The 111,337-nt window shown below is 72.3% G+C and carries 108 protein-coding genes, 2 pseudogenes and 1 riboswitch (2 of these 111 cut by a window edge); of the genes and pseudogenes, 65 read left to right on the top strand and 45 right to left on the bottom strand.

What is annotated here, in order from left to right; translation table 11 throughout:
- Both IF29_RS0111915 and IF29_RS0111910 read left to right on the top strand, forming a co-directional pair.
- Window positions 1-580, top strand: the 3' portion of a protein-coding gene (locus IF29_RS0111915; RefSeq protein ID WP_030253200.1) for an LLM class flavin-dependent oxidoreductase. It extends 494 nt beyond the left edge of the window; only the last 580 of its 1,074 coding nucleotides appear in the window; its start codon lies beyond the left edge, outside the window; the stop codon is at window positions 578-580.
- Window positions 577-1,689 carry a Glu/Leu/Phe/Val family dehydrogenase gene (locus IF29_RS0111910; protein ID WP_051725202.1) on the top strand — a complete coding sequence of 371 codons (1,113 nt, stop codon included), beginning with the start codon at window positions 577-579 and terminating at the stop codon, window positions 1,687-1,689. The genes IF29_RS0111915 and IF29_RS0111910 overlap by 4 nt, the downstream gene beginning before the upstream one ends.
- A gap of 82 nt (window positions 1,690-1,771) precedes the next feature.
- Here IF29_RS0111910 and IF29_RS0111905 read toward each other — a convergent pair whose 3' ends face one another.
- Window positions 1,772-2,572, bottom strand: a complete 801-nt coding sequence (locus IF29_RS0111905) for an SDR family NAD(P)-dependent oxidoreductase (protein WP_030253197.1) — start codon at window positions 2,570-2,572, stop codon at window positions 1,772-1,774.
- A 217-nt stretch (window positions 2,573-2,789) separates the two neighbouring features.
- On the opposite strand from IF29_RS0111905, the gene IF29_RS0111900 reads away from it, so the two are divergent.
- Window positions 2,790-4,466, top strand: coding sequence for a dipeptide ABC transporter ATP-binding protein (locus tag IF29_RS0111900; RefSeq protein WP_037594951.1), 1,677 nt, complete (start codon window positions 2,790-2,792; stop codon window positions 4,464-4,466).
- Between the two features lie 25 nt (window positions 4,467-4,491).
- On the opposite strand, the gene IF29_RS0111895 is transcribed toward IF29_RS0111900, so the two are convergent.
- A complete protein-coding gene (locus tag IF29_RS0111895; protein ID WP_051725201.1) occupies window positions 4,492-4,941 on the bottom strand; it encodes a nuclear transport factor 2 family protein in 450 nt (149 codons plus the stop codon).
- Window positions 4,942-5,152: 211 nt separating this feature from the next.
- Between IF29_RS0111895 and IF29_RS0111890 the strand changes: the two genes are divergently transcribed.
- From IF29_RS0111890 to argG, 5 genes are all read left to right on the top strand, one after another.
- Window positions 5,153-6,109 (top strand): MBL fold metallo-hydrolase, encoded by a 957-nt coding sequence (locus tag IF29_RS0111890; protein WP_232242113.1) that lies wholly within the window; start codon window positions 5,153-5,155, stop codon window positions 6,107-6,109.
- A 69-nt stretch (window positions 6,110-6,178) separates the two neighbouring features.
- Window positions 6,179-7,144: a TauD/TfdA dioxygenase family protein gene (locus IF29_RS0111885; protein WP_030253189.1), complete on the top strand. Its 966-nt coding sequence runs from the start codon at window positions 6,179-6,181 to the stop codon at window positions 7,142-7,144.
- A 53-nt stretch (window positions 7,145-7,197) separates the two neighbouring features.
- Window positions 7,198-8,097, top strand: a complete 900-nt coding sequence (locus IF29_RS0111880) for a PhzF family phenazine biosynthesis protein (protein ID WP_030253187.1) — start codon at window positions 7,198-7,200, stop codon at window positions 8,095-8,097.
- A 44-nt stretch (window positions 8,098-8,141) separates the two neighbouring features.
- On the top strand, window positions 8,142-9,050 hold the full coding sequence (locus IF29_RS0111875) for an acetamidase/formamidase family protein (protein WP_030253184.1): 909 nt from the start codon (window positions 8,142-8,144) through the stop codon (window positions 9,048-9,050).
- 55 nt (window positions 9,051-9,105) lie between these two features.
- Complete coding sequence (gene argG, locus IF29_RS0111870; protein WP_030253182.1) at window positions 9,106-10,551, top strand: argininosuccinate synthase; 1,446 nt, start codon at window positions 9,106-9,108, stop codon at window positions 10,549-10,551.
- Between the two features lie 91 nt (window positions 10,552-10,642).
- Here the strand turns inward: argG and IF29_RS0111865 are convergent, their stop codons facing one another.
- Complete coding sequence (locus IF29_RS0111865) at window positions 10,643-12,256, bottom strand: APC family permease (RefSeq protein ID WP_030253180.1); 1,614 nt, start codon at window positions 12,254-12,256, stop codon at window positions 10,643-10,645.
- A gap of 215 nt (window positions 12,257-12,471) precedes the next feature.
- On the opposite strand from IF29_RS0111865, the gene IF29_RS0111860 reads away from it, so the two are divergent.
- From IF29_RS0111860 to IF29_RS0111845, 4 genes are all read left to right on the top strand, one after another.
- On the top strand, window positions 12,472-13,281 hold the full coding sequence (locus IF29_RS0111860) for an NRDE family protein (protein ID WP_051725200.1): 810 nt from the start codon (window positions 12,472-12,474) through the stop codon (window positions 13,279-13,281).
- Window positions 13,282-13,329: 48 nt separating this feature from the next.
- Window positions 13,330-15,636: a protein kinase domain-containing protein gene (locus IF29_RS43430; RefSeq protein WP_051725199.1), complete on the top strand. Its 2,307-nt coding sequence runs from the start codon at window positions 13,330-13,332 to the stop codon at window positions 15,634-15,636.
- A 46-nt stretch (window positions 15,637-15,682) separates the two neighbouring features.
- A complete protein-coding gene (locus tag IF29_RS0111850; RefSeq protein ID WP_198037411.1) occupies window positions 15,683-16,117 on the top strand; it encodes a hypothetical protein in 435 nt (144 codons plus the stop codon).
- A gap of 85 nt (window positions 16,118-16,202) precedes the next feature.
- Window positions 16,203-16,799 carry a TetR/AcrR family transcriptional regulator gene (locus IF29_RS0111845; protein ID WP_051725198.1) on the top strand — a complete coding sequence of 199 codons (597 nt, stop codon included), beginning with the start codon at window positions 16,203-16,205 and terminating at the stop codon, window positions 16,797-16,799.
- 35 nt (window positions 16,800-16,834) lie between these two features.
- Here IF29_RS0111845 and IF29_RS0111840 read toward each other — a convergent pair whose 3' ends face one another.
- Entirely contained in the window at window positions 16,835-17,470 is a 636-nt protein-coding gene (locus tag IF29_RS0111840; RefSeq protein ID WP_030253174.1) for an FMN-dependent NADH-azoreductase, read from the bottom strand.
- Window positions 17,471-17,595: 125 nt separating this feature from the next.
- Window positions 17,596-18,081 carry an NUDIX hydrolase gene (locus IF29_RS46815; RefSeq protein WP_030253173.1) on the bottom strand — a complete coding sequence of 162 codons (486 nt, stop codon included), beginning with the start codon at window positions 18,079-18,081 and terminating at the stop codon, window positions 17,596-17,598.
- A 349-nt stretch (window positions 18,082-18,430) separates the two neighbouring features.
- Here IF29_RS46815 and IF29_RS0111830 point away from each other — a divergent pair, with 349 nt between their 5' ends.
- Together IF29_RS0111830 and IF29_RS0111825 are read left to right on the top strand one after the other, a co-directional pair.
- Window positions 18,431-19,258, top strand: a complete 828-nt coding sequence (locus IF29_RS0111830) for an SAM-dependent methyltransferase (protein WP_030253172.1) — start codon at window positions 18,431-18,433, stop codon at window positions 19,256-19,258.
- Window positions 19,259-19,313: 55 nt separating this feature from the next.
- Entirely contained in the window at window positions 19,314-20,213 is a 900-nt protein-coding gene (locus tag IF29_RS0111825; RefSeq protein ID WP_030253171.1) for an aminoglycoside phosphotransferase family protein, read from the top strand.
- Here the strand turns inward: IF29_RS0111825 and IF29_RS48790 are convergent.
- From IF29_RS48790 to IF29_RS0111805, 4 genes and pseudogenes are all read right to left on the bottom strand, one after another.
- Window positions 20,142-20,366 carry a hypothetical protein gene (locus tag IF29_RS48790; RefSeq protein ID WP_380522722.1) on the bottom strand — a complete coding sequence of 75 codons (225 nt, stop codon included), beginning with the start codon at window positions 20,364-20,366 and terminating at the stop codon, window positions 20,142-20,144. The two genes, IF29_RS0111825 and IF29_RS48790, sit on opposite strands and share 72 nt — an antisense overlap.
- 97 nt (window positions 20,367-20,463) lie before the next feature.
- A pseudogene (locus IF29_RS41795) lies at window positions 20,464-20,892 on the bottom strand (DUF3885 domain-containing protein); the annotation flags it as partial.
- A 161-nt stretch (window positions 20,893-21,053) separates the two neighbouring features.
- Entirely contained in the window at window positions 21,054-21,404 is a 351-nt protein-coding gene (locus tag IF29_RS45920; RefSeq protein ID WP_198037409.1) for a hypothetical protein, read from the bottom strand.
- 58 nt (window positions 21,405-21,462) lie between these two features.
- Complete coding sequence (locus tag IF29_RS0111805) at window positions 21,463-22,101, bottom strand: TetR/AcrR family transcriptional regulator C-terminal domain-containing protein (protein ID WP_030253169.1); 639 nt, start codon at window positions 22,099-22,101, stop codon at window positions 21,463-21,465.
- Between the two features lie 102 nt (window positions 22,102-22,203).
- Between IF29_RS0111805 and IF29_RS0111800 the strand changes: the two genes are divergently transcribed.
- The 6 genes from IF29_RS0111800 to IF29_RS43425 all read left to right on the top strand — a co-directional run bounded on the left by IF29_RS0111800 (window position 22,204) and on the right by IF29_RS43425 (window position 29,519).
- On the top strand, window positions 22,204-22,467 hold the full coding sequence (locus IF29_RS0111800; protein WP_030253168.1) for a hypothetical protein: 264 nt from the start codon (window positions 22,204-22,206) through the stop codon (window positions 22,465-22,467).
- A gap of 155 nt (window positions 22,468-22,622) precedes the next feature.
- Window positions 22,623-24,011 (top strand): MFS transporter, encoded by a 1,389-nt coding sequence (locus IF29_RS0111795; RefSeq protein WP_063757483.1) that lies wholly within the window; start codon window positions 22,623-22,625, stop codon window positions 24,009-24,011.
- Between the two features lie 86 nt (window positions 24,012-24,097).
- Window positions 24,098-25,345, top strand: a complete 1,248-nt coding sequence (locus IF29_RS41790; RefSeq protein WP_051725197.1) for an ROK family protein — start codon at window positions 24,098-24,100, stop codon at window positions 25,343-25,345.
- Complete coding sequence (locus IF29_RS0111785) at window positions 25,342-26,526, top strand: enolase C-terminal domain-like protein (RefSeq protein ID WP_030253165.1); 1,185 nt, start codon at window positions 25,342-25,344, stop codon at window positions 26,524-26,526. Before IF29_RS41790 ends, IF29_RS0111785 begins: the two co-directional genes overlap by 4 nt.
- The gene (locus tag IF29_RS41785) at window positions 26,523-27,308 is read left to right on the top strand and encodes an SDR family NAD(P)-dependent oxidoreductase (protein ID WP_051725196.1); all 786 of its coding nucleotides are present in this window, start codon (window positions 26,523-26,525) and stop codon (window positions 27,306-27,308) included. The genes IF29_RS0111785 and IF29_RS41785 overlap by 4 nt, the downstream gene beginning before the upstream one ends.
- Before the next feature lie 39 nt (window positions 27,309-27,347).
- The gene (locus IF29_RS43425) at window positions 27,348-29,519 is read left to right on the top strand and encodes a right-handed parallel beta-helix repeat-containing protein (RefSeq protein WP_051725195.1); all 2,172 of its coding nucleotides are present in this window, start codon (window positions 27,348-27,350) and stop codon (window positions 29,517-29,519) included.
- A 94-nt stretch (window positions 29,520-29,613) separates the two neighbouring features.
- Here the strand turns inward: IF29_RS43425 and IF29_RS0111770 are convergent, their stop codons facing one another.
- Genes IF29_RS0111770 through IF29_RS0111760 form a run of 3 tightly spaced genes read right to left on the bottom strand, consistent with a single transcriptional unit; the run spans window position 29,614 to window position 32,569 of the window.
- Complete coding sequence (locus IF29_RS0111770; RefSeq protein WP_030253162.1) at window positions 29,614-30,291, bottom strand: hypothetical protein; 678 nt, start codon at window positions 30,289-30,291, stop codon at window positions 29,614-29,616.
- Complete coding sequence (locus IF29_RS0111765; protein ID WP_030253161.1) at window positions 30,288-31,829, bottom strand: hypothetical protein; 1,542 nt, start codon at window positions 31,827-31,829, stop codon at window positions 30,288-30,290. The genes IF29_RS0111770 and IF29_RS0111765 overlap by 4 nt, the downstream gene beginning before the upstream one ends.
- Complete coding sequence (locus IF29_RS0111760; protein WP_030253160.1) at window positions 31,826-32,569, bottom strand: ABC transporter ATP-binding protein; 744 nt, start codon at window positions 32,567-32,569, stop codon at window positions 31,826-31,828. Before IF29_RS0111760 ends, IF29_RS0111765 begins: the two co-directional genes overlap by 4 nt.
- Window positions 32,570-32,762: 193 nt before the next feature.
- Here IF29_RS0111760 and IF29_RS0111755 point away from each other — a divergent pair, with 193 nt between their 5' ends.
- The 6 genes from IF29_RS0111755 to IF29_RS0111730 all read left to right on the top strand — a co-directional run bounded on the left by IF29_RS0111755 (window position 32,763) and on the right by IF29_RS0111730 (window position 40,914).
- Window positions 32,763-34,067, top strand: a complete 1,305-nt coding sequence (locus tag IF29_RS0111755; protein ID WP_051725194.1) for a sensor histidine kinase — start codon at window positions 32,763-32,765, stop codon at window positions 34,065-34,067.
- A complete protein-coding gene (locus tag IF29_RS0111750; protein WP_030253157.1) occupies window positions 34,064-34,768 on the top strand; it encodes a response regulator in 705 nt (234 codons plus the stop codon). Before IF29_RS0111755 ends, IF29_RS0111750 begins: the two co-directional genes overlap by 4 nt.
- 296 nt (window positions 34,769-35,064) lie before the next feature.
- Window positions 35,065-36,909, top strand: coding sequence for an ABC transporter substrate-binding protein (locus IF29_RS0111745; protein WP_030253156.1), 1,845 nt, complete (start codon window positions 35,065-35,067; stop codon window positions 36,907-36,909).
- Between the two features lie 10 nt (window positions 36,910-36,919).
- Window positions 36,920-37,873 (top strand): ABC transporter permease, encoded by a 954-nt coding sequence (locus tag IF29_RS0111740; protein ID WP_030253154.1) that lies wholly within the window; start codon window positions 36,920-36,922, stop codon window positions 37,871-37,873.
- Window positions 37,860-38,789: an ABC transporter permease gene (locus tag IF29_RS0111735; RefSeq protein WP_030253152.1), complete on the top strand. Its 930-nt coding sequence runs from the start codon at window positions 37,860-37,862 to the stop codon at window positions 38,787-38,789. Before IF29_RS0111740 ends, IF29_RS0111735 begins: the two co-directional genes overlap by 14 nt.
- 37 nt (window positions 38,790-38,826) lie before the next feature.
- A complete protein-coding gene (locus IF29_RS0111730; RefSeq protein ID WP_051725193.1) occupies window positions 38,827-40,914 on the top strand; it encodes an ABC transporter ATP-binding protein in 2,088 nt (695 codons plus the stop codon).
- Here the strand turns inward: IF29_RS0111730 and IF29_RS0111725 are convergent.
- Window positions 40,874-41,461 carry a TetR/AcrR family transcriptional regulator gene (locus IF29_RS0111725; protein WP_030253148.1) on the bottom strand — a complete coding sequence of 196 codons (588 nt, stop codon included), beginning with the start codon at window positions 41,459-41,461 and terminating at the stop codon, window positions 40,874-40,876. The two genes, IF29_RS0111730 and IF29_RS0111725, sit on opposite strands and share 41 nt — an antisense overlap.
- 59 nt (window positions 41,462-41,520) lie before the next feature.
- On the opposite strand from IF29_RS0111725, the gene IF29_RS0111720 reads away from it, so the two are divergent.
- Window positions 41,521-42,042, top strand: a complete 522-nt coding sequence (locus IF29_RS0111720) for a GNAT family N-acetyltransferase (protein WP_030253146.1) — start codon at window positions 41,521-41,523, stop codon at window positions 42,040-42,042.
- Between the two features lie 10 nt (window positions 42,043-42,052).
- Here IF29_RS0111720 and IF29_RS0111715 read toward each other — a convergent pair whose 3' ends face one another.
- A complete protein-coding gene (locus tag IF29_RS0111715) occupies window positions 42,053-42,352 on the bottom strand; it encodes a hypothetical protein (protein WP_030253144.1) in 300 nt (99 codons plus the stop codon).
- A 3-nt stretch (window positions 42,353-42,355) separates the two neighbouring features.
- Window positions 42,356-42,529, bottom strand: coding sequence for a hypothetical protein (locus tag IF29_RS45915; protein ID WP_157623693.1), 174 nt, complete (start codon window positions 42,527-42,529; stop codon window positions 42,356-42,358).
- Window positions 42,530-42,634: 105 nt separating this feature from the next.
- Between IF29_RS45915 and IF29_RS0111705 the strand changes: the two genes are divergently transcribed.
- The 3 genes from IF29_RS0111705 (at window position 42,635) to IF29_RS0111695 (ending at window position 44,861) form a co-directional block, all read left to right on the top strand.
- The gene (locus IF29_RS0111705) at window positions 42,635-43,261 is read left to right on the top strand and encodes a TetR family transcriptional regulator (RefSeq protein WP_030253142.1); all 627 of its coding nucleotides are present in this window, start codon (window positions 42,635-42,637) and stop codon (window positions 43,259-43,261) included.
- 121 nt (window positions 43,262-43,382) lie between these two features.
- The gene (locus IF29_RS0111700; RefSeq protein WP_084713949.1) at window positions 43,383-43,718 is read left to right on the top strand and encodes an RNA polymerase-binding protein RbpA; all 336 of its coding nucleotides are present in this window, start codon (window positions 43,383-43,385) and stop codon (window positions 43,716-43,718) included.
- 150 nt (window positions 43,719-43,868) lie between these two features.
- Window positions 43,869-44,861 (top strand): sigma-70 family RNA polymerase sigma factor, encoded by a 993-nt coding sequence (locus tag IF29_RS0111695; RefSeq protein WP_051725220.1) that lies wholly within the window; start codon window positions 43,869-43,871, stop codon window positions 44,859-44,861.
- Here IF29_RS0111695 and IF29_RS43420 read toward each other — a convergent pair.
- Window positions 44,848-46,710, bottom strand: coding sequence for a protein kinase (locus IF29_RS43420; protein ID WP_332262534.1), 1,863 nt, complete (start codon window positions 46,708-46,710; stop codon window positions 44,848-44,850). The genes IF29_RS0111695 and IF29_RS43420 overlap by 14 nt on opposite strands.
- Window positions 46,711-47,330: 620 nt before the next feature.
- Window positions 47,331-48,125 carry a sigma 54 modulation/S30EA ribosomal C-terminal domain-containing protein gene (locus tag IF29_RS0111685; RefSeq protein WP_030253134.1) on the bottom strand — a complete coding sequence of 265 codons (795 nt, stop codon included), beginning with the start codon at window positions 48,123-48,125 and terminating at the stop codon, window positions 47,331-47,333.
- 259 nt (window positions 48,126-48,384) lie between these two features.
- Here IF29_RS0111685 and IF29_RS0111680 point away from each other — a divergent pair, with 259 nt between their 5' ends.
- From IF29_RS0111680 to IF29_RS41780, 3 genes and pseudogenes are all read left to right on the top strand, one after another.
- A complete protein-coding gene (locus IF29_RS0111680) occupies window positions 48,385-48,966 on the top strand; it encodes an NADPH-dependent FMN reductase (RefSeq protein ID WP_030253132.1) in 582 nt (193 codons plus the stop codon).
- A gap of 145 nt (window positions 48,967-49,111) precedes the next feature.
- Window positions 49,112-51,529, top strand: coding sequence for an iron uptake transporter permease EfeU (efeU, locus tag IF29_RS44785; RefSeq protein ID WP_030253131.1), 2,418 nt, complete (start codon window positions 49,112-49,114; stop codon window positions 51,527-51,529).
- 149 nt (window positions 51,530-51,678) lie between these two features.
- Window positions 51,679-52,735 (top strand): annotated as a pseudogene (locus tag IF29_RS41780) (Dyp-type peroxidase).
- 20 nt (window positions 52,736-52,755) lie between these two features.
- Here the strand turns inward: IF29_RS41780 and IF29_RS0111665 are convergent.
- Both IF29_RS0111665 and IF29_RS0111660 read right to left on the bottom strand, forming a co-directional pair.
- Complete coding sequence (locus IF29_RS0111665; protein ID WP_037594947.1) at window positions 52,756-54,180, bottom strand: amidohydrolase family protein; 1,425 nt, start codon at window positions 54,178-54,180, stop codon at window positions 52,756-52,758.
- Window positions 54,177-55,406 (bottom strand): CoA transferase, encoded by a 1,230-nt coding sequence (locus tag IF29_RS0111660; protein WP_030253127.1) that lies wholly within the window; start codon window positions 55,404-55,406, stop codon window positions 54,177-54,179. The genes IF29_RS0111665 and IF29_RS0111660 overlap by 4 nt, the downstream gene beginning before the upstream one ends.
- Before the next feature lie 85 nt (window positions 55,407-55,491).
- Here IF29_RS0111660 and IF29_RS0111655 point away from each other — a divergent pair, with 85 nt between their 5' ends.
- On the top strand, window positions 55,492-56,481 hold the full coding sequence (locus IF29_RS0111655) for a phosphotransferase family protein (RefSeq protein WP_198037407.1): 990 nt from the start codon (window positions 55,492-55,494) through the stop codon (window positions 56,479-56,481).
- On the opposite strand, the gene IF29_RS0111650 is transcribed toward IF29_RS0111655, so the two are convergent.
- Window positions 56,463-57,371, bottom strand: a complete 909-nt coding sequence (locus tag IF29_RS0111650) for a TauD/TfdA dioxygenase family protein (protein WP_030253124.1) — start codon at window positions 57,369-57,371, stop codon at window positions 56,463-56,465. The genes IF29_RS0111655 and IF29_RS0111650 overlap by 19 nt on opposite strands.
- 392 nt (window positions 57,372-57,763) lie before the next feature.
- Between IF29_RS0111650 and IF29_RS0111640 the strand changes: the two genes are divergently transcribed.
- The 3 genes from IF29_RS0111640 to IF29_RS0111630 are packed head-to-tail and all read left to right on the top strand — an operon-like array spanning window position 57,764 to window position 59,078.
- Entirely contained in the window at window positions 57,764-58,225 is a 462-nt protein-coding gene (locus tag IF29_RS0111640) for an SRPBCC family protein (protein ID WP_030253120.1), read from the top strand.
- On the top strand, window positions 58,222-58,584 hold the full coding sequence (locus tag IF29_RS0111635; RefSeq protein WP_030253118.1) for an ArsR/SmtB family transcription factor: 363 nt from the start codon (window positions 58,222-58,224) through the stop codon (window positions 58,582-58,584). Before IF29_RS0111640 ends, IF29_RS0111635 begins: the two co-directional genes overlap by 4 nt.
- A 44-nt stretch (window positions 58,585-58,628) precedes the next feature.
- Window positions 58,629-59,078, top strand: a complete 450-nt coding sequence (locus IF29_RS0111630) for an SRPBCC family protein (RefSeq protein ID WP_030253116.1) — start codon at window positions 58,629-58,631, stop codon at window positions 59,076-59,078.
- Here the strand turns inward: IF29_RS0111630 and IF29_RS0111625 are convergent.
- A complete protein-coding gene (locus tag IF29_RS0111625) occupies window positions 59,062-60,366 on the bottom strand; it encodes an MFS transporter (protein WP_232242111.1) in 1,305 nt (434 codons plus the stop codon). The genes IF29_RS0111630 and IF29_RS0111625 overlap by 17 nt on opposite strands.
- A 124-nt stretch (window positions 60,367-60,490) precedes the next feature.
- A complete protein-coding gene (locus IF29_RS0111620; RefSeq protein ID WP_030253112.1) occupies window positions 60,491-62,287 on the bottom strand; it encodes an alkaline phosphatase family protein in 1,797 nt (598 codons plus the stop codon).
- Window positions 62,288-62,449: 162 nt separating this feature from the next.
- On the opposite strand from IF29_RS0111620, the gene IF29_RS0111615 reads away from it, so the two are divergent.
- Window positions 62,450-63,415, top strand: coding sequence for a DUF1152 domain-containing protein (locus IF29_RS0111615; protein ID WP_030253110.1), 966 nt, complete (start codon window positions 62,450-62,452; stop codon window positions 63,413-63,415).
- Window positions 63,416-63,439: 24 nt separating this feature from the next.
- Here IF29_RS0111615 and IF29_RS0111610 read toward each other — a convergent pair whose 3' ends face one another.
- From IF29_RS0111610 to IF29_RS0111595, 4 genes are all read right to left on the bottom strand, one after another.
- Window positions 63,440-63,982, bottom strand: coding sequence for a sugar O-acetyltransferase (locus IF29_RS0111610; protein ID WP_030253108.1), 543 nt, complete (start codon window positions 63,980-63,982; stop codon window positions 63,440-63,442).
- A 31-nt stretch (window positions 63,983-64,013) separates the two neighbouring features.
- Complete coding sequence (locus tag IF29_RS0111605) at window positions 64,014-65,609, bottom strand: MFS transporter (protein WP_232242110.1); 1,596 nt, start codon at window positions 65,607-65,609, stop codon at window positions 64,014-64,016.
- Window positions 65,610-65,797: 188 nt separating this feature from the next.
- Complete coding sequence (locus tag IF29_RS0111600; protein ID WP_232242109.1) at window positions 65,798-66,073, bottom strand: DUF3303 family protein; 276 nt, start codon at window positions 66,071-66,073, stop codon at window positions 65,798-65,800.
- 162 nt (window positions 66,074-66,235) lie between these two features.
- Window positions 66,236-66,736, bottom strand: a complete 501-nt coding sequence (locus IF29_RS0111595) for a MarR family winged helix-turn-helix transcriptional regulator (protein WP_030253098.1) — start codon at window positions 66,734-66,736, stop codon at window positions 66,236-66,238.
- A 100-nt stretch (window positions 66,737-66,836) separates the two neighbouring features.
- Between IF29_RS0111595 and IF29_RS0111590 the strand changes: the two genes are divergently transcribed.
- The gene (locus tag IF29_RS0111590; RefSeq protein WP_198037405.1) at window positions 66,837-67,808 is read left to right on the top strand and encodes a quinone oxidoreductase family protein; all 972 of its coding nucleotides are present in this window, start codon (window positions 66,837-66,839) and stop codon (window positions 67,806-67,808) included.
- A 99-nt stretch (window positions 67,809-67,907) separates the two neighbouring features.
- Window positions 67,908-68,144, top strand: a complete 237-nt coding sequence (locus tag IF29_RS0111585; RefSeq protein ID WP_030253094.1) for a hypothetical protein — start codon at window positions 67,908-67,910, stop codon at window positions 68,142-68,144.
- Window positions 68,145-68,186: 42 nt separating this feature from the next.
- Here the strand turns inward: IF29_RS0111585 and IF29_RS0111580 are convergent, their stop codons facing one another.
- The 5 genes from IF29_RS0111580 to IF29_RS0111560 all read right to left on the bottom strand — a co-directional run bounded on the left by IF29_RS0111580 (window position 68,187) and on the right by IF29_RS0111560 (window position 73,918).
- A complete protein-coding gene (locus IF29_RS0111580) occupies window positions 68,187-69,068 on the bottom strand; it encodes a hypothetical protein (RefSeq protein WP_030253093.1) in 882 nt (293 codons plus the stop codon).
- A gap of 151 nt (window positions 69,069-69,219) precedes the next feature.
- A complete protein-coding gene (locus IF29_RS0111575) occupies window positions 69,220-70,260 on the bottom strand; it encodes an LLM class flavin-dependent oxidoreductase (protein WP_030253091.1) in 1,041 nt (346 codons plus the stop codon).
- Window positions 70,260-71,180: an ATP-grasp domain-containing protein gene (locus tag IF29_RS0111570; protein WP_030253089.1), complete on the bottom strand. Its 921-nt coding sequence runs from the start codon at window positions 71,178-71,180 to the stop codon at window positions 70,260-70,262. The genes IF29_RS0111575 and IF29_RS0111570 overlap by 1 nt, the downstream gene beginning before the upstream one ends.
- A 75-nt stretch (window positions 71,181-71,255) precedes the next feature.
- A complete protein-coding gene (metX, locus tag IF29_RS0111565) occupies window positions 71,256-72,341 on the bottom strand; it encodes a homoserine O-acetyltransferase MetX (protein ID WP_051725217.1) in 1,086 nt (361 codons plus the stop codon).
- A 170-nt stretch (window positions 72,342-72,511) separates the two neighbouring features.
- Complete coding sequence (locus tag IF29_RS0111560; protein ID WP_084714003.1) at window positions 72,512-73,918, bottom strand: bifunctional o-acetylhomoserine/o-acetylserine sulfhydrylase; 1,407 nt, start codon at window positions 73,916-73,918, stop codon at window positions 72,512-72,514.
- Window positions 73,919-74,390: 472 nt separating this feature from the next.
- Window positions 74,391-74,499, top strand: a riboswitch (SAM riboswitch).
- Window positions 74,500-74,524: 25 nt separating this feature from the next.
- Here IF29_RS0111560 and IF29_RS48950 point away from each other — a divergent pair.
- The 9 genes from IF29_RS48950 (at window position 74,525) to IF29_RS0111520 (ending at window position 80,439) form a co-directional block, all read left to right on the top strand.
- Complete coding sequence (locus tag IF29_RS48950) at window positions 74,525-74,668, top strand: putative leader peptide (RefSeq protein ID WP_380522645.1); 144 nt, start codon at window positions 74,525-74,527, stop codon at window positions 74,666-74,668.
- A gap of 180 nt (window positions 74,669-74,848) precedes the next feature.
- Complete coding sequence (locus IF29_RS0111555; RefSeq protein WP_269665002.1) at window positions 74,849-76,018, top strand: FAD-dependent oxidoreductase; 1,170 nt, start codon at window positions 74,849-74,851, stop codon at window positions 76,016-76,018.
- Window positions 76,015-77,133 (top strand): LLM class flavin-dependent oxidoreductase, encoded by a 1,119-nt coding sequence (locus IF29_RS0111550; protein ID WP_030253081.1) that lies wholly within the window; start codon window positions 76,015-76,017, stop codon window positions 77,131-77,133. Before IF29_RS0111555 ends, IF29_RS0111550 begins: the two co-directional genes overlap by 4 nt.
- Window positions 77,134-77,185: 52 nt before the next feature.
- Window positions 77,186-77,443 carry a DUF6059 family protein gene (locus IF29_RS0111545; protein WP_030253080.1) on the top strand — a complete coding sequence of 86 codons (258 nt, stop codon included), beginning with the start codon at window positions 77,186-77,188 and terminating at the stop codon, window positions 77,441-77,443.
- A 48-nt stretch (window positions 77,444-77,491) separates the two neighbouring features.
- Window positions 77,492-78,631, top strand: a complete 1,140-nt coding sequence (locus IF29_RS0111540) for an LLM class flavin-dependent oxidoreductase (RefSeq protein ID WP_030253078.1) — start codon at window positions 77,492-77,494, stop codon at window positions 78,629-78,631.
- Window positions 78,628-79,215, top strand: coding sequence for a GNAT family N-acetyltransferase (locus tag IF29_RS0111535; protein WP_084713937.1), 588 nt, complete (start codon window positions 78,628-78,630; stop codon window positions 79,213-79,215). The genes IF29_RS0111540 and IF29_RS0111535 overlap by 4 nt, the downstream gene beginning before the upstream one ends.
- A gap of 2 nt (window positions 79,216-79,217) precedes the next feature.
- Window positions 79,218-79,589, top strand: a complete 372-nt coding sequence (locus IF29_RS0111530) for a hypothetical protein (protein ID WP_030253074.1) — start codon at window positions 79,218-79,220, stop codon at window positions 79,587-79,589.
- A gap of 20 nt (window positions 79,590-79,609) precedes the next feature.
- Entirely contained in the window at window positions 79,610-80,059 is a 450-nt protein-coding gene (locus IF29_RS0111525) for a TIGR03618 family F420-dependent PPOX class oxidoreductase (RefSeq protein WP_030253073.1), read from the top strand.
- 125 nt (window positions 80,060-80,184) lie between these two features.
- Window positions 80,185-80,439, top strand: a complete 255-nt coding sequence (locus IF29_RS0111520; RefSeq protein ID WP_030253072.1) for a Smr/MutS family protein — start codon at window positions 80,185-80,187, stop codon at window positions 80,437-80,439.
- A gap of 10 nt (window positions 80,440-80,449) precedes the next feature.
- Here the strand turns inward: IF29_RS0111520 and IF29_RS0111515 are convergent, their stop codons facing one another.
- Window positions 80,450-80,962, bottom strand: a complete 513-nt coding sequence (locus IF29_RS0111515; RefSeq protein WP_051725191.1) for an NADPH-dependent FMN reductase — start codon at window positions 80,960-80,962, stop codon at window positions 80,450-80,452.
- Between the two features lie 155 nt (window positions 80,963-81,117).
- The gene (locus tag IF29_RS0111510; protein ID WP_030253069.1) at window positions 81,118-81,630 is read right to left on the bottom strand and encodes a nucleoside deaminase; all 513 of its coding nucleotides are present in this window, start codon (window positions 81,628-81,630) and stop codon (window positions 81,118-81,120) included.
- Between the two features lie 288 nt (window positions 81,631-81,918).
- On the opposite strand from IF29_RS0111510, the gene IF29_RS0111505 reads away from it, so the two are divergent.
- The 3 genes from IF29_RS0111505 (at window position 81,919) to IF29_RS0111495 (ending at window position 84,359) form a co-directional block, all read left to right on the top strand.
- Window positions 81,919-82,494 carry a flavin reductase family protein gene (locus IF29_RS0111505; protein ID WP_063757481.1) on the top strand — a complete coding sequence of 192 codons (576 nt, stop codon included), beginning with the start codon at window positions 81,919-81,921 and terminating at the stop codon, window positions 82,492-82,494.
- The gene (locus tag IF29_RS0111500; protein ID WP_030253065.1) at window positions 82,491-83,837 is read left to right on the top strand and encodes an LLM class flavin-dependent oxidoreductase; all 1,347 of its coding nucleotides are present in this window, start codon (window positions 82,491-82,493) and stop codon (window positions 83,835-83,837) included. Before IF29_RS0111505 ends, IF29_RS0111500 begins: the two co-directional genes overlap by 4 nt.
- 66 nt (window positions 83,838-83,903) lie before the next feature.
- Complete coding sequence (locus IF29_RS0111495) at window positions 83,904-84,359, top strand: cupin domain-containing protein (protein ID WP_030253063.1); 456 nt, start codon at window positions 83,904-83,906, stop codon at window positions 84,357-84,359.
- A gap of 44 nt (window positions 84,360-84,403) precedes the next feature.
- Here the strand turns inward: IF29_RS0111495 and IF29_RS0111490 are convergent, their stop codons facing one another.
- Window positions 84,404-85,066, bottom strand: coding sequence for a hypothetical protein (locus tag IF29_RS0111490; protein WP_030253061.1), 663 nt, complete (start codon window positions 85,064-85,066; stop codon window positions 84,404-84,406).
- 217 nt (window positions 85,067-85,283) lie between these two features.
- On the opposite strand from IF29_RS0111490, the gene IF29_RS0111485 reads away from it, so the two are divergent.
- Entirely contained in the window at window positions 85,284-86,471 is a 1,188-nt protein-coding gene (locus IF29_RS0111485; protein ID WP_037594940.1) for a UDP-N-acetylglucosamine--N-acetylmuramyl-(pentapeptide) pyrophosphoryl-undecaprenol N-acetylglucosamine transferase, read from the top strand.
- 15 nt (window positions 86,472-86,486) lie between these two features.
- On the opposite strand, the gene IF29_RS0111480 is transcribed toward IF29_RS0111485, so the two are convergent.
- The 6 genes from IF29_RS0111480 to IF29_RS0111455 all read right to left on the bottom strand — a co-directional run bounded on the left by IF29_RS0111480 (window position 86,487) and on the right by IF29_RS0111455 (window position 91,678).
- Window positions 86,487-87,128: a formyl transferase gene (locus IF29_RS0111480; protein WP_030253058.1), complete on the bottom strand. Its 642-nt coding sequence runs from the start codon at window positions 87,126-87,128 to the stop codon at window positions 86,487-86,489.
- A complete protein-coding gene (locus IF29_RS0111475) occupies window positions 87,125-88,261 on the bottom strand; it encodes a DegT/DnrJ/EryC1/StrS family aminotransferase (RefSeq protein ID WP_030253056.1) in 1,137 nt (378 codons plus the stop codon). The genes IF29_RS0111480 and IF29_RS0111475 overlap by 4 nt, the downstream gene beginning before the upstream one ends.
- Window positions 88,262-88,287: 26 nt before the next feature.
- Complete coding sequence (gene rfbB / locus IF29_RS0111470) at window positions 88,288-89,328, bottom strand: dTDP-glucose 4,6-dehydratase (protein WP_232242123.1); 1,041 nt, start codon at window positions 89,326-89,328, stop codon at window positions 88,288-88,290.
- Window positions 89,329-89,451: 123 nt separating this feature from the next.
- On the bottom strand, window positions 89,452-90,192 hold the full coding sequence (locus IF29_RS0111465) for a GntR family transcriptional regulator (protein ID WP_030253053.1): 741 nt from the start codon (window positions 90,190-90,192) through the stop codon (window positions 89,452-89,454).
- Window positions 90,193-90,469: 277 nt separating this feature from the next.
- Entirely contained in the window at window positions 90,470-90,934 is a 465-nt protein-coding gene (locus tag IF29_RS0111460) for a type II toxin-antitoxin system PemK/MazF family toxin (protein ID WP_030253051.1), read from the bottom strand.
- Window positions 90,935-91,000: 66 nt separating this feature from the next.
- Complete coding sequence (locus IF29_RS0111455; protein WP_051725190.1) at window positions 91,001-91,678, bottom strand: GntR family transcriptional regulator; 678 nt, start codon at window positions 91,676-91,678, stop codon at window positions 91,001-91,003.
- Window positions 91,679-91,793: 115 nt separating this feature from the next.
- Here IF29_RS0111455 and IF29_RS0111450 point away from each other — a divergent pair, with 115 nt between their 5' ends.
- The gene (locus IF29_RS0111450) at window positions 91,794-92,924 is read left to right on the top strand and encodes a bile acid:sodium symporter family protein (RefSeq protein ID WP_063757480.1); all 1,131 of its coding nucleotides are present in this window, start codon (window positions 91,794-91,796) and stop codon (window positions 92,922-92,924) included.
- A 134-nt stretch (window positions 92,925-93,058) separates the two neighbouring features.
- Here IF29_RS0111450 and IF29_RS0111445 read toward each other — a convergent pair whose 3' ends face one another.
- On the bottom strand, window positions 93,059-93,973 hold the full coding sequence (locus tag IF29_RS0111445; protein WP_030253045.1) for a hypothetical protein: 915 nt from the start codon (window positions 93,971-93,973) through the stop codon (window positions 93,059-93,061).
- 313 nt (window positions 93,974-94,286) lie between these two features.
- The gene (locus tag IF29_RS0111435; RefSeq protein ID WP_030253043.1) at window positions 94,287-96,599 is read right to left on the bottom strand and encodes an FdhF/YdeP family oxidoreductase; all 2,313 of its coding nucleotides are present in this window, start codon (window positions 96,597-96,599) and stop codon (window positions 94,287-94,289) included.
- A 236-nt stretch (window positions 96,600-96,835) separates the two neighbouring features.
- On the opposite strand from IF29_RS0111435, the gene IF29_RS0111430 reads away from it, so the two are divergent.
- Together IF29_RS0111430 and IF29_RS0111425 are read left to right on the top strand one after the other, a co-directional pair.
- Complete coding sequence (locus tag IF29_RS0111430) at window positions 96,836-97,126, top strand: hypothetical protein (RefSeq protein ID WP_030253041.1); 291 nt, start codon at window positions 96,836-96,838, stop codon at window positions 97,124-97,126.
- A gap of 23 nt (window positions 97,127-97,149) precedes the next feature.
- Window positions 97,150-97,644 (top strand): GreA/GreB family elongation factor, encoded by a 495-nt coding sequence (locus IF29_RS0111425; protein ID WP_232242108.1) that lies wholly within the window; start codon window positions 97,150-97,152, stop codon window positions 97,642-97,644.
- Between the two features lie 51 nt (window positions 97,645-97,695).
- Here IF29_RS0111425 and pip read toward each other — a convergent pair whose 3' ends face one another.
- Window positions 97,696-98,655 (bottom strand): prolyl aminopeptidase, encoded by a 960-nt coding sequence (pip, locus tag IF29_RS0111420; RefSeq protein WP_030253037.1) that lies wholly within the window; start codon window positions 98,653-98,655, stop codon window positions 97,696-97,698.
- 45 nt (window positions 98,656-98,700) lie between these two features.
- On the opposite strand from pip, the gene IF29_RS0111415 reads away from it, so the two are divergent.
- From IF29_RS0111415 to IF29_RS0111380, 8 genes are all read left to right on the top strand, one after another.
- A complete protein-coding gene (locus IF29_RS0111415; protein ID WP_030253034.1) occupies window positions 98,701-99,177 on the top strand; it encodes a MarR family winged helix-turn-helix transcriptional regulator in 477 nt (158 codons plus the stop codon).
- 158 nt (window positions 99,178-99,335) lie between these two features.
- Entirely contained in the window at window positions 99,336-100,952 is a 1,617-nt protein-coding gene (gene efeU / locus IF29_RS46810) for an iron uptake transporter permease EfeU (protein ID WP_198037404.1), read from the top strand.
- 78 nt (window positions 100,953-101,030) lie between these two features.
- Window positions 101,031-102,257: an iron uptake system protein EfeO gene (gene efeO / locus IF29_RS0111405; RefSeq protein WP_198037402.1), complete on the top strand. Its 1,227-nt coding sequence runs from the start codon at window positions 101,031-101,033 to the stop codon at window positions 102,255-102,257.
- Between the two features lie 111 nt (window positions 102,258-102,368).
- Window positions 102,369-103,658, top strand: a complete 1,290-nt coding sequence (gene efeB, locus IF29_RS0111400; protein ID WP_030253023.1) for an iron uptake transporter deferrochelatase/peroxidase subunit — start codon at window positions 102,369-102,371, stop codon at window positions 103,656-103,658.
- Window positions 103,659-103,771: 113 nt separating this feature from the next.
- Window positions 103,772-105,922 (top strand): SpoIIE family protein phosphatase, encoded by a 2,151-nt coding sequence (locus IF29_RS0111395; RefSeq protein ID WP_051725189.1) that lies wholly within the window; start codon window positions 103,772-103,774, stop codon window positions 105,920-105,922.
- Between the two features lie 111 nt (window positions 105,923-106,033).
- Entirely contained in the window at window positions 106,034-106,465 is a 432-nt protein-coding gene (locus IF29_RS0111390; protein ID WP_030253019.1) for a GntR family transcriptional regulator, read from the top strand.
- Window positions 106,462-107,433 carry an ABC transporter ATP-binding protein gene (locus tag IF29_RS0111385; RefSeq protein WP_037594937.1) on the top strand — a complete coding sequence of 324 codons (972 nt, stop codon included), beginning with the start codon at window positions 106,462-106,464 and terminating at the stop codon, window positions 107,431-107,433. Before IF29_RS0111390 ends, IF29_RS0111385 begins: the two co-directional genes overlap by 4 nt.
- A complete protein-coding gene (locus IF29_RS0111380) occupies window positions 107,430-108,428 on the top strand; it encodes an ABC transporter permease (protein WP_030253015.1) in 999 nt (332 codons plus the stop codon). The genes IF29_RS0111385 and IF29_RS0111380 overlap by 4 nt, the downstream gene beginning before the upstream one ends.
- 73 nt (window positions 108,429-108,501) lie before the next feature.
- Here the strand turns inward: IF29_RS0111380 and IF29_RS0111375 are convergent, their stop codons facing one another.
- Together IF29_RS0111375 and IF29_RS0111370 are read right to left on the bottom strand one after the other, a co-directional pair.
- The gene (locus IF29_RS0111375) at window positions 108,502-109,449 is read right to left on the bottom strand and encodes an SDR family NAD(P)-dependent oxidoreductase (RefSeq protein WP_030253013.1); all 948 of its coding nucleotides are present in this window, start codon (window positions 109,447-109,449) and stop codon (window positions 108,502-108,504) included.
- 32 nt (window positions 109,450-109,481) lie between these two features.
- Entirely contained in the window at window positions 109,482-110,369 is an 888-nt protein-coding gene (locus IF29_RS0111370) for an SDR family NAD(P)-dependent oxidoreductase (protein ID WP_030253012.1), read from the bottom strand.
- Between the two features lie 71 nt (window positions 110,370-110,440).
- Between IF29_RS0111370 and IF29_RS0111365 the strand changes: the two genes are divergently transcribed.
- Window positions 110,441-111,337, top strand: partial view of a LysR family transcriptional regulator gene (locus IF29_RS0111365; RefSeq protein WP_030253010.1) — the 5' portion only. It continues 27 nt past the right edge of the window; 897 of the gene's 924 nt are visible here — the first part of the coding sequence; it begins with the start codon at window positions 110,441-110,443; the stop codon falls past the right edge of the window.

Raw genomic sequence — 111,337 nt, 5'->3', positions numbered from 1 at the left:
CCAGCAGCCGCACCCGCCGGTCTTCGTCGCCGCCGCGACCAGCCCCGCCTCCGCCGAGGCCGCCGGACGCGCCGGACGCGGACTGCAGGGCGTGCCGGCCATCTCCGGCCGCCAGGGCTTCCAGGACATCCTCGCCGCCTACCGCAAGGGCTGGGTCGACGGCGGCCGGCAGTCCGGACAGGAGCAGATCCAGATCAGCTTCGCGCTGTTCCTGCACGAGGACGGCGAGGAGGCCCGCCGGCTCGGCCGCTACGACGAGGAGACCTACAGCGAGCGCATCGCCGAGGCCACCCGGGCCTGGGGCAAGGCCCGCAGCGCCGACTACCCCGGCTACGAGCGGCTGGAGGAGGCCGGGAAGCTGCTGCACTTCGACCGCCGGCTGAAGGAGAACCAGATCCTGGCCGGCGACCCGCAGGAGGTCACCGCCCAACTGGAGGAGATCGTCGACTGGTACGGCGACGACGTCACCCTCAGCTTCACCGTCCACTCCGGAAACCTGCCCGCCGAGGTGTCCGAGCGGACGCTGCGGCTGTTCGCCGAGCGGGTCGCCCCCGCCTTCTCCGAACGCGGGCAGCGATGAGCACCGGGTCCGAGCCGGCCCGCAGGCCGGGAGCGGAACTGCTGCACCGGGGCTCCGAGCACGAGCAGGTGGTCTTCTGCCAGGACCGGGCCAGCGGGCTGCGGGCGATCATCGCGATCCACTCCACCGCCCTGGGCCCGGCCCTGGGCGGCACCCGGTTCCGCGACTACCCCGACGAGGAGAGCGCGCTGCAGGACGTGCTGCGGCTGTCCCGGGGGATGTCCTACAAGAACGCACTGGCCGGACTGGACCTGGGCGGCGGAAAGGCGGTGATCCTCGGCGACCCCGCCAAGGACGCCTCGGAGGCGCTGCTGCGCGCCTTCGGCCGCTTCGTCGAGTCGCTGTCCGGCCGCTACATCACCGCCTGCGACGTGGGCACCACCAGCGCGGACATGGACGTCGTGGCCCGGGAGACCCGGCACGTCACTGGCCGCTCGGCCGAGCACGGCGGCGCCGGGGACTCCGGCGTGCTGACCGCGCTGGGCGTGCTGCAGGGGATCCTGGCGTCGGCGGAGTTGGCGTGGGGCAGCGACGACCTGACCGGGCGTCGGATCGGCGTCGAGGGCGCGGGCAAGGTGGGCCGACGGCTGGTCAGGCACCTGGTGGAGCACGGCGCGACCGTGGTGGTCCACGACGTGGACCCCCGCGCCGCCGCCCGGGCCCGCGGCCTGGTCCGCGGCGGCGGGGTGGAGCTGGCACCGGACCGCGAGGCCTTCCTCGGCGCGGACCTGGACGTCTACGCGCCGTGCGCGCTGGGCGGCACGCTCACCGCGGAACTGGCCGCCACCCTGTCCGCCGAGATCGTCTGCGGCGGCGCCAACAACCAGTTGGCCGAGCCGGGGGTGGAGCGGATCCTCGCCGACCGGGGCATCCTCTACGCGCCCGACTACCTGGTCAACGCCGGCGGCGTGATCCAGGTCGCGGACGAGCTCGCCGGCTACGACAGCGCCAGGGCCCGGGCCCGGGCGCTGGGCATCCGCGACACCGCCCGGGTGGTCTACCGGACCGCCGCCGAACAGTGCATCACCCCGGGAGCTGCCGCGGACCTGCTGGCCGAGCGGAGGATGGCCAGCATCGGCGCGCTGCACCGGATCCACCTGGCGGGCTGACCGCCCGCAGCACACACCCGAACGCGGTGATGCGAACGCCCCGGCCGTTGCGGCCGGGGCGTTCGCATCGGTGCTCCGGCGCTCAGAAGTTGCCCAACCCCCCGCAGACGTTGATCGCCTGGGCGGTGATGGCCGCCGCGGCGTCGGTGACCAGGTAGCCGACCAGCCCGGCGACCTCCTCCGAGGTGGTGTAGCGGCCCAGCGGGATCTTGGCCTCGAAGGTCTCCAGCACCGACTCCTCTGTCGTCCCCCACAGCTCCGCGTAGCCTTGGCGGACCCGTCCCGCCATCGGGGTCTCCACGAAGCCGGGGCACACCGCGTTCACGGTCACCCCGCTGCGAGCCAGCTCCAGCCCCAGGGCCTTGGTGAAGCCGACCACCCCGTGCTTGGACGCCGAGTAGGGGGCGGCCAGCACCACGCCCTGCTTCCCGGCCGTGGAGGCGATGTTGACGATCCGTCCCCACGGACGCCCGGCCAGGCCGCCGGCGGACAGCACCTCCCGGGTGACCCGGAAGACGCTGTGCAGATTGGTGTCCACGACGTCGAACCACACCTCGTCGCTGAGCGTCGCGGTCGGGCCGCCCCCGCTCCGGCCCGCGTTGTTGACCAGGACGTCGATCGGACCGAACCGCTCGGTCGCGGCCGCCACCAGCCGGGTCACGTCCTCGGCGGAACGGACGTCGGCGGCGGTCCCGTCCACCTCCAGCCCCGGACCCTCCGACCCCAGGCCGCGGAGCTCCTTGACGGTGCGCTCCACGTCCGCCTCGGTCCTAGCGCTCAGGAAGACCCGGTGGCCCTCCTCCGCCAGCTGCCTGACGATCGCCAGGCCGATGCCGCTGGTGGCACCGGTCACCAGGGCGTTCCTTGTCTGATGTGCAGTCACCTCGGGCTGTCCTTCCGCTGTCTGACCAGGGACGCGGGCGCCCGCGAGGACGCACCTCCGCAGCAGGCAGACTCGCAGTCGGGGCTGGAGGCACGGTCCAGAACCGCTGGTGGCGCACCGTCCGGGGCTCCCGGCGGCTGCTCCACCGCTGTTACCGTCGTCCCGGCCGGAGCACCGGCGCCACAGCGAGCGAGCGAGCGATCGAGCGGGGGCGGGGATGGCGCAGGAACCGGACCGGGGAACGCTGTTGGAGGTCCGCGGGCTGCGGGTGGACTACACCGGCACCGGCGGCGCGGTCACCGCCGTGGACGGGGTCGACCTCACCGTGGCCCGGGGCGAGACGGTCGCCGTGGTGGGGGAGTCCGGCTCGGGCAAGAGCACCACGGCCCTGGCGGTCACCCGGCTGCTCCCGCACACCGCACGGATCGCCGGCGGACGGGTGCTGTTCCGCGGCCAGGACCTGGCCGCGCTCGGCGACGGCGCGCTGCGGCCGCTGCGCGGACGCGCCATCGGCTTCGTCCCGCAGGACCCCGGGGTCGCGCTCAACCCGGTGCAGCGGGTCGGCGACCAGATCGCCGAGGTGCTCAGGATCCACCGGATCGCCCGGGGCCGGGAGGCGCACGCCGAGGCCGTCGAGGCGCTGGCCAGCGCGGGGGTGCCCGAACCGGCCGCCCGCGCCCTGCAGTACCCGCACCAGCTCTCCGGCGGGATGCGGCAGCGGGTGCTGATCGCCATGGCCCTGGTCGCCGGACCCGACCTGGTGGTCGCGGACGAGCCGACCAGCGGCCTGGACGTCACCGTGCAGCGCCGGGTACTGGACCACCTGGAGGCGCTGACCCGGGACCGGGGCATCGCCCTGCTGCTGATCACCCACGACCTGGGGGTGGCGGCGGACCGGGCCGACCGGGTGGTGGTGATGTCCGAGGGGCAGGTGGTCGAGACCGGCGTCACCGCACAGGTCCTGGACCGGCCGGTGCACCCGTACACCCGCCGACTGATGGCCGCAGCCCCGCGCTGGAGCCCGAGTGCCGGTACCGGCATCGGCACGGCTCCGGCGGACGCCGCCAAGGCCGCCGCCACCACAGCGGACCGAACCGACGGCGCGGCCCCGCCGCTGCTCGAAGTCTCGGGCCTGACCCGGGACTTCGACCTGCCCAGGGGATCGGGCCGGGGCCGGACCCTGCGTGCGGTCGACGGCCTGGACTTCACCCTCGCCCGCGGCGAGGCGCTCGCGCTGGTCGGCGAATCCGGCTCGGGCAAGTCCACCACGGCCCGCCTGGTACTCCGGCTGGACCGCCCCACCGCGGGCACGGTCCGCCTCGATGGCGTCGACCTGGCCTCGCTGACTTCCCGGCAACTGCGGGACAGTAGACGCCGGATGCAACTGGTCTACCAGAACCCGTTCGCCTCGCTGGACCCCCGCTTCACCGTCCGCAGGATCGTCGAGGAGCCGCTGCGCGCCTTCCGGATCGGCGACCGCGCCGAGCGCCGTGCCGAGGCCGCCCGGCTGCTGGACCTGGTGGCACTGCCCGCACGGTTCCTGGAACGGCGCCCGGCCGAGCTCTCCGGCGGCCAGCGCCAACGGGTGGCCATCGCCAGGGCGCTGGCGCTCCGCCCCGACCTGTTGGTCTGCGACGAGCCGGTGTCCGCGCTGGACGTCTCGGTGCAGGCGCAGATCCTGGAACTGCTGGCCGAACTGCGCAAGGAGCTCGGCCTGGGCTACCTCTTCATCACCCACGATCTGGCCGTCGCCCGCCAACTCTGCGACCGGGTGGCGGTGTTGAGGGACGGACGGCTGGTGGAGACCGGCCCGACCGAGCGGGTCTTCGCCGAGCCGGTCCATGAGTACACCCGCGAACTGCTGGCCGCGGTACCGGGCGGGCGCCGGCACTGACGGGCTTTCAGGCCCGGGGCCGGCCTCAGCGCAGCAGCAGGTCGTCCCTGCGGACGATCCGGTGGCTGGTCAGCCACTCGCCGTCGCGTCGCACCAGCACGTCCTCGACCACGCAGCTCGGATCCCAGGTCACCGCGCCGGTGGCGTCGGTGACGCTGACGATGGCGTAGTACCAGGCGCGGACGGTGTCCGGATCGACCGTGGTCTCCACCCGCAACTGGCTGAACCAGTGCCGGTACACCGCGCCCCGACGGGCCGTCGCAGTGCGGCCCAGCGCGGCGGCGATGGCGGCCCGGCCCTCCAGCACCTCACCGCTGGAGACATGGGCGAACGCCGCGTCCTCGGTGAACGTCGCCACGAAGGCGTCCGCCTCGGCGCCGTCCAACTGCCAGGCCTGGCGGGCGTACAGGGCCTGCAGCTCGGCGTAGGTCTCGGCGGTGGCCGGCGCTCCGGCCGCGTGCAGGGTCGGTGACATGGGCGTCCTCCGTACGGGGCCGCGAGCCGCCGGGCGCGGGCCGCGAATGCCTCCGACCGTTCCAGAGCGAGCTGGAGACTGGGTCCAACCGGCCTGCAGAGCAGCGGTGGACCGGCCCTCCAGCCCGCCTGAACCGGCCCCCGGCACGCTGGATCCCGTCCCGGACCCGGACCCGGCTCCGGACCCAGCCCCGCTAGGGAGGCCGACCACCATGGTGACCATCCGTCCGACCGGACCGACCCGAGCCGAGGCGGACCGCCCCGAACCGGCCCGCCCCAGGCTGGAGGAGGTCGCCGAGGGCGTCTTCGCCCACATCCAGCCGGACGGCGGCTGGTGCCTCAACAACGCCGGCGTCCTGGTGGACGAGGGCCGCGCCGCACTGGTCGACACCGCGGCCACCGAACGGCGCGCCCTGCTGCTGCGCCAGGCGCTCGCCACCGTCGCGCCGGAGGAGCCCGAGGTGCTGGTGAACACCCATCACCACAGCGACCACACCTTCGGCAACTCGCTGTTCGGACCCGGCACCACCGTCGTCGCCCACGAGCGGACCCGGCAGGAGAGCGCCGAGGCGGGGCTCGGACTGCAGGGCCTGTGGCCCGGCGTCGACTGGGGCGCGGTGTCGGTCCGACTGCCGGCCCTCACCTTCCGCGACACGCTCACGCTGCACCTGGGCGGGCTCCGGGTCGAGCTGATCCACGTGGGCCCGGCGCACACCACCAACGACACCGTGGTCTGGATCCCGGACCGGGGCGTGCTGTTCACCGGGGACGTGGTGATGTCCGGGGTGACCCCGTACGCGCTGATGGGCTCGGTCGAAGGCTCGCTGCGCGCCCTGGACCAGCTCGCCGGACTGCACCCGCGGGTGGTCGTGCCGGGGCACGGCGCGGTGGGCGGCCCCGGACTCATCGACGCCAACCGGGCCTACTTCGCCTGGATCCAGCAGCTCGACACCGAGGCGAGGGCCGCTGGACTGACCCCGCTCCAGGCGGCGAAGGACGCCGACCTGGGCGGTTTCGCCGATCTGTTGGACTCCGAGCGGCTGGTGTCCAACCTGCACCGCGCCCGGCTGGAGGCGGAGGGCGCCGCACCGGGCGCTCCGATCGACATCCTCGGCTCCTTCCGGGAGATGGTCGAGTACCACGGCGGGCTGCCCACCTGCCACGCCTGACCGCGGCCTGACGCCCTGCCAGACTGATCATCAGTCGAAGGAACAGGACACCGACCGCGAGGAGGGCGAGTGAGCACGCACCGCACAGGGGAACTGGACGTACGCCCGGCCGCAGGCCACATCGGGGCGGAGGTCGCCGGCGTCGACCTGGCCGGACCGCTGGACGCCGAGACCGTCGCCGGGATCACATCGGCGCTGCACCGGTGGAAGGTGCTGTTCTTCCGGGAGCAGAAACTGGACCACGCCGCGCACATCGCCTTCGCCCGCCGCTTCGGCGCCCTAGTCTCCCCGCAGTCGCGGGGCAGCGCCTCGCCCGCGGACTTCCCGTACATCGAGACCACCGCGGACCGCAGGGAACTGGCCGGGCGCTTCGGCCAGGAGCGCGCCGACTGGCTGGACCGGCGCCGGCACACCGCGCTGCGCGGCTGGCACAGCGACCTCACCGCCAGGATCGACCCGCCGGCCGCGACCATCCTGCGCGCCGAGGACGTACCGCCCTACGGCGGCGACACCACCTGGTCCAACCTGGCCGCCGCCTACACGGGCATGTCCGAACCGCTGCGCCGGTTCGCCGACGGCCTGTGGGCCGAGCACCGGCACGGCGTGGGCTACCTGCCGCTCCCGGGCAAGGATCCCTACCTGCAGAAGCTGCAGGACCGTCCGGTGGTGTCGGTCCATCCGCTGGTGCGGGTGCATCCGCAGACCGGCGAGCGCCTGCTCTTCGTCAACGGCTACTACGTCGAGCGGATCGCGGGGGTGTCCCGGATCGAGAGCCGCCCGCTGCTGGAACTGTTCCTGGAGCAGGCCACCCGGCCCGAGTACACCGTCCGCTTCCGCTGGGAACCGGGCAGCGTCGCGTTCTGGGACAACCGCGCCACCATCCACCTGGCCCCCGCTGACACCGAGCACCTCGACGCCCCGCGGATCATGCACCGGGTGCTGCTCGCCGGCGAGGTCCCGGTCGGCGTCGACGGAAACCGCTCACGCCAAGTGGCCGGCGACCCGCCGGCCCAGGGACAGGAGTCAGCGGAGTGACCGAGGGGTAGGCTCGCCCGCGTGACCGACACCGCACCCCTGCGCGGCCGCTGATGGACCGGGACCACCTGCCGCCGGTCAACGTCGTGAACGCCTGCCTGCGCGACGGGCGCGGCGGCAGCCCGACCGCGGTCCTGGACGACGCCCCGCTCAGCGAGGAGCAGCGCCGGCGGGTGCCGGTGACGCTGGGGACCTCGCACGCCGTCTTCGTCACCACCGGCGAGGACGGTCGCGGCCGTCCCACCGCCTCGCTGCGTTTCTTCACCGCCGAGGGGGAGTTGCCGGCCTGCGGCCACGGCACCGTCGCGGCCCTCGCCCTGCTCGCCGAGCGCAGCGGGGCCGAGGAGTACCGGGTCTCCCTGAGCGCCTCGGGACGGGCCTTCGACGGCCGCGCCGTCCGGGAGGGCGGGGACAGGGAGGGCGGGGCCCGGTACCGGGCCGACTTCGACCCGGGCCCGGTCCAGCTGCGCCGACCCGCAGCCGAGGAGACCGCCCCGGTCCTGGACGCCCTGGGCGTCACCCCGGACCTGCTCGGCGACGGTGCCTGCACCATCGCCTCGGTGGGCCGCCCGCGGCTGCTGGTCCCGCTGCGCACCCGGTCCGCGCTGGCCGCGCTGGCCCCCGACACCGACCGGCTGCGGGCGGCCTGCGACCGCCTCGGCCTGCTGGGCTGCTACGTCCACTCGGTGCCGACCGCCGAGGGCCGGGCGGCGGCCCGGATGTTCGCGCCCTCGATCGGGGTGCCCGAGGACATCGCCAACGCCAACAGCACCGCCTGCTTGATGGCGCACCTGGCGACCGGGCAGGGCGCCGACTCCGTCACCGTCGACATGGGCGATACCCTCGGTGCCCCCGCCACCATCACTGCCAGCATCACCGCCGGCGCGGAGCCCGGGCCGTCGGGTCCGCTGGTCCGCGTCGGCGGCACCGCGGTACTCACCCACGTCCGCTGACTCAACCGAATCGTCCGTCGAACCGGCCATGGAGGACCGCTGCCATGCACTTCGAGCGCACCCGCACCCACACCAGCTGGGACCGGAACCTGCCCCCGCTGGCCGAACTGACGCCAGGTGAGGAACTGGTGGTGGACACCGCCGAGGCCAGCGGCGGGCAGCTCAACCCCGGCTCGGCGCCCCGGGACCTCGAAGCGCTCGACTTCAGCCGGCTCAACCCGGTCACCGGGCCCTTCGCCGTCGCCTCGGCCCGGCCCGGCGACGCCCTGGTGGTGGACATCCTGGACATCGCCGTCGGCAGCTGGGGCTGGACCGCCTGCATCCCGGGCTTCGGACTGCTGGCGGACGACTTCACCGCGCCGCACCTGCGGATCTCCAAGATCACCGAAGGCTCCGCCGAACTGCTCCCGGGCCTGACGATCCCGCTCGCCCCGATGCTGGGCACCATCGGGGTCGCCCCGCCGGAGCCGGGCCCGCACGGCATGATCCCGCCGCGCCGCTGGGGCGGGAACATGGACATCCGCCACCTCGGCCCCGGTTCGCGGCTGATCCTGCCGGTCGGCGTGGAGGGTGCGCTGCTCTCGCTGGGCGACGCCCATGCCGCGATGGGCGACGGAGAGGTCGCCGGAACCGGCATCGAGACGGACGCCACGGTCCGGATCCGGGTCGACCTGCTCCGCGACGCGGCGCCGCGCACGCCGGTGGTCGAGACCGACGCCCGCTCCCACCGCACCGGCCGCGCCCTGGCGACCACCGGCATCGGACCGGACCTGATGCGGGCTTCCCGGGACGCGACCAGGGCGCTGGTCGACCTGGTGGTCGCCCGCAGTGGGCTCGCCCCGGAGGACGCCTACCTGCTGGCCAGCGTCAGCGGCGACCTCAAGATCTCCGAGATCGTGGACACCCCGAACTGGGTGGTCACCGCCCACCTGCCGCTCGACGTGCTGGGCTGACGCCGTCCGGGTGAACGTCGTTGCATGACCATGCGCGTTTATGCATAATATTCCTATGTCTAAGGTCCTTACTTCCCTTCCCGTCGGCGAGCGCGTCGGCATCGCCTTCTCCGGTGGCCTCGACACCTCGGTCGCGGTCGCTTGGATGCGCGACAAGGGTGCCGTCCCGTGCAGCTACACCGCCGACATCGGCCAGTACGACGAGCCCGACATCGCCTCGGTGCCCGGCCGTGCCAAGGCCTACGGTGCCGAGATCGCCCGTGTGGTGGACTGCCGCGCGGCGCTGGTCGAGGAGGGGCTGGCCGCGCTCAGCTGCGGGGCGTTCCACATCCGCTCGGGCGGGCGCGCCTACTTCAACACCACCCCGCTCGGCCGCGCCGTCACCGGCACCCTGCTGGTACGGGCGATGCTCGGGGACGGCGTGCAGATCTGGGGCGACGGCTCGACCTTCAAGGGCAACGACATCGAGCGGTTCTACCGCTACGGCCTGCTGGCCAACCCCCACCTGCGGATCTACAAGCCCTGGCTGGACGCGGACTTCGTGACCGAGCTCGGCGGCCGCAAGGAGATGTCGGAGTGGCTGCTGGCCCACGACCTGCCCTACCGCGACAGCACCGAGAAGGCCTACTCCACCGACGCCAACATCTGGGGCGCCACCCACGAGGCGAAGACCCTGGAGCAGCTGGACACCGGCGTGGAGACGGTCGAGCCGATCATGGGCGTCCGGTTCTGGGACCCCTCGGTCGAGATCGCCACCGAGGACGTGGCGATCGGCTTCGAGCAGGGCCGCCCGGTGACCATCAACGGGGAGACCTTCGCCTCCCCGGTCGACCTGGTGATGGCGGCCAACGCCATCGGCGGCCGGCACGGCCTGGGCATGTCCGACCAGATCGAGAACCGGATCATCGAGGCCAAGAGCCGCGGCATCTACGAGGCGCCCGGCATGGCCCTGCTGCACGCGGCCTACGAGCGGCTGGTCAACGCGATCCACAACGAGGACACCGTCGCCCAGTACCACAACGAGGGACGCCGCCTGGGCCGGCTGATGTACGAGGGCCGCTGGCTGGACCCGCAGGCGCTGATGGTGCGTGAGTCGCTGCAGCGCTGGGTCGGCGCGGCCATCACCGGCGAGGTCACCCTGCGGCTGCGGCGCGGCGAGGACTACTCGATCCTCGACACCACCGGCCCGGCCTTCAGCTACCACCCGGACAAGCTCTCCATGGAGCGCACCGAGGACGCGGCCTTCGGCCCGGTGGACCGGATCGGCCAGCTCACCATGCGCAACCTGGACATCGCCGACTCGCGCGCCAAGCTGGAGCAGTACGCCGGCCTCGGCCTGATCGGCACCGCCAACCCCGCCGTCGGTGCTGCCCAGGCGGCCGCGACCGGCCTGATCGGCGCCATGCCGCAGGGCGGCGCCGAGGCCATCGCCGCCGGTGGCGAGGGGTCCGGCGACGACGAGGCGCTGAACCGCGCGGCGATGGAGTCCGGCACGGACTGACCGTACTGACTGACCGCACGGACTGACCGCACTGACGGAGGGGCCCGGCGCCATGGACGTGGCGCCGGGCCCCCGCCGTTGCAGGACGGGCTCAGGGCGGCGGCAGGCGCCGTCCGGCCCGCACCGCCCAGACGAACACCGCCGCCGCCACCAGCGCGACGATGATCGAGTCATAGGGCGCGGAGATGTGGCCGGAGCCCTTGAACGAGCCCAGCCAGGACAGCAGCGTCAACGCCAGCAGGTACACCACCAGCCAGGAGCCGCTGAGCAGTTCACTGCCGAGCGAGGGCCCGGTGCGGTGTCCGGGGTTCCGTCCGGCCTCCTGCTGGGGCCGCAGCAGCAGGAAGACCAACAGCCCGGCCAGCACCAGCGGCAGCGCCAACCGCAGATCGTGCCAGCCGGACCAGTACACGAACTCGCTGGCCACCACGAAGCTCAGCGGCGCGATCCAGGTCAGCCCGGGTACCCAGCCGCGCAGCCGCCCGTCCGGGCGGCCCTGGAAGACGGCGACCGCCACCGCTGACGCGGCGTAGATCAGCAGGTACATGTCGCCCATCACGCTGACGATCTGCTGCCAGCCGCTGAACGGCAGCAGGAACACCACGATCACCGCGAGGTTGAGCAGCAGCGCCCGGTGCGGGATGCCGTGCTGCCCGCTGACCCGCATGAAGTAGCGCGGCAGGGTGCCGTTCTTGGCCAGCGCGTAGGTGTGCCGGGCGTCGATGGCCACCCCGACGTAGGCCGAGCCGCCGGGGGAGACCACCGCGTCCACGTAGAGCAGGCTGGACACCCACTGCAGGTTGAGGATCAGCGCCAGCTGGCCGAACGGCGAGTCGAAGCTGACCCCCGACCAGCCGTGGCCCAGCAACCGCTCCGGAACGGTGAACAGGAAGGCGAACTGGAGCGCCAGATACAGCACCAGGGCCAGCCCGATGCCGCCCAGCACCGAGCCGGGCATGGTGCGGCGGGGGTTGCGGGCCTCGCCGGAGAAGTCCAGCGGGGCCTGGAAGCCGTTGAGCGAGTAGACGATGCCGCCGCCGGCCAGCGCGCTGAGCACCGCCGGGTAGCCGTAGGGCGCGAAGCCGCCGTGGGCGGCGTCGGTCAGCCGTCCGGACTGGAAGCCGGAGGCGAACAGCGCGATCACGGTGAGCACCGGTACGACGACCTTGAAGACCGACACCAGGTTGTTGAACCGGGCGAAGAGCCTGACCCCGAACCAGTTGAGCGCGGTGAGCACCACGCTCAGCCCCAGCGCCACGGCCAGCCCCCGGCCGGTGAGGCTCCCGTCGTGGTAGACCCAGGGGAGGTAGTGCCCGGCGTACTGCATGATCGCGCTGATCTCGGCGGCGGTCCCGCCCACGGACAGCAGCGTGGACCAGCCGATCAGCGTCCCCACCAGCCGTCCGCTGGCGAACAGCGGCCAGCGCACCGTGCCGCCGCCCTCCGGCCGGGACACCCCCAGCTCCACCATCACCAGGGCGACCAGCATGCACAGCACCCCGGCCGCCAGCCAGGCCAGGATCGACGCGGGACCGGCGGTCTGCGCCGCGTACATCGCGGCGAACAGCCAGCCCGAGCCGATGATGTTGGAGAACCCGATCGCCGTCAGGCCCCAGAAGCCCAGATCGCGCCGGAGCCTGCGCTCCTCGGTGAGCGCCTCCGAGGCCGCCGACGCCGCCGGCAGGGCGTCCTGACTGTCCGACACTCGTCCCTCGATCCTCTCGTCCCGCTCCCGCCCCGACGCTACGGCCGGCGGCGCCCGAAGCCCCGGGCCGACCTGACGTTCAACCCCGACGGGTGTACCCGTCTGCTCCATACGGTCCGCTCCCGGGCTACTCCGGTCCGCTCCGGCCTGCTCCGGTCTGCTCCGTGTCGTACCCCGAACAGCTCTGCTGCACGACACAGTGCTGAAATGGCGTCATGTGCACTGCGGTGATCAGCATCGACCCGGCGGCCCCGTTCCCGATCCTGCTGGCGGGCGTCCGCGACGAGTTCCACGACCGGAAGTCGGTGCCGCCCGGGCACCACTGGCCGGACCGCCCCCGACTGGTCGGCGGCCAGGACCTGCTCGCGGGCGGGACCTGGCTGGCGGTGGACCCCGGCGTGCCCCGGGCGGGCTGCGTGCTCAACGGCTTCGGGCGACCGGCCCCGGAGCAGGACCGGCTCTCGCGCGGCGAACTGCCACTGCGGTTCGCGGCCGACGGCAGCCTCGGTGAGCTCGACACCGCCCGCTACGACCCGTTCCACCTCATCTGCGCCACCCTGGACGAGGTCCGGCTGCTCAGCTGGGACGGTACGACGTTCGCCGACCGCCCGCTGGGACCGGGGCTGCACATGGTGACCAACCTCGGGCTGGCAGGACTGGAGCCGCCGCTGCCGGCGGGACCGGGCCCCGACGCCGGCGCCATCCGGGCGAGGATCGCCCACTTCGTGCCGCTGCTGGCCGCCGCCCCGCGCCCCGCGCCGGGGTCCGGCGCGACGGCGGAGGCCTGGGGCGCCTGGCTCCCGCTGGTCGACGGCGACGGCCTGGACCCGGACGACCCGCGCGCCCTGGTGGTCCGTCAGGAGGTCGGCGGCCGCGTCGCCGGAACGGTCTCCACCACCCTGCTCGCACTGGGCCACGGCACCGTGCGCTACGACTTCACCAGCACCCCCGGCGCCACCGAAGGGTGGTGGAACGTCATGCCCGGCCGGTCCGCTCCGACGTCGGCCGGAGCCGCCGTGGACTAATCTACGGCGATCGGCAGTGCGCATCGATCACCACGGGGAGCCACCTTCATGCAACCGCTCGGCAGCACAGACCCGCAGCAGGTGGGCCCGTACCGACTGCTGGGGCGGCTCGGCGACGGCGGCATGGGCTCCGTCTACCTGGGGCGTTCGGCGGGCGGCCGCACGGTCGCGGTCAAGGTGGTGCGCCGGGAGTTCACGGCCGACGAGGAGTTCCGGGCCCGGTTCCGCCGCGAGGTGCAGGCCGCCCGTGCGGTCTCCGGCCCCTTCACCGCCCAGCTCGTCGACGCCGACCCGGATGCCGAACTGCCGTGGCTGGCAACGGCGTTCGTCGCCGGCGTGGCGCTCAGCGCGGCCGTGCGCAGACATGGACCGCTGCCCGAGCAGGTGCTCCGGGTGCTCGGCACCGGCCTCGCCGAGGCACTCCAGGACATCCACCGGGCCGGGGTGATCCACCGCGACCTCAAGCCCAGCAACGTCATGCTCGCCGCCGACGGTCCGCACGTCATCGACTTCGGCATCAGCCGCTCGACCGAGACCAGCGCCCTCACCTCCGCCGGCCTCGTGGTCGGTTCCCCCGGCTTCCTCTCCCCGGAGCAGGCCACCGGCGCCACGGTGGTCCCCGCCACCGACGTCTTCGCGCTGGGCGCGACCCTGGCCTTCGCGGGCCTGGGCACCGGCCCGTTCGGCGCCGGTCCCACCCCGGCCCTGCTCTACCGGGTCGTCAGCCAGGAACCGGAACTCGCCGGGCTGCCCGACGCGCTCCGCGAGATCGTCCACGCCTGCCTGGCCAAGGAGCCGTCCGGGCGGCCGTCCCCGGACCAGTTGGTCTCCCTGCTCGCCGCCGACCCCGCGGATGTGGCCGGGGCCTGGCTGCCGGCCGAGGTGATGGCCGACATCGTGGCGGAGTCGGGGGTGCTCACCGGCAGCAGGCAGTTCGAGGCACCGGCGACGGCGGTGACCGTCCCGGCGGCGTCCGTCCCGGCGGCGTCCGGCGTCGACCCGCGGTTGGGCTTCGGGTCGGCCGGTGCCCCGGCCACACCCGCGGGACAGACTTCGACGCAGCAGTCGGCAACGCTGCCGACGGCCCCTTCGCCCGCGCCCGCCGCGATACTCGCGCCGCAGCCGCGGGGCCTCCCGCGCCGGGCCGTACTCGGCCTGCTCGGAGGCGCCGTCGTGGCGGGCGGGGGCGCCGTCGCCTACGCGCTGTCGAGCGACGGCAAGCAGTCCGGGAGCAGCGACTCGGCGAAAGGCTCCGGCACGCCGTCCGCGTCCCGGAGCCGGAGCGCCGTCGTCGCCCTGGCCGATGCTCCGCAGCGGAAGCCGCTGTGGCATACGACGTTCGCCGGCCTGACCGGCAGCGTCGCTGCGGGCTCCGGCACCGTCGTGGTCGGCCTGTCCGGCAACGGCTACCGGGCGCTGGCCCCGGCCGACAGCACCCGACTGTGGGCGCACGACGTCGCCCTCAGCGCCGACGGCGGCTCGGGAGTCCCGTACTTCGACGGCCGCACCGTCTACCTCACCGGCTCGACGGGCAGCGGAAGCCCGGAGCTCCAGGCCATCGACACGGACAACGGCTCGCTGCGCTGGAAGGTGGCCGCGAGCGATTCCGATCAGGCCCTGGCAGGCGTGCAGGGCAAGCAGGCCGGCGTCCTCTACGTCTCCGGTTTCGACAGCAGGGGCCAGCGGGGCAGCCTGATCTGGGCGGTGGACGCCGGCACCCACAGCACCAGCTCGGTCCGGTGGAGCCCGGACTACGGAGCGATCCTGCCCGGCGACTCCGACTCCGTGGTGATCGCCGTGGGCGGTCGCGACGCCCTGCGGATCGGCGCCTACGCCGCAGGCGCCAAGAAGTGGCAGCGCACCCTGGCGGGCCTGGCCCCGATGGGCGAACGGACGACCATGTACGCGGCGGCGGGCTCGAAGCTCTACGTCGTGGCCAACGGCCTGCACGTCCTGGACCGCGCCACCGGCAAGGACCTGGTCGCGACCGTCCCCCTGGGCCAGAGCGGCCCCGGCCGGGTGCTGGCCTCCGGCACCGGCCGCCTGTTCGCGGCCGCAGGCAACGCCCTCTACGGCATCCGGCCCAGTGACGGCGGCGTGCAGTGGACCGTCAAGGGCGAGCAGCCGTTCGTGCAGATCGACGGCGGGGACACCGGCACAGCCTCGGTGACCATGGCCGCGAGCGCGAACACCCTGTACGCCCTCGACGCCCGGAACACCCTCTACGCCCTGGACGCCGCCACCGGCTCCTGCACCTGGCGCTTCGCCGCCCCCCAATCCGCCACCTGCTACCTCGCCGCCTACGGCGAGTACGCCTTCCTCACCGCCGACAGCACCCTGTACACCCTCACGTAGTCGCACACCCTCACGTAGTCCACTTCGCCCCGAACCGACTAGCCTGATGCCCGGGAACCGAACCGGAGAACTGACCATGGCCGCCAAGACCGTCGCAGAGAAGCTCGTCATCAAGCCGGGCAACGCCGTGTGGGTGTCGCACCCCGACCGCGCCGGCCTCCTGGGCGCACTGCCCGAGGGCGCCGAGGTGACGGAGTCACCGGGGGAGGCGGACGCAGCCGTGGTGTTCGCGGACGACGCGGCCTCGGTGCGCGCGGCGTTCGTCAAGGACGAGAGGGCGCTCACCACCCGGGCCGTCCTCTGGGTGGCCTACCCGAAGGCGAACCGCACCGACGTCAACCGCGACAGCCTGTGGCCCATCCTCGCCGACTTCGGCCTGCGCCCGGTCAGCCAGGTCGCCGTCGACGAGGTGTGGTCCGCGCTGCGCTTCCGTCCGCTGAAGGCGGGCGAGGAGTTCGGCGGCGCCAAGGCCAAGGCGTAGTTCGGCGCGTAGCGGGGGCCCGGCGGGCGTATAAGCTGAAGGCATCGTCAACTTAGCCGTCCTCGACCCGGGAGAGGTGAGCGCTGTGCCCGAGGCACCCCAGTCGCCGCCGCTGCGCGCCGACGCCCGCCGCAACGTCGAGAAGCTGCGCCAGGCCGCGGCGGACGCCTTCTCCGAGCACGGGCTCGACGCGCCGTTGGAGACGATCGCGAAGCGGGCGGGGGTGAGCATCGGCACGATCTACAACCGCTTCGGCAGCCGCGACGCCCTGCTGGACCAGGTCGTCAACGAACTCGCCGACCGGCGGGTGCGCGCGGCGATGGCCACCGCGGACGGCACGGCCGGCGGCGCGTGGGAGAAGCTGCTGGCCTACGTCGGGTCGATCTGCCAGGGACAGGCCGACGACCCGGCGTTCAACGACGCGTTCTCCCGCCTCTACCCCAACGCCCCCGCGTTGAAGGCGGTCTGCGACCGGTCCCTGGCCTTCGCCACCGAACTGGCCGCCGGTGCCCGCGCGGAGGGGGCCCTGCGCCAGGACGTCCTGATGGACGACATCGCCCGCTTCTTCCAGGTCAACGGCGACCTCGTCCGTGCCGGGGACGACGCCGGCCGCCGCCGCGTCCTCGCTCTGCTCTTCGAGGGCCTGCGCGCCCGCCCCGACAACCACCCGCTGGCCGGCTGAGCACTCGCCGGTGCCGTCGCCCCTCGCGTGCCTCGCTACGCGGCGCGGGCCGCCTTCTCGGCGGCCTCGAACGCGTCGGCCCGCGACTGCTCGCCGAGCGGGACGAGGTGCTGCAGGTCCGGGATGTCGGCGGCCAGCGTCAGGTCCGCGACGATGAAGGTCGGCTCCATCGCGAGGATCACGGTCAGCGCCGACTCCAGGTAGTTCAGCACGTGCTCGTGCGGCGCCCGCGGCGTGCCGGGGGAGTAGGAGCCGCCGCGGCTGGTCACCACCGTCACCGGAGTGCCCGCCACCTTCGACTCCGGCGATCCGGCGGTGCGGCCCATCAGGATCACCTGGTCCAGCCAGGCCTTGAGAGTGGAGGGCACCGCGAAGTTGTACATCGGCGCGCCGATGACCACCGCGTCGGCCGCCTCCAACTCCGCTATCAGGGCCAGGCGTTCGGCGAAGGCCCGAGCCTGCTCCGCGGTGTGCTGCGCCGGGTCGAGCGACCCGGCGGTGTGGGCGTCCGCGGTGATGTGCGGGACCGGCTCGGCGGCCAGGTCCCGGTAGATCACCTCGCCGCCCGGGTTCTCCTCCAGCCAGGCGCGCCGGAAGGCCGCGGTGACGGCCCGCGAGGTGGACGCCTGGCCCGCGAACGCGGACGAGTCGATGTGCAGCAGTGTCGCCATGACGCAACTCCGTAAAGGGGTTTGGGCGTGCGCATCCTCCCGCCGTGGAGGCGGGACGGGCGCAGCAGATAACTTGAAACTGCCCTCAACTTTAGGCATAAGTTGAGGGCTATTTCAAGTTCTTGCTATCGCCACAGCCGCCAGATGCGTCCGGTGGCCCGGCGCCATTCCCAGTAGTGCGTGCTCACCGCCGCGTGCTTGTCGCCGAAGGCTTCATCCGTGGTGAAGTCGGCTGCTGGGAGGCCGGACACCTCGGCCGGGATCGTCCAGAGCCGGTAGCTGGTGGTCAGACCGGGGTAGGACGGCGATTCGGTCCTCCTGGTGGCCACTTTGGCGCGCGCCAGGTCGAGGGTGACCCTCGATTCGTCCACTCCGAGCTCCTCGGCCAGACACCTCCGTGCGGCATCGGCGGGGGTCTCGCCCGGCAGCATCTTCTCGGCGGGCGGTGAGTTCCGCTCGCGCACACTGCCGTTGGCCATCAGCTGCCTGGCCTCGACGAGCCTCCTGCCGCCGACCTGGATGATCACGCTGACGGCTGCGATCTGACGGAGTGGCGGACTCTTCGAGAGGACGGTCTCACCCGACGCGACCTCGCTCCACAGGTCGTCCACGGACTTGCTGACGCCAACACCCCATGTCCCACGGGGAATCCCCGCGAGATCGAGCCATTCCTGAAGATCCGTCAGACTGCGCGGTGGGTCGTCCTGACCGTCCCCGCCGGGCCAGGACGGGTTCCATCGTGCGCCGGCCTCCCCGGCCGGATCGACACCGCTTCTCCAACGTCGTAGTCGTAGCCGTGGGGTTCCTGATCCTGTCGACATGCCTGGCAAGACTACTGTCTGACGGTCCGTCGGCTGTGAGCCCGAGGAATCCCCGTTCCTTTCGCCGTCGATCGTTCTAGGGTGGTTCCCGACGTATAGATGACCGCTTGGAGACTCCGTGGCGCGCGAGACCGACTGGATGAAGGGCACCGGAGAACCCGGTCCGTTGCCGTCCGCCGATCTGCAGATGGACATCCCGCACCCGAGCCGGATGTACGACTACTACTTGGGCGGAAAGGACAACTTCCCGGCCGACCGTGAGGCCGCGGAGCGGGCCGTCGCCGCCAACCCCGAGTTCCGCAGCACCGCCCGCGCCAACCGGAGCTTCCTGCAGCGTGCGGTGCGCTTCGCCGCGGAGCAGGGCATCGACCAGTTCCTGGACATCGGCACCGGGATCCCCACCGCCGGCAACACCCATCAGATCGCGCAACAGGTCACCCCCTCCGCGCGGGTGGCCTACGTCGACAACGACCCCATCGTGTTGGCGCACGCCCGCGCGCTGATGGCGGACCTGGGAAACGGCCCCACCACCGTCCTTCAGGCCGACCTGCGCGACCCGGCGGCGATCCTGGCCGACCCCAGGCTCCTCGCCCACCTGGACTTCGACCGCCCGGTCGCGCTGGTCCTGGTCGCGGTGCTGCACTTCCTGCGCGACGAGGACAAGCCGCACGCCGTGGTCGCCGAACTGCTGAGCGCGCTGGTCCCCGGCAGCCTGCTGATCCTCTCCCACGGCACCGCCGACTTCGTGTCACCGGAGGTCCGCGACAGCATCATCAGCGTCTACGACAAGGCCACCGCCCCGCTGGTGGGCCGCCCCCGCGCCGAGGTCACCCGCTTCTTCGACGGCCTGGACCTGGTCGACCCCGGCGTGGTCACCGTCCCGCTCTGGAGGCCCACCGAGACCCCGGACGAGGGCGCGGAGCGCGTCGGCATCTACTGCGGCGTCGCCCGAAAGCCCGTCAACTGACCTTCCAAGCGCCGCCACTCGTCGCCTCCGCCTGCCTCGGGTACTGTGACTGCGCATGATCGAATCCGGGATTGAGATCGGCGAGGATCTGGTACGCGAGCTGCTGCGGGAACAGCATCCGGACCTGGCGGCGCTGCCCATCCGCGAGGTGGCGGGCGGTTGGGGCAACCAGATGTGGCGCCTCGGCGAGGAGTTGGCGGTCCGGGTGCAGCGGATGGACGCCAGCCCGGAGCCACAGCTCAAGGAGCGCCGGTGGCTGCCGACCCTGGCCCCGCGCCTGCCGCTGCCGATCCCGGTCCCGGTGCGGGACGGTGCGCCGTCCGAGCGCTTCCCCAAGATCTGGACCGTCATGACCTGGGTCGAGGGCACACCGTTGGATCACGCTTCGATCACCCGCGGCGACCACGCGACCGACGTCCTGGCGGCTTTCCTCAAGGCGCTGCACATGGAGGCACCCGCCGAGGCCCCGGACGCCCTGGACCGCGGCGGTCACCCCAGGACGTGCACGGAGGGCTTCGAGAACTTCCTACGGGCCGTGGACCTGGGCCCTGTCGTGGCCGACGACATCCGGGCGGTGTGGGACGACGCGGTCGCGGCCCCCGAGTGGCCGGGCCCGCGGGTCTGGGTGCACGGCGACCTGCATCCCGCGAACGTCGTCGTCGCGGACGGGACACTGGCAGGGATCGTCGACTTCGGCGACGTCTTCGCCGGCGACCCGGCCTGGGACCTCGCCGCCGCCTGGCTGCTCCTCCCCGCGGGCGGTGCCGCACGGTTCTTCGACACCTATGCCCAGGCGGACGAGGCAACGGTCCGACGGGCGCGCGGACTGGCCGCCATGAAGAGCCTGTTCCTGATGCTCATGGGCCAGAACGGCGACCGCGGCCTACCTGGCGGCAAACCGAACTGGGGCCCCGCAGGCCGCGCCGCCCTCGACCGCGTCCTGAAGGACCTCTGACGCCGGTCGACATCGATCAGCTGGCCTTCCGTGCCTCACCGTCGTCATCCATCCCGCTCGGGCTGCAGCGTCCCGTTCGGGATCCCGCCGACCGGTCTTCTGCCACAGGGCGAACCGCTCGGCCTCACCGGCGACGCCGTAGATGTCCCGCATCTCCAGGTGTATCGCGGAACTGCGGGCCGTCTGGAACGGATCAGCCGTCCAGTCCTTCTGCGACATCACACGCCTTTTGGAGGACCGGCGGAAGGCGTCAGAGTCCTTGTGGGTGCTTGGACAGCCAGTCGCTGTGGCGTTCGCGCATGGCGTCCCGGCTGGAGCTGTTCGCGAGGATCACGTCTGCGCCGCCGTCGTAGGGGTGGTAGAGCTGGCCGAGATTTGTGTCGGTGATGATCACACCTGCTGATACGTTGTCTGCGACCGAGCGAAGCAGCGGGTCAATGCATGCTGTCTGCCAACGGATGCAGCTGATGTAGGAGTGCTGGAAGACCCGGTACTCCGGATCGGGCTCGTTGGTGAGAGAGGATGTCCACAGTTCGCTGCCGGGGTGGAGTCGACGCTGGTCGTCTGACCGTACTGCGGCATCGCCCGGACAGGACCATCCGTTGGTGATCACGCAGACGTCCTGCCCTGCGAACAGTTCGTCCAGCACCGTGTTGTGGCGCTCCAGTACGACTCTGTGCTCGGCCTCATCCTGTGCCTAGCGCTTTGAGTCTGGCAGGCTGTGGAACCGGACCCAGCGCTCAGCGTGTTCTACACGGAGCTTGTGCGCGTCGGGTGGCATCGCCTGCCACCTCTCCTCCCACCGCGCCAGTAGGTCGCTGAACAACTCGCCGTCCTCGCTCATGCGTCGGTTTTCACGTCGCTGGCCGTGCAGGACATGCGGTTGTGCATGGGTGCCCGGTCGAGTACTTCGATGAACATGATCCGGCCGTCCAGGACGTCCAGGTTCAGCATGCCTTCCTCGGGCATGAGCGGCACGCAGCGATGTCCTGGGCCATAGGGCTGTCCTTGTGGGTGATCCGCTGTTCGGATGCTCTGGCAGAAGTCGTCAGTGCATCTGCATTTCCCGACCAGGCGGACATCCCGCACGCAGATGGCCAGCCAACCTTCTCCTTCCCCTTCCAGGAGAGCGGTCAACTCGGCAACGAGGTCGGGGAAGACGTCGCGAACGAGGGGTTGGTCCTGCTCCATAGCGGGAGGGTGGCACGGCCTGACCTCGTCTGACAATCGGTTTGGGGCGAGCGGCCGGTCACGACACCGTGCCGGCCTTGGCTGCCGCGCCCTCGATCACCACGGCGAGGCAGTCGTGGAACAGGTCGTCGACGGTGCGGTCGGATTGGAAGTATTCGGCGATGCCGGACACGAGCGTCGGATGCTGCTCGGTGAATGCGGCCATGTCGAAGTCCTTCATGGCGTCCGCGTCGGCGTCCGGGCGGGGGGCCTGCTCCTCGAGGACGTGGCCGAAGGTGAAGCGTTCCACCGTCAGTACGATCACCCGGGCCTGACGCAACGGCACGCCTCGGGCCACCAGCGTGCTCATGGCCAGTTCGGAGATCGCGGCCATCTTGCGACAGAGCTGGGCCGCTGACAGGACGCGGGCGCCGTCCGGGTGGGCCAGCAGTGCACGGCGCAGCCGTCCGGCAAGTTCGCTGAGCCAGTCCTGCCAGGGTTCTTCCGGGCCCGGTGGTGTCAGCTCGGGGAACTCCTGATCGAGGATGGCCTCGGCGAGCGCGGTCACCAGCGCCGCCTTGTTGGGCAGGTGCCAGTAGAGGGTCGGTGACTGCACGCCGAGCCGTGCGGCGAGCTTACGTGTCGTCAGGCCGTCGAGGCCTTCGGCGTCCAGCAGTGCCACGGCCTCGTCGACGATCCGTTGTCGGTCCAGCGCCATCTCGAACACCTCCCGGCCTGACTCTATCAGTGCTAGAGTCCCTCTATCGGTGATAGGGGCGTGGGTCGCCACGCACGTCGTACACCCGAGGAGTGATGAGACATGGCAGGCGAACGTCGGCTGCGGGATCTGCTGCACGGGGAGACCCATCGCGTTCCGGGGGTCCCCGCTCACGTCGAGCACCCGGCCGGACACCAGGGCAAGGCCCTCCAGCGCCGCTCGGTGAGTCGGAGCACCGCCGCGAACGACCGGTCGCGGAACGGCGCAAGGGGCGGCGGGTGGAACCACTCGTCCGCTCGTCCGCCCCGGGTGCTGGCGGCCTGGCAGCGCCGGATCGCCGCGCTCTTCGGTCAGGAGTCGCCGTGAGCGGTGCCGTGCCCGGAGCTTTGCGGGAGTGTTGCGCCGCGTGAATCTTCCTGCGGAGGAGGGTCCGAGGGGCCCGGAGGTCTTGTCCGCGCTGCCGCGCCTGGCTAACTTTCGGTACGAAATTAACCCCGTGCCCTTCCCTGCCAGGAGCGTTCATGACTTCCCCGGTCCCGACCTCGCGGGTCTCCGCCCGCACCGTGCGCAGACTCGCGCCTCCACTGGTGGCCTTCGGCGAGTTCGTCGACGGCTACGACCTGCTCGTGATGAGCACTGCTCTGGTCTTCCTGACGCCGGCGTTCGCCCTCACCGCCACCGACAAGGGGGTGCTGGGCGCGGCGAGCTTCATCGGCGCAGCGATAGGCGCGCTGGTCTTCGGTGATCTGACGGACCGTTTCGGACGGCGCGCCATCTTCGTCATCAACCTGGTCCTGTTCGTGGTGTTCGCCCTGGCGTCGGCCTTTGTCACCAATGTGCCGGAGCTGGTGGTGGCCCGGCTGTTCATCGGCATCGGCGTGGGGATGGACATCCCCACCAGCTCCTCCTTCCTGGCCGAGGTCGCCCCGGCCAAGCGCCGCGGTCGCTTCGCCGGCTCGCTGCCCAACGCGATGTGGCTGCTCGGCGCGATCACCTCGGCGGCGGTCGCCATCGGGCTGCAGGGGAACCCGGACGCCTGGCGCTGGCTCTTCGGCCTCGCCGCCGTCCCCGCCCTGCTGGTGCTGGTCGCCCGCCAGTTGCTGCCGGAGTCCCCGCGCTGGCTGCAGGCCCAGGGGCGGCAGGCTGAGGCCGACGCCGTCTACGCCCGGCTAGGCCTGGAGAAGCCCGCTCACATCGCCCCCGCGACGGGTCCCCGCGGCTACCGTGCGCTGCTCGCTCGCCCGTACCGCACCCGCGCGCTCGCCTTCGGGCTGTTCTTCGCCGCCAACGGACTGGGCGGGGGCGTCAGCACCATCGCCGGGCCGCTGTTCCTGACCGCGGCCGGCCTGGACAAGTCCCAGGCCATGCAGTTCACCCTGTACGGATTCCTGGTGGGCCTGGGCGCGGTGGCCCTCGGGTCGCTCGTCGTCGACCGGGTCGACCGCCGCTGGTTCGGCGTCGCCACCGCCCTGGGCGCGCTCGCCTTCACCCAACTGCTGGCCTGGGGCGGTACCGGGAACCACACGGTGGTCTTCGTCAGCTGGCTGGCCTTCACCTTCTTCACCTGGATCGGTCCGGGCACGCTGGCCTGGATCTGGTCCACCGAGCTCTTCCCGACCGCGCTGCGCGGCGTGGGAACCGGCTTCACCCAGGCCTCGGGACGGCTCGCGATCGCCGTCACCGCGGGCTTCGGACCCACCGTGATCAGCGCCTGGAGCCTGCACTCGGTGGCGCTGTTCTCGCTGGCCTACCTGGTGTGCGCGGCGGTCCTGCTGGCCTTCCCCTTCTTCGCCACCACCGGTGCGGACCTGGAGCGGACCGCCGACGAGCAGCGGGAGCAGGCCGTCGTGACCGGGGGTTCCACCTCACGACCCGTCAGCGAGGTCGGTGGGACGGCTCTGGAATCCTGAGCGTCCTCAACCGCGATCCTGATCGTGATCCCGATCCTGATGGTGATCGTGATCGTGATCCACCCCCGTACCGCAAGGAGCGAGCGATGACAGCGCGGCCCGCCACCGGAGAACCGGCGCCCCGGACTGCCACGGCAGCCCAACCCCGCGATGTCGGCCGTCGCAATGTCGCCTCGATCATGCGGACGGTGCTGGCGCACGGCCCCCAGCCGCGCACCCGGATCGCCGAGCTCACCGGCCTGTCCGCGGGAACAGTCACCCGGCTGACGGCCCGTCTGACCTCGGCCGGGATGCTCGACGAGCTGCCCGGGGTGCTCGGCCCGGCCGAGAGCGGGCGCCCACGGGTCCCGCTGGACCTGCCGACGGCGCGCAACGCCGTGGTGGGCGTGCACATCGGGCTGCTCCGCACCACCGTCGGCCTGGTCGATCCGCGCGGCAGCGTGCTCGGCCAGGCCGTGCACCAGCACCACTCGCACGAGCCGGCGCAGCTGGTCGCCCAGGCGGCCCTCGGCGTCGAGCAGTTGATCGGGGAGCTGGGCGGTGGGCGCCGGGTGCTCGGCGTGGGGGTCGGCGTCGGCGGCTGGGTGGACACCGACCACGGCACGGTCGTGGAGCACCAGCCGCTGGGCTGGCGCGACGTGCCGCTGGGCACCCTGCTCACCGCGGCGCTGGACCTGCCGCTGCGCCTGGAGGGGACGGTGCGGGCGATGGCGCTGGCCGAGTCCTGGTACGGCGCGGCGACGCGGGTCGACAGCGCGATAGAGCTGTTCATCGGCAATGTCGTCGGCAGCGCCCTGGTGCTGGACCGGCAGATCCACCGGGGTCCGCGTTCCGCGGCCGGCACCCTGACACACCTGCCGGTGGCCGGCGCGCGGGGGGTGCGCTGCGACTGCGGGCGCACCGACTGCCTGCAGGCGGTGGCCACCGACAGCGCGGTGCTGGGCCTGGCCCGGGCCGCCGGTGCCGCGACCGAGGGCGAGGAGATCGAAGACCTGGTCCGACGGGCCGGCGAGGGCGACCACGCGGTCGCCACCCTGCTGCGCCGCCGGGCCCGCTATGTCGGCCGGGCCGCCGCGACCCTGCTGGACCTGGTCAATCCGGAGCTGGTGGTGCTGGCCGGAGGCCCGCTGCTGACCCCGGAGTTCCTGCCCGACGCCCGGCGCGAACTGGCCCGGCACAGCCAGCTCGGCGAACAGGCTCCGCAGCGGCTGGTGCACTCGGGCCTGGGCCCGCACTCGCTGGTGCTGGCCACCGCGGCGCCGTTCCTGGACGCCTACTTCAGCGATCCGCTCAGCTTCGAACGCGGAGCCGAGCACCTGGTGATCGGCGCATGAGCGAGACGCTTCAGCTCCGGCTGCACCGGGCGGCCGTCTCCTGGCGCACGACCTGGTGGGTCGTCACACTCACCGCCTCCGACGGCTGTACGGGACTGGGGGAGTCCTCGGACGCCGGCCCTGGCGCCCGACGGGTCTGGGCCGAGGTGGACGCGCTGCTGCGCGAGGGGGCGACGGTCGAGGAGACGATCGCGCTGCTGGGGGAGGGCCGGAGCGACGGCGATCCGGCCACCGATGCGGACGGCGACGACCCCCGGCGCGCTTCCAACCCCGACCGCGCCACCGCCACCGCCCGCGCCCGCGCCACCGCCCCCGCCCTCGCCCGCGCCACCGTGGGCGGCGCGCTGGAGCAGGCCCTGACGGACCTTCGGGCCCGCCGGCAGGGCCGTCCGCTGTGGCAGGTCCTCGGCGCGGAGGAGGCCCGGCCGGTGCACCGCTACGCCAACATCAACCGGGCCCTGCGGACCCGCACCCCGGACGACTTCGCCCGGACCGCCGCGGCGGCCGAGGCGGCCGGCTACACGGCGGTCAAGTGCGCACCCTTCGACGGGCTGCCACCCGCGCTCCGGCTGCGCGAGGGCCTGGCCAGGGCCCGCGCGGTCCGGCGGGCCCTGCGTCCCTCGACCGCGCTCATGGTCGACGCGCATCTGCTGCTCGGCCTGGACGAGGTGCTGACCGCCGCCCCGGCACTGGCCGCGCTCGACCTGCGCTGGCTGGAGGACGCCGTCGCCCTGGACGACGCCGAGGGGTTGGCAGCCGTGCACGCCGCTGGGATCGCACCGCTCGCGGGCGGTGAGTTCGCGACCGGCCCCGCCCAGGTCCGTGCGGCGCTGCGCAGCGGGCACCTGGGCTGGCTGCTGCCCGACGTCAAGCACAGCGGCGGCTACGCGGCCGCGCTGCGCCTCGCCGACGAGGCCCGCGCCGTCGGCGTGCGCGTCTCGCTGCACAACCCCAGCGGACCGGTCGCCACCGCGGCCGGCCTGCACCTGGCCGCCGCCTGCGGCCCGGACGCCGAGACCGAGTTCGCCTTCGGGGAGGCGAGCTGGCGCGGGCGCAGCGTCACGCCCGCCGAGCCGGCGGACGGGGCCTGGATGACGCCCCCTCAGGGCGCGGGCCTCGGCATCGATCTGGACCACCACTGGCAGGCGCATCCGCTGCCGCACCTGGACGGAGCAGCATGACGACTCGACCCCGTGATCTGATCGGACGGACCGCCGTGGTCACCGGCGGGGCCCAGGGCATCGGGGCCGCCGTGGTCACCGAACTGCTGGCCCGTGGGGCGGCGGTGGTCTCCGTCGACCTGGCCGAGCCGTCCTTGGCCGACGGGGACGGATTTGTCGCGGTGCGCGGCGACGTCACCGACCAGGCCGTCCTCGACGCCGCGTTCGAGGCGGCGGGCGAGCTGGGCGGGCCCGGCGGCGCCCGGATCCTGGTGCAGTCCGCGTTCGGCGGCGCACCGGCCCCGCTGGACGGGCAGCCCGAACCGGAGTGGGAGCGGATGCTGCAGGTGGTGCTGACCGCCGCGCGCCGCTTCGACGCCGCGTTCGTCCGCCAGGTCGAGGGGGCCGGCGCGGGGGACGGCCCCGACGCCGGCGCCATCGTCCACATCGCCTCCCCGCACGCCTTCGGCGCGGTGCCCGGGTACTCCGCCTACGCCGCGGCCAAGGCGGGTCTGCTCGCGCTGACCCGGGCCGCCGCGGTCGAGTTCGGCCCGCGCGGGGTGCGCTGCAACGCGGTCGCCCCCGGCTTCGTGCCGGTCGAGCGCAACCGCCACGTCTGGAGCGATCCGGGGCAGGCCGCCCGGATGCTGCGCGCCTCGCCGCTGGGTCGGTTCGCCGAACCGGCCGACATCGCCCGTGCCGTGGGCTTCCTCGCCTCACCCGAGTCGTCCTTCGTCAACGGCGCCTGCCTGGCCGTCGACGGCGGGATGACCGCCATGCTTCCCGAAGCGCTGCTGCGCTGAGGGCCGGAAGGAGCCACCCGTCATGAAGGAGGACCCCTGTTGTCGCCCTCGAAGTCGTCGCCCTCGATCCGAAAGCGGCGGGCGCTGCTCGCGTTCGCCGCCACGCTCGCCGCCGCCCTCTGCGCCGCCGTGCTGCCGCTCAATCCGGCCCCCGCCGCCGCTGCCACGACCGGCACCAGTACCGGTACCGCCTACTACGTCGACTGCGCCGCCTCCAGCGACGGCGGCGGCAGTCAGACCGCCCCCTTCAACTCCCTGGCCGACGTCAACGCGCTCGCCCTCCAGCCGGGTGACTCCGTCCTGTTCGACCGGGGCACCACCTGCCTGGGCAGCTTCACCCCGCACGGCTCCGGCACCGCCGCGGCCCCGATCCTGGTCGACGCCTACGGCAGCGGCACGCTGCCGGCCATCGACGCCGACGGAGCCACCCAGGCCGTGCTGCTCTCCGACGAGTCCTACCTGCACCTGCGCAACCTCTCGCTGTCGGCCCCCGGCGACAACACCACGGCTCGGCGCGGCGTCTACGTCTACGCGGAGGACGCCGGCACCCTGCCCGGGATCGTGCTGCAGGACCTGGACATCCACGACGTCCGCGGCGCGCTGCCGGCGAAGACGACCACCGGCAACGGGACCGGGAAGTACGCCAACGCCTCCGGCGGCATCGTGGTCGAGGCCCAGGGCAGCAGTACCCCCACCGCCTTCGCCGGGCTGCAGATCCTGGACAACCGCATCCACGCGGTGGACCGCCAGGGGATCTACACCTGGTCCAACTGGTGCCAGAGCTCCCGACTCGCCGCCTTCTGGGACACCCTGTGCACGGCAGCCTGGACCCCCTACACCGACCTGGTCGTCAGCGGGAACCTCCTCTGGGACATCGGCGGTGACGGCATCGCGCCGATGACCGGTCAGGACACCCTGGTCCAGCACAACACCCTGCGCGGCTTCAATGAGCGCTCCGGCTCGCCCAACGCCGGGATGTGGACCGCCAACAGCGTGGACGCCACCTTCCAGTACAACGACACCTCCGGCGGCAACAGCACCTCCGACGGCATGGCCTACGACGTGGACCACTCCACCGACGGCGTGGTCTTCCAGTACAACGTCTCGCACGACAACCAGGGCGGCTTCTTCCTGCTCTGCCCCTACAACACGCCCACCAGCGACTTCGTCATCCGCGACAACATCTCCGTCAACGACGGCGCGCGCGGGTTCCAGGTCTGCGACGGGGCGCTGAAGAACGGTCAGATCTACCACAACACCCTCTACCTGGCCGGCGGCATCAGCCAACAGATCGTCACCGAGTCGACCAGTTCGACCCTGGACGTGAAGTTCACCGACAACGCCGTTGTCCGGCACGGGAGTTCCGGCACCGTCGGCTGGACGCTCAGCGACCCGGCCTGGGTCATCGACCACAACCTCTTCTACGACGTGCCGGTCCCGTCCGGGGCGACCAACTCCGTGACCGGCGCGCCGCTGCTCAACGGCCGCGAGCTCGCCGACCCCTACGGCTACCAACTCGCCACCGGGTCCGCCGCCCTGTCCGCGGGCGTGCAGGTCGCCTCGGACGGGGGGCTGGACTACTTCGGCAACGCGGTTCCGGCGACCGGAGCGGTCGACATCGGCGCCTACCAGGGCGCGGCCGTCTGCACGCCGCCGATCGCCGACACCTTCAACACGGACACCAGCGGCGCGGTCCCCACCGGCTGGACCGTCACCGGGACCGCGTCCGGAGCCCTGGTCGGCACCGATCCGGCCACGGGGGAGTACGGGTCATCGCTCCGACTCACCGGCCAGAGCAGCGATCTGACGGTGGCCCAGTCCATCGCGGCGCCCTCCGGTGACGTCCGCGTGGACGCGCGGCTGTGGGCGGGGCAGACGGGTGCGGCCGTGGGACTCCATCTCCTGGACGCCTCGGGCAACCCGGTGGCGCAGTTCAGCCTGGCCGCCGACGGCAACGCCGCCTACACCGACAGCGGCACCTGGACCGACAGCTCCTTCGCCTACCCGGCCTCGGTCTGGCTATCGGTCTCCCTGGTCCTGCACCCGTCCGCCGGTACCTATGACGTCTACGTCAACGGCATCCGACTGGCCACTGCCCACCTGACCACCGGTGCGGGGGCGGCCGCGCAGGTCCGGCTGCGGGTGCCGGGAGGCAGCGCCGGCTCGTCGTTCGCAGCGGACGACCTGCTGGTCCAGCCGCTGAGCTGCTGACGACCCGACCCCGACCCCGGACCCCGGCCGGCGCTGCCCGGCCGGGGTCCGGCCGGGCGGCGCCGGGTGAGTTGGTGGGCAGGTGGTCAGGTCGTCAGGTCGCGGCGGGGCTGCCGGGGCGGTCGCGGGCTCCGCGGGGGGTGATGGCGGCGAGGCCGCAGGCGAAGACCAGGGCGGCGCAGAGGGCGGCGCCCAGATCGTGCGGTGGGCGGGCGGGCCAGAGCCACGGGGTGGTCAGCGCCGGCGGGTGCCACTGGGTGTAGAGCGCGTACACCGCGGCGACCAGATAGGCCGTCGGTCCGGTCCAGGACAGCGCGCCGTCGATCGCGGCGGCGCACAGCAGGCCGATGCCGGTGAACCCGGCGACGTTGCGCAGCACGTCCAGCGTGCCGCCGGTGAGGTGTCCGCCGGTTCCGGCGGCGGCCAGCAGCCCGACCGCCGCCGCGGTCAGTGCGACCGTGACGGCCGGTCGCAGGAACGGCAGCCAGCGGCCGGTCACGCGTTCCGGTTCGCCGAACGGGCCGGCCACGGTGGCCGCGATGCTCACCGCGACGGCGGCCTCGAAGATCAGCGGCAGTTGCAGTGCGCCGTAGGCGTCCCAGTGCCCGAGCAGGGTGAGCCGCAGTCCGATGGCGCAGACCACCGTCGCCAGCAGCGCCCACGGGACCCTGCGGCCCACGGCGTACAGCCGCACCAGCCGGAGGGTGGGCAGCCAGGCGCCGGTCCGCTGCCGGCCGCTCAGTCGCGGGTCGGTCCGCTGTTCGCCGGTCACGGGAGCTGCGCCAGGGTGATCCGGCCGGCGCGCAGCGCCGCCAGGTGCTGCACCAGCCAGGCGTGCCGGGTGGAGGCCGGCAGTGCGGCGAAGCGTTCCGCTGCCGCGTAGGCCGGGGTCCCCGGGGCCAGGTCCGGCCACGGGTTGGGGTCCGCCCGGTCCGGTCCGCTGGACGGCGCCTGGGCCCCGGGCAGGCCCGCCGCCAGCAGCAGCCCCTTGGCCACCGCGTCCTGGGCCGGGGATTCGCCGGGCTGGTAGTCGACCAGGCGGGCGACCAGGTTGGGGCCGTAGGACTGCGCCAGCTGGTCCTGCAGCTGGCTTGCCAACCCCTTGGCGGTCATCGAGGGGCCCGGCAGTTCATCGGGGAGCACCAGCGGGAACACGTGCGCGGTACCGCTGGCGCGCGGGGCGGCAGGTCGGGCGGAGACGCCGTTGCTGGCCTGCTGGAGGACCACGCCCGTCTGCAGGATCCGGGTCGGCGCGCCGGGCAGGCCGGCGAGCTGGTCGAGCAGCGGTGTCAGGGTGTCGGTCACCAGGTGCAGCTCGGCGGCGTAGGCGGGATTGAGGCAGACCGGGATGGCGGTGTCGCTGCAGACCGGGGTGAACCGGAGCGGCTGGTCGTCGGCGGTGTTGTGCAGCGCCGGGATGTCGATCATGCCCTGTGCGTCCATGGTGCCGGTCCCGGCCAGCGCGACCGCGGTCCCGGCCGCCAGCAGACCGGCCGTCGTGAGGCCGGTCGCGGCCACCCGCACCGACCGGCCGGCCCAGCCGGCGGGCAGTGCGAGCAGGGCGAGCAGTGCGGCGGTGACCCCGGCGAGGAACATCACCTGGGCGATGGGCAGGTCGGGGACGAAGGGGTAGAAGGTCGCCGAGACCCCTTGGGGACCCAGGTCCCAGGGTCCGGTGACGATGGGTGAGATCTGCCAGGCGGATTGGCTGCCGTGGATCGGCTGGGTGGTGAGTGCGAGCAGGAAGAAGGCGGCGATGGCCGCCAGCGGCGCGGTGAAGCGGCTGGGCAGGAAGGTGCCGACGGCGAAGCCGAGGGCGGAGAACGCGGGCAGGCTCGCGGCGCCGACCGCGGCCGGCCACCACAGCGGGCCGCCCCAGCCCACCTGATGTTCCGTCACCCCGTACAGCACGGCCGCGCAGCCCAGGTAGGCCACCAGGGCCCAGATGGTGGTGGCAGCCCAGGGGGCGAGCAGCCGGGCCCACCGCGGCCGGGCGGTGACGCTCACCTGGTCGGTGAGCCGGCGGCGGGCCTCCCGTGACGCGGTCCAGGCCGCGGCGCCGGTCACCGGGACGGCGAAGTCGAGCACCGCGCCGCTCTGCAGCCCGGCCGCGCGCAGGTTCCACAGCGGCAGTTGGGCCATGTCCTTGCGGTAGGTGGTGAGCCAGAACAGTCCGATCGCGATCGGCAGCAGCCACGCCATCGCGTTGTGGCGCAGTTCCAGCCGCAGCAGTCGCAGTACCACCAGGTCCGCCCGGGTGGCGGCCGGTCGCTGGTCGGCCGCCGCCGGGGCGGACGTCGCCGCGCTCATGACCGTGCCTGCGCGAGGACGGCGCTGTAGCCGCGCTCGATCGGGGTGTCCCCGGCGGCCTGGCCGTCGCCGCTGGCGGCGAGACCGTCCGGGGTGCCGTGGAAGACGATCCGGCCGCGGTCCATCAGGGCGACCCGGGCGCAGGCGGCCGCGACGTCCTCGACCAGGTGGGTGCTCACCACCACGGTCGCGCGCTGCCCCAGGTCCCGGAGCAGCGAACGGAACGTCACCCGCTGCTCCGGGTCCAGGCCCGCGGTCGGCTCGTCGAGCAGCAGCAGCTCCGGTTCGTTGACGATGGCCTGGGCGATGCCGACCCGGCGCAGCATGCCGCCGGACAGGGTGCGCAGCCTGGCCTTCCGGCGGTCGCCGAGTTCGACCCTGTCGATCGCGGTGGCGACCGCAGTGCGGGTGCGGGCCGGCGGCACCTCCTTCAGCAGCGCGAAGTACTCGACGTACTCCGCCACGGTGAACCCCGGGTAGTAGCCGGGGTTCTGCGGCAGGTAGCCGAGTCTGCGCCGGATCTCGCGGCGCGGGCCGTAGCGGCCCGGATCGCGGTCGAGCAGCCGCAGACGGCCCGAGGAGGGCGGCACCGCCGTTGCCATCATCCGCAGCAGCGAGGTCTTGCCCGCGCCGTTCGGCCCCAGCAGCCCGAAGACCCCCGGACCCACCTGCAGGTCCACCCCGGCCACCGCCTGGACCGCGCCGAAGCGCCGGGTCAGGCCGGTGATCTCGATGTTCATCGTGTTGCCCCCTAGTGGATCGTTGACTGACTCCCAAGGCTGCCCGTCGGGCCGGGACGGATCGTCACCCCAGGGAGCCCGATCCGCGGTGCTACCACCGGGGGCGTTCCGGGCCCGGCGCGGGCGGAGTCATACCTGGGTATGACCATCCGGGTGTGATGATCGGACGGCTGCGGCGCCCTACGCTGGGACCGTGAATCAGCTGCCAGGGATCGTGTCGGCGGCCTGGCACGCCCTGGTCCAGGTGCTCATCGGCTCCGATCCGGCTCCGGCCCGGAGCCCGCGCACCGAGCAGGGCCGCCGGGCCGAGTTCGCCGTGTCGGCGGTGGCGACTGCGCTGCTGTGCCTGCTCAACGCGGCGCAGGTGAACGGGCCGGCCTCGGACGGTGGCGGGTCGCCGGCCGGCGTCGGGCAGAGGGTGCTCGCGGTCGTGGTGGTGCTGCCGCTGCTGCTCGCGGTGCGGTATCCGATGGCGGCCTGGCGGATCGGGTGGCTCGCGCTGCTGCTCGCGCCGTGGCTGCCGGCCGCGTGGTGGGGCGGCTGGCCCTGGGGGCCGCCGCAGCTGCTGGCGATGCTCGCGGTGTTCTGCCTGGCGGCGGTGCGGCAGCGGCGGGCGGCGGTGTGCTGGATGTGGGCACTCAGCCTGGTCCCCTGGGGGTGGTGGCTGGTTATGGACATGCCGAACCTGAACGGCCCGGCCAGTGCCACGGTGATGTTCACCGCCGCCGCCGTCGCGGTGGACAGTCTCGGCTCCCGGCTGCGCACCCAGCGCGAGCTGGCCACGCAGACCGTGCACACCGACACCGAGCGGGCCCGGCGCGCGGTGCTGGAGGAGCGCACCCGGATCGCCAGGGAACTGCACGATGTGGTGGCCCATCACCTGTCGCTGATCGCGGTCCGGGCCGAGACGGCGCCCTTCCGGCTTGACGAGTTGTCGGATCCGGCCCGGGCCGAGTTCGGGGCGCTGAGCGAGGTGGCCCGCGAGGCGCTGACGGAGATGCGGCGGCTGCTCGGCGTGCTGCGCCAGGACCGGGCCGCCGGGCTCGCGCCGCAGCCGCAGCTGGCCGAGGTGCCGGCGCTGGTCGACGCCGCCCGGCGGGCGGGCGTGGAGGTCAGCCTGTCGGTGCGCGCGGAACTCGGCCGGGTGCCGGCCGGAGTGGGGGTGTGCGCCTACCGGATCGTGCAGGAGTCGTTGTCCAACGCGAGCCGGCACGCTCCGGGCGCGGCGGTGACGGTGTCGGTGGACCACGACGCGGGCGCCGTCCAGCTCCGGGTGGCCAACGGCCCGGCCGGTTCCAACGCCCGCTCGGGGCACGGGAACGGGCAGCAGAACGAGCGCAGGCACGGGCACGAGGACGGGCACGAGCACGGAAGAGGTCACGGGCTGACCGGGATGCACGAGCGGGTGGCGCTGCTCGGCGGATCGCTGTCGGCCGGGCCGACGCCGGTCGGCGGGTTCGTGGTGTCCGCGGTGCTCCCGCTCGGGGACGCGTCATGAGCGCGGCCGGGCCGGTCCGGACCCGCTGTCTGATCGCGGACGACCAGGCGATGGTGCGTGAGGGCTTCGCCGCGGTCCTCGCCGCCCAGCGCGACCTGCAGGTCGTGGGTCAGGCGGCGGACGGCGCCGAGGCGGTGTCGCTGGCCCGGGAGCTGTCGCCCGACCTGGTGCTGATGGATGTGCGGATGCCGGTGATGGACGGACTCCGGGCGACCAGGGAGATCCTGCGCGGCAGCGTGGAGCAGGAGCGGCCGCGGGTGCTGATGCTGACCACCTTCGACCTGGACGACTACGTCTACGAGGCGCTGCGGGCCGGGGCCAGCGGGTTCCTGCTCAAGGACGCCACCGCCGCCGAACTGGTGCACGCGGTCCAGGTGGTGGCCGCCGGGGAGGCGCTGCTGGCGCCGACGGTGACCAGGCGTCTGATCGCCGACTTCGCCCGGCTCCCGCGCCAGGACACGCCGCCCGCGCCGGCGCTCGACGTGCTCACCCGGCGCGAGACCGAGGTGCTGCGACTGATCGCCCGCGGCCTGTCCAACGCCGAGATCAGCGACGACCTGGTCATCGCCGAGCAGACCACCAAGACCTATGTCGGCCGGATCCTGGCCAAGCTCGGGCTGCGGGACAGGGCCCAGGCCGTGGTGGTCGCCTACGAGAGCGGTCTGGTGACGCCCGGTCCCGGTTGGCCGGGACGGGCGTAGCCGCCCGCCGGAGCGGCCTGGCGAGATTTCGCAATGCTGCAACATTCGGAGCGTTGTGAGTGGCCGTCGGCCGGGCTAAGAATGAACCATGATCACCCCGGGCAGCCTGTTCGAGGCCGTCCTCCGGGGTGCCGTGACCGTCGTGTAGGCATCAGTCGCGGACCGATCGTTTGGTCGGGACGGGTATGAACCTGGTGGGGCTGGGGTACTCCCATGCAACAACTGGTGTCATGCGCATGCCAGATATTGACCGATTTAAGCAGAGTACGAAGCGAATGAGGGAGACGGGGGCACCTATGCGCGCTGTCCAACGACTGAGAGTCGCCGCCTGCGCGACGGCTCTGGCGGTCCTTGCTGTCGGCTGCTCGGGCGGCGGGGGCGGCGGCCACGGGGCGATCAGCAACGGCGAGAGCGCCAGCGCGACGAAGCTCCCGGTCAAGAAGGGCGGGACGGTCACCATCGCGGAGGTGGGCGCGCAGCCCGACTTCATCTTCCCGCTGGTTCCGGCGACCAACCAGAACGGCTACAACGCCAACCTCACCCAGCCGCTGTGGCCGTACCTGGTCTACGCGGGCGACGGCGCCAACTCGGTGGTGAACAAGGACAAGAGCCTGTTCAGCTCCCTGGACTACTCCAACGGCGACAAGCGGATCACCATCAAGCTCAAGAGCTGGAACTGGTCCGACGGACAGCCGGTGACCAGCCGGGACTTCACCTTCGTCTACAACCTGCTGAAGGCGAACGCCTCGAACTGGAGCGCCCACCTGGTCGGGCTCTTCCCCGAGGACGTCGCCAAGGTGTCCACCCCGGACGCCCACACCGTGGTGCTGGACCTCACCCAGGCGTACAACCCGGACTTCTACACCGACGACGTCCTCAGCACCATCCCGCTGCTGCCCCAGCACGCCTGGGACAAGACCTCCGCGACCGCGGCGGTCGGTGACGCCGACACCACGACCGCGGGCGCCAAGGCCGTCTACGCCTACCTGCAGAAGGAGGGCGCCAAGACCACCGGCTTCAACACCAACCCGCTGTGGCAGGTCGTCGACGGACCCTGGAAGCTGTCCGAGTTCCGGAGCAACGGCTACTACAGCTATGTGCCCAACCCGCAGTACTCCGGCACCGCCAAGGCCAACCTGGACAAGGTCGTCTTCTCGCCCTTCACCTCGGACACCCCCGAGATCAACGCCCTGCGTTCGGGCAGTGCCCTGGACATCGCCTCGCTTCCGCTGACCGACGTCAAGCAGGCGCAGGCGCTGGAGTCGAGCGGCTACTCGATCGCCAGCGTGCCGATCCCGGGCGTGGCCGAGATCGAACCCAACCTGTACAACTCCGCGGTCGGCGCCGTGCTCCGGCAGCTGTACGTCCGTCAGGCGATGGAGTCCCTGATCGACCGCAACCAGATCGTCTCCAAGGTCTACAACGGCTATGCCGACCCGGGCAACGGGCCGGTGCCGGTCAAGGCCAGCGGGGCCTGGGCCTCGCCGCTGGAGAAGTCCGGCGGCCCCTACCCGTACGACCCGGCCAAGGCCAAGGCGCTGCTGCAGGCGCACGGTTGGAAGGTGGTGCCGGGCGGGACGACCACGTGCGCGAGCCCGGGGACCGGCGCCGCGCAGTGCGGGGCGGGCATCACCGCGGGCCAGCCGCTGACGTTCAACCTGGTCTACTCCTCCGGCCGGGCCACCACGGACGAGCAGAACGCGGCCATCAAGTCCTCCGAGGCCCAGGCGGGCATCACCGTCAACCTCAAGTCGGAGCCGTTCAACACGCTGATCAGCACGATCGGCACCTGCACCGCGGCCTCCCACCCGTCCTCCGGCTGCGGCTGGCAGCTGGCCGAGTTCGGCTACGACCCGTACCCGCTCTACCCCAACGGCACCGGGTTCTTCGACACCGGCGGCTCCAGCAACTCCGGCGGCTACTCCGACTCGAAGATGGACCAGCTGATCAAGGCCACCGAGTACGGCTCCTCGACCCAGGCGTTCAGCGAGTACGAGGACTACGCGGCCCAGCAGCTCCCCTGGCTGTGGCTCCCCTTGCGGGAGAGCCTGCTGGTCTACCGGAAGAACCTGCAGGGCGTCGTCCCGCTCAACCCGTTCTCGGCCGCCCAGGACTTCGAGGACTGGGGCTACAGCTCGTGACGGGGACGCTGTGACCACCTACCTCATCCGGCGCACCGGCGAGGCGATCGTGGTGGTGATCGGCGTCATGGTGCTGACGTTCGTCATGATCCACCTGGTGCCGGGCAGCGCCGCCCGGGCCACCCTGGGGACCCGGGCCACGGCCGAGCGGATCGCGGTGTTCAACGCTGCCAACGGTCTTGACCGGCCGTTGGCGGCGCAGTTCGTGACCTTCGTGAAGCAGGCCGCCGAGGGCAACTTCGGCACCTCCTACTCGCTGAACCAGCCGGTGTCCACGCTGCTGGCGCAGAGGCTGCCGCGCGACGCCGTGCTGCTGGGGCTGTCCACGCTGCTGGCGCTCGCGGTGGCGCTGCCGATGGGGATCTTCCAGGCGGTGCGCCGGGGCCGGGTCGCCGACCACGTCTTCACCGTGGTCTCCTTCGTGCTGTACTCGATGCCGGACTTCTTCTTCGCCCTGCTGCTGATCGCGGTCTTCTCGGTGCAGCTGCACCTGCTGCCCTCCGAGGCGCCGCAGGCGGAGTCCGTGGCCGGGATCCTGGCCGACCCGCGCGCCCTGGTGCTGCCGGTGGTCACGCTGACCCTGGTCAGCGTGGCCGGCTTCAGCCGGTACATGCGGTCCTCGGCGATCGGCACCCTGGCCCAGGAGTACGTCCAGGTGGCCCGCGCCAAGGGACTGCCGGAACGGCTGGTGCTGCGGCGGCACGTGCTGCGCAACTCGCTGCTGCCGGTGATCACCGTGCTGGGGCTGTCGGCCCCGGGGGTGGTGGCCGGCGCGGTGATCGCCGAGTCGGTCTTCAACTACCCGGGTATGGGGCTGCTCTTCTACCAGGCCGCCACCAGCAAGGACTACCCGATCATGCTCGGCTCGACGTTGGTGGTCGGTGTGGCCACCGTCGTCGGCAGCCTGTTCGCCGACATCGCCTACAGCCTCCTCGACCCCCGGATCCGCTATGTCGACGCTTGAACCCATCGAACCCCTGGAACCGCTGGAGCCCCTGGACCTGCCGCAGCCGGTGGACGCCCCGACCGTGCCGCGCGGCTCCGGACGGCTGTGGGCGGAGGCGTTCGTCCGCAACCGGCGCGCCCTGGTCGGACTGGGCATGGTCGCGGTGATCGCCGCGTTCTGCTTCATCGGACCGCTGCTCTACCGGACCGACCAGGTCACCGTCCAGCTGGACCTCGCCGACCTGCCGCCCGGCAGCGGGAATCCGCTGGGCACCGACGCCTCCGGGTACGACGTGCTGGGACGGCTGATGGAGGGCGGCCGGTCCTCGCTCGAACTCGGCTTCGCGGTGGCCCTCACCACGACCGTCATCGGCACCCTGTACGGCGCCGTGGCCGGCTACCTCGGCGGCATCGTCGACGCGGTGATGATGCGGGTGATCGACACCTTCCTCGCCATCCCCGGCATCGTGCTGCTGCTGATCATGGTCAGCGTGTTCACGCCCACGCTGTGGGGGATCATCCTGCTGCTCTCGCTGCTGTCCTGGCTCGGGGCCGCGCGGCTGGTCAGGGGCGAGGTACTGTCCCTGCGGACCAGGGAGTTCGTCCAGGCGGCGCGGATGATGGGCGGCACCGGCGGGCGCATCGTGCTGCGCCATCTGGTCCCCAACGCCGCCGGTGTGATCATCGTCAGCGGCACCTTCACCATCGCCGACTCGATCCTCACCCTGTCGGCCCTCAGCTTCCTCGGACTGGGGCTGCCGCCGCCGCACGCCGACTGGGGCACCATGCTCTCGGCCGGCCTCAACTCCCTGTACGACGGCTACTGGTGGCTGGTCTACCCGCCCGCGGCGATCCTGATCGTCACCGTGGTGGCCTTCAACCTGATCGGCGACGCCGTCCACGACGCCCTGGACGTCCGGCTGCAACGCCCCTGAGCTCCTGAACGCCGCAACTGATCCGAGGACAACGCGCATGCCCCTGCTCGAGGTCAGCAACCTCACCACCCACATCAGGACCCGTCGCGGGGTCGTCCGGGCCGTGGACGACGTCTCCTTCACCCTGGAGGCCGGCGAGACCCTGGGCCTGGTCGGTGAGTCCGGCTGCGGCAAGTCCATGACCGGACTCTCCCTCATGGGTCTGCTGCCGCCCGGCGGCGCGGTCGTCGGCGACTCCTCGGTGCTGCTGGACGGGCGCGAGCTGGTGGGACTGCCCGACCGTGAGCTGCGCCGGGTGCGCGGCAACGACATCGCCATGGTCTTCCAGGACCCGATGACCTCCCTGGACCCCACCAAGACCATCGGCCACCAGGTCGCCGAGTCCGTGCTGCTGCACCGCGGCTGCACCCGGGCCGAGGCGACCGAGCGGGCCGCCGAGGTCCTCGGCCTGGTCGGCCTGCCGCACCCGCGCGAGCGCCTGAAGGACTATCCGCACCAGCTGTCCGGCGGTCTGCGGCAGCGGGTGCTGATCGCGATGGCGCTCGCCAACGAGCCCCGGGTGCTGATCGCGGACGAGCCCACCACGGCCCTGGACGTCACCATCCAGGCCCAGATCCTGGCCCTGCTGGCCGACCTGCGCACCCGGCTCGGCATGGCGATGATCCTGATCACCCATGACATGGGGGTCACCGCCGGCCACACCGACCGGGTCAACGTCATGTACGCGGGCCGCATCGCCGAGAGCACCGGCACCGACCGGCTGTTCCGCGGCATGCGCCACCCCTACACCCAGAGCCTGCTGGCCTCGGTGCCCCGGCTGGACCAGGACCCGTCGGTGCAGCTGCCCACCATCCCGGGCCGGCCGCCGGACCTGACCGCGCCGCCCGGCGGATGCCGCTTCGCCGAGCGCTGCCGCTACGCCACCGACCGCTGCCGCACCGAGGAGCCGCAGCTGACCGGTGCGGACGATCACCGCTACGCCTGCTGGCACCCCACCAGCGGCCCGCTGCCCGCCGGCACCACCGCCGCGGTGCCGCGCCCTGACGGTCCGTCACCGTCACCGTCACCGTCATCGGCCGACCGGCCGCTGCTCGAAGCACGGGACCTGGTACGGGAGTTCCCGGTCCACGGGAACCGGTTGCCGGGCCGCGCCCGCCGCGTGGTGCACGCCCTCTCCGGAGTCTCCCTCGAACTGGGACCCGGCGAGACCTTCGGCCTGGTCGGCGAGTCCGGCTGCGGCAAGACCACGCTGGGCCGGCTGCTGGTCGGCCTGGACCGCCCCGACACCGGCACGGTCACCCTGGACGGGACCGACCTCGGCCGGCTGCGCGGCCGCGAGCTGCGCGAGCGCCGCCGCGACCTGCAGATGATGTTCCAGGACCCGTACTCCTCGCTGGACCCCCGGATGCGGGTCGGCAGCATCCTGCGCGAACCGCTGCAGATCCAGGGCATCGGCACGGCCCGCCAGCAGAAGGCCCGGGTCGCCGAACTGCTCACCGAGGTCGGCCTGCCCGAGCGCGGCGCGGAGCTGTACCCGCACGAGTTCTCCGGCGGTCAGCGCCAGCGCATCGGCCTGGCCCGGGCACTGGCGCTCACCCCGAAGCTGATCGTCGCCGACGAGCCGGTGTCCGCGCTGGACGTCTCGGTCCGGGCCCAGGTGCTCAACCTGATGAACCGTCTGCAGGCGGCGCACGGACTGTCGTACGTCGTCATCTCGCACGACCTGGCGGTGGTGCGCTACCTCGCCGACCGGATCGGGGTGATGTACCTGGGCCGGATGGTCGAGGTCGGCAGCGCCGACGACATCCAGCTGCGCGCCGCCCACCCCTACACCGCCGGGCTGCTGAAGGCCGTCCCGGTGCCCGATCCGGAGCTGGAGCGGGCCAAGCGCGGTACCGGCATCAGCGGCGAACTGCCCAGCCCGGTCGACCCGCCCTCGGGCTGCCGCTTCCGCACCCGCTGCCCGCTGGCCCGGGAACGCTGCGCGGAGGAGCAGCCGGTGATGCGCGCGTTCGGCCCGGAGCACACCGCGGCCTGCCACTTCCCGCTGTCGACCCCGCTCGCCGACGCCGCCGCGGGCCGGCTCAACGGCGGGGGTGTGCCAGGCTCCGCAGGTGGGCGCTGACGGCCGCGGTGGTGCGGGCGGTGTCCCCGGTGGCGAGCAGGTCGAGCAGCGCGCCGCGGAGCACCGAGAGCAGCAGGGTGCGTTCGCTCAGGCCCTGCGCGGTGGCGCGGTGGGCCGGGTCCTGGGCGGCGGCGAAGACCTCCAGCCAGTCGGTGACGGTCTCCCGGGCGAAGCCGGCCCACGGTCCCGAGTCGTCGACCAGCGAGCGGGTGTAGGCCTCGGCCCACAGGGTGGGCATCCGGCGGTGCCGCGGATCGGCCAGCCAGCCCCAGACCGCCTCGCCGACATGGGCCAGGTCGTACTGGCGCGGTGTCAGCCGCAGCGTCTCCAGCATCTGCAGCTCGTCCTCGCGGGCGCGCGCGATCAGGGCCTGCACCAGCCCGTCCTTGCTGCCGAACAGGAACAGCAGCACCCGCGGGCTGCTGCCGATCGCCTCGGCGAGCGGGCGCAGCGACATCCCCGCGAGTCCGTGGTCCAGGACGTGGGTGTAGGCCAGTTCGAGGAGTTGCCGTTTGCGGAGCGAATCCGCCGGAGCCGAGGCGTTCACCTTGGCCATTATGCTTTACTGAAACAGTCGTTTCAGTTCGACTGCCGGGGAGGGTTCCGATGGGTGAGGCGCGAGCGGTGATCAGGCCGGCCGACCGGCCGGGGGATCTGGGCTGGGTGGTGATGGCCCACGGCGAGCAGTACGTGGCGGAGTTCGGCTGGGACGGCAGCTTCGAGGCGCTGGTGGCCCGGATCGTCGCGGACTTCGCGGCCGGCCCCGATCCGGCCCGGGAGGCCGCCTGGGTCGCCGAGCTGGACGGCCGCCGGGTGGGCTGCGTGTTCTGCGTGGCCGGCGCGGAGCCCGGCACCGCCCAGCTGAGGCTGCTGCTGGTCGATGCGGCCGCCCGGGGGCACCGTCTCGGCACCCGGCTGGTGGCCGAGTGCGTGGAGTTCGTGCGCGAGGCCGGGTACCGGCGGATGCAGCTGTGGACCAACCACCCGCTGGCGGCGGCCCGCAGCATCTACCTCGCCGCGGGGTTCCGGCTGCTGAAGGAGGAGCCGCACCGCAGTTTCGGGGCCGATCTGATCGGTCAGACCTACGAACTGGAGCTGACCCCGGCGGGTCACCCCGCCGGGGTCTGAGGGAGCCGGCTCAGATGCCGAGGTGCAGGATGATGCCGCCGGTGTGGGTGGTCATCAGCACGCCGAGCACCACCAGGTCCGCCGCGCCCAGGGCGAGGCCGAGCAGGGCGCGCCCGCGGCGCCGGGTCCCGCGCGCCAGCGAGACGGCGGCCAGGGCCAGCGCCAGCGGGCCCAGGACGACGTTGAGGATGAACAGGCCCAGCAGTCCGATGATGAAGGACGCGACCGCGGTGTCGTTGCCCGCCGCGTTGCTGCCGAGCCGGGAGGCGGGCTGGGGGACGGGCTGGGAAGTGGGCTGGGAGGTGGCCATCGGTCAGTTCCCCTGTGCGGCACGGCGGCGGGCCCGGGCGGCCCGCTCGCGGAGGGCGAAGACGATCAGCCAGCCGCCGACGAAGACGGCGGCGACGGCCTGGGCGGCGGGGCTGAGGTAGGAGGAGGCGCCCCACAGCAGCGAGCTGAGGGCGAGGAGTCCGATCAGGAGTGCCATGACGCTTCCGTTCGGCAATTGAGAGTACATCTGTTCACTGACCTCGTTCAGACTACCCCTGCCCCGCCCTCGCCAGGTCGGGAGAACAGTTGTTTACTGTATGACGTGAGCCACACCCTCGGAACCCGGCAGGCCCAGAAGCAGCAGACCCGGCAGTCCCTCCTGGACGCCGGCCTGCGGCTGCTCGAACACCAGAGCCTGAGCAGCGTCGGCCTGCGCGAGGTCACCCGCGAGGTGGGCATCACGCCCAGCGCCTTCTACCGGCACTTCCGTGACCTGTCCGAGCTGGGCGTGGCTCTGGTGGACGAGTCCTTCGGCAGCCTGCGGGTGATGGTCAGGACCATCCGCTCCGAACGGGCCGCCCCGGACGAGGTGATCGACCGCACCGTCGACGTGATAGCCGAGTACGTGCGGCTGCACCGCGCCCACTTCCGCTTCCTGGCCCGCGAGCGCCACGGCGGCGTGCAGCCGGTGCGCGACGCGATCGACGCCCGCTTCCGGCAGTTCGCCGACGACCTGGCCCGCGACCTGGCCGCGCAGCCGGAGTCCGAGGGCTGGGACCCGCAGGACGTCAGGATGCTGGCCGACCTCTACGTGGACCACACCGTCAGCACCGCCGCCGCGCTGCTGGACGCGGACGGCGACGCCGCCGCGGAACAGCGCATCACCGCCACCGCCCGCCGCCAGCTGCGCCTGATCAGCCTGGGACGCCGGCACTGGCTGCGCGGCTAGGTCGGCCAGGTCGGGCCTCCGGTCGGGCTTCGGTGCGGTGCCACCCCGCGCGGGGCCGTAGGCTTGGCGACCGCCGCAGGTACGGCTTGGGGCGTGGGAGTCTGAACGAGGAGTGGTGGGCGTGGCGGGACGCGGCGGTATCAGGGGCAGTCAGGTCGGGGCGGGACCGATGGGGGAGAACGAGCGCGGTGAGCTGGCCCCGCGCACCGTGGTCTCGTTCTGGTGCGGCAACGGGCACGAGGTGCGCATCGGCTTCGCCCTCGGCGCCGACCACCCCGATGTCTGGGACTGCCCCAAGTGCGGCCTGGTCGCGGGCCGGGACCGGGACAACCTGCCGGTCCCGGCGGGAACCGCCCCGTACATGACGCACCTGGGATACCTGCGCCAGCGCCGTTCGCAGGAGGAGGGCGACATCCTGCTCGAGGAGGCGCTGGCCAAGCTGCGCGGATCCATCTGATCCGACGGTGCGGTGGCCGGCGGTGCGGCCGGCGGTCCGGCGGCCCGGGAATTCGTCGCCCGCGCGGCGATGAGTTCCCGGGGTCCGGCCGGTAGGTACGGGTGGGCATCAGAGCCGGACCGGACGCGCGATGGAGGCAGGGTGGAGCACGTGGGGGACAGGCCGGCGGCAGCGACCGGTGGGGGCTTCGCCGAGGAGTTCACGGTCCGCACCGATCCGTTCCGGCGGGAGCTGCTCGCGCACTGCTACCGGATGCTCGGGTCGGTGCACGACGCCGAGGATCTGCTGCAGGAGACCCTGCTGCGGGCCTGGCGGGCGTACGACCGCTACGACCCGGGCCGGGCGTCGCTGCGCACCTGGCTCTACCGGATCGCCACCAACGCCTGCCTGACCGCGCTCGACCAGCGCAGCCGCCGCCCGCTGCCGTCCGGACTCGGTGCGCCGGGTACCGACCCGGACGAGCCGCTGATCCGCGGCGAGGAGGTGCCCTGGCTGCAGCCGATCCCCGACGCGATGCTGGGGGACCCGGCGGGCGTGCTGCTGGCGCGCGGATCGCTGCGGCTGGCCTTCGTCGCCGCGATGCAGTTCCTGCCGGCTCGTCAGCGCGCCGTGCTGATCCTGCGCGAGGTGCTGGACTGGCCCGCCGCCGAGGTGGCCGCGGCGCTGGACATGTCGACCGCCGCGGTGAACAGCGCGCTGCAACGGGCCAGGGGCCGGCTCGGCGAGGCCGGTCTGGGCGAGGACCAGATCCACGAGTCCGCCGACCCCGGCCACCGCGCCCAGGTCGAGCGCTATGTCGTCGCCTTCGAGAGCGCCGACCTGACGGCGCTGGCCAAGCTGCTGACCGAGGACGCCGTCATGGAGATGCCGCCGTTCCTCAACTGGTACCGCGGCCGCGACGAGTACGTCCGGTTCATCGCCCGCATCTACACGCTCTACGGCACGGACTGGCGGATGCTGCCGGCCCACGCCAACGGGCAGCCCGCCCTGGCCGTCTACGCCCGCGCGGCGGACGGCGGGTACACCCTGGGCACGCTCCAGGTCTTCACCGTCACGGAGTCCGGCATCAGTCGCACCACCGTCTTCATCGAACCGGAGGTGTTCGCCTGCTTCGGCCTGCCGCTGCGGATCACCGACGCCTAGAACGGCCGCCCGGCGGCTGGGCCGGCGGGCGCTGGTCCCCGGAGAAGCCGCCGGACACCTCCATCCGGCGGCCGGCCGCGACCGCGACGATGCTGTAGCTGTCCGCGCCGGTGTCCCGGTAGCCCTGGGCGTGGTCGTACTGGGCGGCGAACTCGTAGCTGCCCGGGGCCATGGTGACGCCCGCGTCCAGGACGAACTCGTAGACCAGCCAGCCGTCCTGGCGGGTGACGGTGGTGACCATGGACTCGTCCGGGACCGTGGACCAGGCACCGGTGTAGGACAGCTGCGGGGTGACGGCGATGCGGACCCGGACGTCCAGGGCGGTGACGGCCAGATCGTTCCTGAGCACCAGGTCGCTCTGCGCCCAGCTGTCGATGCTGTAGTGGTCGATCCAGCCGTCCGACCAGAGGAATATCTGCTGGGACCAGCCGGCCGAGGTCGCGCTCGGCGTCGCCGACGCGACGGGGGACGCGTGAACGTGCGACGTCGACGGCACCGGTGCGGGAGCGGCGACTGCGGTGGCCGTGGCCGCGGTGGTGCTGGCCGCGGCGACCTTCGACGCCGACACCAGCGCCGTCGCGGTGCCGACGACTGCCTGGGAGGGCTGCTGACTGGGCACTGCGGGGGGCTGAGGAGGCTGCGAGGTCTTCGGCGCGGCCGGGGAGTCGTCGCCGGAGAGCGCGATCGCGGTCACCCCGACGATCACCACCGCCAGCATGGCCGCGTAGAGGATCGCGGCGCGGATCCAGGTCCGGTCCGCAGCGCCCGGATGCTTCGGGCCGTGCTGTTCGGCGCGGCGGGTCGGACGCGCGCGGGCGCGCCGGCCTGCTGCCGGGCTTCCTGGGTCGCCGCCCGGGCCGGGGCCGCTGCCGGGGTCCGGGGGTGGTTGCCGGTTCCAGCGGAGGCGGACCCGGTCACGGAAGCGGGCCGGTGCCTGCAGGCTCTCCTGGACCAGGGCGGCCAGCTGCTCGCGACTGCGTTCGTCCCACCCGGGGTCGAAGGACCTGGTCGCCGAGGTGAACGCGGCCAGCAGCTCGGCGGCGGTGCTCGGCCCGTTGGACCGCGGCTCCTTCGCCCCGGCCAGTACGGCGCTGAGCCGGCCCGGCGCGGCGGTGGGCAGGGCGTCGGGCACGGCGTTGGGCCAGGGGTTGGGCACGGTGCCGGGCGTTCCGTCCGGCGCCGGGGCGTCTCCCGGCAGCGGCAGTAATGCGGCGGCCGGACGGTCGGGGGCGAGACAGTCGGCGAACAGGTCCGCTGCGGCGACGAGGTCGTCGGCCATGGCGGCCAGCCGCTCCCGGGCGCTGGCCTCCTCAAGTTCCGTGCTGCCCTGTTCGGGTGAGGCTATGTCAGGCGACCAGGGCCGGGCCGACAGTCCGGCGTCCACCAGGACGCACACTCCGTCCGCACCGACCAGCACCTGCTCCGCGCCCACGCCGCGGTGCGGCACCCCCTGGTGGTGCAGCGCGCACAGCGCGGTCAGCACGTCGCCGACCACGACGGCCGCCGTCTGCGCGTCCAGCCCCCGAGGGTGCCCGGCCAACAGCCCGTCCAGCGGGGCGCTTTCAAAGAACCGGCGGACCACCGAGACGATCCGTCCGGTGGCATCGACGACATAGCGCTCCGGTGCGGCGATACGGGGTTCCTCCAGCCCCGCCATCGCCGCCGCCTCGCCCGGGAACGCGGACTGGAAGCCCGGATCCCAGACGACGGCGGCACCGAGGCGGCGGATGACCCCCAGCGTTCCGTCCCCGTTCTGCAGCAGATACGAAGTCCCGGTATCCCGTTGGGATATCCGTCCACCGTTCCGGCCGACGGTACCGGTCGGTCGTGAAGCACTCCGGGGTGCCATCCCAGCGGTCACGTAAGCCCTCCCACGCAGCGTGCTGGCAACGCCACGCCCTATCGAGTCGTCAGGTACCGGTCAGTAATTCACTCACCCGGGTTAATTGTCAACGGTTGACGCGAAGTAGACGGTGCGCGACAGTCGATTACGCATCCTTTACAGGAAGTACACAGGAGTTGATTGAACGTCCGATCCGCGACCGCCGCCCTGTACGGCCACTGTCGCAGATGGGCCCTGCCCCCGCTCCGCACAGGCCGTTTGGGCCCGTGCTCGGGTCAGCATTGACATGCTCGCGGCAGAAGGCGAATAATGCCGGGTGCGGCGCCGCTCCGGTAAATGGCGTGCATTCCCGGAGAATTTCTTTCGGCAACGTCGGCGCGGCGTGGGCGAGTTCATGGAAGGTGCCACCGGACGCTGGCAGCGAATAGCTGCCGGCATTCAGTGGCACCTCGGTCCTCGTCGACGCGGGCGTGCGCCGATTACGCCGGTGGAATTCCGTACACAGCCGGAAGGGCCGCGCAGCGGGCGGCCCTTCCGTGCCGGACCACGGGGACGTCACGTGGTCGGCCTGATACCTCGTCGCCGGACCCCGGCCGCCGGATGCTTCCGGCGACCGGGGCCCGGGGCTATGCCTGGGGGAGGAGCAGGCCGTAGTGGCCGTCGTAGCGTTCGTAGAGCATGGCGCCGCGCGCGGTGGCGGGCGCCGCGGTGTTCGCGAAGAACAGGAAGGGCAGCGTGGTGAGGTGCAGCCGGGCCAGTGCCTGATTGGGCGTCAGGCGCGGTGCCGGTCGCGGGCGTACGGTGACCGGGAGGTGGCGCCGGCGCGGCGGTCCGCTCTTGGCCGACAGCTGGGCCAGGCTGTATCCGGTGGGGCCGGAGCGGAAGACCATGCTGTCCTGGCCGGTGTCGGCGTCGGTGAACAGATGGCAGTCGTAGTCCATGGTGTCCATGCGGAACGCCGCCTCGTCCACCGTCTCGCAGCGCAGCAGCACGGTCTTGCGGCGGGTGATGCGGTGCCGGACAACAGGGGGCAGGTCGAGGTCGGCGTGCTGGTGCCGGCTGTGCCGGTACGGCGACTCCCGCGGTGTGCCGACCGCTTCGTCCGGGTAGGGGGCGCCGCTGCGGAGCAGTCGCATCAACTGCTCCCGGAGTCGGTCCCGCAGCAGGTAGATGGCCTCGTGCACGCTGTGCGCCGAGGTCTGGGCCCGCAGTGGGATGCCGCCGATGTCCAGGTTCCCCTGTACGACGGCGGGGAGCCGCAGGGTCTGGTCGGCGAGCCGGGTCAGTTTGATCCGCGCCCGCATGATCAGCAGATCGACGTCGTGGTCCAGTTGCTCGATGCTGTCACGGGCCAGGCGGCGGGCGTCATCCGGGATCTCTCCGCGGGTCTCGACGGTCACGGGGAAGGCGGCTGCGCTCATGCTCGTGCCTCCTGCTCGTCGCGTGAGTAGGGCCGATCGGTGGAATGTGACCGTACCGTGTCCTTGCCCCGCCCCGGACCGTTACGTCCGTCACCACAACCACCCTGATATTCACCGGCGGTGATGGTCGGTCAAATGTGGTTCCCAGGTGAGCGATAGCCGGACGGCGGTGGCCGGACGGAGGGTTTTCGAACCGCGGGCGGAGGGCGCGCGTAGGTTTCCGACCGTAGACAGCCGCGGAAGGAAGCCGGAGGCAACCATGAAACCGTTGATCGTAGGGGTCGGGGGGACGCTGAGGCCGGGGTCGTCCTCGGAGACCGCGTTGCAGCTCGCGCTGGAGGCGGCCCGCAAGAGCGGTGCCGAGACCGTCTCCTTCGCGGCCCGGGACCTGCAACTCCCGTACTACGACCCCTCCGTGCATGAGCGGACCAAGGGTCAGCAGCGCCTGGTCGACGCCTTCCGCCGGGCGGACGGGGTCCTGATCGCCAGTCCCGGGTACCACGGCGCCGTGTCCGGGCTGATCAAGAACGCGATCGACCATGTCGAGGACCTCGCCGGGGACCGGCGGGTGTACTTCTCCGACATCCCGGTCGGCTGCATCGGCGTCGCCTACGGATCCCAGGCGGCGACCAGCGTGCTGCACAACCTGCGCACCATCGCCCACGCCCTGCGGGGTGTGCCCACTCCCTACGGGGCCGCGATCGTGGTCGGCGAGTCCAGCTACATCCACGGTCGCTGGGTCGATCCGGCGACCAGGGAACGCCTCGCTCTGGTCGGCACCCAGGTCACGGCCCTCGCCACCGCACTGGCACCGCGGTTGCGGCGCAGCCGGAGTGCCTGACCGCAGTGAATGCGAATGACACTTCCTCGGCGGCGTCGAGTCACCCGTGAACGGATTCTGATCGACGGCAGCGGAAGTCTGGTTGGGTCTCCTCCGCATAACTAAGGTAAGCCTTCGCTTATCCGTTCATCGGAGGAGTTCGCTTATGTGGAAAGACCTGTTTCCCAGTTTCCTGATCGGAACCAGGGAGGGGCTCGAGGCAGGGCTGGTCGTCTCGATCCTCGTCGCCACCCTGGTCCGTTCCGACCAGAAATCCCGTCTGCCGCAGGTCTGGACCGGCGTTCTGGCCGCCGTCACCCTGTCGCTCAGTTTCGGTGCCGTACTGACCTTCACCGCCGCCAATCTGTCCGCCACGGCGCAGGAGGCATTCGGCGGGACGCTCAGCGTCATCGCGGTCGCCTTCGTCACGGCGATGGTCTTCTGGATGCGGCGCAACGCCCGCACCCTCTCCGGTGAGATCCGCAGCAAGGTCGACGCGGCACTGGCGGTCGGGTCGGGCATGCTGGTCGCCACCAGCTTCCTCGCGGTCGGCCGCGAGGGCCTGGAGACGGCGCTGTTCATCTGGACCACCGCGCAGTCCGCGACGGAGTCCACCGGCCCGCTGGTCGGCGCGGCGGTCGGGCTGGTACTGGCCGCGGTGCTGTGCTGGGCGCTGTACCGGCGGGTGCTGACGATCAATCTGGCGAAGTTCTTCACCTGGACCGGCATCGGACTGATCGTCGTGGCCGCCGGGGTGCTCGCCTACGGGCTGCGGGACCTCCAGGAGGGCGGTGTGCTGCCCGGCGGGAGCAGCTTCGCGGTGGACCTGTCCGGCAGCATCGACGCCAACTCCTGGTACGCGACCTTGATACAGGGCGTGTTCAATCTGACGACCCGGATGACCTGGCTGCAGGCGGTCGCCTACCTGGTCTACCTCGGGATCGTGATGACGCTGTTCGTCCGGGGCGTGCGAGCCCCCAGGGCCGTGGCAGTCCCGAAGGACGCACCGGTGCCGACCGCTGCCGCCGCGGCCTCGGAGACCGTCCTCCCCGAGGCCGTCCTCCCGGAGCCCGTCGCCCCGGAGGTCGCGGTCCGGGCCGGCGCCTCCGGCTCGGACGCCGTGGTCGCCGCGGCCGAGGCCGTCGTCTCGGCCGCGGAGGCCGTGGTCTCGGCCGCCGCGGCCGCCGGCGCCGCGGCAGCCGCCGCTCAGGCCGCTGCGGCCTCCACCCTCGTCCCTGCCTCCGTCGTCGCCGGAGGCAGGGACACCGCCGACGCATCGGCGACCGCGCCGGTGGCTGCGGCGATGCGCAAGGACCGGCTCGGGCTGAGGCGGCTGATCCCCTCCGCCGCCCCACCGGTCACGGCGGCCACGACCGCGACGGGGACCGCGAACGCGACTGCACCGGAGCCGGACCCGGAGCACCGGGGACGGCCCCGCTGGCTGGTGCCCACCGCGGCCGTCGCGGTACCGGCGGTCATCGCGAGCGTGATCATCGGTGCCAGCGGCGGCAAGCCCGCCGCGGCTGCGACGGTCACCGTCTCGCAGAGCGCCTGCGGTCAGGGATTCGCCCCGCCCAAGCCGGGTCAGCAGGTGTTCCAGATGCGGAACACCGGCAACCAGACCTCGGAGGTCTACCTGGTCGACCCGACGACCAACGCCGTCTACGGCGAGGTGGAGGGCATCGCGCCGGGCACGACCCGTGCGCTGACGGCCACCCTCGGCAGCGGGGACTACGCCTGGCGGTGCGTGTCCACCTCGGGCAGCGCGGTCACCTCGGCGACCGTCCATGTCAGCGGCGGAACCACAGTCGCGGCCGTGCTGCCGCTGGCGGCGACGGACCTGGACGCACCACTGGCGCAGTACAAGGCCTACGTCGGCGCGGGACTGGCGGCGCTGCTCCCGGCCACCCGCAGGATCGCCACCGATCTGCACGCCGGGAAGCTCGCCGAGGCCCGCACCGACTGGCTCACCGCGCACCTGCAGTACGCCGCACTCGGCGCCGCCTACGGGACCTTCGGCGACTTCGACGCCAAGATCAACGGCCGCGCGGACGGACTGCCCCTCGGCGTCAAGGACCCCGGTTTCACCGGCTTCCGCCGGCTCGAGTACGGCCTGTGGCACGGAGAGTCCGCCGCCGGCCTGGCCGTCGTCGCCAACACCCTGGTCACCGATGTGGCAGGGCTGGGCAAGGCCTTCCCCAGCCAGGACTTCGACCCCACCGACCTGCCGCTGCGCACCCACGAGATCCTGGAGAACACCCTCCAGTTCGAACTCACCACCGACACCGACGAGGGCAGCGGCACCAACCTCGCCACCGCCGCGGCCAACCTCACCGGCACCCGCGAACTCCTCACCGTGCTGCGGCCGCTGATCTCCCGGCGCGACCAGGCGCTGCTGACGACCGTGGACGGCGACCTGGGCCGGGTGGCCGCCCTGCTGGCCGCGCAGCACACCGCAGCCGGCTGGACGCCGCTGGAACAGCTCGACACCACCGCCCGCCAGTCCATCGACGGCGCGGTCGGCCAACTCCTGGAAGACCTCTCGCCCGTTCCCGACCTGCTCGAGATCCGGAAGTCCGCCTGATGACCGATCACATCCAGCCTGCCACCGGCTCCTGCCCCTTCGGCTTCGACCGCCCCAACGCCACCACGACTGTCGGCACCACCACCGCCTCCGAGCCCGATCCGGCCCCCGCTCACGCCCCCGCCCCCGGAACATCGCGGCGCGCGGTCATGCGTACCGCGCTCGGCGCGGGCGCCCTGGGGGCGGCGATGGCCGGCGGCGCCGGAACGGTGCTGGGCCTGGGGGCTCCGGCGGCAGCCGCCGCCGGCGGTCCGTCCGCCGCGGGTGCGGTGGCCTTCTACGGTGAGCACCAGGCCGGAATCACCAACCCGACCCCGGCCTACGCGATCTTCCTGTCCCTGGACGTCATCGCCGCCGACCGGGCGGGTCTGCAGGCACTGCTGCAGACCCTCACCGCCCGGATCGCCTTTCTGACCTCCGGCGGAACGCCACCCGATCTGGGCGTCGGCGCGCCCCCGTCCGACAACGGCATCCTCGGCCCCACCGTGCCCGCCGACCAACTGACCGTCACCGTCGGCGTCGGAGCCTCGCTGTTCGACCAGCGCTTCGGGCTGGCCGCACTCAAGCCCCGCAAGCTCACCCCGATGCGGACCTTCCCCAACGACAACCTGAAGGCCGCGGAGTCGCACGGGGACCTGTCGCTGCAGATCTGCGCCGGCCACCAGGACACGGTGCTGCACGCGATGCGTGACATCGCCAAGCACACCCGCGGTCAGATGCAGGTGAAGTGGCGGATCGACGGCTTCCAGAACACCCCGCGCCCCAGCGGCGCGCAGCGCAACCTGCTGGGCTTCAAGGACGGCATCGCCAACCCCGACACCACCTCGGCCCGGGCGATGGACCAGCTGGTCTGGGTCACCGCAGGTGGCGCCGAGCCGGCCTGGGCGACGGGTGGCAGCTACCAGGTGATCCGGATCATCCGGATGCTGGTGGAGTTCTGGGACCGGGTCTCGCTCAGCGAGCAGGAGTTGCCGCGGCTACAACTACGACCGCGGCATCGACGCGGTGGGCAACCTGGACATGGGGCTCGCCTTCTGCTGCTACCAGCAGGACGTCAAGCGGCAGTTCGAGGCGGTCCAGACCCGGTTGATCGACGAACCCCTGGTCGACTACATCTCACCCACCGGCGGCGGCTACTTCTTCGCCCTGCCAGGAGTGCGCAGTTCCAGCGACTGGCTCGGGCGGACCCTGCTCACCGCGGGCTGACGTACCGTCACCACCGGGGCTCAGGCTGCCGGGGACGCCGGTTCGCCGGCGGCCAGGCAGAGCCGGACCAGCTCGGCATCCGGGTGGGCCAGCGCCTCGCGCAGCGGGGTGTGCAGCAGCACCAGGTCGGCCGGGGAGCCCGGACCGACGATGCGGGTCGGGGAGCCGGGCAGCTGCGGCGGCGAGAGATAGCCGTCCAAGGCCTGGGCGGCGTCGAGCCGTTCGCGGCGGCCGGCGACGACCCCCGCCGGGGTGAGCCGGGAGACCGCGGCCCGCTGGACCGCCCACGGGTCCAGCGGGCCGTAGGGAGCGTCACTGGACAGCGCCAGCGGGACTGAGCCGGCCAGCAGCGAGGCGCAGCGGTACAGGTCGCGGTGCTCGTCCGCGGGGACGCCGAGCAGGAAGTCGTCGCCCCGGTCGGTCAGGAACCCCGGTTGGGTCACCACCCGCAAGCCCAGCCGGTGCAGGGTGGGGATCAGCTCCTGCGGTACCAGCGCGGCATGTTCGAGCCGGTCACCGGGCCTGCTCCCGGCCTGCTCCAGCGCGACCAGCAGCAGCACCAGTGCCTCGCGGGTCACGCAGTGCACCGCGACCGGCCGTCCGGCCCGGTGGGCTGCGTCGATCTCCTCGACGAGCTCGTCGTAGCGGGGGAGTCCGGAGTCGGCGAGGACGATCTTCCAGGGCCCGGCCAGCGGCACGCGCTGACGGTCCGTCGGCTGCCGGCGGACGTCGCCGCGGAGCGGCGCGCCGAGCAGCTGCACCTGCTGGGGCAGCGCGCCGTCGGTCATGGCGGTGGTGATCGCGTCGACGGTTCCGGAGTCCAGGGCCGGGCTCGCGTCGGTCACCGAGGTGATGCCGTATCCGGCGAGCAGCCGGCCGAGCGCAGTCAGCGAGGGCGGACGGCCGCGCGGCAGCCGGTCGCGCAGCCAGTCGTCGGCGCGCCACAGCCGTCCGGTGGCCTCGCCCTCCGGATCGCGCTCGATGCCGGGGTGATCCACCCGGTCCAGCCCGATCGCGGTCGCGGCAAGGGAGTTGAGCATCCAGAGGGCGCCGCTGCGGTGCTGGATCCGGATCGGGACGTCGTCACGCAGCAGGTCGAGAGCGGCCGCGTCCAACTCACCCGCGACGGACTCGTGGTAGCGCACCCCGCGGATCCAGCCGTGCTCGTCGGGCCCGGCCCGGTGCAGCAGGTCGCGCAGTTCGGTCGCGTCGCGGGCGGTGGTCGGGTCGCAGGGCGTGGAGGCGAGGTCGGCGGCGGTCGCGAAGAGGTGGATGTGGTGGTCCGTCAGACCCGGCAGCAGGGCCCCGCCCCGTCCGTCCGTCACCTGCTCGTCCGGCCCCTGGCGGAGCAGGGCGTGGCCGATCTCCAGCACCCGCCCCTCTCCCACCCGGACGTCGTACAGCACCCCGCCGACCTCGGCCCGGCGGATCAGCAGGCCGCTCATGGGACGCCGATCCCGAGCCGGCCCAGCACCTCTGCGGTGTCCGCGCCCATCGCGGGTACGGGGCCCGCGGGGGTCCGGGCGGTGGGGCGTGCCAGCGGGAGGTGTTCGGCTGCGGTACCGATGTCCCCCTCCGGTTTCCGCAGGGTGGCCGCCACCACGTCGGCCATCGCCACCTCGCGGAGCACGCCGTGGCCGCCCTCCGGTTCGGTCAGCGCCAGGACGGCGGCGGCCAGTCCGGTGAGCGGGTCGGCGATGGCGTCGCCGCAGAACACCGGCAGCCCCTGGGCGTCGAAGCCGAGCAGCCCGTTGGCGGCGGCCACGTCGTCCCCGAAGCCGACCCGGGGGGAGGAGCGTCCGTAGGCGGTGATCGACACCCAGGTGCAGCCGCGTTCCACCTCGGCCGCGGCGTCCAGGCCGAACCGGGCCAGGGCGCGGGGGCGGGACGCCTCGATGACGATGTCGGCGCGGCGCACCAGCGCGTGCAGGGCGCGACGTTCGTCCCGGTCGGCCGGATCCAGGGCGACCGACCGGTGCCCGGCGTGCAGCAGACGGTAGAAGTCCGGATTGCCGAGCCGGGCCCCGTCTGGACGGGTGGGGACCTCCACCTTGACCACCTGGGCCCCGGCCAGGCCGAGCAGGTGCGCGCACAGCGGTCCGGCCCACAGCGCGCTGAAGTCCACCACCAGCAGGTCCTGCACCGGGCGGAACGGTCCCGGCGGAGCCACGGCGTCGGGATCGCCCGCCGGGCGCTGCTGCCGGACGGCTCCGGCCGCGAGGCCGAGCAGGGCGCTCCGCTCGTCGAGCTCGGCTCCGGTGTGTCCGGACAGCCAGTCGGCCAACCGTTCCGGCAGCCGCTCGTCCGCCTCGTGTCCGATCAGCGCCCCCAGCAGCGACGGGTCGTCAGGACGGGCGCAGGACACCGCGGCCCAGCCGTCCGCCGTCGGCAGCAACCGGCAGCTGCCGCCGGGGGAGGTCCGCCCCTGCCGGGTGTGCCCGGTGAAGGCGGCGCGCTCGGCCAGCAGCCGGGCCCCGTCGACCAGGACCGGGCGGCGGGTCTGCCGGGTGGCCTCCGCGATGCGGTCGGACATCCTGGCCGCCCACCCGGCCGCGTCCCCGACCGGCAGGACCGGCGCCGCGCCGCGGTGGCCGGTCAGCGCCATGACCCCGCTGCGCGCCCAGTGGCGCGCTACCTCAGCGGGGGAGGAGCCGGACGACCCAGTGACCATGGGGGGATGGTAGGCCACATCCCATCAGGTGGCCCCGGTGGAAAACCAGGGGCGGGCGCGCCGGCGGGTGGTTAGGGTGCCGCCCATGCCTGATGCCGAGGTAACCGCGTTGAGCCTGCGTTCGGCCGAGACGATCGTGCGGCGTGTCCATCCCGGGGCCTCGGTCACCGAGGTGCTGACCCGGACCGGTGGAGAACTGGGCACCGTCGTCGAGATCCGCTGCGCCCGGCCGGTCGCACCCGTGATCGTCAAGTTCTATGCCGAGGAGTGGCGTTGGAAGCAGGAGAAGGAGGTCCACGTCTACCACCTGCTGGAACACCACGGCATCCGATCGGTTCCGACCGTGCTCCACACCGAGGCGGCTGACGGACCGTCGGGTCGCGCCCACACCGTGATGACCCGCGTCGAGGGGCAGCCGCTGTCGGCGGTCGCTGCGGACCTCGACGCCGCTGCCATCGGCGGGATCTACGAGCAGATGGGCGCGCTGCTGGCCGACGTGCACCGGATCCCGCAGGAGTCCTACGGGTACCTCACCACCCACATCCTCGAACCGGAGTCCAGTAACAGCGACTACATGCAGCGTCAGTTCGCGAAGAAGCTGGGCGAGTTTGCCGAACTGGGTGGAGACCCGTCGTTGGGCGACGCCATCGCGGCGAAGGTCCGAGACGGCTCCGACCTCTTCGACCACTGCTCCCAGCCGATGCTGTGTCACAACGACTTCCACGAGGGCAATGTGCTGGTGCGCAGGGGAACCGGCGGCTGGGAGGTCACCGGGTTCATCGACGTGGAGAACGCGGTCGCCGCCGACCCCCTGATCGACCTGGCCAAGACCGAGTACTACTCCATCCGCGGCGACCGGCTCAAGGGCGCCGCCCTGCGCCGCGGATACGGCGCCCTCCCCGCCGACTGGGCCGAACGGACCGAGCTCTACCGGCTCTACCACGCCCTCGAACTGTGGGACTGGTTCGCCTCGATCGGCCGGACCGACCCGCTCCCCGGCATCGCCGAGGACCTGGTGCGGATGACGGTCCGGCCGGATCCTCAGGCCCAGGATCCTCAGGCCACCGGGGTGTAGTGCGAGGCGTCGCCCTTGACCGAGCGGCTGGCGGTGCCGTCGATGCCGACCGGGATGTCGCCGGCGACCGTCACCCGGTTCAGGCGCCGCGGCTGGTCGTCGTAGTTGTCGACGGCGTAGTGCTGGGTGATCCGGTTGTCGAACAGCACCAGCTGGTTCGGGGCCCAGCGCCAGCGCAGCACGTTCTCGGGGCGGGTCACGTACGACTGCAGCAGCCGCAGGACGTCCCGCGACTCGCCGCTGGACAGGCCCACGATGCGCTGCGCGAAGCCGCCGATGTACAGGCCGCGCTCGCCGGTGAGCGGGTGCACCCGTACCACCGGGTGCACCGTCTCGTAGGTGACCGAGGTGAACACCGAGCGGCGCTCCCGCGCCTCCTGGTCCAGGCTCTCCGGGGGCACGGCGTAGTCGTAGTCGTTGGTGTGTACGGCCTGCAGCGTGTCGGCGAAGGCACGCAATGGGGCGGGCAGGTCGCGGTAGGCCGTGGCGGAGTTGGCGATCAGCGTCTCGCCGCCGTAGGGCGGGATGACGATGCTGCGCAGGGTGCTGAGCTGCGGCGGGTTGAGGACGAAGGTCACGTCGGTGTGCCACTGGTTCGCCCGGCCGTCCTCGCTGTCGACCGGGAGCACGTTCGGGGCGCCCGGCTGCGAGGGGACGGTGGGGTGGGCGGTGGTGAGCGGCCCGAAGTGGGCGGCGAAGCGCTGCTGCCCGGCGTCGTCCAGGTCCACGTCGCGGAAGACCAGGGCCTTGTGCTCGTTGACCGCGGCCCGCAGCGCGGTCACGGTGGCCGGGTCCAGCTCCCGGTTCAGGTCGATGCCGGTGACCTCGGCGCCGATGCGGGCGGTGACCTTGCGGACGGTTATCGCGGTGGTGGTGTCGGTGGCGGTGATGACGGTCCTCCTCGATCAGGGGTGGATGCAGCGGTGGGGCGTACGGGCTACGGCGTACGGCGGCGCGCGAATCGGCCCGTGCGGTGGGCAGCACGGGGAGACGCCGGGCGGCGGCGTCGCAGGCAGCGTTCGGGCAGGCGGGGACGGGGCTGGTTCAGCCGGAGACGACGGGCCGACGGCGTCGGCTACATCGCGGTGCACCGAGGCAGGCGCACCGCACCCGCTCGTCAAGGTGCCGCATCGATCTCATGGCAGGAGCCTAATGAGCGCCCGTTGCGGGCGGCAATGATTGTTCCAGCGCTGGAAGAAACTCAAGGACATGCAACTGATGGTTGCACCATGCCCGGCCGTCGACTAGGCTGATGTGCAACCGAACGTTGCAGGAGGACGGCATGGAGTACGGAACCATCGAGCGCGAGGTCTTCGTCGAGGCAGCGCCCGACGTCGTCTTCGAGGTGGTGAGCAGCCCCGACCACCTCAAGCATTGGTGGCCGGACGACGCCCGCTACGAGCCGACACCCGGGGCGACGGGCGAGATCGTCTTCGGCGATTGCGACGCCGGCGGGATGGCGGTGGCCTTCACCGTCGTCGACGCGCGGCCGCCGCACTCGTTCTCGTTCCGCTGGACGCATCCGGCCGAGGAGACCGCGGCCGAGGGCAACTCGCTGCTGGTCACCTTCGACCTGACCCCCAAGGGCGACGGAACGCTGCTGCGGATGACCGAGACCGGATTCCGGGAGATGGGCTGGGAGATCGCCGTCCTGGAGGAGCAGTACCGGGACCACGTCACCGGCTGGGACTTCTATCTGCCCCGGCTGGTGCCGTACGCCGTCGGTCTGGGCGCGCGGCGATGACCGCCGCGCCCGCCCCGACGATCGACGACGACCTCTGGTCCGCGATCGGGGACCCGACCCGGCGCCGGATGCTGGACCTGCTGCTGGTCGAGGGCGACGGCACCGCGACCACGCTGGGCCGGCAACTCCCGGTCACCCGGCAGGCGGTGGCCAAGCACCTCGCCGTCCTGGAACGGGTCGGCCTGGTCAGCGGCACGCCCGCGGGCCGGGAGCGGCGGTACCGGGTGGACGACGCCCAACTCGCCCGCGCGGTGGCCCAGCTGGCCTCGGTCGGCTCGGCCTGGGACGCCCGACTGCAGCGGATCAAGCGCATCGCCGAGACGATCCAGCGCACCCGGCAGGACCGACCCCAGGACTGACCACAGCACTGACTGCAACTCAGAGACTATGAAGGAGAAGCGACATGGTGGACATCCTGCACCGGGTGGGAGTCAAGACCCCCACCCCCGAGAAGGTCTACGAGGCGCTGACGACCGTCGAGGGCCTGGCCGGCTGGTGGACCGTCGACACCAAGGGCGACGGCGGCGAGGCCGGTGGCGCCCTGCAGTTCCGGTTCCCCCCGGTCGGCGGCTTCGACATGGAGGTCGTCGAGACCCGGCCGGGCGAGCGGGTGCTGTGGCGGGTGGTCGACGGCCCCGAGGAGTGGGTCGGCACCACCGTCGACTGGGAGCTGCACCAGAGCGGCGAGTACACGATCGTGCTCTTCAAGCACCAGGGCTGGCGGGAGCCGGTGGAGTTCATGCACCACTGCAGTACCAAGTGGGGCTCGTTCCTGATGAGCCTGAAGTCCCTGGTCGAGACCGGCGAGGGCACCCCGGCCCCCCGGGACGTGCAGATCAGCGACTGGCACTGAACGACGCGAGGTCGGTGCCGGGGTCCGTCGCCCCGCGCAGCCGCGCGGACTCGGCCAGGGCGGCGTCGATGCGGCTGTTGCTGGTCAGCCTGGCCGCGAGGCACGCCATCAGCACGAGGATCCCGGCTCCGGCCAGGAAGGGTGCGCGCAGTCCGGCGAAGTGCGCCAGCCAGCCGCCGGACAGTGCGCCGATCGGCCCGGCGCTCATCGCGATGAGCCGCGCCGCCGCCCCGACCCGGCCCATCAGCTCGTCCGGCACGATCGCCTGACGGACCGAGGGGCCGAGCGTCGTGGTCACGGTCATCGCCGCACCCAGCACGGCGAACCCGGCGCCGGCGAGGTACGCGTTCGACGACACCCCGACGCCGAGCAGCGCCACGGCCTCGACGACTGCGGTCAGGGTCAGGGCGCCGCCGGTGCCCAGTCGGGCGCCCAGCCACCCGCCGACGAAGGTACCGCCCAGGCCGCCGACGGCTTCGGTGGTGAGGAACGCGCCGTAGCCGGCCGTGCCCAGGTGCAGCGTGTCGTGGGCGAAGAGCGCGAGTACCGCGCCGGTGCCGCAGAACGCGAAGTTGCCGACCGCAGGCCGCAGCGACAGGCCGAGCAGCAGCCGGTGGTGGAGGAGGTAGGCGGCACCGACCCGGGCGTCCGCCAGGATCGAGGTCTCGGGTTTGGCGGCCTTCTTCGGGCGCGCCGGCAGTGTGCGGATGGTCAGCGAGCTGAAGAGGAAGGAGACGGCGTCGGCCGCGAACGGTACGGTGCGGCTGAGCGAGAACAGCAGGCTGCCGGTCGGTGGGCCGACGAAGCCGTCCAGGGCGCGCTGCGCGCCCTGGAGGCGGGAGTTGGCGCGTTGCAGCGACTGCGGGTCCCGGTCCAGGAGCTCCGGGAGGTAGGCCATCGACGCGGTGTCGAACAGGACGCCGCCGGCCCCGAGCAGGAAGCCGACGGCGATCAGCACGGGGATGTTGAGCAGGCCCTCGGCGACGGCGACCGTGGCGGCCACCAGCAGGGCGCAGCGACACAGGTCGGCGCTCACCATCGTCCGGCGCCGGTCCCAGCGGTCCACCAGTGCGCCGCCGATCAGCCCGAAGACCAGCCAGGGCAGGAGCGTGACGGCTTCCATCATCCCGAAGACGGTGGAGTCGCGGGTCAGGGTGAGAGCGAGCAGGGGGAGCGCCGAGTAGTAGATGCCGTCACCGAGCGAGGAGACTGCCGAGGCGGCCCAGATGCGATGGAACGCGGCGGGCAACCCGGTCCGTTCGGTGCGGCTCCACCTCCTGATGACCATCGGTCAATTCTATGGTGCGCCGCCGCCCACCCGCCGGCTGATTCGGCAGGTGGGCGGCGGGATCGTCCCGGTCGGCCGGGGCGCGGCCGGGTGCGGCCGGGTGTGGCCGGGTGTGGCCGGTGGGTCAGTGCAGGGTGAGGGTGACCGGGCCGGCGAGCGGGGTGTAGCCGTCGTTGGCCAGGAGCCAGACGCCGTAACTGCCGGCGCCCTTGAGCGCGCTGGTGGCGAAGGTCAGGCTGCCGCTCGCGTTGGGTGCGTACTGCCAGGTGAGCGAGGACTGGCTGCCGGGGGTGACCCCGGCCGGGTAGATGCCGATCCAGTTCTTGGCGCTGAGGTCCGCCGCCGGGACCGAGTACTGGAAGGTGACGTTCGCCCCGGTGGCGACCGAGGGGGTGGTCGTGGTGAGGGTGGGGCCCGAGGCGGCCGCGGTCGGGAAGAAGGCGTCGTTGAGCGGCACGGCGTAGGCGTCGTTGACGGTCATCGCCGGCAGGCCAAGCGCCGCCTCGATAGTGCGGCCGGTGCTGTAGTGGTCGTAGCGGGAGGAACTGGTGGTCCTGGCCGGGACGGTGCCCTGCGAGCCCAGCACGATGGTGGCGATGTGGTTGCCGGCCTCGGTGCTGTCCTCGTCCCAGGTGACCACCAGCAGTGAGCGCTGCGTGGTCCAGGCCGGGGAGGCCAGCACCGGGTCGAGGGTCTGCTGCAGCCAGCCGTCCTGGGTCTTCAGGCTGGTGGCGCTGCCGTTGCCGGACGCCTCGCCGTCGTAGTAGTCGTCGGCCGCCAGCCAGGAGAAGTTCGGGGTGGTGGCCGCGCTCTTCAGATCGGTGGTCAGCTGGGTGGTGTCGGCCAGGTGCGCCTGGCAGCGGGTCTGGTTGCCGCTGATGTCGGTGTAGTTGATGAACGGCGCGTCGTCGGGCTCGTAGTACTTGTCGTAGGCGGTGGTGGTGTTGCAGGGCGTGCCCATGCCCTGCTCGTAGGCCTTCCAGGTCTTGCCGGCCGACTCCAGCTCGTCACCCAGGTTGGTGTGCGGGTCGTTGATGTTCGGCCAGTAGGTCGCGCCCTTGGCGTAGGTGTCGCCGCCCGCGATCGCCAGGTAGTTCTCGTCGCTGGGGTGGTACTGGGCGTGGAAGTTGGTCATGGTCGCGCCCTGGGCCATCAGCGAGTGCAGATAGGGTGTGTCGGTGGGGTCGCCCATGATCTCGTTGTAGTCGGTGTTCTCCATCATCACCGTGAACACGTGGTCGTATCCGGGGACCTTGGACACCGGCCGGGTCAGCACCGGCGCGGTGACCGGCGTGTTCAGGGTCAGTGAGAGGTTGTCCAGGTAGCCGGACTCGCCGGAGCTCTGCACGAAGGCCACGGTGGCCAGGATCGAACGGGTGCCGGAGGGCACCGTGCCGGTGGCGCTGCGGGCCAGGAAGGCGTTGGCGTTGCCCCGGTCGGCGGCCGACACGGTGGGCAGCGCGGCGGTGCCGCCCAGCTGCTTGCCGGAGGCGTCCCGGAACTGCAGGGTGACCGCGGCATAGCCGGCGAAGGAGCCCCAGCCGCCCAGCAGCCCGCTGAGGTTGTAGCCGACACCCCCGCCGTCGATCGCGGCCGACGCCGAGGACACGTCCACGCTCTGCGTCATCGAGCCGTCGCCCTCGTTGCCGGGCGAGAAGAACGCGGTACCGGGCACCGCGCCGGCGGGCAGGCTGTAGCTGCCGGTCGAGTAGCACACGACGCCGGGGCTGCCACTGACGATCTGCCAGCCGGGGACGGTGGTCGCGGCGTTCCAGTCGGTGGTGCAGTAGCCGCTCTCGGCGTCACCGTCCACGATCAGGTTCCCGCTGCTCGTCGTCGCAGCCTGGGCGTTCGGCTGTGCGCCCAGCAGCGCACACGCCATCAGCAGCGCCGCACCGAACGCTCTCCACAACTTCCGCATGGGCAGTCCCCGTTCCGGATTCCAAGGATCATGATCATTCGCCATGAACTCCTCATGAATAGCGTTCCAGGCTGACGCCGGGGCGAACAGAACGCACACGCTCGACGTCCACCAGGCGGCGCGGCCCCGTGGGGCCCGGCGGGGTGTCGCTAACGTGTCCGCATGTTCTCCCTCCTCGAACCGCCGCTGTTCACCAGGCTCCGCGACGCCCGGCGCGTCCTGATCGCCGGCGCGGGCGGCGGGTTCGACATCTACGCCGGGCTGCCGCTGGCTTTGGCGCTGCAGGGCGCCGGCAAGGACGTGCACCTGGCGAACCTGTCCTTCGCCGACCTGTACGGGCTCGATCCGGACGTGTGGCTGGAGCCGGACGTGGCGGCGATCCGCCCGGACACCGCCGCGCGCGGCGACTACTTCCCCGAGCGCTCCCTGGCCCGCTGGCTCGCCCTGCAAGGGCTGCCCGACACCGTGTACGCCTTCAACCGCTCCGGGGTGCAGCCGCTGCGCGCCGCCTACCGCGCACTGATCGGTCATCTCGGCGGGGTGGACGCGATCGTGCTGGTCGACGGCGGTACCGACATCCTGATGACCGGCGACGAGCACGGCCTGGGCACCCCCGAGGAGGACATGGCCAGCCTGGCCGCGGTCCACGGCCTGAGCGGGATCGAGCACCGGCTGGTCGTCTGCCTGGGCTTCGGCGTCGACGCCTACCACGGCGTCAACCACACCCTGGTCCTGGAGAACCTGGCCGCGCTGGAGCGCGAGGGCGGCTACCTGGGGGCCTTCTCGCTGCCGCGCGACAGTCGGGAGGGCGCGCTGTACCTCGACGCCGTGGCCCATGCGCGCAGCGAGACACTGACCCACCCCAGCATCGTCAACGGCTCGATCGCCGCAGCGGTGCGCGGAGACTTCGGCAACGTCCAGTTCACCGAGCGCACCAAGGGCAGCGAGTTGTTCGTCAATCCGCTGATGACGCTCTACTTCACCGTCGACGCCGTCGCCCTGGCCGGACGCAACCTCTACCTGGACCGCCTGGAGGGCACCCAGCTCACCCGCCAGATCAGCTCGATCATCGAGGAGTTCCGCGAGGAACTCCCGCGCCAGCGCGCGCCGCGGATGTTCCCCCACTGACAGACAGGCGGGGGTCCGACCCTGTCACCATTGCCGGTGCACGGTTGCCTTGCCGCCGACCACCAGGCTTGCCGGCGGAACGTCGTCAGCGACGACCGCACCGGCGGCGATGACGGCGTCTCGGCCGATGGTGACGCCGGGCAGGATCGTGGCACCCGCGCCGATCCACACGTTCTCCGCAACGTCGATGGGTGCGCCGGTGAGGTACAGCCGCCGCTCCTCGGGATCGACCGGGTGGCCGCTGGTGATGAACGTGACCTTCGGGCCGATCATCGTGCGCTCGCCGATCCGGATGCCGGCGTAGTCCAGGAACGTGCAGTTCTGGTTGATGAACACACGCTCGCCGAGGTCGAGGTGGAGGCCGTGGTCCGTGTAGAAGGGCGGATAGATCGTGACCCTCGGCGGCGGTTTCTTCCCGAGGATCTGTTCGAGCAGGTCCGCCTTTCCGGCTTCGTCCTCGAAGGGCAGGACGTTCAGGCGGGAGGTGAGCTCGGTGACGCGCAGCACCCTCTCGGCCATGGCCTGGAACTCGGCGCTCTTGATGCGCATGAGACGGTCGCTGGACAGGGCGCATTCCCTTCTGGTGTACCGACGGCGCTCAACGGCGGGGCGGTAGCAGGTGGCGGACTGACGGGGGTTCTGTGGTGAGGGTGGTGGCCCCGGCGAGGTAGTCGGTGTCGGCGGCGGTGGTGCGGCCGTCGTGTTGGCGCAGGTGTTCGGACCAGGAGGGGACCTGGAAGACCTCGACGTAGTGGTCCGAGCGTGCGGCGTCGCGGAAGAGGTTCCAGCGTTCGGCGCCGGTGCGCCTGCGGGAGCGTTCGACCGGGCGCATCGCGGTCAGGAACGCGTCGGCGTGTTCGGGGGCGACGGTGTAGACGACCTCGACCAGGACCGGGCCGTCGTCGGGGTCGGGGTCCAGGTCCAGCGCCGGTTCGGGCCAGGTCGAGGTGATGGTGCGGTCCAGGCCGCCGCCGGGGTGGTCGTGCATGGGCCACAGCGGCAGCGTCGCGGTACCGGCGGCCAGCAGGACCGCGGACGCCAGCAGCGCCGTGGTCAGGCCCGCTGAGCCGGCGACCAGTCCCCAGAGCAGGGCGCCCACGCCCTGGCCGCCCATGAAGACCACCAGGTAGAGGGCGAGGCCGCGGGCGCGCACCCAGGCGGGCAGCAGCAGTTGCAGCGCGGTGTTCAGCGAGGAGAGATTGACCAGCCAGCCCGCGCCGGTGGGTACCAGGACGAGGGCGACCAGGACCGTGCTGTGGACCAGGGCGCAGGTGACGGTCCCTGCGGCGAAGACCAGGGTGGCGACCGCCAGCCGGGTGTTGTCGCCGGCCAGCGCCCGCAGCGGTCGGATCGCCAGGGCGCCCAGGACCGCGCCGACCCCCAGGGCGGCGAGCAGCAGCCCGTAGCCGCCGGCGCCGAGGTGCAGGGTGTGGCTCGCGGTGATCGGCAGCAGGGCCCACAGCGCCGAGGCCGGAACCACGAACAGTGCCGAGCGCAGCAGGATGCGCCGGACGCCGGGGGCGTTGCGCACATAGCGGGTGCCCGAGCGCAGGGCGGGCAGCAGGTGTTCGGCGGTGGTGCGGTCATCGACGGGGCGGTGCCAGGCCAGCACGGCCAGGGTGATCGCGGCGAAGCTGGCGGCGTTGACCGTGAAGACCACGAAGGGGCCGCTGGCGGCGATGATCAGACCGGCCAGGGCCGGTCCCACCGCGCGGGCGATGTTGACGTTGAGACTGTTCAGCGCCGCTGCGGCGGGGATCAGTTCGCGGGGGACCAGCTCGGGCTGGATGGCCTGCCAGGCGGGGTTGACCAAGGCCTGACCGCAGCCCATCAGGAAGGTGAGCGCGAGCAGCACGGTGGGCGTGGTCAGCCCGGCCCGGGTGAGCGCGGCCAGGGTCCCGGCCAGTGCGGTCATCAGCAGGGACAGCACGATCAGGATCCGGCGCCGGTCCAGCACGTCGGCCAGGACGCCGGCCGGCAGCGAGACGAACAGCACCGGGAGCAGGCTGGCGGCCTGCACGGCGGAGGTGAGCGCGGCCGCGTTCGGCTGGTGCACCAGCATCCACTGCGCACCGACGGTCTGCATCCAGGTGCCGATGTTGGAGGCCATCTGGGCGCACCACAGGATCCGGAAGATCGGGATCGCCATCGGCGCCCAGGCTGTGACCTTGGCGGATGCTGGGCTCGAACTCACGATCTCTCCCTGGTCGTGCCACGGCGCTCGGGGAGCGGGTCGCGTGAAGCCTAGCGTGGGCGGGCGCACGTCGATCGGAAGCGGCCGACCGTCCAGGAGCCCGGTCGGAGCGGGGTTCGGGGCGGGGTATGGAGACGGTCTCCCTCCGGGGAAAGGAAGGAGACCGTTTCGGGGTCCGGCGAGCCTGGTCAGGCTCGCTGCAGGCCTGCCTGGACGTCCTCGAAGGACATCACGGGGGTGAAGGACACCTTGGCCCCGAGCCCCTGGAAGAACGGCTCGGCCACGGAGGGGATGTCGGACGGGTCCTTCAGGTCGAAGACGAAGAATCCGGTGCGCAGGCCGTCCGCCGCTCCGAAGTACACGGCTTCGGGTTTGAGGCCCTCCAGCGCCGACTTCATGATCGTCGGCAGTGAGTTGTCCTTGATCGCCTTGTTCCCCGCCTCGGTGTCCATCTGAACCGTCATGAGCATCCTCATGGCTTGGTCCCTCGCTCTCCGTCCTGGGCCGGTGCGGACGCACCGCGCTCTGCGTTGATGTTCGTCGCGGTCCGGGACTCCCGCACCCGGAGGCGGACGGCGGGTCGCTGAGCGTCGCCGAGGGTGTCCGGGCGGGCCGAGGGTGGCGGGTCAGCGGTCGGTGGTGGTGCGCAGGTCGATGCCGCGGTGGTGGGCGTCGGCGGAGACGATCCGGGCCGCCAGCTGGGAGAGCAGCCGGCGCTCGGCGCCGGACAGCGGTGCGACGGCGCTCTCGATCTGCTCGGCGAACTGAGTGGAGGCCTGTTCGACCAGGTGCCGCCCGGCATCGGTGATCGAGACCTGCACCGAGCGGCGGTCGGTCGCGCTGGCGGTGCGGACGACCAGGCCGCGGCGCTGGGCCCGGTCGACCAGTCCGCTGATCGAGGACTTGTCCAGGCCGAGGAGCCGTCCGAGCTGCTGCATGGTGGGTTCGCGGTCCCGGAGCACCCCGAGCAGCCGGGTCTGGATGATCGACAGGTCGTGTCGGCCGGAGATCTCGGCCAGCGTGTTGTGGACCAGGAACGACAGCTGGGCCAGGGCGTCGACCAGGTCGTGCGGGCCGCCGCCGGGAAGCGGTGCCGCCGGGGACGGGGTCTCGTTGCGCGACGTCATGTCCCGATCCTACTTGCAAAGGTACGTGCCACGCACTAATTTAGTCCGTGGCACGTACCAATCTGGCGCGTGCCGGCAGCACCAGCCTGGAGGAGGCCCCATGGACATCCACGCCGCCGTGGTCAGCTCGTTCGACCACCCGCCCCGCTATGAGCCGTTCCACCTGCCCGACCCCGACCCCGCCGACAGCGACCGGCAACTGGTCGACGTCCTGGCCGTGGGCCTGCACCCGCGGGTGCGCAGCGGCGCCTCCGGCAGCCACTACACCAGCGACGGCAAGCTGCCGCTGGTCCCCGGCGTCGACGGCGTCGGCCGGCGCCGGGACGGCACCGCGGTCTACTTCGCCGCCGCCGACGACCTGGTCGGCCCCATAGCGACCCGCACCGTCATCGACACCCGCCGCAGCGTCGAGCTGCCCGACGGCGCCGACCCGGTGCGGATCGCCGCAGCCATGAACCCGGCGATGTCGGCCTGGGTGGCGCTGCGCCGCCGGGTCCCGCTGCAGGCCGGGCAGTCGGTGCTGGTCCTCGGCGCGACCGGCAACGCCGGCCGGATGGCCGTCCAGATCGCCAAGCGCCTGGGCGCTGGACGGGTCGTCGGCACAGGCCGCGACCTGGACCGCCTGGCCGCACTGCCGGGGCTCGGCGCCGACGCCACCGTGGCGCTCACCGCAGACGCCGACGCCACCGCAGCGGCGCTGGCCGACGCGGCCGCCGAGGTCGACGTGGTGGTCGACTACCTGTGGGGCAGGCCCGCCGCCGAGGCGATGCTGGCCGTACTGCGCGCCCGGGCCGACCGCAGCCGCGCCCTGGACTGGATCCAGATCGGCTCCATGGCCGGCCCCACCATCGAACTGCCCTCGGCCGCGCTGCGCTCGGCCAACCTGCGACTGCAGGGCAACGGCCAGGGGGCGGTCTCCACCAGGGCCTATGTGGCTGAACTTCCCTCCCTGGTCGAGGAGATCGGGAACGGCGGCCTGGCGATCGCCACCCGGGCCGTCCCCCTCGCCGACGTCGAGACGGTGTGGACCGAACCCGAGGAGCCCGGGGTGCGCACTGTCGTGGTGCCCTGACCGTGCAGCACCCGGCGGGGGGCCGGGCCCTCGCCCGGCCGGGGGAGCGGGACCGCCGTCCGGGATGCCGACCGAGCCGACCGGACGTAGCGTTCCGGCATGGAGTTCTGGTTCGTCGCGACCGTCGCCGACGGTGAGTGGACGCTGCAGCTGCTCGCGGAGCGCGGCGACGTCCTGTTGGAGCTGCCCTTCGCCGGCCGGGCCGACTGCGAGCAGGCCATCGCGACGATCCGCGAGGCCCCGGTCCGGTACGTGCGGGCGACGACGCCGGCCGTCTCCGGCAGCGCCAGGTCCGAACTGCCCACCGACCCCGCACCGGATACCGGCGCCACCTGACCCGCCGACCGACCGGCCGGCCGCCGACCCGCCGACGGTGCGTCAGGAGCGGTGGTAGGTGTAGACCGTGGTCGCGACCTCGCAGACGCCGGGCTGGATGATCTCCACGCGCACGGTCGCGGTGCTGGGGTCGTAGTCGATGCCCTCGCCCTCGTAGGTGCCCGAGCAGATGCTCTGCTGCGGGATCGAGCCGACCTCGGTGACATGGGCGGTGGTGTCCGTCCCGGTCAGCTGCGAGGGCAGGTCGACCTCCAGGATCGGCTTCTGGTCCGGGAACAGCGACCGCGAGTCGTCGTCGGAGACGCAGAGCAGCTGGGTGGCGGTGGTGAAGTCGCAGCCCTGGATGTCGTTGACGGCGTGGTCCAGGTGGATCAGGCCCGACAGCGGCAGGTTGCCGCCGGTGCGCGGGGTCGCCGGGTTGAGCAGCGGGGTGGGGTAGATCTGCAGGTGGTCCATGGTGCCCCACTCGCCGGCGACCATCCACTGGGTGTCCGGCGAGACGGCGTCGAAGGAGTTGTTGTAGAGCTCGCCGGAGACCAGGGTGTGGGTGTACTGGTAGGTGGCCCCGGACGGGGTGGTGACCCGGAACATCTTGCTGGTGGGGCTGGAGGCGCCGCTCTGGTAGGCGTCGAACACGTACCCGGCGGCCGAGTCCGGGTCGCCGATGTGGCTCCAGTTCGCGACCAGCAGCGACAGCGGGATCGAGGCGACGCCGCGGTAGAGCACGGTGTCGCTGCCGTTGCTCGCATGGACGGTGGTGACGCCCTCGCCGGCGCCGAGGGTGCCCTGCGTCGAGCTGCCGGTCAGGGTCAGTACGGAGGTGTCGGCGTGCGCCTGGCCGGCGACGGCGGTCATGGCGAGGCAGGCCGTGGCGGACAGGGCGAGGACGCGCGCGAGGGACCGGGGGCGGACCGACAGCGACATGGCGGGCTCCAGCAAGTCGATATTGACGCGGACAGAGCAATGGTGGTCGCCCTCCCGGCGGACACGCCAGGACCCGCCGATGGCGAAAGTCTGTCGGTCCCCCGACCCGAAGGAGAACTCCGGGGGCGGTCACCCCGCGCGTCCTGGTCCGTCATGTCGCCGAGGCTGAGGCGGCCCTCGCCGGGGCGATCACGTCGTGGCCGAAGCGTTCCATCTCGCGGTGCTGGGGAGAGAACTGGAGCAGCATCAGGTCGACGCCGGCGCGCTCGTAGGCGTCGATGCGGGCGGTGATCTGCTCGGGGGTGCCGACCAGTCCGGCGCGCAGGCCGCGGTTGGAGACGCTGTACTCCTGCAGCGAGACCTCCGACTCCAGGTGCGAGCCCTCCACGAAGTCCCGGTAGGAGGCGTAGGCCTCGGGGGAGGAGCGGACGTCCAGGATGCGGCGCAACTCGTCCTGGGCCTCCTGCTCGGTGTCGCGGCAGATCACATAGCCGGAGACGCCGAAGGTCAGCGGCGGGAGGCCGCGGGCCGCCCGGCGTCCGCGCATGTCGGCGATCTTCGCGGCGATGGTCTCCGGCGGGTCGCCGTGCATGACGTAGGCGTCGCCGCGGGCGGAGATCAGGTCCTTGGCGGTGGGGGACTCGCCGCCCATGTAGACGGTGGGCCGACGGCTCGGCTTGGGTTCCAGCACGGCGCCCTGGAGGTCGTAGAGGGCGCCCTGGTGGGTGACGGTCTCCTCGGTGAACAGCCGGTGCAGCACGTCGAGCCATTCGGCGGTGCGGGCGTACCGGGCGTCGTGCACGTCGAAGGGGACGCCGTACTGGGTGGCCTCGTCCTTCCACCAGGAGGAGACGACGTTCAGGCTCAGCTGGCCCGGGGCGATGGTGTCGAGGGTGGACAGCGCCTTGGCGGTGAGCGCGGGCTGGTGGTAGTTGGGCCGCACCGCGAGCATCAGTTCCAGCTGCGCGGTGACCGCGGCGATCGCCGGGGCCAGGGTCCAGGCGTCGATGCTGGGGGCGCGGTGCCCCTTGATGTCGTTGAGGTTGAGTTCGGCGATCAGGGTGAGGTCGAAGCCCTGCCGCTCGCTCGCGACGGCGAGGTCGCGCAGGTAGGGCCAGTCGATGGACATCTCCTCGTCGGGGACGTTGCGCAGCCAGCCGCCGAAGATCGGCATCCAGTACCCGTAGCGCATCAGGAGTTCTCCTCTTCGGCGATCAGCCGCTTCAGCAGCCGGGCGATCTGCCGTGGCCCGGAGCGCGGGGCCGCGGCCTCGACCTCGGGGTTGTAGTTGGTGTTGGTGTTGACGTCATAGGTGACCAGGCGTCCGTCGGTGGTCTCGATGAACTCGAAGCCGGCCACCTCGATCCGGTGCCGGCGGGCGAAGTCCAGGTACTGCTTGAGCACCGGGTGGTCGAAGCCCTCGCGCAGGGCGAACAGGCTCGGCGCCGCCGGGCCGCCGTCGACGGCGCAGGCGTCGGCCGGGCAGAGCTCGAAGCCGCCGCGGGCGGTGTCGGCGGTCAGCGCGTAGACGACCTCGCCGTCCACGACCTCGACGCGGGTGATCCGCGGTTCGGCCGCCCGCAGATACTCCTGGAGCAGGGTGATCCCGTCCACGGGCGGCTGGTGGTCCGGGCCGGCGAGGTGCTCGGCGAAGGCGTCGACGCTGTCGAAGAGGGCGACGCCGAGCCCCTTGCCGCCCTGGTTGTGCTTGGCGATGAAGGGCGCCGGCAGGGTGGCAGCGGCCTGCAACAGGGCGTCGGGGCCGACCACGGCCAGGGTGCGCGGTACCTCGATGCCGGCCGCCCGCAACGCGGTGAGCTGGTCGACCTTGCTCATCTCCAGTTCCAGCACCCGGCGACCGTTGACCACCCGGCGGCCGTGCGCCTCCAGCCAGCTGAGCACCGATCGGGTGTGGTCCTTGGCCAGTCCGTGGCCGCGGGTGTGGGCCGAGGCGCTCATCCGGGACCAGAACACGCCGCGCGGCGGCTCGGCGTCCAGGTCGAGCACGCCGGTGCCCAGCAGCCAGGGCTCGTGGTCCACGCCCTCGGCCTCAAAGGCCGCCGCGAACGGCGGGTACCAGTCCGGGTTCTCATGGATCACATAGGCCTTCACCCGGTGTACCGCCCTTCGCCGTTCCGATCGCAGCCCGAGGCTATCGCACGGGTTTTCGTGACGGCCGCCGCGTTCTCAGGACCGGTTCAGCAACGAGGCCACGTGCGGGGCGAGTTGGTCGACCTCGATCAGGAAGGCGTCGTGCCCGTACGGCGACTCGACCACCCGGAGCCGCTCGGCCCCCGGGATCGAGGCGGCGAGCTGCCGCTGCAGGGGCAGCGGGTAGAGCCGGTCCGAGTCGATGCCCACCACCACCGTGGGCATCACGATCCGGCGCAGTGCCGCGTCGCTGCCCCCGCGTCCACGTCCCACGTCGTGGCTGTTCATCGCCTCGGTCAGGACCACATAGCTGCCGGTGTCGAAGCGGTGCGCCAGCTTGGCCGCGTGGTGGTCCAGATACGAGCCTACGGCGTAGCGGCCGCCGTGCCAGGGGTCCTCGCCCGGCTGGGCCGCCGAGCCGAACCGGGTGTCCAGCTCGGCCGGCGCCCGGTAGGTGAGATGGGCGATCCGGCGGGCCGTGCCGAGGCCCAGGTGCGGGCCGCGCCCCGGTCCGGCGTCGTGGTAGTCGCCGCCGTGCCAGCCGGGGTCGGCGCGGACGGCCGCCAGCTGGGCGTGGGCCCAGCCGATCTGCTCGCCGCCGGAGGCCGCCGGGCAGGCGGCCAGCAGCAGCGCGCCGACCCGGTCCGGGCGGCCGACCGCCCACTCCAGCGCCCGCATGCCGCCCATGGACCCGCCGAGCACCAGCGCCCAGCGGTCGATCCCCAGCGCATCCGCGACCGCAGCCTCGGCGTCGACCTGGTCACGGACCGTCAGATAGGGGAAGGCGGAGCCCCAGCGGCCGCCGTCGGGGCGCACCGAGGACGGTCCGGTGCTGCCCTGGCAGCCGCCGAGGACGTTGGGCGCCACCACGAACCAGCGGTCGGTGTCCACCGCCCGGCCCGGACCGATCAGCCCGTCCCACCAGCCCGGGGTGGGATGCCCCGGCCCGGCCCGGCCGGCGGCGTGGCTGTCGCCGGTCAGCGCGTGCAGGACCAGGACGGCGTTGGAGCGGTCGGGCGCGAGCCGCCCCCACGTCTCGTAGGCGATCCGGACCTGAGGAAGCGTCCCGCCCGCCTCCAGCTGGAGCGGTTTCGGCAGCTCGACCCACTGCCGCCGACCCACCGGGTCGCCCGGCTGCCAGGCCCCGCTGGCCGGTGGCTGCGTCCCGGACGACCCGGTACCGGACGGCCGAGTGTCGGAAGACTGCGTGCCGGACGACTGCGTGCCGGACGGCTCGTTGGCGGCCGGCTCCGCGCCGCCCGCCACCGGGGCCACCGGCCGCGCCCCCACGGTCAATCGCCCGCTACCTGGGCCGTCGCGCCGGTCGACTGTGCCGCCTCGGCCGTCCGTGCCGCCTTGGCCGCGCGGAACCCGGCCTCCAGGTCGGCCTTGAGGTCGGCCAGGTTCTCGATGCCGACCGAGAGCCGGACCAGGCCGGGGGTCGCCCCGGTCGCGGCCAGCTCCTCCTCGCCGAGCTGGCTGTGGGTGGTGGAAGCGGGGTGGATGATCAGGCTGCGCACATCGCCGATGTTGGCGAGGTGGCTGAACAGGCTGACCCCGTCCACGAACCGCTTGCCGGCCTCGATGCCGTCCCGCAGTTCGAACGCCAGCACCGCACCGGCCCCGCGCGGCAGATAGCGCTGCCCGGCCTGGTACCAGCGGCTGGACGGCAGACCCGGGTAGTGCACCGCGGTCACCTCGTCGCGGCTCTCCAACCACTCGGCGATGGCCTGGGCGTTTGCGGTGTGGCGCTCGATCCGCAGCGACAGCGTCTCCAGGCCCTGGAGCACCAGGAAGGAGTTGAGCGGTGCGATGGCCGGACCGAGGTCGCGCAGCAGTTGAACCCGCAGCTTGACGGCGAAGGCCGGTGCGCCCAGGTCGGGCCAGTAGCGCAGCCCGTGGTAGGACGGGTCGGGCTCGTTGAAGCCGGGGAAGCGGTCCGCGTGCGCCCCGTAGTCGAAGGTGCCGCCGTCCACCACGGCACCGGCGATGGCCGTCCCGTGACCGCCCAGGAACTTGGTCGCCGAGTGCACCACGATGTCCGCGCCGTGCTCGATCGGGCGCAGCAGGTACGGCGTGGGGACGGTGTTGTCCACGATCAGCGGCACCCCGGCGGAGTGCGCCACATCGGCGACCCCGCGCACGTCCAGTACGTTCCCGCGCGGATTGCCCAGGGTCTCGGCGAACAGCGCCTTGGTGTTCGGACGGATCGCCGCCCGCCAGGCGTCCAGGTCGTCAGGGTCGTCGACGAAGGAGACCTCGATGCCGAAGCGCGGCAGGGTGTGCCGGAACAGGTTGTAGGTGCCGCCGTAGAGCGAGGTGCTGGAGACGATGTGGTCGCCCGCGCCCGCCAGGGTCAGGATCGCCAGCGTCTCGGCGGCCTGGCCGGAGGCGGTCGCCACGGCGGCGAGACCGCCCTCCAGCGCGGCGATGCGCTGCTCCAGGACGTCCTGGGTGGGGTTGTGGATGCGGGTGTAGATGTTGCCCTCCTCGGCGAGCGCGAACAGCCCGGCCGCGTGGGTGGTGTCGCGGAAGACGAAGGAGGTGGTCTGGTAGATCGGGACCGCCCGGGCGCCGGTGGTCGGGTCGGGCACGGCTCCGGCGTGCACCTGCTTGGTCTCGAAGGACCAGCCGGCGGTGTCGGCGGTCGCCTCGGCCGAGGCGACCGCAAGGTCGAGCTCGGCGCCGGCGGGGTCGATGGAAGGGCTCACGTGGACGGCTCCATTCACGGGGTGGCGCGCACGGGCCCGGCACCTGCTTCCGGCCGACGGTTCGGCAACGGGAGGTGTGCGGGCACGGCGGCGCGCCGAAGAAGGTTCACTTGCGCCAGGGGCGGGGACCGCGCGCCGCAGGGGGGCGAGCGGTGCGGATGAACGGGGCTTCCGGGGGTGGTCACCGGAGCGGGCGCGGCGGTCGCCGCCCGCGGTCGAGTCAGCTGGGGCGGCTACACCTGGTGCTGGTGCTGCGCCCGTAGTCCACGTGGCGGCGGCTGACAAGAACGGTCATGGCGGTGAGGATAGTCCGGTTCGTCGCTTCCCGACCAGCCTTCTGCCGCACTGTCACCTGCGGCAATGCGCGGTATCACGCCGTTCACAATCGGCTCTCGGGCGCCGGTGCAGCGGGCGATCGACGGCATTGTCCAAGTCGCGGCGAGCGGTTAACGTGGCTCCTGGTTATGAGCGTCAGCGTCAAGCCCTGGCTTGCTGACCGGCAACCCTCGTCCGCGGTGGGGTGCTCCAGGTGACGACCCGACAGGACGCCCGTCCTGTAAGCGCGAGACCCCCTGCGGGTCCGAGGAGTGCGAGGTGATTCCCGTGCAGATCCGTCGCTTCGGCAGCAGCAGTGCGCCGCGCCCGCAGGGGTTCCGGCAGCTCCGGGTCGCCAGGCGCCATGTGGACCTGCTCCGGGTGAGCAGCGCACTGTGTCCGGGGACCTCCCCGGACTGTTGACGCCAAGGGACGGCCGACCGCGCGCCGCCCGGCTCCGACCGACAGCGGCAGACCCGCGCCGGTCCTGACCACGCTGCTTCCCAGCGGCCTGACCCATGGCCCCCGCCGCGCGTCCGATCGCGGCGCTGTCTGCCTCCGGGCTGCCCTGCACTCCACCGACCCGAGAAGGACGACAGAACTGTGGCACACGTCGTAGTAGTGGGTGGCGGGGTCATGGGCTCCGCCGCAGCCTGGCAGCTCGCCTCGCGCGGCTTCGCGGTGACCCTGCTGGAGCGGGGTGCAGCCGGGCACACCGAGGGCAGCTCGCACGGCAGCTCCCGGATCTTCCGGCTCGCCTACCCCGACGCCTTCTATGTCTCGCTGGCCGCGCGGGCGCTCCCGCTGTGGCGTCGGCTGGAGGCGGAGTCCGGCATCGAGGTGCTCAGCCTCACCGGCGCGGTGGACCACGGCCCGCCCGCCGCGATCGAGGCGCTGCACGGCGAGCTCCGCGCGGGCGGGCACGCCGCCAGGGTGCTCGGCCCCGAGCAGGCGGCCGAACGCTGGCCGGGGCTGCGCTTCGACACCAGCGTGCTGTTCCACGCCGCCGCCGGACGGCTGCACGCGGACCGGGCCGTCCTGGCGTTCCAGCAGGCCGCCGCGGCCAAGGGTGCGGTGGTCCGGCACGGGGTCCGGGTCGCGAAACTGCTCCGGCACGGTGCCGACAAGGTCGAGGTGGTCACCACCGGGGGAGAGGCGGTCACGGCGGACGCCGCCGTGGTCGCGGTCGGCGGCTGGGCCCCCGGCCTGGCGGCCCGGTCGGTCTCCGGCCTGCCGCCGCTGCGGGTCACCCAGGAGCAGCCGGTCCACTTCCCGGCCCCGGACGCGCTGGACTGGCCGAGTTTCATCCACCACGGCGGAGCGGCGCTGGCCGGGGACTCCGGCGTGTACGGACTGGGCAGCGAGGACGGCGTCAAGGCCGGCTTCCACGCGGTCGGCCCGGTGGTGGACCCGGACCGGCGCGACCGCAGCATCGACCCGCTGGCGCTGCGTCAGGTCCAGGAGTACGCCGAACGCTGGCTCCTCGGGGTCGACGCCTCCGCGCCCACCGCCACCACCTGCCTGTACACCCTCACCCCCGAGCACGACTTCGTGGTGGACCGCGACGGCCCGGTCACCGTACTGGCCGGGTTCTCCGGCCACGGCTTCAAGTTCGCCTCCGTCATCGGCGAACTCGCCGCCGACCTGGTGACCGGTCGGCCGGGCGCCCGCCGCTTCTCGCTGGGACGCACCGACCCGGCACGCGCTGACCCGGAACGCGCTGACCTGGGACGCACCGACCAGGCACGCACCGACGGAGGGAAGACCGCATGACCGCGACACCGGCAGGCAGCAGCACCGCCTTCCACTGGTTCCTGCCGACCGGTGGGGACGGCCGGCAGCTCGGCGGCTCGGTCCACGGCGTCGGCATCGGCGCGGACGGGTCCAGCAGCGCGCCCCGCCGCACCGGGGGAGAGCGTCCGGCCACCCTGGCCTACCTCTCCCAACTCGCCGAGGCCGCCGACGACCTCGGCTACGAGGGGGTGCTGACGCCCACCGGTGCGCACTGCGAGGACGCCTGGATCGTCACCGCCGCCCTGATCGCCAGGACCCGGCGGCTGAAGTTCATGGTCGCCTTCCGTCCCGGGCTGGTCGAACCCGCACTGGCGGCGCAGACCGCGGCCACCTTCCAGCGCCTGTCGCAGGGGCGACTGCTCCTGAACGTGGTGGCCGGCGGCAGCGACGCCGAACAGCGCGGCTACGGCGACCGGTTGGGCCACGACGAGCGCTACGCCCGCGCCGAGGAGTTCCTGGACGTGGTCCGGGCCTCCTGGACCGGCGACCGCTTCGACCACAAGGGCGAGCACTACCAGCTGGAGGGCGCCCAGCTGCGCCGTCCCCCGGAGCCGGCCCCGCGGATCTACTTCGGCGGCTCTTCAGACCCCGCGATCGCGTTGGCGGCCCGGCACGCCGACACCTATCTGACCTGGGGAGAACCGGCTCCGCTGGTCGCCGAGAAGATCGCCCGGGTCCGTGAGCGGGCCGAGGCCGAGGGCCGCACGCTGCGGTTCGGACTGCGCATCCACGTGCTCAGCCGGGACACCGCGGCCCAGGCCTGGCAGGCCGCCGACGCGCTGATCGCGGGCCTGGACGACCAGGCGATCGCGGCCGGCCAACAGCGGCTGCGCGCCCTGGAGTCCGAGGGCCAGCGCCGGATGCTGGAACTCCACGGCGGCTCCCGGGACCGGCTGCTGGTGGCGCCCAACCTCTGGGCCGGCATCGGCCTGGTCCGCGGCGGCGCGGGGACCGCGCTGGTCGGTAGCCACGAGGAGGTCGCCGAACGCATCGACGAGTACCGCGCGGCCGGCGTCGACGAGTTCGTCCTCTCCGGCTACCCGCACCTGGAGGAGGCCTACACCTTCGCCGAGTGCGTCCGCCCACTGCTCTGACACCCCGTCAACCACTCAACCACGCCGACGAACCGACCGGAGGAATGCGCTGATGACCGACGAGCGACGCCGCCGGGCGCGACGTCCGCCCCGGTGGTGGCTGCTCCTGCTGGACCGCTGGACGCCGGGGCTGATCGCCTTCGGCTGCTCACTCTGGGGCGTCTGCACGCCCTGGCCCTGGCCGGAGTCCCGGCAGCGGACGGGTCCGGCCGACCACCCGCCGCCCGGCCATCCCGAACGCCTCTGCGTCCACATCCCACCGACCGAGGTGGAGCGTGACCTCTGGTCCCGCCTCGGCCTGCCCACCTGACCTCTTGACTGTCCGTCAACTCAGCTCACCTGTATGAAAGGCCCTGCCATGCCCATCGAATTCCTCGGTATCGCCGCCACCAACGACGGTTCGGAGACCAACCCCCGCAGCGGGGCCTCGTTCGACAAGGAGTACACGCTCAGGCTGGCCCGGGCCCATGAGGACCACGGCTGGGACCGGGTGCTGTTCGCCTACGGCTCCGGCTCGCCGGAACCGGGCACCGCCGCCGCGTACATCGCGGCCAACACCAGCCGGCTGCAGATCCTGCTGGCGCACCGGCCCAACGTCTCCTACCCGACGTTCGCCGCCAAGGAGTTCGCCACCCTGGACCGGATCAGCGACGGCCGGCTCACCGTCCACTTCATCACCGGCGGCAACGACCACGAGCAGCAGCGCGAGGGCGACTTCCTGACCAAGGACCAGCGCTACGCCCGCACCCGCGAGTACATCGAGATCGTCAAGCGCGCCTGGACCGAGCACGAGCCCTTCGACCACCAGGGCGAGTACTACCGCTTCAACGACTTCGCCGCCGATGTCTTCCCTGTGCAGCAGCCCCGCCCGGACGTCTCCTTCGGCGGCTCCTCGCCCGCCGCCTACGCCGCGGGCGGCGCCGTCGCCGACATCTACGCGCTGTGGGGCGAACCGCTGGAGGAGACCGCCAAGCAGATCGAGGCGGTGAAGGCGGCGGCCCGGGCGGCCGGACGCACCGACCCGCCCCGGATCCAGGTGGCCTTCCGGCCGATCATCGCCCCCACCGAGGAACTCGCCTGGGAGAAGGCCCACCGCACCGTCGCGGCCATCAAGTCCCGCCGCGAGTCCGGCGCCTGGAGCCGCAGGGCCGGTGCGGCCAACCCGCAGAACACCGGGTCGCAGCGGCTGATCGCCATCGCCGAGCAGGGCGAGCGCTACGACCGCGCCCTGTGGACCCCCACCGCCGCCGCGACCGGCGGCGCCGGCAACTCCAACGCACTGGTCGGCACCCCCGAGACCGTCGCCGAGGCGCTGCTCGACTACTACGACCTCGGCGTCGACATCCTCTCCGCCCGCGGCTACGACCTGCTCGGCGACGCCATCGACTTCGGCCGCCACGTCATCCCGCTGGTCCGCGAGGGCGTCGCCCGCCGCGACGCCGAGCGCGCCCGCACCGCCGCGGAGACCGTCACCACCCCTGAGGGAGCGCTCCGTTGACCACCACCGTCCCGCAGTACGAGGTCCGCGCCACGGTCCTGGCGGATCCGCTGGTGCAGCCGCTGCTGACCGAGCTGGAGCACGAGTACACCACCCGCTACCCCTCGCTGGCCGGCACCAGCAGGGAGCTGTCCCGCTACCCGGCCGAGGAGTTCGAGCCGGACCACGGCGGCCTGCTGCTCCTGCTGCTGCAGGACGGCGAGCCGGTCGCCGGCGGCGCCTACCGCCGCTACGACGAGCACACCGCCGAGCTGAAGCGCATCTGGACCCACAGCGCGCACCGCCGCCGCGGCCTGGCCCGCCGTGTGGTCCACGAGCTGGAGCAGGCCGCAGCCGCCGCCGGCTACCAGCAGGTCTACCTCACCACCGGCCCCCGCCAGCCGGAGGCCAAGGGCCTCTACCTGGTCACCGGCTACACCGCCCTGTTCGACCTGACCGCCGACCCGGAAACCCTCGGCGGCCCACTCCCCTTCGCCAAACGCCTCACCGGCACCCAGCCGCTCCGCTCGGAGGACTTCCGTCCCACCCCACGGGTGGACTTCGGCGCCGCCACACCCACCAGTCACTCCGGGCCGGGGGAGTGACGGTGGCGACCGGATGCGTCATCGGCGAGAGCCTCCGCCCCGGAGCGGTCTTCGAACCGCCAGGGCTGAGGATCCGTCGGATCACCCGGCTGGACCTGTCGGACTCGGTCGGTCCGCACCAGCCGCCGCTGTGGACGGTCGTCGACTTCGAGGTCGACGACCGGGAGGCCGACGGCGTCGCCGAGGCGCTGGCCGGCTGCCTCCGTGCGGAAGGCGGCTGGTACGCCGATCTGCGGGTCGGCGACCAGCGTGTGATCGTCTTCGCCGGCACGGTGTACCGCTACGCTCGCGGGGACACGGCCGTTCGCGCCCAGGCCCGCGCCCACGGCCGCTCGGTGGGCGTGCCCGAGCACCAACTCGACTGGCAGGACTGACGGACCGGAGGGAAGCACCGATGACCACGCTGCAGGAAGCCAGTGACCTGGGGCAGCAGGAGAGCGGGCTCGCGGTGGTGTCCACGCTGCGGGCGGACGGGACCGTCCAGGCCTCGGTGGTCAACGCAGGGCTGCTGCCGCACCCGGCCACCGGCGTCCCCGTCCTGGCCTTCGTCACCTACGGGCGGGTGAAACTGGCCAACCTGCGGGCCCGGCCGCAGCTCACCGCGACCTTCCGGCACGGGTGGCAGTGGGCGACCGTCGAGGGCCGGGCCCAGCTGGCCGGCCCCGACGACCCCCAGCCCTGGTTGGACCCCGAGGGCCTGCGCCTGCTGCTGCGCGCGGTCTTCACGGCGGCGGGCGGGGTGCACGAGGACTGGGCCGAGTACGACCGGGTGATGGCCGAGCAGCGACGCACCGTGGTCCTGGTCGAGCCGTCCCGGGTCTACGGAAACGCCCCTACCGCCTGAGCGCGACCCGGGATCCGGCCCCGGGACCCGGGCGCCGGCTTCCTGGTGCGGGCGGCGGAACGGGACTAGGGTGCGAACGTGATCGCCGAGGAGCAGTCCACCGCGCCGTTGGACGGTGTTGCGGCATGTTGAGCCTGGATCTGCACCCGATCTACCGCAACAACCGCGACATCGAACTCGCCATGCGCCAGTTCCTCTTCACGGCCGCCCGCTCCGGCGAGCCCGCCGTCGAGATCATCCCCGGGAAGGGGACCGGTCAGCTGAAGCGGCGTGTGCTGGCGTTCCTCGACCAGAAGCACATCAAGAAGCTGTACCTGCGCCACGAGTCGCCGCCGGGCAACGAGGGGCGCGTCATCGTCCACTTCCGCGAAGCCCGGTAGTAGGCCACGGTCACGACGCCACCCGGGCCCGCTCGGCGTCCACGGTCGCGGCCACCTGGCCGCGTGCCGAGGTCAGCCACTTCTCCAGCTCCTCCGACGCGGTGTAGTCCGAGTCCAGCAGGAACAGGCCCCGTACCGGGACGGTCGCGCCCAGCTCCACCAGGACCGGCTTCAGCAGCAGGTCCGCGGCCAGCGAATGGCGCCAGTGCGCGCCGAGCAGCAACGGCACCGCCGTGGTGCCCGTGAGCGAACCCGAGCCGAGCCGGTCCAGGAAGAGCTTCAGCAGACCGGTGTAGCTGGCCTTGTAGGTGGGGCTGGCGGCGATCAGCAGGTCGGCGCCCTCGACGGCGGCGATGGCCTCGGCCACCCGCTGGTCCTCGGGGTCGAACAGCGCGGCCCCCAGGTCGGCGAGGTCGATGCTGTGGTCGGCCTGAGCCCCCGTCAGCCGCTCGGCGACAAGGTGCGCCGCCTCGTAGGTACGGGATCGTGGTCTCGGGTTGCCGACGAGGACGACGACGCTCACGGCGCTCTCCTGACTGACTAACTGGCTCACTGACAAACTGACTGACTGGCTGGCTGACTGGCTGACGGTGGGTGGCCGCGGGGCCTTGAGCCGCCCCCACCATCTTCGACGGGGAGTGTTAACCGAGTACTGCCGCAGTGTGTCGCGATTCCGGCTCAGGCCTGCCCGCGGGACCTCCGGTGCAGGTCGTGCACCTCCTCGTCGAGGCCGGGTACCGGTCCCCGCACGGGGAGGCCCGGAACGACATCCATGATCGGGATCGCGCGGACGGCCGAGGGTGCGACGCCGAGCTCCTTGTACCAGGAAGCAGTCTGCTCGGCCGAGCTCACATAGACGATGCGGCCCAGCCCGACCCAGCCGTGGGCCGCCGAGCACATCGGGCAGTGCTCGCCGGAGGTGTAGACGGTCGCCGCCGCCCGGGCCTCCGGGGTCAGCTCGGTGGCGGCCCAGCGGGCCAGCTCGAACTCGGGATGGCGGGTCGGATCGCCCAGGCTCACCTCCCGGTTGCGGTCCTCGGCGAGCACCGTCCCGTCCCCGCCCACCAGCACCGACCCGAACGGCCAGTCACCGGCCTCCAGAGCCTCGGCCGCCAGCTCCACGCACCGGCGCAGATGGCCCAGGTCGGCGTCGGACAGTGGGGCGTCCAAAGGGATCTCGTCCTGCGTCATGTCGTCTCTTCCCTGTTCCGTTCTTCACGCCGGGTGTCCCGGCCTCGGGTTTCTTCCACCGCTGGAACAAACATTGTCCGGACAGTCAGCCCCTGGCTATGGTCGTTTCACGAGATCGACGCGGCGCGACGCAGCAACTGGCAGCATCGCGGCCGCCCGCGCCCGGGCCTGACGCCTCGTCCGCGTTCCATCCCGCCGACCGACGTTTCCACGGCGTTCGCAGTGCCCAGTGTCGCGTTCCCTCCCTCCTCTCGTGATGCCGCCGCGCGGTTCTGAAATGGAGACATCATGGCCAGCACCCTGACCACCGAGGCCGGTCCGGTCTCTCCGGCGCAGTACAAGGAGGTGTTCCGGCGACACCCGGCAGGCGTCGTGGTGATCACCGCCGACGCCGGCCGCGGTCCCGCCGGGTTCACCGCGACCTCGCTGACCTCGCTGTCACTGGAGCCCGCGCTGGTGTCCTTCGGCATCTCCTCGACCGCGTCCAGCTGGCCGCACGTCAAGGACGCCGACACCGCCGTGGTGAACTTCCTCGGCGCCGAACAGGAGCCGCTGGCCCGGCGGTTCGCCACTAGCGGGATCGACCGCTTCGCCGAGCCGACCCGCTGGAGCCGCCTACCCGGCGGCGAACCGGTGCTCGACGAGGCGCCCGGGTGGCTGCAGGTGCGGATCGAGGACCTGGTGACGGCGGGCGACCACCGCATCGTGATCGCCCGTGTCGAGGCCTCCTGGCTGTCCGGGGCCGAGCTGCACCGACCGCTGGTCTACCACAACGGCCGCTACCACTCGTTCGACCACAGCCTCGACCACTCCCTCGACCACACCCCGCACCCGGACCTTCTCCTTGGAGCCGACCCCGCATGAGCCGCCCCGAGCAGCGCAGTCTGCACTTCAACCTGTTCATCCACGACACCGGCCACCACGAGGCCTCCTGGCGGCTGCCCGAGTCCGAGCCGCTGGCCCACATCGACGTCGCCTACCACCAGCGGCTGGCCCGGATCGCGGAGGACGCCAAGTTCGACTCGCTGTTCCTGGCGGACAGCCCCGCGCTGTGGGGCGACCCGGGCCGGCGCCCGAGCGGGCGCCTGGAGCCGACCGTGCTGCTGACCGCGCTGGCCGTGTCCACCAGCCGGATCGGGCTCATCGCCACCGCGTCCACCAGCTACAACGAGCCCTACAACCTGGCCCGCCGGTTCGCCTCGCTGGACCACGTCTCCGGCGGCCGGGCCGGATGGAACATCGTCACCACCGCCGGTGACGCCGCGGCCCGCAACTTCGGCCTGGAGGGCCAGCCGAGCCACGCCGAGCGCTACGACCGGGCGGCGGAGTTCATCGAGGTGTCCACCAAGCTCTGGGACAGCTGGGAGGACGACGCGGTGGTGGCCGACAAGGACCGCGGGGTGCACGCCGAGGCGGACCGGGTGCACCGGTTCGGCCACGTCGGCAGGCACTTCCGGGTGGACGGTCCGCTGAACGTGCCGCGCTCGCCGCAGGCCCATCCGCTGCTGGTGCAGGCCGGCTCCAGCGAGGACGGCAAGGACTTCGCGGCCCGCTTCGCCGAGGCGGTCTTCACGGCCCAGCCGACCCTGGAGGAGGGCCAGGCCTTCTACGCGGACGTCAAGCGACGGGCCGTGGCCGCCGGTCGCGACCCGGAGGGCGTGAAGATCCTGCCCGGCATCGTCCCGGTGATCGGCGACACCGAGGCCGAGGCCCGGGACCTGGACGCGGAGCTGGACCGGCTGATCCAGCCGGAGTACGCCAAGCTCCAGCTGGCCACCCTGCTGGGGCTGGACCCCGACCGGTTCGCCCTGGACGAGGAGCTGCCGTCGGACCTTCCCGAGGAGGACGAGATCGAGGGCTCCAAGAGCCGGTACACGCTGATCGTCGAACTGGCCCGGCGGGAACGGCTGACGGTCCGGCAGCTGATCGGCCGCCTCGGCGGGGGCCGCGGACACCGCACCTTCACCGGCACGCCGGTGCAGGTCGCCGACACCATCCAGCACTGGTTCGAGCACGGGGCGGCCGACGGCTTCAACATCATGCCGGCCGTGCTCCCCTCCGGGCTGGAGGTGTTCGTGCAGCGGGTGGTGCCGATCCTGCAGGAGCGCGGCCTGTTCCGCACCGAGTACACCGGCCGCACCCTCCGCGAGCACTACGGCCTGCCCCGTCCCGCCAACCGCTTCGCCTCGACCCTGGTGGGCGCCTGACGACTTGTCGGTTCCCGGCGGCGCTGCGCCGCCGGTCCTGACCGCGTCGCAGCATACGATCGGCCCATGACCGACATCTCCCCGCTGGTGGCCCTCCTCGGCCTGGAACCCCACGTCGAGGGCGGCTGGTTCCGCGAGACCTGGAAGACCTCCGGCGAGACCGTGCCGGAGGGGTACCCGGGCCCGCGAGCCTTCGCCACCGGCATCTACTTCCTGCTGCACCCGGGCGAGGCCTCACGCTGGCACCGGGTCCGCTCGGACGAGCTGTGGCTCTGGCACCGCGGCGGCCCGCTCCGCCTGCGGCTGGGCGGCACCGGCGAGGCCCCGGACGAGACCGCCGCAACGGAGGGCGTACTCGGCCCGCAGGTGGAGCAGGGCGAACGCCCGCAACTCCTGGTACCCGCCGGCACCTGGCAGTCCGCCGAGCCCGCAGCCGACCAGCCGGTCCTGGTCAGCTGCATCGTCGCCCCGGGCTTCGACTACGCCGACTTCACCCTGGAAGAGCCGGCCGACGGGATCTGAGGACTCCGAACCATGGGCAACCTGCCCGTGCCGGATTCCCAGTGCTACTTAAGTTCTGTGGTGAACCGCCGCCAGACGGGTGCTGCGAAGAGGTCCGGGGTGGGGTTGTCATCGGGTACCACACCGAGGAAGCGCCAGAAGTCGCGGACCGCGTAGGCATCCAGTCGCCCGCACCGGTCGCCTGCGCCTACCGGGGAGTTTCTCGGGTCGTTGTCAGACCAGTAGAAGTCCTCGAACGAATCGTCGTCGATGCTGACACTGGTGAGGTAGCCCCGGGCGTGCTCCAGGTTCAGTCCGAGGTCCGGGAACTGGGCCACGAGCAGGTCCGGGCGTCCGGTGCGCGGGCGATCGTGGAAGAAGCCATGCCCGGCTTCGGTCCATTGGACGAAGTGGTCCACTTCTCTGCCGTGGTGGAAGAGCTCGTAACCCCACAGGTCGCCGTCGTAGACGAAGGTCAGCAGTCCGGAGCAGGCGTAGGTCCGCGAGACATGGAGCTGGGCGCGGCGACGCAGATCCCACTCCCAGCCGCGCGTCCATTCCAACACGGTCCAACCGTTGTCGTGCTGGTGGAGCGTGTAGCAGTCCTTCACCGAGGAGTCAGCGCCGGCGAGTCGGTACTGCTGGCTCTGCCAGAACTCGTCCAGTGCGTCGTACACCTGTTGGTGATCGACGCCGTAGAACAGGTTGCACCGCAGGAAGCCGCCCATGCATCACTCCGTGCGGGGGAACTCGGCGAGGGGAACGGGAACGCGCCCGTAGTGTCTCAGGCTGTCGATCGCCCCCATATACCGGCCGGGTGATTCGCCAGGACGTACCGCCGCCCACCAACGTATTCGGATCAGTGCACGGGGAACTGCTAGCGTCCGGAACGCCCTGCTTGCTCCACCCCGGGCTGAAAGCCCGCCAGATCGGGAGTCCCTGCTCATGAATGTCGACGGCGAGCGACGGCCCGCAGAGCGGCCGTTCCGGTTGATCGTCTCGGGTGGCGGCACCGGCGGGCACACCTACCCGGCGCTGACCACGGTGCGGGCGATGCGGAACAGGCTGGCTGCCGAGGGCCGGTCACTGGACGTCCTGTGGGTGGGCACGGCCAGCAGCCTGGAAGAGCGGGTCGCCATGGGTGAGGGCATCGCATTCGCACCGGTCGCGACGGGGAAGGTTCGCCGCTCCAGCAACCCGCTCAAGATGGTGTCGGCGGCGAACATGCGGGACATGGGCAGGGTGCCCCTGGGCGTCGCCCAAGCCCGGACGATCCTGGCCCGGTTCGAGCCGGACGTGGTGCTGACCACCGGCGGCTACGCCTGCGTCCCGGTAGGCCTGGCCGCGAAGATGTGCCGCCGTCCCCTGGTGGTCCACGAGCAGACCGTCCGGTTGGGGCTGGCGAACCGGTCTCTGGCCAGGACTGCCACGCGCGTCGCGGTCTCCTCGGCCTCAACCTTGCCGCTGCTGCCCCAACCGGTGCGCGAGACTGCGGTGGTGACGGGTAACCCGGTACGCCCCGAGGTACTGACCGGCCAGGCGGACAAGGCCGTCGAAGCCTTGGGGCTGCACTCCTTCGACCGCCGCCTGCCTACCGTCTACGTCACCGGCGGCGCCCAGGGTTCCGCCCAGATCAACGGGCTCGTACGCGACCTCCTGCCCTGGTTGCTGTCGCGGGCCAACGTCGTCCACCAGTGCGGCCCCGACAACCTCACCGAACTGCAGTCCACCCTCGCGCCGCTGCCGGCGGATCTCCGCGCGCGCTACCTGCTGACCGGCTACGTCGGCCCGGAGCTGCCGGACGTCCTGGCGCTGGCTGGCGTGGTGATCTCGCGCAGCGGGGCGGGCACGATCGCGGAAGTCACAGCGCTGGGCAAAGCGTCGATCCTGGTGCCGCTGGCCAGCTCGGCCGGTGGCGAGCAGGCCCACAATGCCCGCCACCTGCACGACGCCGGCGCGGCCGCCGCCCTGCTGGGGGAGGCGACCGCGCCGGCGCTGCGCGGACTGCTGGAGCCGCTGCTCGATGATCCTGAGCAGCGGGTCGCGATGGCAGAGCGGGCCCGGTCGCTGGGACGTCCGGACGCCGCCGAGCAACTGGTCGACCTCCTGCTGACCGTCGCCGGAGAGCACTGAGCATTCCGGTACGGGTCAGGGGCGGGGGGACAGCTTTCTGGTCCAGTCGCGGCGGTCACCGAGCAGGTGGCTGTCGCGCCGGTAGTGGGTGACTGCCCGGTCGTGGTCCTGGGGGCGCGGGCTGATGAGGTCCAGGCGCGGCAGGGTGTCGGTGATCAGGAGCCGGCCGTGCTCCATGGCGCGGTTCCACACGTCGCGGACCTCGTCCACCTCGGGCCAGATCGAGAAGTGGGCCTCGCCGAGGATCGGACCGGAGTCGATTCCGGTGTCGATGGCGTGGATGGTGATGCCATGCCGGTGCTCGCCGTTGAGTAACCCCCAGTTGACGGGGTTCGCCCCCCGGTACTCGGGGAGCGGGCCGGGGTGGCAGTTGACGATCTGACGGGTGGCATTGATCAGTTCGGGGCCGATGATCCTGTCGTAGAGGACGCTGACGACAAGGTCGCAGTGACCCGGCTCCAGGTCCCGCCAGTCGCCGGAGCGCACGACCCGGGTCCCGGGCCAGTGGTCGGCGACGTAGTCCGACAGACGGATGTCCCACATCGGCTCGTCGGAGTTGGGCACCACGGTGTCCAGGACGGTATCGGGCAGAGCCCTGACGACCTCGCAGGCGTGGACCGCCAGCGACCCCTTGCCGAGCACGGCGGCCCGCCTCACCGCGGCCGTCCCACCGGGAGAGCCCGAGCAAGGGCGGTGGCGACGTACTGGATCTCGTCCGCGCCCAGGTGCTGGTGGAAGGGCAAGGTCAGGATCTGCCGGCCCACGCGTTCGGTGACCGGAAGCTCGCGCCGCCAGGGGGCGAACGCGGCTTGCAGGTGGTTGGGCGGGTAATGGACGCCGACTCCGATCCCCTGGTCGTGGAGTCGGCGGAAGACGGCGTCGCGGTCAGGCACGAGAACCGCGCACAGGTGCGGCACCGAGCAGTCCACGTCGACGTCCACCAGCGCCGCCCCGGGCACTTCCTGAAGAGCCTCCTGGTAGGTGCGCCACAGCTGTTGGCGCGCTGCGGCAGTCTCGGAGAAGCGGTCGAGCTGGGCCAGGCCGATGGCCGCGTTGATCGAGGACATCTGGTAGCGCAGGCCGAAGCCGTCCACCCGGTAGGTCGTAGCTGTTCTGCGTTCGGCCTGGGACTGAGTGACGCCCAGCATTCGGAAGCCTCGGGCCTGTTGGGCCTCCTCCGGGCTGCGTGGGATGACCATGCCACCCTGACCGCACGTCAGATTCTTGATCGGTCCGAAGCTGAAGCAGGTCAGCGCCCCGGTCGCGCCGACCGCCTGGGTGCCGGCCATGGACCCGAAGGCCTGGGCGGCATCCTCAACCACGGTGATGCCGCGCTCCTCCAGGTCCGGCCGGACAGTGGACAAGTCGACGGCCCGGCCGCCGTACAGAACGGGCAGCACCGCCTTGGTGGCCGGGTTTAGGGCGTCCAGGACACTGCCCGGTTCCAGGCAGACGGTGGTCGGATCGATGTCGGCAAAGCGAGGAGTGGCACCACAGGCCAGGACGGCCTGGACGGTGGCGCAGAATGTGAGGGACGGCAGGATCACCTCGTCGCCGGGGCCGACCCCGGCGACGAGGAGGGCAGTGTGCAGGGCGGCAGTGCCGGAGCTGACGGCCACCGCCTCGGGCACGCCGAGGAACCGGGCGATCCGGTCCTCGAACTCCTCGGTGACCTCGGTGTGCCCGTACTGACCGCCGGCCAGGACGCGGGCAACCGCGTCGGCTTCGGTCCCGTACAGGAAGGGGCTGGAATTGCGGCTGCTGCCGCGCATGGTGATGGTGTTGGACATCTCGGCCTCCTGCGCAGAGCGGCGGATCAGACGGGGTGGTGCATGGGCCGCGCATCGCCGGCCCGCACATGGGGCGCCCAGCGGTCGGGGTTCCGGCGATACCAATCGACCGTGGCGGCCAGGCCCCCGGTCAGGTCCCAGGTGGGCCGGTAGCCGAGCTGGTTGGCGATCTTCGACCAGTCCATGGCGTATCGAAGGTCGTTGCAGGTCCGGTCGGGGATGTGCTGGACGCGATCCCAGCCGGCGCCGAACAGTTCCAGCAGCATGCCGGTCAGCTGAGCGCTGGTCAGGTCGGTGCCGCCGCCGATGTTGTAGACCTCGCCAGGAGTCCCCCCGCGTAACACCAGGTCGATGCCCTGGCAGTTGTCCTCCACGTGGAGCCAGTTGCGCACGTGTTCTCCGCGGCCGTGCAGGGTGACGGGTTCGCCCTTGAGGAGGCGTGTCACGAACAGCGGGATGATCTTCTCGGGGTGTTGGGCGGGCCCGTAGTTGTTGGAGGAGCGGGTCACGCACACCGGCACCCCGTAGGTGCAGTGGTAGGACAGGGCGACCATGTCGGAGGCCGCCTTGGAGGCGGCGTAGGGGACGGTGGGCCGCAGCGGCGCGGACTCGTCTGCGCAGCCGAAGGCCAGAGGTCCGTAGACCTCGTCGGTGGACACGTGGACGAACCGGCTGGTGCCGAATCGGCGGACCGCGTCCAGCAGGGTGTAGGTGCCGAGCACGTTCGTTCGCAGGAACGCGCCCGCCTCGAAGAAGGAGCGGTCGACGTGGGACTCGGCGGCGAAGTGCACCACCGCGGTGTGCTGCTGTACGAGTTCGTCAACCAGGTGGGCGTTCAGAATGCTGCCCTGGACGAACTCCAGCTTCGGGTCGGTCAGGGCTTCGCCGAGGTTTTCGCGGTGTCCGGCGTAGGTGAGCGCGTCCAGGACGGTGATCTGGTCGACGTCATCGGCTGCCAGGAGTCGGCGGACGAAGTGGGAGCCGATGAAGCCGGCTCCACCGGTCACCAGGATCCGGGCGGTCACAGTGGGAGTTGGGGTGAGGTCGGTTGGGGCGGGGTTCCGCAGTGCGGTCACGGGCGGCCTCCAAGAGGGCGGCGCACCTGAAGGGCGCGCAGGTTCCTTAGGGAACTTTCCCGCTAGTTCCCTAAGGAAGTCAACACCCCGGTGCCGCCGGCCCAACCACTCACGTCACGCTGGAAACTCCCACTCCATCAGATAACGGGAGGCATCCAGCGTCATCTCGTTGACCTCCACCGGGACGCCGTCGCGCGCGAACGCGAACCGCACGATCAGCACCACCGGGCTGCCCGCCCCCAGTTGCAGAGCCTCCGCCTCCTCCGGCAGCGGCATCCGCGCCCGGACCTGCTCACGGAACGCGACCGGCGCCCAGCCCAGCTCCGCCAGCCGCGCATAGGTGCCGCCGGGCCCGCTGTCCGGCCGGGTGATAGCCGAGCCGGCCACCAAGCCCGCTGGCAGGTAGGAGGTCGCAAGCATCACGGGCACGCCCTCTACCAGGTAGCGCCGGTCTCGCACCCACACCGCGGCCCCTTCCTCCAGGCCCAGCGATTCGGCGATGCGGGCGGGGCAGGGCTGCTCGGCAACGGTCGCACGATCTACGGTCATGGGCCGCTGGTCCAGGTCCGCCTGCCAGATCGAGCGCCCGCTACCCCATTGCTCTGCCGCCAAGCGCTTGCCGGCCTGCCGCAGGATCGGCCGGAAGGACCGCACTCGCGTCCCCGAACCGCGGCGCGCTTCCGTCAGCCCCTCCGCCGCGAGTACCGCCAGTGCACGTCGCGCCGTTTCGGCGGCGACGCCGTACTGCTCCACCAAGGCGTTCTCACTCGGCACGACCGCCCCGGGCGGCAGATCCCCGTCGAGGATGCGGCGGCGCAGGTCATCGGCGATCTGGCGGTACGGCGGGGTCGGCACGGCTCCTCCAAAGGATCAGTTCCTTAGGGAAGCACCGTAGAGCACTCTGAGCTCCGGGGCACCGTGGGTGGCACCATCGGTAAGGTCGCTCAAAGGGATTGGTGAACCCCGGACCACAGCCACGTCGCTGAGGAAGACCGGGTGCTTCCCATGGCGGGCCAAGGGACCCCCGCGGACGCGGCACAGGGCCCACGCCGGAACGACTGGTAGGACGCCCCAAGCGTTGGGCCCATCACGGGAGATGACAGCCGGACACCGCCTCACCGCGGGATGAGTCTCAGCTCCAGCCGTAGCGTTCCTTGAGGCGGTTGGTGACCAGATTGAAGCGGCCGCGGTCCAGGGCGCAGGCCTCGCGGCGCATGCCCTGTTCGTGCAGGCGGAGCACACGGTCGATGGAGATCCAGGAGTCGCGGCCCTCGCGGTCCCAGGGGCCCTCGCCGATGGCCACCCAGTCGGCGTCGCGGTCGTGCTGCTTGCTGGAGAGCTGGACGGCAAGCAGCGTGCCGTGCTCCTCGCGGGCGACCACGAGTACCGGGCGGTCCTTGCCGCGGCCGTCGTTCTCCTCGAACGGGACCCAGGTCCAGACGATCTCGCCGGGGTCGGGGTCGCCGTCATGGGCCGGCGCGTACTCGGTGCGGACCGGGCCGACCCGGTGGGCGTCGGCCTCGGTGGTGGCGCTGGGTCCGCTGCGGCCCGGGAACTCGTACTCGGCGCTGTCGGAGGGAGTTGAGAAGGTCGTCATGGCAGAGACGCTAGGGCCAGCGGTGATCGACATCCGCACCGGGGTGGGTGCCGGCGTGCCGTTGATTCAGGAGTCGTATACAACGTTGGTCCGACGGCGGTAGGCCGAGCGGGCCCGGTCGATGTGACGGGCCACCAGTGAGCGGGCCAGCTCCTCGTCCCCGAGTTCCAGCGCGCGGACGATCTCGGCGTGCTCGCTCCAGGAGTCGGCGGCGCGGCGCGGGAGTTGGACCGAGTAGACCCAGGCGATCTTCTGGCTGAGCTGGGTCACCAGCTGGGTGAGCGTCCGGCTGCCGGAGGCCTCGGCGATCACCTCGTGGAAGCGGCTGTTGAGCCGGGCCACCTCGGCCAGCCGGTCGCCCGCCACCGCGTCCTGCCCCAGCGCCACCAGCTCCTTGAGGCGTCCCAGCTGCTCCGGGGTGCGCCGCAGCGCGGCCCGCGCCGCGCCCAGCGGTTCCAGCAGTGCGCGGACCTCCAGCAGGTCCTCGGCCTCGCCGTCGTCCAGCTCGACCACGGCGATGCCCGCGTAGGGGCGCGAGTGCAGGAAGCCCTCGGCCTCCAGGGTGCGCAGCGCCTCGCGCACCGGCACCCGGGACACCCCGTACCGCGCCGCCATGGCCTCCTCGGTGAGCCGCTGGCCGGGCCGGTGCACGCCGTTGATCACGTCATCGCGGATCGCCCGGCTCACCGCCTGGGCGGACATCCGCCCGCGTGGTTCCGGTTGCGGGGACCCCTGCTCGGACATGGCTCACCTCGATTGAATACAATCGTCGCACCGATCGTGGAAGGATGGATGTGGCGAACGTACTACAGCAGGGCCGCGGCCCTGGAACGCACCGGCGTCCGCACCCCTCCGGCCCGTGGCGCGGTACCCGGTGAGCGCCCTGCGCTCCACCGTGAGCGGCACCCTGGCCCGCTTCGGGGTGGACCCCTATGTCCTGGCTATCCTGGCCACCGTCGGCACCGCCGCGCTGATCCCGGCCCGCGGCCAGGCGGCGCGCGGCCTCGGCGACCTGACCACCGCCGCCATCGCGCTGCTGTTCTTCCTCTACGGCGCCAGGCTCTCGCCCCGCGCCGCGCTGGACGGCGCCCGGCACTGGCGGCTGCACCTCACCATCCTGGCGGCCAGTTTCGTCGTGTTCCCCGCACTGGGGCTGGCCGCCCAGGCGCTGACCACCCCGCTGCTGGGACCGGAGCTCGCCAAGGGCGTGCTGTTCCTGTGCCTGCTGCCGTCCACCGTGCAGTCGTCCATCGCCTTCACCTCCATCGCCCGGGGCAACATCGCCGGCGCGGTCTGCGCCGCCTCCTTCTCCAGCCTGCTGGGGATCGTGGTCACCCCGCTGCTGGCCTCCGCCCTGCTCGGCGGCGGCGGGACGGTCAGGATCGACGGCGGCTCGGTGCTCAGCCTGCTGCTGCAACTGCTGCTGCCCTTCCTGCTGGGCCAGGCGAGTCGGCGCTGGACCATCGGCTGGCTGACCGCCCACAAGCCGGCGATGACCGTGGTCGACCGGGGCTCCATCCTGCTGGTGGTCTACGCGGCCTTCAGCGAGGGCATGGTGGCCGGGGTCTGGCACTCCCTGTCGTTCGCCCGGCTGCTGGTCCTGATCGCGGTGTGCGCGGCGGTGCTGGCGGTCGCGCTGCTGCTCACCGCCGCGGCCGGGCGCAGGCTCGGCTTCGACCGGGCCGACCGGATCACCATCGTCTTCTGCGGCTCCAAGAAGAGCCTGGCCAGCGGGTTGCCGATGGCGGCGGTGCTGTTCGCGGGCCACGACGTCAGTGTGATGGTGCTGCCGCTGATGCTGTTCCACCAGATCCAGCTGATGGTCTGCACGGTGCTGGCCCGCCGGTGGAGCAGGTCCGGGGCGGACGGGGACCAGCAACCCGAAGCCGCACTGCCCGCGCCCCGGCCGCAACCGGTCCGAACCGCCCGCGCCGACCGACTCGACCTCGAACGAGGCGGCGTGGCCGAGGATCTGCCGGGCAGGCGGTAGTCGTGGTGCTCAGCAATGCCACCTGTCTCGGCCCTCCGCGGCTCTCCTCTCCCTGACGCGGAGGGCCGACCGGCACCCTGCGGTCGGCACCCTGCGGTCGGCACCCGGCGTTCGGCACCCTGCGGCCCGGAAGCTCACCTGCGGTAGTGGCCCGCGGTCGGGAACACCTTTCCGGTGTCGTCGGCCCCGGCGGCGTGGGCGAGGTAGGCCAGTCCCTGCACCAGCGTCCGGCGCGGAGCGGGCTTCAACTGCTCGGCCCAGGCCGGCTCCCGGGTCTCGCCGCGCAGGCGGCAGCAGCAGGCCAGGGCGTAGGCGAGATCGCTCTGGGAGAGGTAGCCGTGGGTCATGATCCAGCCGGGTTCCGGACGGTCCGCTGCGGGACCCCGGTGGTGCGAGGTGAGCGCGGCATTGGCGGTGAAGACGCCCATGCCCAGGTAGACCGTGGCCAGGTCGGTGAGCTGCTCGTGGTCCTTGCGGGCGGTGGTGATGCGGTCCTCGCCGAGCAGCCGGACGTGGCCGAGCTCATGGGCGATGGTGGCCGCGAGCACGGCCGGTGCGGCGGCGTCCATGCGGTCCAGGCTGATGACCGAGAAGTCCCAGGCCCTCAGGTACAGGCCGACTGCGAAACGCCGCGCCTCACCCCTGCTGAGTTCCTCGGTGTCCGGGCCGTCGAAGAGCCTCATCCAGATGAACAGCGGATCCACCTGCATCACCTTGCAGACCCGCGTGAGCAGCGCCCTGATCTCGCGCCGTTCGCCGGAGAAGGGGACCGGGAAGAAGTCCGGGGTCGGCAGCGCGACCGGGCGCCGGACCGTGTCCAGACCGAACTGCTTGACCAGCCACAGCATCGACGACTCGATCCAGACCTGGCGCTCGCGGGACACCGGGCAGGTCGGCGGCGCGGGGGCCACCGGGTGCCGCCGCGGGGCGGCCGGCGCAGCGGCGGAGGCCGTGCGGGGCCCGCGCCGTTCGCTGTCGTGCATCGCCGCGTACCCGAGGCAGGCAGCGAGCGGCACCATCACGCCCAGGAACGCCAGCAGGTAGATCATCGGAAGCCCCCCAACTCCCACGCGTGCGGCCGGAACCCACCCCCGCCGCACGCACCCGTCCCACGGGGAGAGTCTGCCCCCGGCACCCGCGAGTCAGGGCCGGAACCCGGCATCCGCGATCGTGATCAGGCTGCTCCGGTGCCCCGGCGCTGGTGAGCGCCCCGGGACGGGGGGACAATGGAGATCCCAGCCGGGAGGTCACCGTGCCCTTCCACACCGAACGCGGCGCCCCGCACAGCCACTACGGGCAGACGTGGATGCTGCTCGCCCTGCTCGGGGTCGCCATGATCATCGTTTTCACCCTGGTGGGCCGCTAGACGGTCCGTCCCGCACGCGCGACGGTCACCTTGAGGTGTTTCATGATCGGCTGGTCGCTCTGGGTGCTGCGGTCCACCAGCGCGCACAGCACGTTCATCTCGGGCATGTAGCCGGCCGCGCAGCCGCGCGGGATGTCGTAGGGGACGGCGAGGTAGCCGCGCAGCGAGCGGGTGCTGCCGTCGCGGGCGGTGCTGGTGACGTCGACCGGGTCGAACTCGGCGATGTCGCGCTCGCGCATGTCGTCCGGGTTCATGAAGATCAGCGTGCGCAGGTTCTTGACGCCGCGGTAGCGGTCGTTGTCGGAGTAGATCGTGGTGTTCCACTGGTCGTGGGAGCGCATGGTGCCCAGGGCCAGGGTGCCGGGCGCCGGCACCACGTCCGGCAGCGGCGCGGCGGAGAACTCGGCGCGGCCGGAGGGGGTGAGGAAGACCAGTTCGCGGGCCGGCTGCTTGATCCTGAACCCGAGCGGCAGCCGCACCCGGCGGTTGAAGTCCTCGAAGCCGTCCAGGACCCGGGCCATGGTGTCCCTGATCCGGTCGTAGTCCTCGACGTACCACTGCCAGGGCGTGCCGCTGTCGGGGAGGGCGGCCCGGGCGATGCCGGCGATGATGGCGGGTTCCGAGAGCAGGTGCGGGGAGGCGGGGCGCTTCATGCCGACGGAGAGGTGGACCATGCTCATCGAGTCCTCGACGGAGGTGCCCTGGACGCCCTCGCGCTGGTGGTCCTTCTCGGTGCGGCCGATGCAGGGCAGGATCAACGCCTGGCGTCCGTGCACCACATGACTGCGGTTCAGCTTGGTGCTCACCTGCACGGTGAGCTCGCAGCCGCGCAGTCCGGCGTAGGTGTACGGGGTGTCCGGGGCGGCCAGCGCGAAGTTGCCGCCCATGCCGACGAAGACCTTCAACTTGCCCCGGTGCATCGCCTCGATGGTGGCGACGGTGTCCATCCCGTGCTCGCGCGGCGGCTCGATCCCGCACACCTCGGCCAGGCGGTCCAGGAACTCCGGCTTGGGGCGGTGGTCGATGCCGCAGGTGCGGTTGCCCTGGACGTTGCTGTGGCCGCGCACCGGTGAGGGGCCGGCGCCCTCCCGTCCCAGGTTCCCGCGCAGCAGCAGGACGTTGACGATCTCGCGGACCGTGTCCACGCCGTGCTCGTGCTGGGTCACCCCCAGGCACCAGCTGAAGATGGACCGGTCGGCCTCGCGGTAGACCCGCGCCGCGGCGAGGATGTCGGCACGGCGCAGACCGGACTGGAGCTCGATCTCCTCCCACGGGGTGGCCTGGCACAGGGCGCGGTACTCCGCGAAGCCGGTGGTGTGGCGGTCGATGAACTCCTGGTCCAGCGCCTTGGGGTCCTCCGCGGCCTGGTCGAGGACCGCCTTGGCCATGCCGCGCAGCAGCGCCATGTCGCCGCCGATGCGCGGCTGCAGGTTCAGGGTGCTGGTGCGGGTCGACTTGAACAGGGCCATGTCCACGAACTCGTGCGGCACGATGGTGCGCGTGGCGGCCGCCTCCACCAGCGGGTTGACGTGCACGATCTGCGCGCCGCGACGGTAGGCGTCGGCCAGCGCGGTGAGCATCCTGGGGGCGTTGGAGGCGGCGTTGACGCCCAGGATGAACAGGGCGTCGGTGGCCTCCCAGTCCTTGAGGTCGGCCGTGCCCTTTCCGGTGCCCAGCGCGGCCTGCAGGGCGCGTCCGCTGGCCTCGTGGCACATGTTGGAGCAGTCCGGCAGGTTGTTGGTGCCGAGCTCGCGGGCCAGCAGCTGGTAGAGGAAGGTGGCCTCGTTGCCGAGCCGCCCGGAGGTGTAGAAGGCGGCCTGGTTCGGGTCGTCGAGCTCGCGCAGGGTGCGGCCGACCAGCTCGAAGGCGTCCTGCCAGCTGACGGGGGTGTAGTGGTCGGTGGCGGCGTCGTACACCATCGGCCCGGTGAGCCGGCCCTGGTCCTCCAGGGCGAAGTCGCTCCAGCCCTCCAGCTCGGTGACGGTGTGGGCGGCGAAGAACTCGGGACCGACCCGCTTGCCGGTCATCTCCCAGGTGACGTGCTTGATGCCGTTCTCGCAGATGTCCAGGTGCAGGCCCTTGGTGTCGTCCGGCCAGGCGCACCCGGGGCAGTCGAAGCCGCCGTTCTCGTGGTTCATCCGCATGATCGCCCGCGGCCCCTCCACCAGGCTGCGCTCGCTCACCAGGAACCGGGTCACGCTCCTGGCGGCGCCCCACCCGGCGGCGGGATGGTGGTAGGGCTTGAACTGCGGAGGCTCCTCGGGAGCGGCTCCCACCGAGGGCTCCAGCGGGTCATCAGAGGCGTTCACGACACTTCCGCCGTTCGCTCGTGGATCGACAGTCGGCTCGCGCCCCACGCTATTGCGCGGCGGGTCACCACGCAGGACGGGCCGTGCGGGTCCGGCGTTGCGGGGCCTTGGGTATGGCGTTTGAATTGTTGGCGTCCGTCCGTTGCGCTCTGTCGCCGAACCTCCGCATGCGTGTGCCGACCGGCTTCCGGAAGGTGACCGGAGGGTGCGCCTCGGTGCCTTTTCGAGGAGGAGACATGGCCCACCACAAGTCGAACAAGGCAGTCGAGGGGAACCCCGACACCGGACACGGAGGCGGCCTACCCCGGCGCCCCGACGAGGAGGAACTGGACGAGCGGACGGAGGCGGACCGGGAACTGGTCGGCCTGGCCCCGGGGGACTCCGGCTCCGAGGTGGACCCCGCGGAACAGCACGCGGACGAGGAGGCCGAGGTCGACCGCCAGGTCGCGCACGGTGACATCGCCACCGACGCCGGGCTCCCCCGCAGCGAACGCGACCCGTTCCCCCCGACCGGCTACGAGGACTGAGGCGCACGGCAGAGGAGATTCCCATGGCGAAGGAAGCCGGTATGAGGGGAGCGGGTGTGGACGGGGAAGCCGAACCGATCAGCGACACCGCTCGTCGGGCGCTGGAGCGGGACCTGGCGAAGCTGCGTGCCGAACGTCAGAAGGTCGCCGCCACCCTGGGGGACGCGGACGAAGCCGGCGACTCGGCCGACCAGGCCGACGAGTTGCAGCGCGCCGACGATCTGACCGCCCTGGACGACCGCATCGCCGAACTCGAGACCCGGCTCCGCCAGTCCGCTCTGGCCGGACCGCCCCGTACGGACGTGGTGGGCGTCGGAAGCACAGCCACCGTGCGTTTCGGCGACGACTCGACGCAGGCGATCCAGATCGGCGAGGTCGCCGAGGAGTTGGACGAGACCCTGGTCACCGCCGACAGCCCGCTCGGCCGCGCGCTGCTCGGGCACCGCGTCGGCGAGACGGTGGCGTACGCGACGCCCCGGGGGCAGGACACCGCGACGGTGCTGACCATCGGGGGCTGAGCGACCGGCGCGCCGCGCGGACGGTTCCGATCGGACCCGCGCGGCCCCGGCTCAGGTCGGCGGGCGGAAGCGGTCGGTGGCGGCGAGCACGGCCGCGGTGGTGTCCGTCGACAGTCCGTGTCCCTCCGCGTCGACGAGGACGAGTTCGGCGTCCGGCCAGGCCTGGGCCAGGTGCCAGGCGACGTCCGGGGGGCCGCTGATGTCCAGGCGGCCGTGGACCATCACGCCGGGGATGCCCGCCAGCTTCCCGGCGTCGCGCAGCAGCGCGCCGTCCTCCAGGAAGGCGGCGTGCCGCCAGTAGTGGGTGACCAGGCGGGCGAAGCGCATGCGGAAGCGCGGGTCCTGGTAGCGGGGGTCGGGCCGGTGGCCCGGGTGGGTGGACACATGCACGTCCTCCCAGCGGCACCACTCCCGGGCCGCCCGCTCGCGCACCGCCGGGTCGGGGGAGGCGAGCATCCGGGCGTAGGCCTGCACCAGGCTGCCGTCCCGCTGCTCGGCCGGTACGGTGTCGCGGAACTGGGCCCACCCTTCGGGGAAGACCCGTCCCATCTCCCGGGTCACCCACTCGACTTCGCGGCGGGTGGTGTTGGTGACGCTGAAGAGCACCAGTTCGCTGACGCGTCCGGGGTGCTGCTCGGCGTAGGCCAGGGCGAGGGTCACGCCCCAGGAGCCGCCGAGAACCAGCCAGGCGTCGATGCCGAGGTGCTGCCGCAGCTGCTCGATGTCGGCCAGCAGGTGCCCGGTGGTGTTGGCGGCGAGCGAGGTCTGCGGATCGGCGGCGTCCGGGGTGCTGCGTCCGCAGCCGCGCTGGTCCAGCAGGACGATGCGGTAGGCCGCCGGGTCGAACAGCCGGCGCCAGAACGGCCCCGCGCCGGAGCCCGGTCCGCCGTGCAGCACCAGGGCGGGCTTGCCCGCGGGATTCCCGCAGGTCTCCCAGTACACCCGGTTGCCGTCGCCGACGTCGAGCATGCCGTGGTCGTACGGCTCGACGGGTGGATAGAGCTCGGCCATGGGACGTCCCCTCCTGATATCTAACAGTGCTGTTAGATTAACGCCATGAGGAACCTCCCGGACCCGGTCGCCGTCGGTACCCTGCTCCGTCATGTGCTCGAACTGCTGGACGGGGACGTGGCCAAGGTCTACGAGGAGCAGGGCCTGACGGAGTACCGGCCGCGCTTCTCCCCGGTCGTCCGGGCGCTGCTGGCCGAGGGCCAGCTCGCGGTCCGCGAGCTGGCGGCGGCGGTGGGCGTCACCCACTCCGCCGCCAGCCAGACTGCGGCGCAGATGGCCCGGGCCGGCCTGGTCACCCACAGCCCCGACCCGCAGGACGCGCGCCGCCGGCTGATCAGGCTCACCCCGAAGGCCCGGGCGCTGCTGCCGCAGATCCAGGCGGAGTGGGACGCCACGGTGGCGGCCATGGCGGAGCTGGACACGGAGCTCTCGATGCCGCTGGCGGAGCTGCTGACCGAGGTGGCGGAGGCGGTGGGGCGCCGACCGTTCCGGCAGCGGATCGCGGCGGCCCACCGGCCCTGAGGGCCCGTCACCGCAGCGCCGACTCGGCGGAAGGCCGGGGAGGGCCGGGGCGGGACGGCTGGGAGGGGTCGGCCGGGGGAGGGGTCTGGCGGGCAAGCTAAGGTGTGCCTAACCTAATGGAGTCGGACTCCCCTCGTCGGACGGAGCTGGTCGGTCAGATGCTGCCTACGTTTGTGATCGGCCTGCGCGAGGGCCTGGAGGCGGCCCTCATCGTCGGCATCATCGCCGCCTTCCTCAAGCAGCAGGGCCGGCGCGACCTGCTGCGCTGGGTCTACGGCGGGGTCGGCGCGGCCGTGCTGCTCTGCCTCGGGGTCGGCATCGCCCTGAAGGTGGTCTCCTCCAACCTGCCGCAGAAGCAGCAGGAGGGGCTGGAGACGGTGGTCGGGGTGCTGGCCGTCGGCATGGTGACCTACATGGTCGTCTGGATGCGGCGTCACTCCCGGGAGCTGAAGGCCGATCTGGAGGGTCTGGCCGCAGCCGCGATCGGGGACGGCGGCAGCCGGGCCGGTCGGGCGATGGTGCTGATGGCCTTCCTCGCGGTGCTGCGCGAGGGCTTCGAGACGGTGGTCTTCCTGCTCGCCGCGTTCAACGAGAGCGGCAACACCGCCGACGCGGCGGGCGGCGCACTGGCCGGCATAGCCGTGGCCGTGGTGCTCGGCTGGCTGATCTACCGGGGCGGCGTCCGGCTCAACCTGTCGAAGTTCTTCCGGGCCACCGGCCTGGTGCTGGTCCTGGTCGCGGCGGGGCTGGTGGTCAACGCCCTGCACACCGCGCACGAGGCCGGATGGCTGAACGCGGGTCAGGGCACCACGGTGGACCTGACCTGGCTGGTGCAGCCCGGCTCGGTGCAGTCCGCGCTGCTGACCGGGATGCTCGGCATCCAGCAGCATCCGGTGGTGGTCGAGGTGGCCGGCTGGCTCGCCTACCTGGTGCCGGTCGGGCTGTACGTGGCCTGGCCGCCCAGCCGTCCGGTCTCGCGCCGTACCATGCTGCGGGTCTGGTCGGCGGTGGCCGGCGCCGCGCTGGTCGCCGTGGCCGCCCTGGCCGTCACGCTGCCGGGCCACCCGGTCCGCAATCCGGTGACCGCGGCCGGGGCGCTGACCGCCGGCCTCACCGGTACGCGCGGGGCGACCGCGACCGTGCGCACCACCCCGGTCAGCCCGGCCGCGGCGGTGGGCGGCACCGGCTCCGTGCAGTCGTCGACGACGCTGACCTTGCACCGCACCGGCTCGGCGCAGCGTGACGGGGTGTCCGTCGACGTCTACACCGGCACCCACCCCGGCACCGCGGCCGCCGGGCGGCCGGCCACGCTCACCTTCGAGCAGGCCGCCGCGTCGAACGGGGGCCGGTTGCCGCTCGGGGTGGTCCCGCAGGGCGCCTCGGCCGCGAGCGGCTCGGTGCGGGTCCAGTACGCCGACACCGACGAACTGACGGTCTGGGTGGAGCCGGGAACCGGCCGGGTGCTCGACCTGAACTGGACCGAGACGGTCCGGGCGACCCTGGTCGGCACCCAGGTCGGCGCGGTGCCGCTGGACAGTCCGGTGGCCAGTGGCAAGCAGGCCTTCCCGGAGGCAACAGTGGCCGCGGCCGCCGCTGCGGCCCGGCACGACCTGCAGCAGCGGACCGACCGCTCGGACCGGCTCACCGACCTCTGGCTGGCCGCCATCGTCGCCGTAGTGGCGCTGGCCGGCGCGGGCCTGACGGCGGCCGCCGCGCGGCAGCAGCGGGAGGCGGCCTCGGTACAGACCCCCGCCCCCCTCCCCACAGTCGGATAGGTTAGGCTAACCTAAATATCCGTGCGGGGTTCCTCGCGTCCCAGCCGTCCATGCCAGTTTCCCTGCCAGGAGCCTGAGTTGTCCCTTTTCTCCGCCGTGAACCGCCGACGCGGAACGGCCGCCGCCGCCACGACCGTCACCGTGCTCGCGCTCGCGGGCGGACTCACCGCCTGCGGCAGCTCCAGCGGCAGCAAGTCCGCTGACGCCGCGTCCCCCGCCGGCTCGGCCTCCGCCACGGCCGCCGTCGACCCGCACAAGGCGGACGTCACCATCACCGCGGCGGACGGCTGCTCGGTGAACCAGAAGGCCTTCGCGGCCGGCGCGATCACCTTCTCCATCAGCAACAAGGACGCCGCCGCCGTCAGCGAGGTCGAACTCCTCAGCGGCCAGCGGATCGTGGGCGAGAAGGAGAACCTGCCGCCCGGCTTCTCCGGCACCTTCGCGGTCAGCGTGGACGCCGGCAGCTACACCCTCTACTGCCCCGGCGCCGCGAACGAGAACACCACCCTGACCGTCACCGGCAAGGCCGCCACCTCCGGCGACGGCAGCGTGGACGCCCTGCTGGCCCAGGGCACCAAGGAGTACGCGGCCTACGTCACCAACCAGGTCGGCTACCTGGTGCAGAGCAGCGAGGCGCTGCAGAAGGCGCTCCAGGGCACCGATCTGGCGGCGGCTCAGCAGGCGTACATGAAGGCCCGTCCGTACTACGAGAAGATCGAGCCGGTCGCCGAGTCCTTCACCGTCGGCAAGGACAACCTGGACGCCGACATCGACGCCCGCACCGGCGACGTCCCCGCCGCGCAGTGGGAGGGCTTCCACCGGATCGAGCAGGGGCTGTTCCAGACCAAGAGCCTGAAGGGTCTCAGCAGCTACGCCGACGGCCTGGTCGCCAACGTCAAGAAGCTCCAGACGCTGACCACCGGCCTCAGCTACAAGCCCTTCGAGCTGGCCAACGGCGCCCAGGAGCTGCTGGACGAGGTCGCCAGCAGCAAGATCACCGGCGAGGAGGAGCGCTACTCGCACATCGACCTGCTGGACTTCCAGGCCAACGACGAGGGCGCCGAGCAGGCCTTCGCCTCGCTGCAGCCCGCGCTGTCGAAGATCGACCCGGCGCTGACCACCTCCATCTCCAGCGCCTTCACCGCGCTGGACAAGCTGGTGGACACCTACCGCACCGGCGCCAACGCCTCCGGCTTCCAGCTCTACACGGCACTGACCAACGCCGACAAGCAGAAGCTGGCGGCCGCGGTGAAGGCCGTGCAGGAGCCGCTGTCGCAGGTGGCCAGCAAGGTCGCCAGCAGCTGATCCGGCGTCAACACCGAAGCAGCGCAGCAGGCAGCATCGCAGTACGCAGCACAGTCCCAGCAGAGCCAGACACCGACACCGGACACAGAGAACGCCGCCGAGGGTGAACCGATGAGTGAGAAGCCAGTGACCAGCCGACGGAACCTGCTCGGCGGCGCGCTCACCGCCGCGGGCGCAGTGGCGGCCGGAGGGGTCGGTTTCGGCATCGCGCACGCGACCGACTCCCCGTCCGCCGGCTCGGACGCCACCAAGGCCAAGGCCACCGCGGCCAAGGCGGCCTCGGACCAGGTGCCGTTCTTCGGCGCGCACCAGGCCGGCATAGCCACCCCCGCCCAGGACCGGCTCGCCTTTGCCGCCTTCGACATCACAAGCACCGACGCGCAGGCGGTGCAGGTGATGCTCGGCACCTGGGCCGCGGCCGCCGCGCAGATGTCCAAGGGCCTGCTGATCGGTCCGGTCGAGAACACCCCCTCCGCGCCGCCGATCGACACCGGCGAGGCGTACGGGCTGGGCGCGGCCAACCTGACGGTGACCGTAGGCTTCGGGCCGAGCTTCTTCGACGACCGCTTCGGCCTGGCCAAGTTCCGGCCCGCCGCGCTGGCCGACCTGCCCACCCTGCCCGGCGACGGCTCGATCGACCCGACCCGCAGCGGCGGCGACCTGTGCGTGCAGGCCTGCGCCGACGACCCCACCGTGGCCTTCCACGTGATCCGCAACTTCGCCCGGCTGGCGCGCGGCACCGCCGTCATGAAGTGGTCCCAGCTCGGCTTCGGCCGCACCTCGTCCACCTCCACCGAGCAGCAGACCGAGCGCAACCTGATGGGCTTCAAGGACGGCACCCGCAACATCAAGGCGCAGAGCACGCCCGACCTGGACGACTACGTCTGGGTCGGCGAGGAGACCGACCAGAGCTGGATGAAGGGCGGCAGCTACCTGGTGGCCCGGCGGATCCGGATGCTGGTCGAGTCCTGGGACACCGACTACCTCACCGACCAGGAGAACGTGTTCGGCCGCTACAAGACCAGCGGCGCGCCGCTGGGCGGCAAGGACGAGTTCGACACCCCGGACCTGACCGCCAAGGACCCGCAGGGCCAGCCGGTGATCCCGCTCAACGCCCACATCCGGCTGGCCGCCCCGGAGACCAACAACGGCCAGAAGATCCTGCGGCGCGGCTACTCCTACACCGACGGCATCGACTCGACCACCGGACTGCTGGACGCCGGCCTGTTCTTCATCGCCTACCAGAAGGACCCGCGCAAGCAGTTCGTGCCGATCCAGACCCGGCTGGGCCAGCAGGACAACCTCAACGAGTACATCCGGCACACCAGCAGCGCGCTGTTCGCCGTCCCGCCGGGTCTGACCGCCTCCGGCGACTGGTGGGGCAAGTCGCTGTTCGGCTGAGGCCGGGCCGTCCCGCGGTTCCGGGCGACGCCCGGAGCCCGGCTTGATAACGTGCGGCCCGTGCACCACCCTGACAGGGGGTGGTGCGAGCCGACAGGAGCTGGTGAACCGGGATGGACGCCGAGAGGCCCGATGCCGGTTCGCGCGGGGCGGGTGAGGCGGACGACGCCGACCGCAGGGTCGTGGAGTGGGCCTTCGCCCAGTCGCCGGTCACCATGACGGTCTTTGACACCCAGCTGCGCTACTGGCGCGTCAACGAGGCCTCGGGCGACATCATCGGCGTCGGCGAGGCGGAGGTCAGGGGCCTTCCCTTCATCGCCTCGGTGCCCGAGAACGAGGCGTCCGAGGGGTACCTGCAGCATCTGCGCCAAGTGGTCGAGACGGGCGTCCCGGTCAGCTACGAGACCGTCATCAAGCTGCGCTCCGCGCCCCGGGAGTACGCGCGGACCAGCTGGATGTGGCCGGTGCGCGACCCCTCCGGGGCGGTCTGCGCCGTCGCCATCGCCGCCTTCGACAGCAGCGAGCAGCACTGGGCCCGGCAGCGGCTGGCCCTGCTCAACGAGGCCGGCACCTCCCTCGGCACCTCGCTGGACGTGGAACTGACCGGTGTCGAGCTCGCCCGTTTGGCGGTGCCCCGCTTCGCCGACTTCGTCACCGTGGACCTGCTGGAGGACGTGCTCAGAGGGGCGGAACCGGTTCCGGGCGCGGTCCAGGGCCAGGTGGCGCTGCGCCGGGTCGCGCACGAGTCGGTGGACGCCGGGGTCCCGGAGGCCGTCGTCGAGCTGGGCACGGTCGACACCTACCCGCCGTTCGCCCCGGCGGCGCGGGCGCTGGCCGGCGGCCGTCCGGTGCTCAGCGGGCCGGGGGAGCCGGACCACGAGCGCTGGCTGGCCCAGGACGAGGTCCGCTCCGCCACGGCGCGGCGGTTCAAGCTGCGCTGGTTCCTGGCCGTCCCGCTGCGCGCCCGCGGACTCACCCTCGGCGTGGTGGTCTTCATCCGCCGCGAGTCGCACGACCCGTTCGACGCGGAGGAGGTGCTGCTGGCCGAGGAGCTGGCGACCCGTGCCGCGCTGTGCGTGGACAACGCCCGCCGGTACACCCGCGAGCACGCCACGGCGCTGGCGCTGCAGCGCAATCTGCTGCCGTCCGGGCTGCCGGCGCAGGCCGCGGTGGAGGTCACCTCCCGCTACCTGCCCGCCGACGCCAGCGCCGGGGTCGGCGGCGACTGGTTCGACGTGATCGCGCTGTCCGGGACCCGGGTGGCGCTGGTGGTCGGGGACGTGGTCGGGCACGGGATCAACGCCTCGGCCACCATGGGGCGGCTGCGCACCGCCGTGCGCACGCTGGCCGACGTCGACCTGCCCCCCGACGAACTGCTGGTCCACCTGGACGACCTGGTGGCGCACCTCGGCGCGGAGGAGGACTCCCCGTGGACCGAGGCCGGCGGCGGCCAGGAGCAGAGCGGGACCGCGGTGACCGGCGCCACCTGCCTGTACGCGGTATACGATCCGGTCTCCGGCCGCTGCACGGTGGCCAGCGCCGGGCATCCGGCGCCGGTGCTGCTGAGGCCCGGCGGCACCGCCGAGGTGGTCCGGATCTCGCCCGGGCCGCCGCTGGGCGTCGGCGGCCTGCCCTTCGAGGCCACCGAGCTGGACCTGCCCGAGGGAAGCCTGCTGGCGCTGTACACCGACGGGCTGGTCGAGTCGCGTCGGCGCGACCTGGACGCCGGCGTGGAGCTGATGTGCCGCGCCCTGGCGGCTCCGTCTCGCTCGCTGGACGCCACCTGCGACACCATCTTCACCGGCCTGCTCGACGAGCACCCCGCCGACGACGCGGCGCTGCTGGTCGCCCGCACCCGGCTGCTGGGCGCCGGCCAGGTGGCGACGCTGGACGTCGCGCACGACCCGGCGCAGGTCGCCGAGGCCCGCAAGTGGGCCGGGGCGACGCTCGCCGGATGGGGCCTGGACGACGCGGCCTTCGTCACCGAACTGGTCGTCAGCGAGCTGGTCACCAACGCCATCCGCTACGGCCAGGGGCCGGTGCAGCTGCGGCTGATCCGCGACCGCACGCTGATCTGCGAGGTCTCCGACGCCAGCAACACCGCCCCGCACCTGCGCCGCGCCCGCACCCTGGACGAGGGCGGCCGCGGCCTGCTGCTGGTCGCCCAGCTGACCCAGGGCTGGGGCACCCGGCAGACCGCGCTGGGCAAGACCATCTGGGCGGAGCAGCAGCTGCCCGCCGGTGCGTCGCCGACCGCCGACTGAGCCGACCGCCGACCGCCGACTGAGCGGCTCGAAGGAATCCTTTGACAGGGCTGTGCCCTGTCCTCCATCATCATTCCACTAACTGAGTAGCTAAAGGGTGGTGATGAGCGAGTGGAGTTCCGCATCGACCGGCGGAGCGGGATCGCCGCCTACCAGCAGATCGTGCAGCAGACCAGACAGGCGCTGCGGCTGGGCGTGCTGCTGCCGGGCGACCGGCTGCCGACGGCCAAGGAGGTCGCCGAGACCTGCGCGGTCAACCCGAACACGACCCTCAAGGCGTACCGGGAGCTGGAGCGGGAGGGCCTGGTCGAACCGCGACCGGGCCTGGGCACCTTCGTGCTGCGCTCGCTGGCCCGCCCCCAGGCGGCGGCCGACGGGCCGCTGCGCGGGGAGCTGGACGCGTGGGTGACCAGGGCGCGCGAGGCCGGCCTGGAGCGGGAGGACGTGGCCGCACTGGTCGCGTCGGTGCTGGAGGAGCGGTTCACCGGAACCACGGTGGCCGCCGCACAAGGAGAGGCGCTGGACATGAGGGGACAGGGATGAACGGCAACGGGGCGGGCTACGGGGATCCGGGCGAACCGGGTGAACCGGGGGACGGCACCGCGATAGCGGCGTACGGGATCGGAAAGAAGTACCGGCGCGGTTGGGCACTGCGGGACTGCTCCTTCCGGCTGCCGGCCGGCCGGATCTGCGGACTGGTCGGCCCCAACGGCGCCGGAAAGACCACGCTGCTGGGGATCGCCGGCAATCTGCTGGAGCCGACGACCGGCACCCTGCGGGTGTTCGGCGAGGCCCCGGAGTCCGAGGGGGCCAACCGCCGCACCGCGTTCCTGGCCCAGGAGAAGCCGCTGTTCCGCCGCTTCACCGTCGAGGAGACCCTGCGCCTGGGCCGCGAGCTCAACCCCGGCTGGGACCAGCGGGCCGCCGAGGACATCGTCCGTGCCGGCAACGTGCCGATGGCGGCACGGATCGGCACGCTCTCCGGCGGCCAGCGCACCCGGGTCGCCTTCGCGCTGGCCTTCGGCAAGCGCCCCGACCTGCTGATCCTGGACGAGCCGATGTCCGACCTGGACCCGCTGGTGCGCCACGAGATGATGGGCACCCTGCTGGCCGAGGCCACCGAGCACGGCACCACCGTGCTGATGTCCACCCACATGCTCTCCGAGCTGGAGAACGTCTGCGACTACCTGGTGGTCATCGCCGAGGGCGGACTGCGGCTGGCCGGCGAGGTCGACGACCTGCTGGAGTCCCACGCCCTGCTCACCGGCGCCCACGTCGACGGGCAGCTGCCGGCCAACCTGGCCCACCACACCGTGGTCGAGACCCGCACCAGCGGACGGCAGTTCACCGCCCTGGTGCGCCCGGGCCCGGACGGCCTGGACGGCGGCGCCTGGCAGGCCGAGACCCCCAACCTGGAGGAACTCCTGCTCGGCTACCTGCGCTCGCCGCAAGCCGCACCGCTGCTCACCCCGAGCGCCCGGATCGACGACGTCCAGGCGGTGGCGGCATGAGCACCCTGACCAGCGTCCCGGCCCCGACCGGCGCCGCCGGGCCTGCCCGCGGGCTGCGGCTCGGCGGCATGAACTGGCTCGTCTGGCGCCAGCACCGGGCCGCCTTCTGGACCCTGCTGGCCGCCACCGTGGCGGGCGTCCTGCTGATCGCCTACGAGCGCACGCAGTTGATGAGCTACCTGGACACCCAGGGTTGGCCCCACCTCAAGGACGGCTGGGACCAGCACCTCGACACCAGCGCGATGGACCGGATCAGCCTCGCGCTGGGGCTGGCCCCCGTGGTCATCGGCGTCTTCCTGGGCGCGCCGCTGCTCGCCAACGACCTGGAGACCGGCACCGCCAAACTGGTCAACACCCAGTCCAGCAGCCGGGTCCGATGGCTCGTCACCAAACTGGGCATCACCGTGGCGGTGACCGTGCTCTGCACCACCGCGCTCTCGCTGGCCTTCGGCTGGTGGTGGGCACCGCTCAAGCACCTGACCTCGGGGCCCAGTTGGGACTCCAGCACGGTCTTCGACAACACCGGCCCGGTGCCGGTGGCGCTGACCCTGTTCACCGTGGTCGGCGGGGTGGCGATCGGCATGCTGCTGCGCCGGACCCTGATGGCGATGGTGGTCACCTTCGGCTTCGGCGTCGCGACCCAGATCGCCTGGGCCTACGAGCGGATGTCGCTCGGCCACATCCAGGTCGCCACCAGCCACAACGGCGTGCTCGCCGACAACTCCTTCCCGGTGCTGCCCGGAAGCGCCCATATGATCGACCAGTTCTACCTCACCGCGTCCGGCGACTACATCGGCTACGGCAACTGCCACGAGATGACGGCATCGGCGACCAACGCCTGCCTGGACCAGAAGCACGTCGTCGGCTGGGCGGTCACCTACCTCAACCAGAGCCAGATGCCCGGCATGCAGTGGCTCGGCGCAGGAATCCTGCTCGCGCTGACCGCCGCCCTCGCGGCCTTCATCCTGCTCTGGGGGCGCAAGCGCCTGGTCTGAGGGGCGCGAGGCCGCGAGGCCGCGACGGCGCGGGGGTGCGACGGCGCGGGGGTGCCGGCAGGGAGGCTGCGGTTCAGCCCGCGGCGGCCAGCAGGTCCTCGGACAGCGTCCACAACCGCCGGGCGCCGTCCGGGTCCAGGGCGTAGCGGGCCACGCCCTGGAGGTTGCCGGTGCGCCGGTCGACGGTGGCGGCCTCGTTGCAGTCGACGAAGTAGCGTCCGCCGATGCCGTCGAGCAGGGGCGAGGTGGCCAGCAGGACGGAGGTGGCCGCGCCCTGCTCGACGGTCTTGATGAGCTCGGCGGGGACCCTGCCGCTGCCGCGGCCGCCGGTGTGCCGCTGGAGGTTGGTGTAGATGGCGCCGGGCATCAGGGCGTTGGCGGTGACGCCGTCGGCCTGCCAGCGGCGGGTGGCCTCCACCGCGAACAGGACGCCGGCGGTCTTGGACTGGCCGTAGGCGAGCCAGGGGTCGTAGGGCCGGAAGGCGAAGTTGACGTCGTCGAAGACCACCGGGGAGATCTGGTGGCCGCTGGAGCTGACGACCACGATCCGGGCGCCGCCGCCCGCCGCGGCCAGGGCCGGGTGCAGGGCGGTGGCCAGGGCGAAGTGGCCGAGGTGGTTGGTGGCGAACTGCAGCTCCCAGCCCTGCCGGGTGTACTGCTCGGGGCTGGCCATCACCCCGGCGTTGTTCACCAGGATGTGCAGCGGGCCCCGCCAGGAGGCCCCGAACGCGGCGGCCGACGCCGGGTCGGTGAGGTCCAGCGGGGCGACGTGCACGTGCGGGTTGCCGGTGCTCGCGACGATGTCCTTGGCCGCGGCCTCGCCCGCGTCGGTGTCGCGGACGGCCAGGGTGACCTCGGCGCCGGTACCCGCCAGGGCCCGGGCGGTCTCGGTGCCGAGGCCGGAGGACGCGCCGGTGACCACGGCCCGACGGCCGGTCAGGTCGATGCCCGCGGCAACCTCAGCGGCGGTGCTGGCGAAGCCGAACGGCGTGGTGACGGCGGGCGTGGTGGCGATGGTCATGCGGGACTCCTTTTTGCGGTGGAACGGACGGTTCAGGGGACGAGCAGTCGGTCCTGCGCGGTCGGGGGCGTGCCGTCGGGCCAGGGCAGGACCTTGCCGGAGCGGACCAGTTCGCCGTACAGCTCGGGGTCGGCTCCCTCGGCGAACACCAGGTCGAGCACGGCGCGGGCGGCCTCGGCCGGGGTCCGGGCCTGGCTGTAGTCCGCGAACCAGGGCCGTGAGGTGGCGGTGTCGACCATGCCCGGGCAGACCGCCGCGACCAGCGTCCCGGCGGCCAGATCGCGGTCGCGGCGCTCGGCCGCCACCGCGCGTACGGCTGCGACCTGGGCCACCTTGGAGGGCACGTTCAGCCAGAGCGGCCAGCCCTGCTCCTGCGCGGTGCCGGCGTGCACGGCGCTGCGCCAGGACTCCACCGCGTACTCGACCTGGTCCAGGGAGGCGCCGTCGAAGCGCGGACGCAGCCTTGCGTCCAGGTGGCCGAGCGTCCCCAGCGAGCTGGCCACCACGATCAGCCGGCCGCCGGGCCGCAGCACCGGCCCGAACGAGCGCAGCACCGCGTGGGTGCCGCCGTTGGCGACGTCGATGAACTCGTCGGCCTGGGCGGCCTGCGAGCGGTCCGGGAGGAGCCGGGCGACCGCGTTGGAGATCACCACGTCGACCCCGCCATGACGCAGCTTCAGCTCCGCGGCCAGCGCGGCCACCGCCTCGGCGTCGGCGACGTCGAGCACCCGCCCCTCCACCCGGCTGCGGGTGCCGGGCTCGCGGGCGACCTCGGCGGCGGCCCGGTCGACCCGCCCGGCGTCACGGCCGGTGAGCAGGACCAGGTCCTGCGGATTTGACCGGGCGGCCAGACCCTCGACCAGCGCGCGGCCCAGCCCCTGGTTGGCCCCGGTCACCAGGGCAATGCGTGGAGTGTTCATGATCCCCACGCTAGGGACATTCCAGGCATGAGACCAGCGAAAGTTAGGCACACCTGGTATGCGTATACGTCATGGACTTCACCGATGTCACGCTGACCGCCCTGCGGGTCTTCCGCGCGGTGGCCGAACGCGGGACGCTCACCGCCGCAGCGACCCAGCTCGGCTACACCCAGTCCGCCGTCTCCCGCCAGATCGCCTCCCTGGAACGGGTCACCGGCGCCGCCCTGCTGGAGCGGCGCCACGACGGAGTCCGCCTCACCGCCCCGGGTCGGCTGGTGCTGCGCCGAGCCACCGCGGTCCTCGACGAGATCGACGCCGGAGCCCGCGAACTCGCCGGCCTGCCCGCGCAGGCCGGCACCGTGCACGTCGGCTGGTTCCCCAGCGCAGGGGCCGCCCTGCTGCCCGCGGCCGTCGCCGCACTGCGCGACACCGATCCGGAGATCACCGTGATCAGCCGCGAGGGCAGCACCCCCGCCCTGGTCCGGGCGCTGCGCACCGGCAGCCTGGACCTGGCCCTGCTGGGTTCGGCGCCGCCGTTCCGACCCCCGGACGCCGAATCGCCCGCGCTGGTGCTGCAGATCCTGACCGAACGCGCCCTGCACATCGCCGTGCCCGGCACCCATCCGCTGGCCCGCCGCGACTTCGTCGACGTCGCCGACCTGCGCGGCCAGCGCTGGATCGCCGGCCCGCCCTCCGGCGAGGACCGGCTGATGGGCGTCTGGCCCGGCCTGGACGAGAAGCCCGACATCGTCCACACCGCCCGCGACTGGCTGGCCAAACTGCACCTGGTCGCCGCCGGCTGCGGCCTGACCACCGTGCCCGCAGCCCTCGCCCCCGCGGCACCCCCCGGCGTCCGCATCCTGCCGGTACGCGGCGGCCCCCAGGAACAACGCCGCCTGCTCCTGGCCCGCCTCCCCACCCCACCCACCGAAGCAGCCACCCGCGTCGCCGCCGCCCTCCACACAGCA

This window comes from Streptacidiphilus jeojiense, assembly GCF_000719095.1.
GTDB lineage: Bacteria > Actinomycetota > Actinomycetes > Streptomycetales > Streptomycetaceae > Streptacidiphilus > Streptacidiphilus jeojiensis.
This window is presented reverse-complemented; position numbering and strand designations above follow the sequence as displayed.

Excerpts from the sequence above, each read along its gene's own strand:
- IF29_RS0111910 (WP_051725202.1), top strand. The coding sequence starts at position 577 with ATGAGCACCGGGTCCGAGCCGGCCCGCAGGCCGGGAGCGGAACTGCTG.
- IF29_RS0111900 (WP_037594951.1), top strand. The coding sequence starts at position 2,790 with ATGGCGCAGGAACCGGACCGGGGAACGCTGTTGGAGGTCCGCGGGCTG.
- IF29_RS0111895 (WP_051725201.1), bottom strand. The coding sequence starts at position 4,941 with ATGTCACCGACCCTGCACGCGGCCGGAGCGCCGGCCACCGCCGAGACC.
- IF29_RS0111890 (WP_232242113.1), top strand. The coding sequence starts at position 5,153 with ATGGTGACCATCCGTCCGACCGGACCGACCCGAGCCGAGGCGGACCGC.
- IF29_RS0111880 (WP_030253187.1), top strand. The coding sequence starts at position 7,198 with ATGGACCGGGACCACCTGCCGCCGGTCAACGTCGTGAACGCCTGCCTG.
- IF29_RS0111875 (WP_030253184.1), top strand. The coding sequence starts at position 8,142 with ATGCACTTCGAGCGCACCCGCACCCACACCAGCTGGGACCGGAACCTG.
- argG (WP_030253182.1), top strand. The coding sequence starts at position 9,106 with ATGTCTAAGGTCCTTACTTCCCTTCCCGTCGGCGAGCGCGTCGGCATC.
- IF29_RS0111860 (WP_051725200.1), top strand. The coding sequence starts at position 12,472 with ATGTGCACTGCGGTGATCAGCATCGACCCGGCGGCCCCGTTCCCGATC.
- IF29_RS43430 (WP_051725199.1), top strand. The coding sequence starts at position 13,330 with ATGCAACCGCTCGGCAGCACAGACCCGCAGCAGGTGGGCCCGTACCGA.
- IF29_RS0111850 (WP_198037411.1), top strand. The coding sequence starts at position 15,683 with ATGCCCGGGAACCGAACCGGAGAACTGACCATGGCCGCCAAGACCGTC.
- IF29_RS0111840 (WP_030253174.1), bottom strand. The coding sequence starts at position 17,470 with ATGGCGACACTGCTGCACATCGACTCGTCCGCGTTCGCGGGCCAGGCG.
- IF29_RS0111830 (WP_030253172.1), top strand. The coding sequence starts at position 18,431 with ATGAAGGGCACCGGAGAACCCGGTCCGTTGCCGTCCGCCGATCTGCAG.
- IF29_RS0111825 (WP_030253171.1), top strand. The coding sequence starts at position 19,314 with ATGATCGAATCCGGGATTGAGATCGGCGAGGATCTGGTACGCGAGCTG.
- IF29_RS48790 (WP_380522722.1), bottom strand. The coding sequence starts at position 20,366 with ATGCGGGACATCTACGGCGTCGCCGGTGAGGCCGAGCGGTTCGCCCTG.
- IF29_RS45920 (WP_198037409.1), bottom strand. The coding sequence starts at position 21,404 with ATGGAGCAGGACCAACCCCTCGTTCGCGACGTCTTCCCCGACCTCGTT.
- IF29_RS0111805 (WP_030253169.1), bottom strand. The coding sequence starts at position 22,101 with ATGGCGCTGGACCGACAACGGATCGTCGACGAGGCCGTGGCACTGCTG.
- IF29_RS0111800 (WP_030253168.1), top strand. The coding sequence starts at position 22,204 with ATGGCAGGCGAACGTCGGCTGCGGGATCTGCTGCACGGGGAGACCCAT.
- IF29_RS0111795 (WP_063757483.1), top strand. The coding sequence starts at position 22,623 with ATGACTTCCCCGGTCCCGACCTCGCGGGTCTCCGCCCGCACCGTGCGC.
- IF29_RS41790 (WP_051725197.1), top strand. The coding sequence starts at position 24,098 with ATGACAGCGCGGCCCGCCACCGGAGAACCGGCGCCCCGGACTGCCACG.
- IF29_RS0111785 (WP_030253165.1), top strand. The coding sequence starts at position 25,342 with ATGAGCGAGACGCTTCAGCTCCGGCTGCACCGGGCGGCCGTCTCCTGG.
- IF29_RS41785 (WP_051725196.1), top strand. The coding sequence starts at position 26,523 with ATGACGACTCGACCCCGTGATCTGATCGGACGGACCGCCGTGGTCACC.
- IF29_RS0111765 (WP_030253161.1), bottom strand. The coding sequence starts at position 31,829 with ATGAGCGCGGCGACGTCCGCCCCGGCGGCGGCCGACCAGCGACCGGCC.
- IF29_RS0111760 (WP_030253160.1), bottom strand. The coding sequence starts at position 32,569 with ATGAACATCGAGATCACCGGCCTGACCCGGCGCTTCGGCGCGGTCCAG.
- IF29_RS0111750 (WP_030253157.1), top strand. The coding sequence starts at position 34,064 with ATGAGCGCGGCCGGGCCGGTCCGGACCCGCTGTCTGATCGCGGACGAC.
- IF29_RS0111745 (WP_030253156.1), top strand. The coding sequence starts at position 35,065 with ATGCGCGCTGTCCAACGACTGAGAGTCGCCGCCTGCGCGACGGCTCTG.
- IF29_RS0111735 (WP_030253152.1), top strand. The coding sequence starts at position 37,860 with ATGTCGACGCTTGAACCCATCGAACCCCTGGAACCGCTGGAGCCCCTG.
- IF29_RS0111730 (WP_051725193.1), top strand. The coding sequence starts at position 38,827 with ATGCCCCTGCTCGAGGTCAGCAACCTCACCACCCACATCAGGACCCGT.
- IF29_RS0111720 (WP_030253146.1), top strand. The coding sequence starts at position 41,521 with ATGGGTGAGGCGCGAGCGGTGATCAGGCCGGCCGACCGGCCGGGGGAT.
- IF29_RS0111715 (WP_030253144.1), bottom strand. The coding sequence starts at position 42,352 with ATGGCCACCTCCCAGCCCACTTCCCAGCCCGTCCCCCAGCCCGCCTCC.
- IF29_RS45915 (WP_157623693.1), bottom strand. The coding sequence starts at position 42,529 with ATGGCACTCCTGATCGGACTCCTCGCCCTCAGCTCGCTGCTGTGGGGC.
- IF29_RS43420 (WP_332262534.1), bottom strand. The coding sequence starts at position 46,710 with ATGGCACCCCGGAGTGCTTCACGACCGACCGGTACCGTCGGCCGGAAC.
- IF29_RS0111685 (WP_030253134.1), bottom strand. The coding sequence starts at position 48,125 with ATGAGCGCAGCCGCCTTCCCCGTGACCGTCGAGACCCGCGGAGAGATC.
- IF29_RS0111680 (WP_030253132.1), top strand. The coding sequence starts at position 48,385 with ATGAAACCGTTGATCGTAGGGGTCGGGGGGACGCTGAGGCCGGGGTCG.
- efeU (WP_030253131.1), top strand. The coding sequence starts at position 49,112 with ATGTGGAAAGACCTGTTTCCCAGTTTCCTGATCGGAACCAGGGAGGGG.
- IF29_RS0111665 (WP_037594947.1), bottom strand. The coding sequence starts at position 54,180 with ATGAGCGGCCTGCTGATCCGCCGGGCCGAGGTCGGCGGGGTGCTGTAC.
- IF29_RS0111660 (WP_030253127.1), bottom strand. The coding sequence starts at position 55,406 with ATGGTCACTGGGTCGTCCGGCTCCTCCCCCGCTGAGGTAGCGCGCCAC.
- IF29_RS0111655 (WP_198037407.1), top strand. The coding sequence starts at position 55,492 with ATGCCTGATGCCGAGGTAACCGCGTTGAGCCTGCGTTCGGCCGAGACG.
- IF29_RS0111640 (WP_030253120.1), top strand. The coding sequence starts at position 57,764 with ATGGAGTACGGAACCATCGAGCGCGAGGTCTTCGTCGAGGCAGCGCCC.
- IF29_RS0111635 (WP_030253118.1), top strand. The coding sequence starts at position 58,222 with ATGACCGCCGCGCCCGCCCCGACGATCGACGACGACCTCTGGTCCGCG.
- IF29_RS0111630 (WP_030253116.1), top strand. The coding sequence starts at position 58,629 with ATGGTGGACATCCTGCACCGGGTGGGAGTCAAGACCCCCACCCCCGAG.
- IF29_RS0111625 (WP_232242111.1), bottom strand. The coding sequence starts at position 60,366 with ATGGTCATCAGGAGGTGGAGCCGCACCGAACGGACCGGGTTGCCCGCC.
- IF29_RS0111620 (WP_030253112.1), bottom strand. The coding sequence starts at position 62,287 with ATGCGGAAGTTGTGGAGAGCGTTCGGTGCGGCGCTGCTGATGGCGTGT.
- IF29_RS0111615 (WP_030253110.1), top strand. The coding sequence starts at position 62,450 with ATGTTCTCCCTCCTCGAACCGCCGCTGTTCACCAGGCTCCGCGACGCC.
- IF29_RS0111600 (WP_232242109.1), bottom strand. The coding sequence starts at position 66,073 with ATGACGGTTCAGATGGACACCGAGGCGGGGAACAAGGCGATCAAGGAC.
- IF29_RS0111595 (WP_030253098.1), bottom strand. The coding sequence starts at position 66,736 with ATGACGTCGCGCAACGAGACCCCGTCCCCGGCGGCACCGCTTCCCGGC.
- IF29_RS0111590 (WP_198037405.1), top strand. The coding sequence starts at position 66,837 with ATGGACATCCACGCCGCCGTGGTCAGCTCGTTCGACCACCCGCCCCGC.
- IF29_RS0111585 (WP_030253094.1), top strand. The coding sequence starts at position 67,908 with ATGGAGTTCTGGTTCGTCGCGACCGTCGCCGACGGTGAGTGGACGCTG.
- IF29_RS0111580 (WP_030253093.1), bottom strand. The coding sequence starts at position 69,068 with ATGTCGCTGTCGGTCCGCCCCCGGTCCCTCGCGCGCGTCCTCGCCCTG.
- IF29_RS0111575 (WP_030253091.1), bottom strand. The coding sequence starts at position 70,260 with ATGCGCTACGGGTACTGGATGCCGATCTTCGGCGGCTGGCTGCGCAAC.
- IF29_RS0111550 (WP_030253081.1), top strand. The coding sequence starts at position 76,015 with ATGACCGCGACACCGGCAGGCAGCAGCACCGCCTTCCACTGGTTCCTG.
- IF29_RS0111545 (WP_030253080.1), top strand. The coding sequence starts at position 77,186 with ATGACCGACGAGCGACGCCGCCGGGCGCGACGTCCGCCCCGGTGGTGG.
- IF29_RS0111540 (WP_030253078.1), top strand. The coding sequence starts at position 77,492 with ATGCCCATCGAATTCCTCGGTATCGCCGCCACCAACGACGGTTCGGAG.
- IF29_RS0111525 (WP_030253073.1), top strand. The coding sequence starts at position 79,610 with ATGACCACGCTGCAGGAAGCCAGTGACCTGGGGCAGCAGGAGAGCGGG.
- IF29_RS0111520 (WP_030253072.1), top strand. The coding sequence starts at position 80,185 with ATGTTGAGCCTGGATCTGCACCCGATCTACCGCAACAACCGCGACATC.
- IF29_RS0111510 (WP_030253069.1), bottom strand. The coding sequence starts at position 81,630 with ATGACGCAGGACGAGATCCCTTTGGACGCCCCACTGTCCGACGCCGAC.
- IF29_RS0111505 (WP_063757481.1), top strand. The coding sequence starts at position 81,919 with ATGGCCAGCACCCTGACCACCGAGGCCGGTCCGGTCTCTCCGGCGCAG.
- IF29_RS0111500 (WP_030253065.1), top strand. The coding sequence starts at position 82,491 with ATGAGCCGCCCCGAGCAGCGCAGTCTGCACTTCAACCTGTTCATCCAC.
- IF29_RS0111495 (WP_030253063.1), top strand. The coding sequence starts at position 83,904 with ATGACCGACATCTCCCCGCTGGTGGCCCTCCTCGGCCTGGAACCCCAC.
- IF29_RS0111490 (WP_030253061.1), bottom strand. The coding sequence starts at position 85,066 with ATGGGCGGCTTCCTGCGGTGCAACCTGTTCTACGGCGTCGATCACCAA.
- IF29_RS0111485 (WP_037594940.1), top strand. The coding sequence starts at position 85,284 with ATGAATGTCGACGGCGAGCGACGGCCCGCAGAGCGGCCGTTCCGGTTG.
- IF29_RS0111475 (WP_030253056.1), bottom strand. The coding sequence starts at position 88,261 with ATGTCCAACACCATCACCATGCGCGGCAGCAGCCGCAATTCCAGCCCC.
- IF29_RS0111460 (WP_030253051.1), bottom strand. The coding sequence starts at position 90,934 with ATGACGACCTTCTCAACTCCCTCCGACAGCGCCGAGTACGAGTTCCCG.
- IF29_RS0111455 (WP_051725190.1), bottom strand. The coding sequence starts at position 91,678 with ATGTCCGAGCAGGGGTCCCCGCAACCGGAACCACGCGGGCGGATGTCC.
- IF29_RS0111445 (WP_030253045.1), bottom strand. The coding sequence starts at position 93,973 with ATGATCTACCTGCTGGCGTTCCTGGGCGTGATGGTGCCGCTCGCTGCC.
- IF29_RS0111430 (WP_030253041.1), top strand. The coding sequence starts at position 96,836 with ATGGCCCACCACAAGTCGAACAAGGCAGTCGAGGGGAACCCCGACACC.
- IF29_RS0111425 (WP_232242108.1), top strand. The coding sequence starts at position 97,150 with ATGGCGAAGGAAGCCGGTATGAGGGGAGCGGGTGTGGACGGGGAAGCC.
- pip (WP_030253037.1), bottom strand. The coding sequence starts at position 98,655 with ATGGCCGAGCTCTATCCACCCGTCGAGCCGTACGACCACGGCATGCTC.
- IF29_RS0111415 (WP_030253034.1), top strand. The coding sequence starts at position 98,701 with ATGAGGAACCTCCCGGACCCGGTCGCCGTCGGTACCCTGCTCCGTCAT.
- efeU (WP_198037404.1), top strand. The coding sequence starts at position 99,336 with ATGCTGCCTACGTTTGTGATCGGCCTGCGCGAGGGCCTGGAGGCGGCC.
- efeB (WP_030253023.1), top strand. The coding sequence starts at position 102,369 with ATGAGTGAGAAGCCAGTGACCAGCCGACGGAACCTGCTCGGCGGCGCG.
- IF29_RS0111395 (WP_051725189.1), top strand. The coding sequence starts at position 103,772 with ATGGACGCCGAGAGGCCCGATGCCGGTTCGCGCGGGGCGGGTGAGGCG.
- IF29_RS0111385 (WP_037594937.1), top strand. The coding sequence starts at position 106,462 with ATGAACGGCAACGGGGCGGGCTACGGGGATCCGGGCGAACCGGGTGAA.
- IF29_RS0111380 (WP_030253015.1), top strand. The coding sequence starts at position 107,430 with ATGAGCACCCTGACCAGCGTCCCGGCCCCGACCGGCGCCGCCGGGCCT.
- IF29_RS0111375 (WP_030253013.1), bottom strand. The coding sequence starts at position 109,449 with ATGACCATCGCCACCACGCCCGCCGTCACCACGCCGTTCGGCTTCGCC.
- IF29_RS0111370 (WP_030253012.1), bottom strand. The coding sequence starts at position 110,369 with ATGAACACTCCACGCATTGCCCTGGTGACCGGGGCCAACCAGGGGCTG.